Below are 115343 nucleotides of genomic sequence, written 5' to 3'. Positions count from 1 at the left end.
GGTCTCCACGAAGTCCGCGTCGCCCGCGATCGCCAGCCGCATCGCCGCGAGCGTGTTCTCCGGCGCGCCCTGCTGATCTCCACGGTGGCCGGCGACCAGCACGGGACGGTCGGCCGCACGCGCCGCGGCGATCGGATCGGCCTCGCTCGCCGGCGGGTCGGGGTGCAGGATCGGCACCGCGACGAGCGCGGTGGACAGCGCGGCCGCCAGCATCGCGGTTCTGCGCCGTGGCGTGAGCCACCGGGATGTCGCCATCGACACGCCGTTCTCTCGGGTTCACCCGCGCCGTTGCGGGTTCGCCCATCCTAGCGGCTGTCGTTACCGTTTCGTTATATTTCGTTCAACGGATGTTCATCTCCGGCGAGACGTTCAGAGCAGCGACTTCGTGTGCCACACCGTCTTCGTCTCGGTGAAGGCGACCACCCGGTCGAGCGTGCGCGCCGGTACGCCCGGCTCCGGCGACAGCACGCGCTTGAGCGTGTCGGCCGCCAGAATCTGCAGATCGACCCAGTCGATGTCCCCGGCGCCGACGAGATCGAGCGCGTTCACGTCGGCGTGCCCGGCCAGCCACGGTGCGATCTCCGCCGGCGAACCGGTGAGGATGTTGACGACACCCCCGGGCACGTCGCTCGTCGCGAGCACCTCGGCGAGGCTGATCGCCCCGAGCGGCGAGCGCTCGCTCGCGACCACCACCACGGTGTTGCCGCTGAGGATCGCCGGGGCGATCACCGCGACGAGGCCCAGCAGCGAGTCCCCATCCTGCGGCGCCACGATCGCGACCACGCCGCTCGGCTCCGGGGTGGAGAGGTTGAAGTACGGGCCCGAGACCGCGTTGCCGTTGCCGGCCACCTGCACGTACTTGTCGGCCCAGCCCGCGTACCAGACCCACGTGTCGATCGCGGCGTCGACCTGCTTGAGGGCGGCGGCCCTCGACAGCCCGTCGACGGCGACGAGCTCGTCGGCGAACTGCTCGCGACGGCCCTCGAGCAGTTCGGCGATGCGGTAGAGCACCTGCCCCCGGTTGTAGGCGGTCGCGGCCGACCAACCGGCGAAGGCGGCGCGGGCGGCCACGACGGCATCCCTCGCGTCCTTGCGGCTGGCGAGCGAGGCGTTCGCGACGAATCCGCCCTTCTTCGCCGTGATCTCATAGGTGCGACCGCTCTCGCTGCGCGGGAACTTGCCGCCGATGTAGAGCTTGTAGGTCTTGGGCACGCTCAAGCGGGTCACCAGGAACCTCCCTGCAGGTAGGCGGCGAGTCCGTGGCGACCGCCCTCGCGGCCGTATCCCGACTCCTTGTAGCCGCCGAATGGACTGGCCGGGTCGAAGCGGTTGAAGGTGTTGGCCCAGATCACGCCGGCCCGCAGCTGGTCCGCCACCGCGAGGATGCGCGATCCCTTCTCGCTCCAGATGCCGGCCGAGAGACCGTATGGCGTGTTGTTCGCCTTGGCGATCGCCTCGGCCGGGGTGCGGAAGGTGAGCACGCTCAGCACCGGTCCGAAGATCTCCTCGCGCGCGATCGTCGAACTCGTCGAGACGTTGTCGAAGATGGTCGGCGCGAACCAGAACCCGTTCTCGGGGATGACGCAGTCCGCCGTCCAGCGCTCGGCTCCCTCGCGCTCCCCGATGTCGCTCAACTCGCGGATGCGATCGAGCTGGGCCTTGGAGTTGATCGCGCCGATGTCGGTGTTCTTGTCGAGCGGATCGCCCATCCGCAGGGTGGAGAGGCGCTGCTTGAGTCGATCGACGACCTCCTCGTGCACGTTCTCCTGCACGAGCAGCCGCGACCCCGCGCAGCACACGTGGCCCTGGTTGAAGAAGATGCCATTGACGATGCCCTCGACGGCCTGATCGATCGGGGCGTCGTCGAAGACGATGTTGGCGGCCTTGCCGCCGAGTTCGAGCGTGACCTTCTTGCCGGTGCCGGCCACGGCCTTCGCGATGGCGCGGCCGACCGCCGTGGAGCCGGTGAACGCGACCTTGTTGACGTCCGGGTGGTTCACGAGCGCCTGACCGGTGTCGCCCGCGCCGGTGATGATGTTCACGACGCCCGCCGGCAGTTCGGCCTGCTGCAGGATCTCCGCGAAGATCATCGCGCTCAGCGAAGTCGTCTCGGCGGGCTTGATCACGACGGTGTTGCCTGCCGCGAGCGCCGGCGCGATCTTCCAGGCGAGCATGAGCAGCGGGAAGTTCCACGGGATCACCTGGGCGGCGACGCCGAGCGCCTTCGGGTTCGGGCCGAGCCCCGCGTAGTCGAGCTTGTCCGCCCACCCCGCGTAGTAGAAGAACCAGGCCGCCACGAGCGGCACGTCGACATCGCGCGACTCCTTGATCGGCTTGCCGTTGTCGAGGCTCTCCGCGACGGCCAGTTCGCGGGCGCGCTCCTGCACGAGCCGCGCGATGCGGAACAGGTACTTGCCGCGGTCGGCACCGGAGAGCTTCGACCAGGTGCGCTCGTAGGCGCGACGCGCGGCGGCGACCGCGACATCCACGTCTTTGGACGAAGCGTTCGCGATCTCGGCGATCGGCTCCTCGGTGGCCGGAGAGATCGTCGTGAACGGCGAGCCGTGAGCCTTCACGAAGTCGCCGTCGATGAAGAGGCCGTAGCGCTTCTTCAGGTGCAGGATGCTCGTGGACTCCGGCGCCGGAGCGTAGTCGAGAAAGTTCATGTCGGCCTTCAGTCGATCGTGACGTAGTCGGGGCCGGAGTAGCGGCCCGTGCTGAGCTTCTGCCGCTGCAGCAGCACGTCATTGAGCAGGGATGACGCCCCGAACCGGAACAGGTGCGGTTGCAGCCACTGCTCCCCCACCGTCTCGGCCACCGTCACCAGGTACTTGATGGCGTCCTTGGACGAGCGGATGCCGCCGGCCGGCTTCACCCCGATGCTCTCTCCCGTGAGCCGGTGCCAGTCGCGCACCACCTCGAGCATGAGCAGGGTCACGGGCAGCGTGGCCGCCGGGGCGACCTTGCCGGTCGAGGTCTTGATGAAGTCGCCGCCGGCGAGGATCGCCAGCCACGACGCTCGGCGCACGTTGTCGTAGGTGTTCAGCTCCCCGGTCTCGAGGATCACCTTGAGGTGCGCGAAGCTGCCGTCCTCGCGGCGGCAGGCCTCCTTGACCGCGACGATCTGGTCGAAGACCAGCCCGTAGTTGCCGGCGAGGAACGCACCGCGATCGATGACCATGTCGATCTCGTCGGCACCGGCGGCGACGGCATCCTTCGTGTCGGCCAGCTTCACGGCGAGCGACGCCCGTCCGGAGGGGAATGCGGTGGCGACCGCCGCGACGGCGATGCCACCGTGGTCCGGGTCGCCGTGGGCGTCGCCCAGGGCGCGGACGGCGGACGGCACCATGTCGCCGTAGACGCACACGGCCGCGACGCGGGGGGTGGTGGCATCCGTGGCGTCCGGGGTGATGGCCTTGGCGACGAGCGAGCGCACCTTGCCCGGGGTGTCTGCGCCTTCGAGCGTGGTGAGGTCGATGAGACGGATGATCGTGTCGAGCGCCCAGGCCTTCGAGGTGGTCTTGATCGAACGCGTGCCGAGGCCCGCGGCGCGCTGCTCGAGGCCGACCGCGTCGACCCCGGGGAGACCCTCCAGGTGCAGGCGCAGGCTCTTCTCGGTGAGATCCGAACCGATGAGGTTGATCGCGCGTTCGGCCGGCGCCAACGCCAGGGCCTGGGATGGAGCAGTCACCCCCCGAGTCTAGGCCGGGGTCGGCACGTTGTGCCCAGTGGCGCTACGCCGTCGAGCCGCCGACCTCGCCGAGGTGCTGCGACCAGGTCTGCTGCATGTCGCTGCCCCAGGTGGCCCAATTGACCGGATGCCCGTACAGCAGATCGCGCAACTGATCCAGCCGAGTGAGCCAGTCGGCCTTCGCTCGCGCCGTCGCCGCGGGCTCCAGCTCGAGCCGCACCGCCAGTCGCAGCCGCGTGCTCGTGCCACGCGTGCCGCCGGGGATCTCGTCGAGCTCGAAGCGCAGGGCGAGGTCCGTCGCCTCCACCGCGAGGCACTCCGGTCGCTGCAGCACCACGATGTGCGCGAGGGTCTGCGGCCGCGCGGGTTCGAGCATCCAGTGCAGGCGGTATTCGCCGCCCAGCTCCGGCTCGATGTCGGCATCGGCGAGCCAGCCCGAGACCAGGTCCTCGTCGACGAGCGCGTCCCAGACGATCACGCGCGGAAACTCGATCTCGCGCTCGAACTCCAGGGTCACGGCTGCCACACGCACACTGTACGACCGGCGTACGGCACGCCCAGTTCGGCACGCGCGTTCTATGCTGTTCGGCATGTGTTCGACGAGCCTGACCACCGACCGTTGACCGCCCCGGAGTACGTGCTCGCCGTCGATCTGGGCGGTACGAAGGTCGAGGCGGCACTCGTGGACGCGAGTGGCGCGCTGCTGACCGCGAGCCGTTTCCGCGCCCCCACCGGCCCGCGGGCGACGAGCGAGGAGCTCGCGGCGAGCGTCGAGCACGTGGTTGTGGGCGCGTTCGCGGCACTGCCCGAGGGCGCGGGGCTGATCGGCGTCGGCATCGGCAGCGCCGGACCGGTCTCGGTGGCCGACGGTCTGGTCTCCCCGCTGAACCTGCCCGCCTGGCGGGACTATCCGCTGCGCGCCCAGGTCGAGGCCGCGCTGCCCGGCGTGCCGGTGGTCCTCCGCGTCGACGGCGAGGCGATCGCCCTCGCCGAGCACTGGATCGGCGCCGGCCGCGGCGTCGACAACCTCATGGGCATGGTCGTCTCCACCGGAATCGGTGGCGGGCTGATCCTGGGCGGTCGCGCCGTCGCGGGGCCGACGGGCAACGCCGGGCACATCGGGCACGTCGAGGTCGGCGGGTTCGACGATGCGTGTCTGTGCGGCGGCATCGGATGCGTGGAGGCCGTCGCATCCGGCCCGCACACGGTCGCCTGGGCGCGAGCGCAGGGCTGGACCGGCGAGACCGGCGAACAGCTCGCCGCCGCCTATGCGGCCGGTGACGCGATCGCGGTGGCCGCCGTGCGCCGCTCGGGTCGTGCGATCGGCCAGGCGATCGCTTCGGCGACGGCACTGCTCGACCTCGATCTGGTCGCGATCGGCGGGGGCTTCTCGCACGTGACCGCCGACCTGTTCGACCTGATCCGCGAACCGATCGCCGCGCGTGCGGCGTTCCGCTTCGTCGCGAAGGTGCGGGTCGTACCGTCGGGGCTCTCGGGCGACGGCCCGCTCGTGGGAGCCGCCGCGCTCATCCACCGAGCGGCGTTCGCGTCCTGACCCCGCGTCAGACGCGGGGCGGCACGCCGAGGATCTCGCGGATGCGCGCCTCGTCCGCGGCCATCTGCCTGGCCAGAGCGTCGGCGCCCTCGAACTTGTGCATGCCGCGCACGTACTCCACGAAGGCGAGCTCGATCGGCTCCCCGTAGATGTCCAGCTGCGCATCGATCGCGTGCGCCTCGACCTGCCTGGTGAGCACGCCCTCGAAGGTCGGGTTGTTGCCGATGGAGACCGCGGCCGGGTACCGCTCGCCGCCGACCGTCATCCACGCCGCGTAGACGCCGTCGGCCGGCACGTAGCCCTCGATCTCCTGCGCCAGGTTCGCCGTGGGGAAGCCGAGCGTGCGACCGCGCTGCTCGCCGTGCACGACGACCGATCGGATCGCGGGCGGGGCGCCGAGCAGGTCCGTCGCCTCCCGCACGCGGCCCTCGCCGAGCAGCTCGCGGATCCAGGTGGAGGACACCCGACGCGCACCGTCGGGTGTGATGTCGGAGATCATCTCGACGCCGAAGCCGAGTTCGGCCCCCAACCGCTCGAGCAGGGCGAGATCGCCGGCACCCCGGGCGCCGAATCGGAAGTCGTGCCCGACCAGCACCACACGCGCGTGCAGGGCGTCGACGAGCACCTCGCGCACGAACTGCTCCGGCGTCTGCTCGCTCAGAGCGCGATCGAAGGTGAGCATCAGGGTGGCGTCGATTCCCGTGGCGGCCAGGTTCTCGAGCTTCTGCGCGTTGCTCACCAGGGCGTCGGGGCACAGCTCCGGTCGCAACAGGCTCAGCGGGTTGCGATCGAAGGTGACGACCGCGGCGGCGAGGTGCTGCTCGCGGGCGCGCTCCAGCAGCCGGGAGATCACCGCGCGGTGCCCGACGTGCACCCCGTCGAACTTGCCGATCGTCACCGCGCTCGGCCCGAACCCGGCGGGAACCTCGGCCGGTGAGCGGAAGGTGAGCATCAGGCGGTCGCAACCGGTCGGGTGCGGGCCAGCCACAGCATCCCCAGCACGGGGAGCACGAGCGGGATGAACAGGTACCCGCGGCCGAAGAACGACCACACAGTGTCGGCCGGGAAGAGCTGCGGGTCGACGAGGCTCAGCACGCCGACGGTGAGCACGCCGAGGAACTCGAACACGATGGTGATCCACGCGATGCGGTACCACAGCGAGCCCCGACGGATCAGGGCGACCGTGGCGAGGATGTAGACCACCGCGGCGACCGCGGACAGCGTGTACGCCACCGGCGCCTGGTCGAAACTGCGCAGAATCTGCACGAAGGACCGGGCCGTCGCCGCGAGGGCGAGCACGGCGTAGACGGCGATCAGCACCCGGCCGACGCCGACCGCCCTGGAGGAACCGTTCTCGCGCATCGCGAACAAGACTACGACAGCTCGGGGGTGCGCTCAGGCGCCCTGCACGAACCAGATCTGGCCCATGCGGTAGACCATCACCGCGATGGCCAGACACGCGACGCCGAGCACCACCGTGCTCCAGCGCGAGCGGTCGACAAGCGCCCAGAAGACGCCCGCCGCGGGCACCAGCACCGCCGAGCCGAGGTAGACCCAGAACTCGAGCCCGTCTCCGGTCGGCCAGTTGCCGAACAGCGGCGCGACGAGCGCGACGATCAGCTGGATGACGATCAGCAGCTCCACCAGCAGCGTCGCCCCGATCGTGAGGTCGTTCGGCACCCGGCCGAGGAGTCCCGCGATCACGCACAGCAGCCCCGCCGCCACCGCGACCGCGATCTGCACCCACTGGAACCACTCGATCATGCCGACACCTCATCCGTTGGAAAGTTCACGAGCACCCGCGCCCGCCCGCCCGCGACCTCGACGAGGCCGACGAGTCGCCCGTCCGGGGCGACGGCAGCGATCGGGCCGCCCTCGCCGTCGAGCGGAACACGCTTGCCGTTGGCCAGATCCGCGGCCGCCTGCTCGTCGAGGCGGGCCACCGGAAGCAGTCGCGCGGCGATCTCGGCCGGCGGATGCAACTCGGGCTCCCCCGGTGCCGTCGCGTCCTCGACGCGGAACGGCCCGACACGAGTGCGCCGCAGCGCCGTCAGGTGCCCGCCGACTCCCAGCGCGTCGCCCAGGTCGCGAGCCAGGGCGCGCACATAGGTGCCGGAACTGCAGTCCACCCTGACATCGACGTCGATCCACTCGCCGCGGCGCACCGCGAGCACGTCGAACGCCGAGATCGTGACCGGGCGTTCGGGCAGCACGACCTCCTCGCCGGCACGCACCAGGGCGTAGGCGCGACGGCCGTCGACCTTGATGGCGCTCACCGCGCTCGGTCGCTGGAGGATGGGACCGGTCAGCGCGGTGACGGCGGTGGCGATGGCCTCGTCGGTCACCCGGGCCAGGGCCGCGGCATCCGCGCGGGCCCCGAGCTCACCCTCGGCGTCGTCGGTCGTGGAGCCCGCGCCGAGCCGGATCGTGGCGAGGTACTGCTTGTCGAGACCGACCAGATAGGTCAGCAACCGCGTGGAGCTGTTGGCACCGAGGATAAGCAGGCCCGTGGCCATCGGATCGAGCGTTCCGGCGTGGCCGACCTTGCGGGTGTCCAGCGCCTTGCGGGTGCGCGAGACCACGTCGTGGCTCGTCATGCCCCCCGGCTTGTCGACGAGCAGGATTCCGCTGGTCGTGCCGCTCATGATGCCATGCTAGAGCCATGCGGATCGGCGTCATCGGGGCAGGGGCCGTCGGGGGCGCGATCGCGGCACTGCTCGACCGTGCCGGACACGAGGTCGAGGTCACCGCGCGCGGGGCGCACCTCACGGCGATTCGCGAGCACGGCATCCGGCTGAGCGGGGGCTGGGTCGACCACGTCGCCGCCGTCACCGCCAATGCGCGCCTCGAGCGCGCGCCGCGACTCGTGCTCGTGACCACCAAGGCGCAGGATGCCGTCGCGGCGATCCGGGAGAACCTCGCGCTGCTGCGCGGCGTGCCCGTCGTCGTCATCCAGAACGGTCTGGACGCGATCCCGAACGCGAGGGCCGCGGCGCCGCGTTCGGACATCGTCGGCGGCCTCGCGGTCTTCGCGTCGTCGTTCCTCTCCCCCGGCGAGATCGTCGTCACCACGCCCGGGCGGCTCTACCTCGGCGTCGAGGAGGGCGCCGACGACGTGCCGGCACGGTACGCGGCACGCGTGCTCGGCGAGGCGCTGCCCACGGTGGTGCTGCCGAACTTCCGCGGCGCGCAGTGGTCGAAGCTCATCATCAACCAGGTCAACGCGCTGCCCGCCATCACGGGACTGAGCGTGCAGGAGGTGATCGGCATCGGTGCGCTGCGGCGGATCATGACGGCGAGCATCCGGGAGAACGCCCGCATCGGACTCGCCAGCGGTGTGCGTTTCGAGCAGCTGCAGGGCCTCAGTCAGGCGATCGTGCGCTTCGCTGCGGCTTCTCCGTTGTGGCTGGGACAGCTGCTGCCGGTGCTCATGCGACGCAGCATCGGCCCGGTGCCCAATCCCGGATCGACGCTGCAGAGCGTGCGGCGGGGTCAGCCGACCGAGATCGACTTCCTCAACGGCGCCGTGGTCCGCGCCGCAGAGGCCATCGGCCGCACCGCTCCGGTGAACGCGGCGATGGTGCGGTTGGTGCACGAGGTGGAGCGCACTGGCGAGTTCCTGACGCCCGAGGCGGTCAGCACGAGTCTGCGAACTGCCTGAACGGTCGGTCGGGGTCGGTGTTGTCCACGATCACGGATGCCGCCACCCGCGGTCGCGCCTGCGCGAGATACAGCTCCTGCCCGCCGAGGTAGCGGGCGGTGAGGCCGCGGCCGTCGCGGGCGATCAGGCGGGCATCCGCTACCTCGACCGGCACCTCGAGCCAGACCGACCAGTTCCACAGCCCGCGCAGCTCCGGACGATTGAGAAAGACCCCGTCGACGACGAGGGTCGCATCCTGCGGGCCAGTCGTCCACTCCATCTCGACCGGGGTGTCCCGCGCGAGATCGAAGGCGGCGGTCACGAAGCCGGCGCTCCCGGCCATGCGGAACGGCTCGATCAGTACGCGGCGGAACAGGTCGTAGTCGAAGGAGTCCTCGTAGTACCCGATCGGCGAGTCCACGCCGCGGGCGTGGCGTTCGGCGCGCGGGCGGTGGAATCCGTCGATCGAAGCGCGGAACACCGCGTGGCCGTTGCGCCCGAGCCGCTGCGCGAAGTCGTCCGCGAAGCGGGTCTTGCCCGCGCCATCCAGGCCATCGATCGCGATCATGGTTCGACCGCGCGCGTAATTGGCGAGGAACTCGTCGGAGAGCGCGTCGAGCAGGTCGCGTCGCTCGAGGGTCATGACCGCCATGGCCTCAGTCTAGGTTTGACGGGTGGGAATCGCCGCGACCGTCAACGAATGGTTCCGCGGCAACGCCAGGGACCTGCCGTGGCGACGGGCCGGCTTCGGCGCGTGGGGCATCCTGGTCAGCGAGATCATGCTCCAGCAGACGCAGGTCGACCGCGTGATCCCGCGGCTGGCGGCCTGGCTCGAGCGCTGGCCGACCCCGACCGCGCTCGCCGCGTCGCCGCCCGGTGATGCGGTGCGCGCGTGGGACCGGTTGGGCTATCCGCGCCGCGCGCTGCGATTGCACGCCGCCGCGACCGCGATCGCCGACCGGCACGACGGCGTGGTGCCGCACGACGTCGACGAGCTGCTCGCCCTGCCCGGCATCGGCGACTACACGGCACGCGCCGTCGCCGCGTTCGCCTACGGCGTGCGCGTGCCGGTGGTCGACACCAACGTGCGACGCGTCATCGCCCGCGCTGTGCTCGGGCAGGGCGAGGCGGGTCCGCCCTCGACCCGCCGCGATCTGGCGGCGATGAACGCACTGCTCCCCGAGGATCCAGCGGATGCCCGCCTCTTCAACGCGGCCGTCATGGAGCTCGGCGCCATCGTCTGCACCGCGCGGGCCCCGCGCTGCGAGGTGTGTCCCATCGCCGAGGCGTGCCGGTGGCGGCTCGACGGGTATGCGCCGTACGAGGGGCCGCGCTCCGCGCGCCAGCCGCGGTTCGAGGGTTCGGACCGGCAGGTGCGCGGCGTGCTCCTGCGCGCGCTGCGGGGCAGCGACATCCCCGTCACCGGTGAGGAGCTCGCGTCGCTCTGGCCGGACGCCGAGCAGCGCGAGCGCGCCCTCGCCGGACTGCTCGCGGACGGCCTCGCCGTCGCGGTCGACGACGGATACGAGCTGCCCCGCGACTGAGCCCACGCGCGCGGTCTCCCGACGCCCAGCGTGCCGTCGTGCACGGATTCCGGCGCGGTGCTGGCGTGTCGCCGCGTCTGGGCGGTGTGTCGCCCCGAATCCGTGCAGGTGCGCACACTGCGGTGACGTGCTGGGGTGCACACTGCAGTGACGTGCTGGTATACACGTGAGTGCGCCGTCGGTGGTTGCGGCTCAGAATTGTTCCATGCCCGAGCTGCCCGAGGTCACCGCCCTCGCGGCCGACCTGCGCTCGCGGCTGGCCGGGCGGGTGATCGAGGGCCTCGATCTGCTGTCGTTCGCGGCGCTCAAGACCTTCGATCCGCCGGTCTCCGCAGTGCACGGATGCACCGTCACCGACGTCACCCGCCACGGCAAGTTCCTCGACATCGTGTGCGCCTCCCCCGAGCACGACGAGCTGCACTTGATCATGCACCTGGCCCGCGCAGGCTGGATCCGCTGGCGGGATGCCGCGCCGCACGGCACCGGACGCCCGGGCAAAGGCCCCATCGCCGCCCGCCTGGTGCTGCGCGGCACCCGCGGTGACGACGGCGAACCCGTCGGCGACGGCAGCGGATTCGACGTGACCGAGGCGGGCGCGAAGAAGTCGCTCGCCCTGTACGTGGTGCACGAGGCGGCCGAGGTTCCCGGCATCGCGCGGCTCGGCCCGGAACCGCTCGAGCCCGGATTCACACGCGACGTGCTCGCCGACATCCTGTCGAAACAGGGCCGCGCACAGATCAAGGGCGTGCTGCGCAATCAGGGCATCATCGCCGGGATCGGCAACGCCTACTCCGACGAGATCCTGCACGTCGCGCGCATGTCGCCGTACAAGCCTGCGGCGATGAACGATGAGGAGATCGATCGGCTCTACGAGGCGATCCAGGAGACGCTGCGCGGGGCGATCGCGCGCGCGGAGGGGCTTGCGGCATCCGAGCTCAAGGCGGAGAAGAAGTCGAACCTTCGCGTGCACGGGCGAGCCGGCCAACCGTGCCCGGTGTGCGGTGACACCGTGCTGCAGGTGACGTTCGCCGACTCGGCCCTGCAGTACTGCCCGACGTGTCAGACGGGCGGCAAGCCGCTCGCCGATCGTGTGCTGTCGCGGCTGCTGAAGTAGCCTCGAGACATGAGTATCCTCGTGCGACCCCGCACCGGCCGCGTGCTCGGCGGAGTGTGCCTGGCCATCGCCAACCGCTTCGACTGGGACGTGACGCTCGTGCGCGTCGTCACGGCCGCAGCGGTGGTGTTCACGGGCGTTGGGCTCGTGCTCTACATCGCGTTCTGGATCGCGATTCCCTCCGAGGTGTAGAGCGGATCAGTCCTCGTCGTCCTCGATCACGCGCGGCTTGACGTAGGGGTCTTCGTCGCCCGCGTACTGCGCGGTGCTCTTGAGCCGTTCGACCTCGGCGTCACGGGCTTGCGCCTCGGTGAGCAGCGAGTCGATGAGCGCCGCGTTCTCCGGGATGCCGTCCGGGATGAACTCGAGGGAGGGCGTCAGCCGCGCGGTGATGTTCTTGCCCACCTCGCTGCGCAGCATCCCGGTCGCCGACTTCAAGGCCGCAGCGGTGTCGGCGCGTTCCTCGTCGGAGCCGTAGACCGTGTAGAACACGGAGGCATGCTGCAGGTCGCCGGTGACCCGGACATCGGTGATCGTCACGAAGCCCAGGCGCGGGTCCTTGACCCCGCGCTCGAGCGTCTTGGCGATGATCACCTTGATACGGTCGGCCATCTTCGCGGCCCGCGATCCGTCAGCCATGCTCTGCTCCCTTTGCTTGATCTCGACTTCGCTCGATCACCGCGCCACTCCCGCGACACGGTAAGGCTGGAGGTGGAGTTTCGATCCTCGGCTAAGGAAAAGTCGGGGTAGGGGCCCCTTGTTTCCGTGCCGAGGATCGAAACTCCACCGACCCACGTACTAGACGCGGGGCTTCTCCTTCATCTCGATCGTCTCGATCTCGTCGCCGATCTGGATGTCGTTGAACTTGCCGAGACCGATACCGGCCTCGAAGTCCGTGCGCACCTCGGTGACGTCGTCCTTGAACCGGCGCAGGGACTCGATGGCGAGGTTGTCGCCGACCACCACACCGTCACGGATGACACGAGCACGCGCATTACGCGTGATCGTGCCGGAGCGCACGATGACACCGGCGATGTTGCCGAACTTGGAGGAACGGAACACCTCGCGGATCTCGGCGACACCCGACTGCACCTCTTCGAACTCGGGCTTGAGCATGCCCTTGAGCGAGTTCTCGATGTCCTCGAGCGCGGCGTAGATCACCGAGTAGAAGCGCACGTCGATGCCCTCGCGAGCAGCCCGCTCGCGAGCCTTGACGTCCGGTCGCACGTTGAACCCGATGACGATCGCGTTGTCGATGGTCGCGAGGTCGATGTCCGACTCCGTGACCGCACCAACACCGCGGTGCAGGATGCGCAGCTGAACGCTGTCGTCGACCTCGATCTTGAGCAGTGCCTCCTCGAGCGCCTCGACGGCACCGGAGACGTCACCCTTGATGATGAGGTTGAGCGAATCGACCTTGCCCTCCGCGAGCGAACGGGTGAAGTCCTCGAGCGAGATGCGCTTGCGGGCCTTGGCCAGCTGGGCGTTGCGCTCGACGGCCTCGCGCTTCTCCGCGATCTGACGCGCGGTGCGGTCCTCGTCCGTGACGAGGAAGGTGTCACCGGCGCGCGGAACGCTCGAGAGGCCCTGCACCTGCACGGGACGCGACGGGTAGGCCTCCTCGACCAGATCGCCGTTCTCGTCGTGCATCGCCCGGACGCGACCGTAGGCCGTGCCCGCGACGATGGCGTCGCCGACTCGCAGTGTTCCCGACTGGATGAGCACGGTCGCGACCGCGCCACGCCCCTTGTCGAGCTTCGCCTCGATGGCGACACCGCGCGCGGCCTTGTTGGGGTTCGAGCGCAGGTCGAGCCCGGCATCCGCGGTCAGGAGCACGGCGTCGAGCAGCTCGTCGATGCCCTTGAGGGTCAGCGCCGAGACATCCACGAACAGGGTGTCGCCACCGTACTCCTCGGCGACGAGGCCGAACTCCGTGAGCTGCTGACGCACCTTGGCGGGGTTCGCCCCCTCCTTGTCGATCTTGTTGACCGCGACCACGATCGGCACACCGGCGGCCTGGGCGTGGTTGAGCGCCTCCACCGTCTGCGGCATGATGCCGTCGTCGGCGGCGACCACGAGGATCGCGAGGTCGGTCACCTGCGCACCACGGGCACGCATAGCGGTGAACGCCTCGTGACCGGGGGTGTCGATGAAGGTGATCGCGCGCTCGATGCCCTCGTGCTCGGTCCACACCTGGTAGGCACCGATGTGCTGGGTGATGCCTCCGGCTTCGCCGGCCGCGACGTTCGCCTTGCGGATCGCGTCGAGCAGCCGGGTCTTACCGTGGTCGACGTGACCCATGACGGTGACCACCGGCGGGCGGATCTCGAGGTCCTCGTCGGACTCGTCCTCGAGCTCCTGCTCCAGGTCGAGGTCGAAGCCCGCGAGGAGCTCCTTGTCCTCGTCCTCGGGGCTGACGATCTGGATCTGGTAGCCGAGCTCCTCGCCGAGGATGGCGAAGGTCGCGTCATCCAGGGACTCCGTCGCGGTCGCCATCTCACCGAGGTGGAACAGCGCCGTGACGAGGCTTCCGGGCATGACCGTGAAGTTGGTCAGCGTCTCCAGCTTGTCGGCGAGGTCGGTGATCGAGGCACCACGGCGCAGACGGATGACCGTCTTGCCGTCGCCGCGGGGAACGCTCACGCCGCCGAGCGACGGGGCCTCCCGCATCTCGAACTCGGCGCGCTTCGTACGCTTCGACTTGCGGGCCTTGCTCTTGCCACCGCCGCGACCGAAGGCGCCGGCGGTACCGCCACCGGGGCCGCGACCGCGACCGCCGCCACCGGCCGGGGGCCGGTTCGGACCGAAGTTGCTGCCGGGCGCACCACCGGGGCGGAAGCCTCCGCCCGCACCGGCGGGACGGCCGGGACCACCCGGGCGCTGCTGGAAGTTGCCGCCGGGACCACCCGGACGCTGTCCGAAGCCGCCGGGGCGCGGTCCCTGACCGGGACCACCGGGGCGCGGCGCGCCGGGACGCGGGATGGAACCCGGGGTCGGGCGCCCCATGCCCTGGTTCGAGGTGAACGGGTTGTTGCCGGGACGCGGGATGCCGGGACGCCCCATGCCCTGGTTCGAGCTGAACGGGTTGTTGCCGGGACGCGGCTGGCCCGGACGCGGGATGCCCGCGGGGCTCGCGGGGGCGCTGTCGGTTCCAGCGGTGGGCGTCGGAGCCGCGGCGGCGGCCTGCGCGGCGGCCTGTCGCTCGGCGACGGTCAGTGGCGCGGGAGCGGCCGGTTCCTCCTGCTGCTGCGGCTCGGCGGCGGGTGCTGCGGGCACGGGCGGCTTGGGTGCGGGCGGCTTCGGTGCGGCCTTCGGCTTCTCGGGGGCCGGGGCGGGCTTGATGCCCTCGGCCTCGAGGGCGGCCTTCACCTTGCGAGCAACCGGCGGTGCGACGCTCGAGGACGGGCCCTTGACGAACTCGCCCATGTCCTTGAGCTTCTCAAGGACGGTCTTCGATTCGATGCCGAGTTCGGATGCGATCTCGTGCACGCGTGGGTTTGCCACATTTCTCCTGTCTGAGCCTGCGCCCGGACAGGGGGCAGGCGATTAGCGGACGGCTCTCATTTCGAGGCGCTCATCAGTTGTCCATGGGTCAATCTGCCTGTTCGTTCTTGTCGCGCTCGGCGACGACGGTTGCAATCACGTCGTCCGCCACGAGCGGACGCTCGTGCCGCAACGCCCGCCCGAAGGCCCGACGCTTGACGGCTGCCTCGATGCAGGCGGCCGTGGGATGAACCCACGCTCCCCTGCCCGGCAGGCTCGCGGACTGGTCCGGAACCACTCGGCCATCGCGCGCCACCACCCGCAGCAAAGCGGAGCGATCATCACGGGAACGGCAACCGAGGCACGTTCTTGCGGGTTCCATCTTACCCCCTGCCTGCGCAGCGGCGAGACGCCGGGAGCGAACTCGCGCTCGGAAACTCAGCCCTCGAGAACGCTGTCCGGCTGGATGTCGATGCGAGCGCCGGTGAGCTTCGCCGCGAGCCGCGCATTCTGGCCTTCCTTGCCGATCGCCAGCGAGAGCTGGTAGTCCGGGACGAGGGCGCGAACGGCCTTCGTCGCCTCGTCGATCACGAACGCGCTGGTGACCTTCGCCGGAGACAGCGCGTTGGACACGAAGGTCGCGAGGTCGTCGGAGTAGTCGACGATGTCGATCTTCTCGTTGTTGAGTTCCGCGGTCACGGCGCGTACGCGCTGGCCGAGTTCGCCGATGCACGCACCCTTCGCGTTCACGCCGGGCTCGGTCGCGCGCACGGCCATCTTGGTGCGGTGACCGGCCTCGCGGGCCAGCGAGGTGATCTCGACGATGCCGCTGGCGATCTCCGGCACCTCGAGCGCGAACAGCTTTCGCACGAGCGCCGGATGGGTGCGGCTGACCGTGATCTGCGGACCCTTGAGCCCCTTGCTCACCGCCGTGACGTAGACGCGGATGCGGGTGCCGTGCGCGTAGTCCTCGCCGGGCACTTGCTCTTCGGGCGGCAGGATCGCCTCGATCGTGCCGAGGTCGACGTGGATCATCCGCGGGTTGGGGCCCTGCTGGATGATGCCGGCGACGATGTCGCCTTCGCGTCCCTTGAACTCGCCGAGCACCTTGTCGTCGCCGATGTCGCGCAGGCGCTGGTTGATGACCTGCTTCGCGGCGAAGGCGGCGATGCGACCGAAGTCGTCCGGGCTCTCCTCCGCCTCACCGACGACCGCGCCCTCGTCGTCGAGCTCCGGCACGAAGATCGAGACCTTGCCGCTCTTGCGGTCCAGTTCGACGCGCGCCCTGGTGGCATCCGTCTCACCGATGTGCTTGAGGTATGCGGTCTGAATCGCCTGCTCGATGATCTGCACGAGCTCCTCGAAGGGAATCTCTCGCTCGCGCTCCATGAGGCGCAGCACGCTCAGGTCGATCTCCACTGAGGGCCTCCGCTATTCAGGATGTGTGGCTCAGTCGGCGGCGGCCGACGGCGTCGTGACCAGTTTAGCGTGACCCCTAGATTGATGTCGTGCGCAGAATCATCATCATCGTCGCGAGCCTGCTCGTGCTCGCCCTCGCCGCGGTCGCCGCGATCATCTGGTTCGCTGCCCCCGGCGGCGACCTCTCGAACGCCGTCGCGGTCGAGGAAGACGACGATTTCGGCACGGTCGAGGTGTATTCGGTGCTCGAGGACGGGAGCCTCGAACCGGCGGCGACGGGGCTCACCGCGAGCGTGTGGGAGACCTTCACTCGAGTGACCACGCTCGACTTCGCCGCCGAGGTGATGATCCAGTACCGGGTGGGTGACGCCCCGGACAGCGACACGCTCGCCTACGTGTACCAGGACGACGAGCCGGTGTACTGGGTGCTGGCGGCGAACCTCGCCACGAGCGAGGACGAGTCGCAGCTGATCGCGACGCTCATCCACGAGTACGCCCACATCCTGAGCCTCAGCACGGACGAGCTCGACATCGAGGCGACCGACTGCCCGGGCCTGCAGCTCGACGAGGGCTGCGCGGGTGAGGGCTCCAGTCTCCTCGGATTCCAGCGGGCGTTCTGGGACCAGTACGGGGATGCTGCTCCGGCGCTCGACAACGTCGACGCCGATGTCGCGTGGGAGTTCTACCTCGAGCACGAGGAGGACTTCGTGAGCGACTACGCCGCCACCAACACCGTCGAGGACTTCGCCGAGACCTTCATGACCTTCGTGCTCGAGGACGAGCCCGTCGGCGACAGCGTCGTGGCGGCGAAGCTCGCGTACTTCTGGGAGTTCCCCGAGTTCGTGGCGATCCGCGAACGCATCCGCGCCGAGTTCGCCGAAGAACTGGGGCTCGCCGACTAGCCGACGAGCGCCGCGCCCACCTCGTCGAGACCGACGCTACGGCGTTCGCCGCTCGCGCGATCCCAGAACTCCACGCGGCCCTCGGCGGCGTCGCGCCCGACGATGACGACCAGCGGCACCCCGAGCAGCTCGGCATCGCCGAACTTCACGCCGGGCGACACCTTCGGGCGGTCGTCGTAGAGCACGTCGAAGCCGCTCTCCTCGAGCGAGGCGACGAGCGCCTCGGCGGTCTCGAACACGAGCTCCTCGCGCCCCGCGGCGATCACGTGCACGTCGAAGGGGGCGACGTTCCTCGGCCAGATGAGGCCCTTCTCGTCGTGATTCGACTCGGCGATCACCGCCATGATGCGCGTGACGCCGATGCCGTACGAGCCCATCGTGACCGTGACGAGCTTGCCGTTCTCGTCGAGCACCTTGAGTCCCAGCGCCTCGGCGTACTTGCGGCCGAGCTGGAAGACGTGACCGATCTCCATGCCGCGCGCGAGCTCCACCGGGCCCGAGCCGTCGGGGGCCGGATCGCCCGCGAGCACCTCGCCGACCTGCACGACGCCGTCGCCGACGAAGTCCCGCCCGGCGACGAGGCCGAACACGTGGTGACCGTGCTCGTTGGCCCCCGTGATCCAGCCGCTGCCCTCGAACACACGCGGGTCGAGCAGATACCGGATACCGGTGATCGACTTCTCCCCGAGCACCGCGCCCTCCTCCGACCACGGCCCGATGTAGCCCTTGACGAGCGCGGGATGCTTCGCGAAATCGGCCTCGGTCGCCGCCTCGACCTCGGCCGGCGCGAACGCCACCTCGGCACGCTTGAGGTCGACGTCGCGGTCACCGGGAAGCCCGACGATCACGAGCTCGCGGTTGCCCTCCAGGTCGGTGAGCGCGAGCACGATGTTCTTGAGGGTGTCCGCCGCGGTCCACGCGCGACCGTCCGGCCGCGGGTGCTTCTCGTTGGCGAGCGCGACGAGGGTGGCGATCGTGGGCGCGTCGGGGGTGTCGAGCACCTCGGCGGGGGTGAGCCCCTCGAACGAGCGGGCGGGCGGCGCCGCGGTGGTGAACGCCTCCACGTTGGCCGCGTATCCCCCGGCGGAGCGCACGAAGGTGTCCTCGCCGATCGGGGTGGGGTGCAGGAACTCCTCGCTGCGCGAACCGCCCATGGCACCGGCATCCGCCTGCACGATCACGTACTCGAGACCCAGGCGCTGGAAGATGCGCTCGTAGGCGTCGCGGTGCTGCTGGTACGAGGCATCCAGCCCCGCGTCGGTGTAGTCGAACGAGTAGCTGTCTTTCATCGAGAACTCGCGGCCGCGCAGCAGGCCCGCGCGGGGCCGTGCCTCATCGCGGTACTTGTCCTGGATCTGGTAGATCGACAGCGGCAGGTCTTTGTAGCTCGAGTACAGGTCCTTCACGAGCAGGGTGAAGACCTCCTCGTGCGTCGGGGCGAGCAGGTAGTCGGCGCCCTTGCGGTCCTTGAGGCGGAAGATGCCGTCGCCGTACTCGGTCCAGCGTCCGGTCAGCTCGTAGGGCTCGCGCGGCAGCAGCGCCGGAAAGTGCACCTCCTGGGCGCCGAACACCGCCAGTTCCTCACGGATGATGTTCTCGATCTTGCGGCGCACCTTGAGGCCCAGCGGCAGCCAGGCGAAGATGCCAGGGGCCTGTCGGCGGATGTACCCGGCGCGCACCAGCAGGCGATGGCTGGCCACCTCGGCGTCGACGGGGTCCTCGCGGAGGGTGCGGACGAACAGCTGGGAGAGTCGAGTTACCACCCGGCAATGCTAGTCGCGGGCGCTGCCCGCCGGTGCCGGCCCCTCCTCTCCGCGAGGGGGCGGGGCGTCAGGCGGTGACGACCTGGGGCGAGCCGACCTCGCCGGGCGGCATCTCGGCGGCGAGCCGGTTGGCCTCCTCGATGAGGGTCGCGACGATCTCCGACTCCGGCACGGTCTTGATGACCTCGCCCTTGACGAAGATCTGGCCGCGGCCATTGCCGGATGCCACGCCCAGATCGGCCTCGCGGGCCTCCCCCGGGCCGTTGACGACGCATCCCATCACGGCCACGCGCAGCGGCACCGTCATCTTCTCGAGCCCCGCAGTGACGTCGTTGGCGAGCTGGTACACGTCCACCTGGGCACGCCCGCAGCTCGGGCAGGAGACGATCTCGAGCTTGCGCTCGCGCAGGTTGAGCGACTGCAGGATCTGCAGGCCGACCTTCACCTCCTGCGCGGGCGGCGCCGAGAGCGAGACCCGGATCGTGTCGCCGATGCCTTCCGAGAGCAGGATGCCGAACGCCGTCGCCGACTTGATGGTGCCCTGGAACTCGGGCCCGGCCTCGGTCACGCCGAGGTGCAGCGGCCAGTCGCCGCGCTCGGCGAGCAGACGGTAGGCCTTGACCATGACCACGGGATCGTTGTGCTTGACGGAGATCTTGAAGTCGTGGAAGTCGTGCTCCTCGAACAGGCTCGCCTCCCAGACGGCGCTCTCCACGAGCGCCTCAGGGGTGGCCTTGCCGTACTTCTGCAACAGGCTGGGCTCGAGCGAGCCCGCGTTGACGCCGATGCGGATCGAGACACCGGCGTCCTTCGCGGCCTTCGCGATCGCGCCCACCTGGTCGTCGAACTTCTTGATGTTGCCCGGGTTGACGCGCACCGCGCCGACCCCGGCGTCGATCGCGGCGAACACGTAGCGCGGCTGGAAGTGGATGTCGGCGATCACCGGGATCTGGCTCTTGGCCGCGATGATCTTGAGCGCGTCCGCGTCGTCCTGATGCGGCACGGCGACGCGCACGATGTCGCAGCCGGTCGCGGTGAGCTCGGCGATCTGCTGCAGGGTGGCGTTGATGTTCGTGGTCTGCGTGGTCGTCATGGACTGCACGCTGACCTGGAAGTCGCTGCCGACGCCGACCTTGCCGACATGGATCTGGCGGGTCTTGCGACGCGGGGCGAGAGTTTCGGGAACCTTCGGCATCCCGAGATTGACTGCTGGCACGTCGCAAGCCTACCCGCGAGCGCCGAAGATCACCCGGAGATGAGGTGTCGCTCGAGCGCGGCGCGGAACTCCTCGGGGCGCTCGAGGTGGAAGGAATGTCCCGTGCCCTCGGCCGAGATCTCGGTCACGCTGCCGCCGCCCGCGGCATAGCGGTCGAAGACGGCCCGCGTCTGCTGGATCATCGGCTGAGCCGGCGCGACATCCTCCCCGGGCCACCCCGGGATGACCCCGACCTGGCCGAGGTAGTTGATGTCGAAGAACGAGGCGTCGGAGACGATCGCGTCGTCGACGCCGCGCAGCCACAGCAGCGGCGGCTTCACGGCGAGGTCGGCGATGCCCGAGACGTCGAAGTACTTCGGCACCATCGTGTTGAGCACGCCGCGCGTTCCCGCCGCGAAACCGGGCCAGGCGTCCGTCGGGGTCGAGTCGCCGGGGTAGTTGTCGGGACCGGTCTTGGTGGTCAGCATCGACTCGACCCAGAGGTCCTCGTACTGGGCCAGCGGGGCCGGATCCTTCACGTAGGCGGTGCGGTAGACCATGCGCGGCGAGGTCGGTCCGTCCTCACCGGTGTCATGGGCCTCGAGCCGTGCGACGAAGTCGGGGTTCGCGCCGCCGCCACCCGTGCCGGCGCCCACCGCGTCGATCGCGCTGCCGTCGGCGCGCGTGCCGCCGAACCCGTACGGCGACACCGGGGAGACCAAGGTCAGCGACAGCACTCGTTCGGGATGATCGAGCAGCAACTGCATGACGACTCCGCCACCCATGCTCCAGCCGACCAGGTTCACGGCGTCCAGACCGAGCGCGTCGAGCACAGATGCGACGTCGTCGGAGAAATCGCGCACGCCGCGGGTGGCGTCCACGGGCAGCGTCTGACTGTCGCCGAAGCCGCGCAGGTCGACCGCGAGCGCCCGGATCTCGGGGTCGAGGCCGAGCATGCTCGGCTGCCAGAACAGCGACGAGGAGACGTTGCCGTGCACGAACACCACGGTGCGTGCGGCGGTCGCGGACGGCCGTTCGAGCACGTTCGCGGTCAGTCTCGGCGTCGTGACGCTGTGCTGCACGATGCCGTCGAGGATCTGCTGGGTCATGTCGGGCTCCCTTGCCTGGTGGTGGATTCTTCGGTGCGGTGATCGAGCACGTCACGCACCACGGCGGCCACCGCGGCCACGCCATGGGCGGTCATCAGGATCGTGTAGTGGTTGACGTCGGCAACCTCGTGCACGCGCAGCTCGGGCACCAGGGCCTGCCAGTGCGCGACGGTCGCCGGCGGATACAGCGCCTCCGGCTGGTCGAGCAGGCCCCGTGGCGCGCGCAGGAACGGGATGGGCCGTGCGATGCCCTGCAGCGCGGCCAGGTATCCCCCATCCGCGTTGAGTTCGAGCGAGTCGGCGGTGATCGCCTCGATGGAGCTCGAGGAGTGCAGTTCGGGCTCCTGGCCGACGAGGTCGTAGTCGACGTAGCGCTCGACGAACGGCGACCAGTCGCGGGCGAACGCGGGGTGGGCGCGCCAAAAGGCGCGGTAGCTCTCTCGATCGGGGAAGGTCATCCGCAGCCGTTCGGCCGCCGGTCCGATCAGGCGCAGCGCGACGTCCTCGTCATCGCTGACCTCGACGCTCGGCAACGGGAGGCCGCCGTCGACGAGCACGAGTCCCTCGGTGCGTTCGGGATGACGACTCGCGAAGCGCACGGAGGCGAACGCCCCCATCGAATGCCCGACCACGGTCGCGGCTTCCACGTCGACGGCGTCGAGCACGCGCGCGAGATCCTCGGCGTGCTGCACCATGCCCCACGGGCCGGGCAGGTCCCGGCTGCCGCCGCGACCGCGCAGGTCGGGGGCGACGACCCGCACGCCCGGCAGCGCATCGACCAGCATGGGCCAGGTCATGTGCGAGGCCGTGATGCCGTGCACCGCGAGCACCGTCGCGACGGGCTCCCCCTCGGGTTCCCAGACGCCCGCCACGAGCTCGCCGCCGCGCACCGGAGCGGCGATCCGCCGATAGCCGCTCATCGGGCGCTCCACCCGCCGTCCATCGTGTACGAGGCGCCCGTGACCATGCGCGCGCTGTCGCCGCACAGCCAGAGCACCAGGTCGGCGACCTCCTCCGGCTCCAGCAGTCGCTTGATCGCGCTCTCGGTGAGCATCACCTTCTCCACGACCTCGGACTCCGGGATGCCGTGCACCTTCGCCTGGTCGGCGATCTGCTTCTCCACCAGGGGCGTTCGCACGTATCCGGGATTGACGCAGTTGCTCGTCACCCCGTGCGGACCGCCCTCGAGCGCGGTGACCTTGGAGAGGCCCTCCAGGCCGTGCTTGGCCGCCACGTAGGCGGACTTGAAGGGCGAGGCGCGCAGCCCGTGCACCGAGCTGATGTTCACCACCCGTCCGAAGCCGCGCTCGTACATCTTCGGCAACGCGGCGCGGATCAGCAGGAACGGCGCCTCGAGCATGAGATCGATGATCCGCGAGAACGCGGCGGGGTCGAAGTCCTGGATGGGGCTCACGTGCTGGATGCCGGCATTGTTCACGAGCACGTCGATGTCGAGGTCGAGGGATGCCAGCGCCGCCGTGTCGGTCAGGTCGACCTGCCACGCCTCCCCGCCGATCTCGTCGGCGAGCCGCCCGGCGGCGCCCCCGTCGAGGTCGGCGACGATCACGTGCGCACCCGCGGCGGCGAGGGCTCGCACGCACGCCGCGCCGATGCCGCTCGCTCCCCCGGTGACGAGCGCGCGTCGCCCAGTCAGGTCAGTCATGCTGTTGTCCCATCGTCGGTCTTGGCGCCGAGTGCGCGGCGGATGAAGAGCATCATGTCGTCGAAGACCGCGTCCGGCACCCGCGAGGTGCCACTCGCGGTGGGATCGGCGGGGGCACCCTCGACAACGCCGTCGCCCCAGAGCACCCAGCGCATCCCGATCATCTCGCCGATGCCCATGAGGGCCCACGCGGCGACCGCGGGATCGATGTCCTCGACCTCGCCGGCGGCCTGCGCCTCGCGCAGACCCTGGATGTAGCCCTCGACGATGCGGGTGTAGTGCAGTCGCAGCGCGCGCGGAGAGACGAACTCCGCCTCCCGCACGATGCGGTAGAGCGCGGGGTGCGCCGCGGTGAACTCGAAGAAGGCGCGGAAGCCGGCGCGCTCCGACTCGATGCGGTTGGCCGCTCCCGCCGACGCCTCGGTCATCGCGTGCCGAACCCGTCGGTTGAGGTCTTCGACCAGTTCCTCGAAGATCGCGAGCTTGCTCTCGAAGTACAGGTAGAACGTGCCCTGCCCGACCCCGGCCTCTTCGGTGATGCGCACGATGGATGCATCGGTGTAGCCGTAGCGGGAGAAGACGAGCTCCGCGGCCTCGAGCAGCTTGGCGCGCGTGCGGGTGCCCCGCGCGGTCGTCGGCACGGTGCTCATCGGGCTTGCTCCGAATCGCGTTCGACGAGCCAGCGTTCGAGCAGGGCGCGCCGCAGCACCTTGCCAGTGTTGGCGGTGCGCGGAATCTCGGCGGTGACCCGCACGGTCTTCGGGAGCTTGAACCGCGCGAGCTCGGTCGCGCAATAGCCGAGGATGTCGTCGGCTTCCACGAGCTGCCCGGCGCGCGGCACGATCCAGGCCACGCCCACCTCTCCCCACTGCTGATCGGGCACGCCGATGACGCACGCGTCCGCGACCGCGGGATGCCCGAGCAGCACGGCCTCGATCTCGGCCGGGGCGATGGACTCCCCGCCCGAGATGAAGATGTCACCGAGCCGGTCGACGATGCGGAAGTAGCCGTCCGCGTCGCGGTGCACGAGGTCCCCGGTCGCCAGCCACGACCCGCGCATCGCGCGCTCGGTCTGCTCCGGTGCCCGGAAGTACCCCGCGAACACGCCGGGGCCGGCCACCAGCAGCTCGCCCGTCGCCTCGCCGTCGAGGTGCTCGCCGGTGACGACGTCGGCGACCGCGACCTCGACGTGCGGGTAGGGCTTGCCCGCCGACCCGACACGGTCGCGCGCGTGCTCGTCGGGCAGACACAGCACGTTCGGCGACGCCTCGGTGAGTCCGTACCCCTGCTGCAGCGCGACGCCCCGCCCGTGCCAGACGCGCAGCAGCGGCTCGGGCATCGGCGCCCCGCCGACGACGGCGTGCGTGAGGCTCGACAGGTCGCTGCGCGCGAAGCGGGGATGCTGCGCCAGCTGCAGGTAGTTCGCGGGCACGCCCATCATCGTCGTGATCCGCCGATCCGCGATGAGGTGCAGCACCCGGCCCGGGTCGAAGGTGCGCTCCAGCACGACCGTCGCCCCCATCCACCAGGCCAGCAGCGGCTGGATGTTCCAGCCGCCGACGTGGTACTGAGGCAGCACCGCGAGCACGGTGTCGCCGCTGGTGATCTCCGCGGTGCGCGAGAGCGACAGGTTGGTCCAGAAGCAGTTGGCGTGCGTGAGGATGGCGCCCTTGGCGCGCGCGAGCGTGCCGGAGGTGAAGATGATCAGCAGCGCGTCGTCGTCGCGCACCGCGCGCTGCTCGACCGGATCGGTCTCGCGGCGCAGCGGCGCGATCATCTCGCGCTCGATGCCGTGCGTGCCCAGGGTGCCGACCGCCACCTCGAACCCGAGGCGCTCGAGCGCCGATGCGGCGAGGCTGGCGAACTCGTCCTCGACCAGCACGAGCGCGGGGTCTGAGAGCTCCAGCTGCTCGGCGACCTCGCGCGGAGACAGTCGCCAGCACAGCGGCACCAGCACGAGCCCGGCCTTCGCGCAGGCGAAGAACAGCACGACGTGATCCGCGCTGTTGCCGGTCAGCGTCGCGACCCGGTCGCCGATGCCGTATCCCGCCGCCAGGAAGCCCTCGGCGAGCGCCGTCGCCCGGGCATCCAGATCGCGGTAGGTCACGACGACCCCGCGATCGTCGATCGCGACCCGGTCCGGCGTCGCGACCGCGCGATCGCGCGTCCACCGTCCGAGCGTGTGGAGACCGTCGGTGCTCATTCCGCCTCCTCGATCCGGTCCCGCGCTGGAACGAAGCTTCGGGACGGTCCGATACGGCGTACCGCACCGGCGATTCCCCCGGGAAGGAACAGCACCACAAGGATAAACAGCGTGCCGAGGATGAACAGTGGTTCCGAGAGCGGAATCCGCAGCACCGCGGGCAGCGATTCGATCCACTCCGAGGATGCGAGCGCCGTCAGCCGCTGATCGAGCAGGGTGTAGACGAGCGCCCCCACGATCGCGCCCCAGCGCGAACCGACCCCGCCGAGCACGACGATCACCAGCAGCGTCAGGGTGAAGTCGGCTGAGGTCGAGCGCGGCGCCGCACCGCTCTGCAGCAGCAGGTGCACCATGCCCACGAGCGCGGCGAGCGCCGAGGCGATCACGAAGGCGACGAGCTTCACGACGAACGGGCGCAGTCCCAGCACGCGCACCCGCAGCTCGTTCTCACGCACCGCGGCCGCGACGTGGCCCGCACGTGAGCTCTCGAACACGGTGACGATCACGAAGACCACCACGAGCAGCGCGAGCGCGACCCAGTACAGGTTGCGCGTGTTGAGCACCCCGACCAGGAAGTCGGGCACGTGCTCCGTCTGCAGTCGCAGGCCCTCCTCGCCGCCGGTGATGGATGGGTTGCGCCGCACGAGCACATTGCCCGCCTGGGCGAACGCCAGGGTCACCATCGCGAACGAGATGCCCGCCACCCGAAGGCTCAAGGAGCCGATGAGGTAGGCCGCGACGATCGCGATCGCGAGCACGAGCCCCATCGCCGGCACGAGCGTCAGGTCGGTGCGATCGAGCACGATCCCGAGTCCGTACGCTCCGATGGCGAAGTAGAGCGCGTGTCCGAACGAGAGCAGGCCCGCCGTGCCGAACAGCAAGTGGTACGAGAGGGCGAGTGAGGAGAACAGCAGCGCGAGCGCGAGCACCTGCAGGGTGCCCGGCGTGTAGGTCGCCCCGGGCAGCACGCCCGGGATCGACAGGTTCAGCAGCGGCAGCACGGCGGCGAACGCGACGAACACGCCGCCGAGGATCCACCACAGCCAGGGCTTGTCGTTCAGCACGGTCTTCATGCCTTCGCCCCCAAGAGTCCGGTCGGTCGCACGAGCAGCACGACCGCGAGCAGCAGCACCACCACGAGGTCGCCGGTGCCGCCGAGATAGAAGTTGGCGAACTGCTGCAGCACCGCGACGATCACCGACGCGATCGCCGCTCCCGAGAGCGAGCCGAGCCCGCCGATCACCGTGACGATGAAGGCGAAGATGAGCAGCGATCCACCCAGATGCGGCGAGACGTAGCCGAAGTAGTGCGAGGCGAGCACGCCGCCGAGGCCTGCCGCGGCACCGCCGATCGCGAACACGACGGTGAACGCGCGTCGCACGTCGATGCCGAGCGCGGTGACCATCGCACGGTTCTCGACGCCCGCACGGATGATGAGCCCGTAGCGCGTGTGCCTGAGGAACAGCACGATCGCCAGCAGCACGAGCACCGCCGCGATGATGAGCATGAAGCGGTCGTTCGGCACCTTCGCGCCGAGCAGCTCGGTGGTCTGGCCGAGCCAGGCGGGGCCGTCGACGTAGATCGGGTCGGTGCCCCAGATGCCCTCGAACAGGGCGACCGTGGCGAGGCTCAGACCCACCGTCACGAGCACTTGCTCGATGTGCCGCTCGTACAGGCGCCTGATCAGCAGGAGCTCCGTTGCGGCCGCGACGACCGCGCCGACGGCGGCGCCCACGACGAGGGATGCCGCAAGCCCCCACCAGCTGTCCTGCCCGAGCCTGCGCGCCACCTCCCACCCCATGAAGGCACCGAGGGTCAGGAAGGAGCCGTGCGCGAAGTTGAGCACGCCCATGAGCCCGTAGATCAGCGAGAGACCGGAGGCGACGAGGAAGTAGAGCGCACCGAGCCCGAGGCCCGTGATCAACAGCAGAACGACGGTGCTCACGATTCGACCTCCGCGGCGACGCCGAGCAGGCGTTGGGTGAGTTCCTCGTCGTCGAGCAGTTCCGCGGCGGCACCGGTGTGCACGACGCGGCCGCTCTCGAGCACGACGACCGTGTCCGCGAGGCTGCGCACGACGTGCAGGTTCTGCTCGACGAGCAGCACCGGAACCCGCCCGGCGGCGCGTTCGAGGGCGTTCGCGACATCCTGCACGATCAGCGGCGCGAGGCCCTTCGTCGGCTCGTCCACGAGCAGCAGTCGGTTGTCGTTGATGAGGGCGCGCGCGAGGGAGACCATCTGCTGCTGACCGCCGGAGAGCGTGCCCGCCTGCTGGCCGGCACGGGCGACGAGGTCGGGGAAGAGCTCGTCGACCAGCTCGCGGTTCGGCGCGCCACCGCGCTCGGCGAGCCGGAGGTTCTCGGCAACGGTGAGTTTGGAGAACACCTCGCGGTCTTCCGGCACGTAGCCGATGCCGAGCTGCACGATGCGGTGGGTCGGGCGCTGATCGATGCGCTCCCCCGCGAACTCGACGGTGCCGTGGCGTTCGATGAGGCCGAGGATGCCCCTGATGGTGCTCGTCTTGCCCACGCCGTTGCGGCCGAGCAGGGCGGTCACGCCCGAGGCCGGCACGTCGAAGGAGACATCTTCGACGACCTGCTGGCCGGCGATGCGCGCACTCAGCGAGCGCACGCGGAGGATCGGGTCGGTCACAGGGGCTCCCCCAGGTAGGCGGCCTGCACGGCCGCGTCGGCCATGACCGCGGAGGGCACGTCGCAGGCGAGCAACTTGCCGTGGTGCATCACCGCGACGCGGTCGACGAGTCCGAGCACCACCTCGAGGTGGTGCTCGACCATGAGCACGGTGCGCCCTGAGGCGTGCACCTGGCGGATCACCTCGGTGAGGCCGTGCACGTCGCCCGAGGCGACACCGGCCATCGGCTCGTCGAGCAGGATGACGCTCGGGTCTCCTGCGAGCAGCATGGCGATCTCCAACTTGCGCTTGTCACCGTGCGAGAGCACCCCCGCGAGGGTGTCCGCGTGATGGATGAGGCCCACCTCGACCAGGCGCTCGCGCGCTTGGGTGGTTGCGGCATCCGTTCGACGCGGAAAGCGCAACGGATTCAGCGAACCGCCGAGGTCGGCCTGAGCGGCGAGCCGCACGTTCTCGAGCGCGGTCAGCGCCGGGAACAGGCTCGAGGTCTGGAAGGTGCGACCGAGGCCGGCCCGTGCCCTGCGGTGGATCGGCGCGGTCGTCACGTCGTCGCCCGCCAGCGTCACGCGTCCCGAGGTAGGGATGAGCACGCCGCTGATGAGGTTGAACAGTGTCGTCTTGCCTGCCCCGTTGGGGCCGATCACGCCGAGCATCTCGCCTTCGGGCACCGCCAGGGTCACGTCATCGATGATGCGTGCCCCGCCGATGTCCAGGGTGAGGTGCTCGACCGCGAGCACGGGCCGGTCGGTCATGGTTGACTACTCGGCGACCGGGGGCGCGACGGTGTCCGCGTCGACGGTGTCGACGAGCTCGGGCACCCAGGTGCCGCCGTCGTCGACGAGCTTGACCTGGAACATCGGCTGGATCATCGCGTGGTCCTCGGCGCGCACGGTCATCGTGCCCTTCGGGCCCTCGAAGCTGAAGCCCTCGAGGCTCGCGATCATCGAGTCGACATCGTCGCCGCCGCCCTCACGGATGGCCTGCACGATCATGATGGCTGCGTTGAAGCCGTCCGGCGAGAACAGGTCGGCCTCGGTGCCGGCCGCCTCGAGCGAGGCGATCATCGCGGCGTTCACCTCGTTGTCGGTCGCCCCGGCGAAGTAGTGGTTGAGGAAGCTGATCTCGCCGCTGGCGGCGCCGAAGGCGTTGTAGGTGGAGATGTCGCCGAGACCGGTCACGACCGGGGCCACGTCGAACACACCCTGCTGCGTGACGGACTCCCACATCGCGGCGGAGGTCGCGCCGGCCCAGGCGACGAACACCAGGTCGGGCGCGGAGCTGATGATCTGCTGCGCGAACGGCGTGAACTCGGTCGCGTCCTCCGGCACGAGCACGCTGACGACCTCGGCGCCCTGACCACCGAGCACGGCGGTCGCGGCCGCGACGTTGCCCTGCCCGAAGGCGTTGTCCTGCGCGAAGACCACGACCTTCTTGCCGTCGGGGTCTCCGATGAAGGTGCCGGCGGTCGCGACATCCTGGTAGCTCTGGCGACCGGAGCGGAAGGTGTACTCGTTGATGCCGGTGATGGCGTCGGCGGCGGCCGGACCCGAGATGTAGAGGATCTGGTTCTGCGCAGCCTGCTCGGCGAGTGCGAGTGCGATGCCGGACGATGCCGTGCCCGCGACGATCTTGGTGCCGTTGCCGATGACGTCCTTGATCAGGGTGACGGCCTTGTCGACGTCACCGGCGTCGTCCTGGATGGTGACGTTGACCTCGCGGCCGTCGACGGTGCCGGTGCCGTCCGTGGCGTAGTCGAGACCCGCCTCGAAGCCGGCGAGGTACGTCGCCCCGTACGCGGCCAGCGGGCCGGTCTGGGAGGTGATGATGGAGACCTCGACGGGGGCGAGATCCTCGCCGGAGTTGTCGGGGCCGGCGGTCGGCGCGCAGCTCGCGAGTGTGAGCGCGGCTGCCGCGAGAAGTGCCGGAACGATGGCCTTACTGGCGAATCGCATGGGGATGCCTTTCCTGCTGCCATAGAAGGAGTGTGACGAACCTGACACCCGGTTCAGGTTTCAGTTGCCACGGTACGGCGACGCGACGGGCGTGTCAAGACGACCGCCCGTGCGACGTGCGCCGTTACAGGATCGAGATCGGCTTGACGATGTCGGCGTAGATGAGCAGCGCGCTCATCGCACCGAGCACGATCACCACCGCGAAGGTGAGCGGGATGAGCTTCGCGGTGTCGACGGGGCCGGGATCCGGCCTGCGGAACAGCTTCGCGAAGAACCGTCGGATGCCCTCGAAGAGCGCACCCGCGACGTGTCCGCCGTCGAGCGGCAGCAGCGGGATCAGGTTGAAGACGAAGAGCGCGACGTTGAGGGATGCCACGAGCCCCACCAGCGCGGACGCGCGTTCGAGCACCGGCACCGAGTTGAGGCTCGTGATCTCCCCAGCGATCCGGCCGACGCCGACGACGCTGATCGGACCGTTCGGGTCCCGTTCCTCCGGACCGAACGCGGCCTGCACGATCTCCACCATGCGCTGCGGGAGGTTCACGATGAGGTGCACGACGCGGCCGATGTTGTCACCGACCGCCGGCAGTACCGCGGTCACCGGCTGCTGCACGATCTCGGAGGCCGGGCCGATGCCGAGGAACCCGACCTGCTGGGTGACCGGCTCGCCGCCCTCCTCCACGATCTGGCCCTGGTCGTCGGTGACGTAACGCTCGGTCAGCAGCGGAGTCGCATCCAGTTCGACGAGCTCGCCATCGCGCTCGACGACGATCGCCAGCGGCTGGGCGGCGGAATCGCGGATGATCTGCGTCGCCTGATCCCACGTCGCGATGTCCTCGCCGTTCATGCTCACGAGCCGGTCGCCGGGCTCGAGCCCGGCCGCCAGCCCCGGCGCTACCGGGTCACCCGGTTCGCACTCCTGGCGCTGACTCGTCGCGGGCAGCACGCACTCCGAGACGCTGCCGACCGTCGTCGAGACCTGCGCGATGCCGAAGCCGCACAGCAGCACCGCGTAGAGCACGACCGCGATCACGAGATTCATGAACGGACCGCCGAGCATGATGACGACGCGCTTCCACACGCTGAGCTTGTAGAAGGCGCGCGACTCCTCCCCGGGTTCGATGGTCGCCGCGCTCGCCTCGCGCGCATCGTCGACCATCGTCGCGACGCCGCCGCGGGGCGTGCGGTCGCCCTCCTGCATCACGGTGTCGAAGAATCCGGTGGTCGCGTTGCGCGCCCTCGCGCCGGGTCTCGCGGGCGGGAACATGCCGGACATCGAGATGTAACCGCCGAGTGGGATGGCCTTCAGGCCGTACTCGGTCTCGCCCCGTCGCCGGGAGAACAGGGTCGGCCCGAAGCCGATCATGTACTGCGTGACCCGCACCCCAAACAGCTTCGCAGGCACCAGGTGGCCGATCTCGTGCAGCCCGATCGAGACAGCCAGCCCCAGCACGATGATGAGGATGCCCAGGATGTAGAGCAGCACGGTTTCCACCGGCTCAGGATAGCTAGGACTTGCTGTGAATTAAGGCGTCCGCGGCCTCCCGCGCCGCCCGTTCCGCCTCGAGCACGTGCTCGAGGGTCATCGTGAGCGGCTCGTGGGCATCGACGACGGCGCGCACCGTGTCGAGGATGTCGAGATAACCGATCCGGCCAGCATGGAACGCGAGCACCGCCTGCTCGTTCGCGGCGTTGAAGACCGCGGGATACGTCGCTCCGGCCTCACCGACGCGCTTGGCGAGGCCGACCGCGGGGAACACCTCGTCATCGAGCGGTTCGAAGGTCCAGGCGCTGGCCGTCGTCCAGTCGAGCGGCGCTCCGACCCCGGGCACGCGGTGCGGCCAGTCGAGGCCGAGCGAGATGGGCAGCCGCATGTCGGGCGGGCTCGCCTGGGCGATGGTCGAGCCATCCGTGAACTCCACCATCGAGTGCACGATCGACTGCGGATGCACCGTCACCTCGATCGACTCGTACGGCACGTCGAACAGCAGGTGCGCCTCGATCACCTCGAGGCCCTTGTTGACGAGCGTCGCCGAGTTCGTGGTGACGACGAGGCCCATGTCCCAGGTGGGATGCGCGAGCGCCTCACGCGGGGTGACCTGCGCGAGCGAATCCCGGCTGCGCCCGCGGAACGGACCTCCGGATGCCGTGAGCACGAGCCTGCGCACCTCGCCGTGGGTGCCGGATCGCAGTGCCTGCGCGATCGCGGAGTGCTCGGAGTCGACGGGGACGATCTGCCCCGGCGCGGCGGCCCCCGTGACGAGCTCGCCGCCGACGATGAGGCTCTCCTTGTTGGCGAGCGCGAGGATGGCTCCCGACTCGAGCGCGGCGAGGGTCGGACCGAGGCCCACCGAACCCGTGATGCCGTTGAGCACGACGTCGGCCTCCACCGAGCGGATCAGCTGTTCCGCCTCCGCGGCGCCGAACGCGGTGTGCTCGACGCCGAACGCGGCGGCCTGGGCGGCCACGGCATCCCGGTTGCTGCCGGCGGCGAGCCCGACCACCTCGAAGCGGTCGGGATTGGCCGCGATCACCTCGAGCGCCTGGGTGCCGATCGACCCGGTGGATCCGAGAACGATCACCCTGCGCATGAGGTCAGGCTACCGGCCTACGCGATACCCAGAATGTCGATCACGAACACGATGGTGCCGTTCGTGTCGCCGGTGCCCTCGCCGTACCCGAGTTCCGGCGGGATGATGACGATCACCTGGGAGCCGACCTTCTGCCCCACGAGCGCCTGCGTGAATCCGGGGATCACCTGGGCGGTGTTGAACTGCGCCGGCTCGCCACGCGCCCAGCTCTCGTCGAAGATCACCTTCGAGGCCCAGTTCATACCCACGTAGTGCACAACGACGTCGTCGCCGTCCTGCACCTCGGCGCCGTCACCCTGCTTCAGCACGGCGAGCTTCAACTCGGTCGGCGGCGCGGTGTCGGGGATCGTGATGGTCGGGCGGCCGTCGGCGTCGAGCACGACGCTCGGGAAGCCCTCCCGCGCCGGCTGGTCCTCGCCGTCGGCGCGGGACAGCGGCGGCACGACGGGCGGGTCGATCGAGACGACGTCGACGACGAACACGATCGACTGGTTCGGCTCGACGCCGAGCTGGGTCGACCCCGTGCTGCCGAAGGCGTCCTCGGGCGGGATGACACCCACGACGCGCGAGCCCACGGTCGAGCACGTGAGGGTCTCCACGATGCCGACCAGGAACTGCTCGGCATCCAGCGGGAACGAGGTCGTCGGCTCCTGGCCGAACTCGGTCGCAGTGATCTCGTCGCCGGTCGTGCCGTTGAGCAGCGAGAAGTTGACGTTCACCGTGTCGCCCGCCACGGCGGCGTCGCCGTCACCGGCGATCACCACGGTGCGCTGCGTGCTCTCGACCTCGGCGGGCGAGGTGAAGGTGATCGTGGGCTTGGTGCCGAACTCGCCCTTCACGTCGACCGCATCCGAGACCGCTCCCGAGGGCACCGCCTCGCAGTTCGGGTCCGCAGCATTCGGCGCCGACGTCGAGCAGGCGGCGAGGGATGCGACGAGACCGACGGTCACGACGAGCGAAGTGGCTACGCGCACAGGTGGGGGCCTTCCGGATCAGGAGCCTCCATCCTCCCCCATGGTTCCTGAACGCGGCGTGTGATCAGCCGCCCGTCGCGAGAACGATCGTCGGTTCGTGATGCACCGGGAAGTTTACCGAGGAGGCGATGAAGCAGTTCGCGCTGGCCTCGGCGTGGATGGCCCGCGCGACCTCGGGATCGCCCGCGGCGATCGTCACCACGGGTCGCAGCGTCGCCGAGGTGAAGGCGCCGCCGTCGCCCGACTGCCGCATCGTGCCGACCGCGTCGTCGTGATACGCCGTCACCACCACGCCGTGGCGCACCGCCGAGTGCAGGTAGCTGAGCATGTGGCAGTCGCTGAGCGCCGCGAGCAGCAGCTCCTCGGGGTTCCAGCGCTCGGGCGTGCCGTGGAACGTCTTGTCGCTCGAGGCGAGGATGTCGGGGTTGCCCTCCGCCGAGATGGTGTGGTCGCGGCTGTATCCGCGGTAGTTCTCCGTGCCGGAGCCGCGGTTGCCCGTCCACTCGATGTGCACCGCGTAGTCGTGGTCGAGATTCACGTGCTGACCCTCCAGGAATAAGCTCTCATCATGATGACAGAGAGCACCGTCACGCCCGAGCGGCGCATCGTCACCGCGATTCCGGGCCCGAACTCGATCGCCCTGCAGGAGCGCCGCCTCGCCGTCGTAGCGTCGGGTGTGTCGTCGGCGATCCCGGTCTTCATCGAGCGCGCGCACGGCGCCATCGTCGTCGACGTCGACGGCAACCAGTTCATCGATCTCGGCTCCGGCATCGGCGTCATGACGATCGGTCACACCGACCCGGCGGTGGTCGCCGCCGCGAGCGCCCAGCTCGGCGAGCTCACGCACGCGATGTTCACGATCAGCCCGTACGAGTCATACGTGCGGGTCGCCGAGCTGCTCGCCGAGCACACCCCCGGCGACTTCCCGAAGAAGACGGTGCTGCTGAACTCGGGCGCCGAGGCCGTCGAGAACGCGGTGAAGATCGCCCGCAAGTACACCGGTCGGCCCGGTGTCGCGGTGCTCGAGCACGCCTACCACGGCCGCACCAACCTCACGATGGCCATGACGTTCAAGGCCATGCCCTATAAGCTCGGGTTCGGACCCTTCGCGCCGTCGATCGTGCACGCCCCCGGGTCCTACCCCTATCGCGACGGGCTGGATGGCGCGGCCGCTGCCCGCCGCACGATCTCGTACCTCGAGAAGGCGATCGGGGCATCCGACCTGGCGTGCGTGGTCGCGGAGCCCATCCAGGGCGAGGGCGGCTTCGTCGTGCCCGCCGAAGGCTATCTGGCGGCGATCCAGGAGTGGTGCACGGCCAACGGCGTGGTCTTCATCGCCGACGAGATCCAGAGCGGCATGGCCCGCACCGGGCGCTACTTCGCGAGCGAGCACGTCGGGCTGGTGCCCGACCTCGTGCTCACAGCCAAGGGCATCGCGGGCGGCCTGCCGATCTCCGCCGTCACTGGACGCGCCGAGATCATGGATGCCTCGCACCCGGGCGGTCTGGGCGGCACCTTCGCCGGTAACCCGGTCGCCGCGGCAGCCGCGATCGCGGTGTTCGGGGAGATCGAGCGCCGCGACCTGCTGCAGGAGGCGCCGCGCATCGAGGGCGTGCTGAAGCCGGCGCTGCTCGAGCTGCAATCGCGGTATCCCGTGATCGGCGACGTGCGCGGCATCGGCGCGATGCTCGCGATCGAGCTCGTGCAGCCCGGAACCTCCGAGCCGAACCCCGCGGCGGTCAGTGCGATCACGGCGTTCGCGGCCCAGCACGGGGTGCTGCTGATCTCGGCGGGGACCTACGGCAACGTCATCCGCTTCCTGCCGTCGCTGGTCATCAGCGACGAGCTGCTGCGCGAGGCGATCGGCGTGCTCGACGAGGCGCTCTCGAGCGTGGGGTAGCGCGCCCGCGATGCTCAGTGCCCGGTGTTCTCCGCCTGCATCGTCGCGATGTACTCCTTGATGGTGGGCATCGCCTCGAGCTTCTCGCGGAAGAACGTGTTGATGAGGTTCACGACCTGCGCCTGCGCGGCCTCGACCTCCGCGGTGCGCTGTTCACCCGCCTCCTGGTTCTCCAGGGTTTGGCGCAGGCGCAGCAGCGACTTCACGAGCGCGGCCTCCTCGTCGCCCTCGAGCGCCTCGACGACTTCGAGGATGAGCGTGTCGGCCTGCGCCTGCACCGCCGAGATCGGAATCGCCGAGCCCGGCTGCGTGGCGTTGTCGAGGGTGACGATGAGCGACCACACCTGATAGAGGATCGTGGTCGGCTCGTCGAACAGCTCGCGCACGAATGCCGCGTCCAGGTGCCGCCCAGACAGTCGGAACACGTTGTACATGCGCTTGGCGGCCTTGCCGTAGTTGAGGTGCTTCGTGAGGTACTTGCGCACCTCCTTCTCGAGCGTCTCGACGTACTCGTCCAGTGCGTCATCCGAGACGAACTTGACGACCTTCGCGAACGTCGGCACCGCGTCCGCGTCGAGGTAGACCTCCTGGAAGTACGCGTCGAGGTAGCCGTCGAGCGGCGTGATCGTGCCGTCTGGGGCCTCCCACGTGACATCCAGCACATTGGATGCGTTCGAGAGCTGGGTGCGCGCAGGATCGGTGACGACCCAGTCGAGCTTGCACCAGCCGGGATCGAGCGCCACCTCGTTCCAGCGCAGCACCACCGGCTGCCCGTCCAGCGTCTCGGTCACCAGCTCCCCCGCCTCGAGCTCGGCCGGCGTCCAGGAGATCGGGCTGCCCTTGCCTCCGCGCACGGTGTCGACCGGGTAGCTGCCGAGCTTGGCCTCCAGAAACTGGTAGGTCTCACCGCGCAGGCGCGACAGCGCGGCGTCGCGCATGAGGTCGGCCATCATGGCGCAGGCCGCCTCGCGCGTCGGCGCGATGATGTTGAGGCGTTGGAAGAAGTCGGCGTCCCCCGGGAAGCTCTGGATCTTCGACTGCGCTGCGGAACCGGAGAGGGCCAGCGCCGACTCCGCGACACCGGCCGGTCCCGTGACCTCCACGATCTCGCCGATCCGTCGGAATCTCGCGAGGTCGCGCGGGCTGAAGTCGAGCATGGAGATGCGGTGGCCGAAGGTGCCGCTGGCCTCGTCGATGAACACCTCGTCGTCGCCCTGGGCCGCGGCGATCGCGGCGAGCCACTGCACGGCATCCTGCTCGTCCAGTTCGATGCCGAGTCGAGCCGCCGACTCGACGATGCTGCGGAGGTCGGTGCTGGTCTCGGTCACGGGTCCACCCTCGGTCAGGGCCGGGACCGGGCCTCGGCCATCATCTTGCGGAACATTTCGGCCTGGTCCCTGGCGTCGCCGAGCGCGTTGTGCGTCAGAAACCGCCCGCCGAGGTAGCGCGGCGAGAGGTGGCGCATGCTCGTCGCGGCCCAGGTCTCCCCGGTCATGCCCATATAGTAGGCCTTCACGTCCAGCGCGGAATGGCCGAACGGATTTCGCCCGAGGTGACGCTGGAAGGCATCCTCGACGAACATCCAGTCGAACGGCGCATTGAACGCGACGAAGACCGGCACGTTGCCGGTGGGCACCACCGCGTCCACCCAGTCGGCGAACCGACGCATGGCCTCCCCCGCCTCCACCCCGTCGCGTGCGAGCTCGGCCATCGACAGCCCGCTCACCGCGAGCGCGGCCTCGTCGACGGCATCCGTCTCCGGTTTGAGCTCGAGATAGAAGCTCGTCTCGGGGGCGTCGACCACGCACGCGCCGATCGAGAGGATCGCGTACTCGCGCGGGTGCGCACCCGCAGCCTCGATGTCGACCGAGATGTAGACCTCCGGTCGTGGTTCGCGCTGGCCGTCTGCGGGGTCTTCGATCACGAGAGTCGAGCCTAGGCGGTGAGCGCGGCCACCGCCTCGCGGAACGCCACCGTGTGCCGATCGACGTCGTCGACGGTCGTCATCGGGCACATCAGCGCCATGTTGTGGAACGGGGTCATCAGGATGCCGCGATTGAGCGCATGCAGGTGCAGGTACTGCTGCAGCTCGAAGTCGTCCGCGGACGCTGCCTCCTTGCCATTGCGCGGCGCCGTCGGGCGGAAGCTGTACTCGCTTCGCGCACCCAGCTGCGTCACCTGCCACGGCACGTCGAACTCGTCGATCACGGACTGCACGCCGGCGGTCCACTCGCTCGCCCGCTCGATCATGCCGCCGAAGGCCTGGGGGGTCAGCACCTCGCCGAGCGTGGCCCGGATGCCCGCCATCGACACCGCGTTGCCGGCGAGCGTGCCGCCCACCCCGCCGACGTCGATGTCCTCGAGCTCCAGCGACTCCCGCACCCTGCGGGCGAACTCGGCCGTCATCCCGTAGGCGCCGGCCGGGATGCCCCCGCCGATCGACTTGCCGACGACGACCGCATCGGGCTGCAGCGCGAGCTCGCGGATCATGCCGCCCGGCCCGGCGCTGAAGGTGTGCGTCTCGTCGATGATCAGCAGCGTGCCGAAGCGGGTGCACAGCTCGCGCACCGCGTCGTGGTATCCCGGCTCCGGCAGCACGATGCCGATGTTGGTGAGGGCGGGTTCGATCAGCACCGCCGCGATCGAACCGCCGGCGAGTGCGCGCTCCAGAGCGTCGACGTCGTTGAACTGTACGACGGCGGTCGTCTGCGAGAGCGGCACGGGCGGGCCGATGTTGCCGCGGCGCGAGACCACGTCGCCGTGCTCGTCGAGGGTCGCGTACGCCTCGTCGACGGTGCCGTGGTAGCTGTAGTCGTGCACGAGGATGCGAGAGCGACCCGTCACCTGGCGCGCGAAGCGGATGAGGCTGCGGTTCGCGTCCGTCGCCGAGAGCGAGAACTGCCAGATCGGCACGTCGAAGCGATCGGCGAGCAGCTCCGCGGCGAACGCGGCATCCTCGGTGGGCAGCATGAACGTGGAGCCGCGTTCGAGTTGCGCTTCGATCGCCTCCACGGCCGGCGCCGGGGCGTGGCCGCACATCGCGCCGGTGTCACCGAGGCAGAAGTCGACGTGATCGATGCCGTCCACGCACCGGAAATGCGCACCGGAGGCGCTGTGCACGGTGACGGGCCAGGGACCCGGCCACTTCGCCATCCAGAGCATCGGTACGCCATCGGGCATGTGCTGCACCGCACGCTGCCAGGCCCGCTCGGACTCGGGGCGGGCGGCTCGGAAGAGCTCGATCTCCTGCTCCCACAGCTCGTGCAACCGGGCGCGATTCTCGAACACGATCAGCTCCTGGCCAGTCGCTTCCGTCGGGCAGCCGAAGTGGTCTGCGCGACGACGACGATGACGAGCGCGAGGATGAAGACCGCGGAGGCGATGACGTTGGCCTCAGCGGGTACGCCACGGGCCGCGGCGGTGTAGACCCAGATCGGGAAGGTCTCCACCGGGCCGTTGTTGAACCGCGTGATGATGAAGTCGTCGAAGCTCAGCGCGAACGACAGCAGCGCCGCAGCGATGATGCCCGGCAGCAGCAGCGGGAACGTGATCTTCCAGAACACCTGAGCGGGCGAGCCGTAGAGGTCCCGACCGGCCTCCTCGAGCGCGGGGTCGAGGCTCGCCACGCGCGCCTTGACCGTGACCACCACGAAGCTGAGGCAGAACAGGGCGTGAGCGATGATGATCGTCACGAAGCCCTTCGGCACCCCGGCGCTCAGAAACTGTGCGGCCAGTCCAGCACCGAGCACGACCTCCGGGGTGGCCATCGGCAGGAACAGCAGCAGGCTGATGCCGGACCGGGCGCGGAACCGGTAGCGCGCGAGCGCGATCGCCATGAGCGTGCCGAGTGCGGTCGCGATCACCGTCGCGACGAGGCCGACCGTGATGCTCGTGCCGAAGGCCGCGCACACCCCCTGGGCCTGGCACACGTTCAGCCACTTGTCGAAGGTGAAGCCGACCCATTGCACGTTCGACTTGCTCGAGTCGTTGAACGAGAAGATGAAGGTGTAGACGATCGGGGTGAGCAGGAAGATCAGCGCGAGCACGCTGTAGAGCGGCAGCAGCCACTTGCCGAGCGAGAAGCGGTTCACAGCAGATCCTCCGTTCCGCTGCGCTTCACGTAGATGCCCACGATCAGCAGGATGACGCCCATGAGGATCACCGACAGCGCAGCCGCCGCCGGGTAGTCCAGCAACCCGAGGAAGTTCGTCTCGATCACGTTGCCGACCATCTGGGTCTGCGCGGAACCCAGGAAGCTCGCGCTCGCGTTGATGTAGTCGCCGGATGCCGGGATGAAGGTCAGCAGGGTGCCGGAGACGATCCCGGGCATCGACAACGGCAGTGTGATCTTCCAGAACGTGGTCGCCGGGCTCGCGTACAGGTCGGAACCGGCCTCGAGGTAGCGCGTGTCGAGGCGCTCGAGGGTCGTGTAGATCGGCAGCGTCATGAACGGGATGAAGTTGTACGTGAGGCCGAAGATCACCGAGAACGCCGTGCCCGTGAGGTGCCCGTCCTGCGGCAGGATCGACAGCGCCTTGAGCGCCTGCACGAGGGGCGTCTCATCCGACATGAGCGCCTTCCACGCCAGCGTGCGCAGCAGGAAGGAGATGAAGAAGGGTGCGATGACGAGGGTGAGCATGAGCGCCTGCAACAGGGGCCAGCGGCGAGCCTTGACCCCGATGAAGTACGCCAGCGGATAGCTGATCACGAGCGCGAAGAAGGTCGCCGCGATCGCGTACCCGAACGCCCTCAGGAAGTGCGGCCAGTACCGCTCGACCACGATGGCGTAGTTCTCGATCTTGAACGCCTGCTGGAACTGACCGACGTCGCCGAACTCGACGGGCGTCTGGAGGGAGGTGAGGATCAGCGAGACGAACGGCGTGAGGAAGAACAGCGCCAGGTAGGCGAGCCCGGGCAGCAGCAGCACGATCGCGATCCAGCTGCGCCGCCGTGGCGCCTGCTCGACGGGTGCGGCTGAGGATGAGCCGAAAGCAGCGAAGGCCATTCCTAGCCCTCCTCGATCTCCGCGAGCAGCTCGTGTCTCGTCTGCAGGGCGATCGTCGCCGTGTCGGCGTCCGCGGCGAACTTGGGTGCGTGCTCCGGCTCGTCGACGAGGCCGAAGCCGTGCTCGACGGTCCAGGCCACCCAGACCTCGGCGCCGACATCCGCGACCGGCCCGAACACCATGTTCTGGGCGAACACCGTGATGAGCCCCACGCCGGGCACCGCGATCTGGTACTGGGTGCTCACGCCGCTGAACGAGACATCCGTCACCCGGCCGGGGCCGAGCACGTTCGTGCCGGCGACCTTCTTGGGCGCGGTGGTGTGCAGCAGCAGTTTCTCGGGACGCACGCCGATCGTGACCTCGCCGGAGTGACGCTGGGCGCGCTCCTTGGGTACCGCGACCTTGACCCCCGCGATGTCCACGACGATCGTGTCGCCCGACGAGCTCGTCACCGGTCCGGTGAAGAGGTTCGACTGACCGAGGAAGTTCGCGACGAACGCGGTCTTGGGCAGCTCATAGAGCTCTTCCGGGGCGCCCATCTGCTCGATCTCGCCCTTGTTCATCACCGCGACGGTGTCGGCCATGGTCATGGCCTCCTCCTGGTCGTGGGTGACGTGCAGGAAGGTGAGACCGACGTCGTTCTGGATCGACTTGAGCTCGAGCTGCATCTGACGCCGCAGTTTGAGGTCGAGCGCGCCGAGCGGCTCGTCGAGCAGCAGCAGTGCCGGACGGTTCACGACCGCGCGCGCCAGCGCCACCCGCTGCTGCTGACCGCCCGAGAGTTGGGCGGGTCGACGAGCGGAGAGATGGTCGAGTTCCACCAGCCGCAGCGCCTCGTGCGCCTTGCCGAGCGGGTCGGCGATGTGCCGCCGACGCAGACCGAACGCCACGTTCTCCAGCACGGTCATGTGCGGGAAGAGCGCGTAGCTCTGGAACACCGTGTTGACGGGGCGCTTGTAGGACTTCACGTTCGTGACATCCTTGCCGCCGATCAGGATGCGACCCGAGGTCGGCTCCTCGAGCCCGGCGACGAGTCGCAGCGTCGTCGTCTTGCCGCAGCCCGATGGCCCGAGCAGCGCGAAGAACGAGCCAGCAGGGATGCGCAGGTTGAGATCCTCGATGGCGGTGAAGCCCGGAAAACGCTTGTGGATCCCGACGAGTTCGAGATCAGCGCCTGCCTCGGCGAAGGCGCCACCGGCCATCAGGCGCCCAGCTTCACACGCTGGAACTCGGCGTTGAACGCCTGATCGTCGGCGGAGTCGAGCGTACGGAAGATGTGGGCGTTGCTGAGGGTCTCCGCGTTGGGGAAGATCAGCTGGTTCTCCGCGAGCTCGGGGTAGAGCTCAGCGGCGACTTCCTGCGCGCCGACCACGGGGGTGATGTAGTTCACCCAGGCGGCGACCTCGGCGGCGACCTCGGGCTCGTAGTAGTAGTTCATGAGCGTCTCGGCGTTCTTCTTGCGCGGCGAACCCATCGGCACGACGAAGGTGTCGCCCCAGAGCGTGCCGCCCGAATCAGGAAGCGCGAACTTGAACTTCTCGTAGCCGGCCTCGAGGTTGGCGGCGGTGATGTCGCCCGACCAGACGATGCCCGCGATCGCGTTGCCGCTCGCGAAGTCCTCGAGGTACTCGTTGCCCTTGATGCCGAGGATCTGACCGCTCGTGACGTGCTGCTCGAGCACCTCGATGGCGGCCGCGAATTCGTCCATGCCCCAGTCCGCACCGGAGATGTCCACGCCCTGGCTGAGCAGGATCAGGCCCATCGTGTCGCGCATCTCGCTGAGCACGGTGACCTTGCCCTTGAGCTCGGGCTTCCACAGGTCGTCGACGCTCTCCAGACCGTCCGGGAGCACGTCGGTGTCCCAGGCGATGCCGGCGAAGCCGTTCTGCCAGGGCAGCGACTTCTCGCGGCCGGGGTCGAAGTCGGGGTTCAGCAGCGCGGGGGCGAGGTTCTTCTTGTTCGGGATGTTGGCGGCATCCAGGTCTTGCACGTAGCCGAACCTGATGAGGCGGGCCACCATCCACTCGGTGAGGCAGAACGTGTCGGCCCCGGTGGCCTGGCCGAGCGCGAGCTGGTCCTTGATGGTGCCGTAGTAGGTGTTGTTGTCATCGATGTCGACCTTGTAGTCGACCTCGATGCCGGTCTGCTCGGTGAAGCGCACGAGCGTCGGGTAGTTGCCGTCGTCGTCCTCGTCGATGTACGCGGGCCAGTTCGACCAGGTGAGGGTCTTGTCCGTGTCGGAGATGTCCTCGGCGGGCTTCGGCGCGCCGGAACCGCTCGGTGCGCAGGCGGCGAGCGCGAGCGCCGTGGCACCGACCCCGGCGCCCTGCAGAAGGTGACGCCGCGAGAGCTGCGAGCGGCGCGCCTGCACCACCAACTGGCGGATGATCGGGTCCTCGGGCAGTGAACGAACCATCGGAACGACTCCTCGTGTCAGGGTCAGGATGATCGATCCTGACACAAGGTCGCCGCGTGACGCATCATCTGATGTGCGGATGGCGCGGTCTGTAACACGATCTTCACGAATTCAGCGGCGATACGCGTGATTCTTGTGCGGAATCCATGGTTTGCAGCGTGACCGCTCCCGTACGCTTGGATCATGAGGGTCGCCGTACCACGCGAGATCAAGAACAACGAGTTCCGGGTGGCGATCACCCCGGCTGGCGTGCACGAGCTCGTCGCGCACGGCCACGAGGTCGTCGTCGAGCGAGGTGCGGGGCTGGGCTCCTCCATCCCGGACGAGGCGTACGCCGCCGCGGGAGCCACCATCGCACCGGATGCCGCGGCCACCTGGTCAGCCGCGGAGCTGCTGCTCAAGGTGAAGGAGCCGATCGCGGCAGAGTACGGCTTCTTCCGCGATGACCTCGTCCTGTTCACCTACCTCCATCTCGCCGCGGAGCCGGAGTTGACGCGCGCGCTCGTGGACGCCGCAGTGACGGCGATCGCCTATGAGACCGTGCAGCTGCCGTCTCGCGCTCTGCCGCTGCTGGCCCCGATGAGCGAGGTCGCCGGGCGCCTGGCGCCGATCGTGGGCGCCAACGTGATGCTCAAGCCCAACGGCGGTTCGGGTCTGCTCGTGCCCGGCGTTCCCGGCACGCATCCGGCGGAGGTCGTCGTGCTCGGTGGGGGCGTGGCGGGCACCAACGCGGTCTCGGTCGCCGTCGGTCTCGGAGCGAACGTCACGGTGCTGGACACCAACATCCAACGGCTGCGGGAACTCGACGCGCTCTACGCCGGCCGGGTGCAGACCATCGCCTCGAACGGATTCGAGATCGAGCGTGCGCTGCTGAGAGCCGATCTCGTCATCGGCTCCGTGCTGATCCCCGGCGCCAAGGCCCCCAAACTCGTCAGCAACGAACTGGTCTCCCGCATGAAGCCGGGCAGCGTGCTCGTGGACATCGCCGTCGATCAGGGCGGATGCTTCGCCGACACCCGGCCGACAACGCATGCCGAGCCGACCTTCACGGTGCACGGTTCGCTGTTCTACTGCGTGGCGAACATGCCGGGCGCCGTGCCGCACACCTCGACCTATGCGCTCACGAATGCGACGATGCCGTACGCGCGCGCGATCGCGAACTCGGGATGGGTCGCGGCCCTGCGCGCGGACCCCGCGCTCGCGCTCGGTCTCAACACGCACGGCGGCAGCGTCGTCAACGAGGCGGTCGCCGCCGCCCACGGTCTCGGTCACACCGTGCTCGAGGATGTCCTGGCCTGAGTCCGCGTGTCCGTCACCGGCAGGCGCACTCGGCTCGCGCTCCCGTCCGGCTCGAGCCGCCAGCACACGTCGGCCAAGCCCTCGAGCGGGGGCGGCAGCTGCCGTGATCGGGTGATCGCGCGGTACTCGGCGGTCGAGCATCCGTCGATGAGCACCTGGGCGTGCGGTCGCACCGCGGCCAGGGCGCCCCAGCGCGACTGCCACTCGTCGACGTCGCCGACGAGAACTCCGCCGGTGCGCACCGTCTCGACGGGATCGTCCGCCTGCGCCAAGCGCGTCACCGACCCGTCGAGTCGCGCCGCGAGCGTCTCGGCACGGGAGGTGATGATCGCGAGCGCGCCCGGCTCGAGGTCGCGCAGTGCCGCAGGGCCGCCGCCGGCCGGGGGCGCAGCGGTCGAGAACACCTGCACCCGGCGACCGCGCCATGAGCCGCCGCCCGGCGGAAGCTCCGCCCGATAGTCGTCCGCCGATCCGCCGGCGACGATCACGTCCTGGCGGGACCCGTGACGCAGGTACAGCCGCTGCGGCACGAGCGCCACCAGGGACTGCAGCTCCGGGGTGACGCGCTGCGCACCGATCGCGAACCGGATGCCGCGACCCGGTCCATCCCGCAGCAGCACGCCGAGGCGCTCCACGAACGCCGCCCGATGATCGACCGGGAAGCGCGCGAGCAGCGAGTCGGCGTCGTCGAGCACGAGCACGCCGACCGACGGATCGACGAGCTCGTCCCACGCCGTCGCCGGATCGGCGGCGCACCAGCGCGCTCCGGGTGCGAGCGCCGCGAGGGCGGTGGTCTTGCCGCTGCCGCCCGAGCCGAGTACGAGCACGTGGCCGTCCGCCTCCGGGTTCCAGACCGCCGGCGCACGTCGTTGCTCCTCGGGCAGGTCGAGCAGGCCGAAGCCGGCCGATTCGCCCGCCTCGAGCACGTCGGGCAGCGGCGGCAACCACGGCCTGCGCGGCGGCGGCGCATCGGCCCAGCGTGCCGCGACGGAGGCGATGTCCGTCGGTGCCGCCAGCGCGAACTGCACCTGGCGCGGCTCGGTGCCGGGCAGCGACAGGATGCCTCGTCCGCGAGCCCCCGCGGGCAGCGCCGCCGCCGCATCCGTGCCGACCACCGCACTGCTGTCCGCGCGGTTGTTGACGCGCATACAGATGCGCAGGTCGGCGTTGGCGAGCACCGCATCGCGCACCACGCCCGTCGGACGCTGCGTGCAGAGCACGAGGTGCACCCCGAGGGCGCGACCGCGCGCGGCGAGATCGGCGAAGAGCGCATGAAGCTCGGGCTGGTCGGCGAGCATGGCCGCGAACTCGTCGACCACGATCACCAGACGCCCGAGTCGCTCGGCACCGTCGACGTCGCGCGCACCCGCCTCGACGATGGCGCGCTCCCGGAACCGAAGCTCCGCCCGGAGGCTCTCCAGCGCCCGCGTCGCACCGTCGCCGTCGAGGTCGGTCACGGTGCCCACAACGTGCGGGAGCACCTCGAGCGGCGCGAACGCCGCCCCGCCCTTGAAGTCGACGAGCAAGAACGAGACCTGCTGCGGAGCACGCGCGGCGGCCATCGCGAGCACCCAGGAGACCAGCAGTTCGCTCTTGCCGCTGCCGGTCGTTCCGCCGACGACGGCGTGCGGGCCGTGACCGACGAGGTCGAGCGCGACGGGCCCGCGCTCGTCGATGCCCGGCACGCTCGAGAGCCCGGTCGGTGTCTCGGCGAGCGGGACCGCGGGGAGCAGGGAAGCGAGCGGCACCGCACCGGGCAGCGCGCGTGCATCGGAGACCACGCCGTCCCGCGCCGCCGTCGCGGCGAGCCGCCCCGCCCAGTCCGCGGCCTGCACACGACCGACGAGCTCCACGCGCAGCGCGCGCCGCTGATCGTGGTCCGGATGCCGCACGATGCGCGCACCGTTCTCACCGCACTGCACCACGATGCGGCATCCGGGCGGCAGCGCGTGCTCCGACTCGGCGTGGGCGATGAGCACCGTCGGCGCGCCCTCGTCGCGCGGTCCGAACGCGATCGCGGGACTGCGGGCGGTCAGCGGCGGGCCGGCGGGATGCGGCAGCAGCGACATCCATGCCTCGTCACCGCTCCAACTGCACCAGTGGTCGGCGGGCGACACCGCGCGCGCGACGCCGACGGCGATGGAGCGCACGACGGCGACGGTGATCGGGGCGGGACCGATCACCCCGATGCCGAGACGCGCGTCGACGACCACCGGGGCCTGCTGCAGGTCTGCGGCGGCGGCGGCGAGCTCGGTGAGCCGCTGTGCGGCCGGGCCATCGGGCAGCTGCGGCACGGCATCCAGGCGAACCCGGCTGGGAATCGCACCCCGCCCGACCGCGACCGGCACCGTCTGCGAGGCGGTCCAGCGATGCGGGTCCGCCGACGGATCGCCGACCAGCTCGCGCGGGGACGGCGCCATCTCGGCGAGCTCTGCACGCTCGCGGGCGTGTCGTTCGGCGATCTCCTCGCGCACCCGGTCGGCGTCCTCGAGGAACCGTGCGAGTTCGCGACGCCTCGTGCGCCGGGAGCCGAACCGGGCATCCACCAGGCTCGCGATGGCCGTGACCGGCCCGAGGGCGGCGAAGACGAGCGCGAACGCGGAACCGGTGAGCAGCCAGATGGCCACCGAGGCGACCACCGGGGCGATCGTCGCGATCACCGGGAATCGGTACGGCGCGGGGTCATCGGGCGGTCGCGGTGCCGCGATGCGATCGACGCTCATGCCCCTCAGCAGACCAGATGTCCCGGCGCCGCGAACGCGAACACGGCGATGGGGTGGATGCCGCGCCCCCGCGCGGCCTGTGGATCAGCTGACGACGAAGAACTGCTCCCCGATGTCGATGCGGCTCCCCCGCACCACCCGGTACCGTTTGCCCGGGTCGCACCGGCGGGCGGGCCGATCGGGCTCGCGCACCACGGTGCCGTTGCCGGAGTACCGATCGCTCACCCAGAACGCGCCCGCGTCCTGCCCGAACTCCAGATGCGTCTTGGAGACGGACTTGCCCGGATCGACGATCGTCACCGTGTGGTCGAAGTACTCCCCCGGTTCGGCGATGGGATGCCGCCCGATCAGCCCGGTGCCGCTCACGCTCACGCTCTCCCCCGTGCTGAACTGCAGCACGAAGCGCTCTCCCTTCGCGGTGCGGTCCACGAGTCTGGTCTCGTCGGTGTCGTCGTCGTCGTCGAGGGATGCGGCGGACACGGACGGCACGCGGCTCGTCGGTCGCGGTGCGGGCGGCATCACGAGGGGCGGAGCGACCGGCTCGCGCGGGCGACCCCACGGGAACGGGTCGAGCACCGCGGTGTCGTTCGGGCGGCGCGCGGCGACGCTCTGTCGCACCATGCCGCACTCACCGCAGAAGATGTCGGTCGCCGCGAGCTCGGCGCCACACTGCGTGCAGTGGTCGGCGGGGTCGGCGTGGGAATCGACGGGCGGGGATGCCACGGGCTCGGGCTCCGGCATGGCAGCGGGCTCAGGCGCCGACTCGGGCACTGGCTCCGGCTGGTCCTCAGCCTCCGGTTGGACCTCGGGCGCGGGCTCGGGCACCCGGACGGGCGCCGAATCCGGTTGTCGCGACGACACCGCGCGGCCGCACTCCCCGCAGAACAGCGCCCCGCTGGGGAGCTCGCTCGAGCAGTACCTGCAGTTCACCGGACGAACTCTCTATCGCTTGAACAGCTTTCTGACACTATAACCACCGAGCGATCGCACGGAGATGCGGGCCTTGATCCGCTGCCAGCGAGTGAGCGGCTCGTCGAGTGCGGCGCGCAGTTCGTCCACCGCTCGCCACACGTTCTCCGCGTCATCCGCGCTCGGCTCCCCCGGCGCGAAGACCGCCCGGTCCGCCACGGCCGCGAGCACCTGCGGTCGGTCGCCGCCGATGACCGACGCGACCTCGCTGCGGGTCGCCGCGGGCGTGGGCTCCAGGCCGTGGTCGAGCACGGCATCCTCGAACTCCTGCCAGCCGCCGCTGATCCGGGCCAGCGGCGTGGCCGCCCTGCGGCGCAGGCGACGACGACGCAGCTTCGCGGCGATCACCACGATGAACGGTGCGAGCACGATGGCTACGACCAGCAGCGTCCAGCCGGCGACCCGCGCCACCACGAGCAGAGCCTGCAGCAGCGGGCTGAGGTCCGGCGGCAGTTCCTGCTCGCTCTCGGGCGTCGTCTGACGGTCGAGGTTCTCCTCCTCGATCACCGTCGGCGGCACGATCGTCTGCGGTCGCGCGACCTGCGCGTTGTCCTCGGGGAGCTCCTCGGGGATCTCCCGCACCGGCGGGTTGGGATCGATGGTGACCCAGCCGTGCTCGGCGGTGTTCACCTCGATCCAGGCCGAGACATCCGCGCCGTGCACCTGCGCGCCGGTCGGGACGAACCCCATCACGACGCGCGCCGGAAAGCCGAGCTCCGTGGCCATCAGCGCGGCCGCCACCGCGTACTGCTCGGCATCGCCGATCATCCTGGGTGCGCCGAGCAGTTCGGCGATGCGATCCACGGCGTGGCCCGAGCGGCTGGGGGGCTCGTCCGGCCCGACACCGTGGCTGATGTAGCCCTCCGCTCGCAGACCGTCGAGGGCCGCCGCCAGTCGCGCACCGGCACCCTCCGCGCCCTGCGTGTACCGTTCGAGCTTGGCGGTGAGCTCCTCGGGCGGATCCGCGGATCGCGGCACGGATGCGGTGCCCGGCTCGATCGCCTCGAGCTCGCTCGCATCCCGTGGCCGCGGCACGATCGCGTCGAGCGTGTAGGCGTCGCCCTCGCCGATCCCGCCGAGCACCGCCGCGGTGCCGGAGACGTCGTTGTAGTAGAACGCCTCCCGCAGCGACGCGGACTGCCCGCCGGTGAAGCTCACCGACTCGAACTGCCCGATCGTCGGCAGCCACACCCCGGAATACGCGCCGATCACGACGTTCACGGTCACGGCATCCCCGGCGACGCCGGACTGGTCGAAGGCGGTCGGCACGCGCGTGAAGGTGCCCGACTCGCTGGTCACCCTGGCGCTGCCCACCGAGTAGACCACGCCGTCGTAGGTGTCCAGGGTGGCCAGGCGCAGGCGCGACCCGGCGGGCAGTCCGGTCACCTCGAAGAGCACGGCGTCTGCGGTGTCGGGTCGCACGTAGTTGCGGAAGCCCGAGAGCGGGCTGGCGTAGTCCCTCGGATCGAAGGGCTGCTCGAGCGTCGTGCGCAGCACGGTGCGATCGACGGTCGGCGGAACCACGGCGGCGACGGCGATGCCGACACCCGAGGCCAGCGCCAGGATGACGACGGCGCCCACGATCGTGCGGAACCCGGCGATGCCCAGGTCGCGCGACGCGGGCTGGGCGGCGGACTGCACGGCGAGCAGTCGGATCGCGCGCCGACGGCGGTACCACCGCATCCAGACCAGCCAGAACAGCACGGCGACCAGCAGCGCGATCGCGAGCACGATGGGGCGGTCGGGATGCTGCGGCCCGAGCGCGATGCCCGCGAGGAAGACCACCACGGGCGCGAGCACGGCCGCTTCGCCCCGACGGGACCGCAGGGCCACGGTGAGCCCGGTCACGGCGGCGCCGTAGACGAGCACGAGGGCCGGCACCAGGAGGGCCTCGTAGTCGCCGACCGGGAGCGTGATGGTGAGCAGCTGCTTCCAGCCGAGTGCGACCCCGGCCACGAGATCGACGAGCCCCGCCACGGTCGGCAGCACGCCGAACAGCGCCTTCGACGGCACCGCCAATGGCACCCCGATCACCAGGAAGACGCCGAGCGACGCGAGCAGCACGATCGGCGACGACCAGCGCAGCACCGCACCCAGGGTCGCCACCAGGGAGCCGGCGGCGAGCGAGACGGCGACCAGCACGATCAGCGCCGGGGTGCGATAGATCGGCCAGAGTACGGCGGCGGCGACCCCGACGCTGAGCCAGAGGAACGCCATGTTGACGAACACGAATCCCGGCGATGAGCGACGATTCATGCCGCCGCCGATCTCGCGAGCGACTTCTGCAGATCTTCGAGGTAGCCGATGGTCAGCACGCTCAACCCGGCGACCCGCCGCAGTCCCGGGGTGCGCTCCGGGTCGCAGACCACCGCGACGACCTCCACGCCGATCGGGAACATGGTGGACGCCGCACGCAGCTCCTGCACGCTCGCCCCCGACCCGCAGACCAGGAACGCCACGCTCACGCCGCTGGCCTGCTCACCGGTGACGCGGGCGACATCCACGATCGACAGCGCGGATTCGGCGTGCTCGACCAGGGCGAGATCGTCGAGCAGGCGGGCCCGCGTGAGCGTCGAGAGCGGACGCACCGCGAATACCTTGCGCTTGGCGAACTCGGGCGTCGTCTCGCTCGCGACGACCGTGACGGTGCGAGCGTCCCTGATCGCGCGCGCCCCGAGCGAGCCGGCGACGCTCACCGCCATCTCGAACTCCTCCTCGGTGAGATAGTCGGCGCTGGCGAGCGAGAGTGCGATCACCAGGTGGCTGCGTCGGGTCTCCTCGAACTGGCGCACCATGTAGGTTCCGGTGCGCGCGGTGGACTTCCAGTGGATGTAGCGGCGCTCGTCCCCGGGCACGTACTCGCGCAGGGCGTGGAACGACACGTCGTTGTTCGACAGGTCCCTGGTGGGATTGCCCTCGAGATCGCGGATGAACCCGGTAGACGTGCTCGGGATGGGGATGGTGCGCGGATGCACGAACACCTCGGCCCGCTCGGTCCACACCACCTCGCGGCGCACGATGCCGATCGGGTCCGCCCGCACCGTGCGCACCGGACCGACCTGCACCACTCCACGTCGAGCCGTGGGCACCGCGAACTCGTGCGTGAAGGAGGCCCCTTTGCGCAGGCCCGGCAGCACCGCCTCGGCGAGCCCGGCGCCGACGGGCACCTCGACGGTGAGGCCGAAGGTGCGGGGGCGATCGGGATTGGTCACGAGGATCTCCGCCGTGGCGGGCTCGCCGACCACCACGCGCGGATGCGGCACCCGCAACGCCAGCTGCACCGAGGTGCGGCCGACCAGGTAGACGACGGCCACGACGATCACGGCGAGACAGACGAATCCGGCGACGACGAGCTCGATCCAGCCGAACCCGTACCCCAGTCCGAGCGCCAGCGGCACGACCGCGAGCATCGCCCAGCCCAGCGCAGTGACGACCGCGGCCACGCGCCCGAACCCGCGCCGCAGCCCGTCGCCGAGCGCCGCGGACGCGCGCACGACCGCGACGACGGCATCCGCCAGGAATCCGGTGCGCTCCCCCACCAGTCGCGTGCGGGCGTTCGTGAGACCCCGGGTACCGGTGGTGGTGTGCGGGTCGAACCGCGCCGCCGAGGTCGCCGAACTCGCGCGCGTCGCCGCGCGCGTCGTCCACCGCCCCGACCGCTCGGTTCGTGCCATCAGACCGCTTGCCGGTCGCTCGGCGGTGGGGTCTCGATGAGGATCTGACCGATGATGCTCTGCGCGGTGACGCCGTCGAACTCGGCCTCGGGGTCGATCACCAGCCGGTGGGCCAGCACGGGCTCCGCGAGCGCCTTCACGTCGTCCGGAACCACGTAGTGGCGACCGGATGCCGCCGCGAGCGTCTTCGCGGTGCGGATCAGTGCCAGCGCCCCCCGCACGCTCGCGCCCAGGCGCACCTCGGTCGCGGTGCGCGTCGCCTCGATCAGCCGGCCGACGTAGTCGTTGATGGTGGGATCGACGTGCACGGTGCGCGCGGCCTTCGCCATCTCGAGCACGACGTCGGCCGTGACGATGGCGGGCACGGTGGTCTCGTGCGCCTTCGTTCCGGCGCCCTCGAGAATGCGCAGCGTCGAGGCATGGTCGGGGTATCCGATCGAGGCCTTCATGATGAAGCGATCCAGCTGCGCCTCGGGCAATCGGTAGGTGCCGGCCTGCTCGATGGGGTTCTGCGTGGCGATCACCATGAACGGCGCGTCGACGGGATGCGTCACGCCGTCCACGGTCACGTGTCCCTCCTCCATCACCTCGAGCAGGGCGGACTGCGTCTTCGGGCTCGCGCGGTTGATCTCGTCGGCGAGCACGATGTTCGCGAAGATCGGTCCCGGGTGGAACTCGAACTCGCTGCTGGCCTGGTTGTAGATGCTCACGCCGGTGATGTCGCCGGGCAGCAGGTCGGGGGTGAACTGCACCCGGCTGCTGGTGCCGTCGACGCTCTGGGCGATGGCGCGGGCGAAGGAGGTCTTGCCCGTGCCCGGAAAGTCCTCCAGCAGCAGGTGGCCTTCGCTCAACAGGGCGGTGAACCCGAGCCGCACGACGAAGGTCTTGCCGAGAAGCACCTGCTCGACGTTCGTGACGAGCCGCGTGAAGTTGTCGGAGAACCAGGTCGCCTGTTCGACGGTCATAGTCATGCGGAGGGACTCCTCATCAGTTCGAGCGGTACGTGTAGTCGTAGGTCTGGTTGCCGTTGGCGAGCACGCGGATCGTCAAGTATGCCCCGAGCAGCGTCAGACCGGAGACGTCGCAGTGCCCGGGCGCCGTCGTGTCGGCGGGCACGAAGCTCGCGCCACCGCCGCCAGGGCTCGTGCTGCAGCGGTACTGCACCGACTCGTAGGCGCCGCTGGGCCATCCGGTCCAGTCGAATGCGCCGCCGACGATGCCGTCGGGCGTCCAGCGGAGACCGTCGACGCGCGCATCGACCGGCACGCCCAGCGGAATGGAGACGGATGACGCCGGCTGGCACAGCGGGCCCGACCCGTAGTCGCGGCACGCGCGCACGCTCACCGCGGTGTCGAGCCCGTAGTGATCGAAACCGACACCGAGCAGGGGCTGGCCGAGCGCGATCGGCCCCTGCTCGCCGCCGCCGGTCGACAGGGTGTAGTAGAGCGTGTAATCGCTGCTCAGCGCCGCGCCGCCGAGCGTGCCGCCCGTGACCACGAAGTCCCAGCGGCCGTCGTTCTCCACCAGGCTCGTGGAGAGCGCCGTCACGACGGCGGGTGGGGTGCGTGCGACGACCACGGCGCTGGAGGTGCATCCCTGGGAGTTCGCGGCGAAGACCACGAAACGGTACTCGGTGCCGGCCTGCAGGCCGTTGAACTGGGTGCTCGTGGCGGTGCCGCCGGTGGCCGAGCAGGCCGGGGGCGAGCCCGCGAAGCTCACCGCGGAGTAGTTCGTGATGGGGCGGCCGTTGTCGGCGAACACGCCGGACCAGTCCAGCTGCACGGTCGTGTCGTTCAGCGCGGTCGCCAGGGGCGCCGGGCCGGCGATCGGCGGGCCCGCGGGGATGCCCGAGGCCGGCTCGCTCGTGTTCCAGGTCGAGAGCGCCGGGAACGCCGCGTTTCTCGCGCTGACGGTGAACGTCACCGCGACGCCGTTGGTGAGCGGGCCGACGCCGCGGGTGTCGAGCGAGCAGGTGCCGCCGCTGCAGACGCTCGCGTCGACATCCGTCGAGTACGCGCCGAAGGTGACGCGGTACCGGTCGACCGGGGTGCCGCCGACCGGATTCGCGACCGCGGCCCAGGTGAGCAGGAGCCCGCCGTCGAGCGGCGCGGCGCCCAGACCGCCGGGTGCGGCGGGGATGACATCCGACCAGACCGGCGTGGCGAGCACCACGGGGTCCGAGACCCCGATCGCGTTCGTCGCCGTCACGGTCACCGTGACCGCCTCGGCGGGACCGTTGCCCGGCGTGGCGATGGTGCACGTCGTGCCCGTGCAGGTGGTGCTGTCGAGTACGGTGCCGCTGCGGCTCGTCGTCACCGTGTAGCCCGTGATCGGCGAGTTGTTGGCCTGACCGGCATTCCAGCGCATGGTGATCGTGCGATCGCCGTAGCCGCTCGGGGCCAGGTTCTGCACCGGATCCGGCCGGTCCTGCACCGAGACCACGACGGTGCCCCAGACCGCGCGATCGGGGTCGCCCGTGGCATCCACCACCTGGTATTGCAGGTTCACGTCGCCGGGCGCCGCAGTGGGGCTGACCGTGACGGTGAGCCTGCGGTTGTCCGCGCTCGGCTCGATCGCGACACCCTCGGGCAGGTCGGCGCCGTCGAGCCCGCGAATGGCGAGCACCGTCAGCGGCTCGCCGGGGAACGGATTCGTCGCCTGGTCGTTGGCGAGCACATCGATCGTCGTCGTCTCGCCGCGCTTGGCGATCGCGCTGTCGGCGGCCGGCTGCACCCGCGGCTTCGTCGACGGCACGACGTGCAGTTCGATGCGCCCGGCCTTGCCCTCGGTGAGATCGTCGCGCACGCCGAGCGTGATCGTGGTCACCGACCCCTTCGCGGTGCCGGGATTGGCGCGCAACGAGAGCTCGGTGCCGTTGAGCGCGTAGGTGAACCCGGTGGGCGCCGGGGTCAGCACCGTGTACGCCAGCTCGTCCAGGTCGTCCGGGTAGGGATACGTCGTCAGACGCACCAGGTCGAGCACCTTCTCCTGACCCGGCTCGAACTCGATCACGCCGCCGCCGAACACCGGAGGCTGATTCTCGCGCGGCCGCACGGTGATCGGCAGCACCAGCACGGCGCGGCGACCGTCGGGATCGACCACCTCGAAGGAGATCGACGCCGGGCCGAAGTACTTGTCCGCCGAGGTGTAGACGAGGGTGTCGTCGTCGACGACGAGCTCGTCGCCGTTGGAGTGGGTGGCACGCACGGTGCTGGAATCCGTCAGCCGCACGTCGCCGCCGACCGCGATGACCTGCTCGTTGAGCTCGATGCGCAACTGGTCCTCGCTGTTGACACGCAGCGCCGGTGCCCGCCGATCCAGTTGCGGCAGCGCGTCATCCGTTCCGGGCACCCTGATGAACGCGTAGCCGAACACCTCCGGGTCGTCGGGGTGGGTGAGCTTGAACGGGATGATCTGACTGCGCGCGGTGATGGTGACATCGACGCGCTTGTCGGAGGTCACGGTGGCGTTCGCGTTGTACCCGGGATGGATCGAGAGCCCCAGATCGCGCGCATCCCCGTCGGCGAAGAACACGTTCGCGAGCACGTCGACCGTCACGACATCGCGATCGATGATGTCGGTGAGGGTGAGCACGGCGTCCTCGGCGACCGGGTAGGCGAGTTCGGCATCCGGGTCGACCGTGACCCGGATGAAGTTCTGGCTGGATCCGCCGGTCTCGTTCTCGATCTGATAGATCACGCCGTAATCACCGGGTGTGCTCGGCGGCGTGACCCGCACCACGTCGCCGACGATCTCCGCCGTGGTCTGCGCGTCGTTCGGCTCGGCCGACACGATGGTCAGCGGGCTGCCGTCGGGGTCGGAGTCGTTGGCGAGCACCTGCACCGAGACGGTCACTCCGGGCCGCACGGTGACCTCGTCGACGATGGCGACGGGGTTGCGCGCCCCCTCGAGCCGCGCGCTGATGCCCACCCGAATGGTGCCCTCGGCTCGCGCACCGAGTGCGTCGATGACCGAGTAGGTGAGGATGTCCGTGCCCGCCGAGTAGTCCCCGGCCCGGTAGACGACGGTGTCGCCGTCGACCTCGACGACGGAGCCCTTCTGCGGGTTCGTGGACTGTCCGAGCAACTGCACCGAGTCGCCGTCCGGATCGGTGCCCGACAGCGGGATCCTGATGCGCACGGACTCGCCGGCGAGCACGCGGGCGGTGACCGTCTCGGGCACGGGCGCGTTGTTGGTGGCGGCATCCGCCTCCCGCACGGCGATGCGCACGAGCGCGGTCGCCGACTGCCCGTCCGGGCCGCTCACCCGATACGCCGCCGTGAAATTGCCGGTCTTGTCGGGGGCCAGGTAACGCAGCAGATCGCCGGAGGCGAAGAGCAGCCCGGCGTCATCGGGCAGCTGCTGGTCGAGCTTCGGGCTGAGCGTGAGCTCGAGGCCGTCGGGATGCTCGTCGTTGCGCAGCACCGGGATGTCGATGGCGTCCCCGACCCGAACCGTGATGCTGTCGTCGTACGCGATCGGCGGCTGCACCCTGGCCGGTGCCGGGATCTCGATGACGGTGATGACGCCCTCGGACTCGGCGAGGCCGTTGGAGATGCGGTAGTTGAAGATCACGGGGCCGTCGTCGAGCGGCTTCTCGAGACTGACGCGAACGATGCGCTGGCCGAGCACCTCGGCACGGACACCGGAGGCCGGCGGCAGGTTCATCACGCCGGTCACGAGCAGCACGCCGCCCGCCGGGTCCACGTCGGTGGCGGCGACATCCACCCGTTCGTTGCGCAGCGTCTGCACGAAGACCGTCTTGGGCACCGTGATCGGCTTGGCGTTCGCGTCGGCCGGGGCCGTGACATCCACGCGAACGAGCCCGGTCACGGTGAGCGTGCCGTCGGTGACGACGTACTCCAGGTAGTGGCTTCGCACCAGGGTGCTGGTGAACCGGAACGTGCCGGTCTCGTAGCTCGGCACGATGGTCACGTCGGCCTTCGCGGGAACGCTGTTGAGCCGCACCGTGCCGGTGCCGCCGCGTACATGGAGCAGAGGCTCGATCGTCACCTCCTGCCCGGCGGGTGCGAGCACGACGAAGGGGTCAGCGACGATCGGCACCTCGCCGGCGGGCCGCACCGAGACGCTCACGCTGCCGGAGGACTCGGCCGAGCCGTCGGAGACGACGAGCGTGATCACCTTGAGATCGCCACCGGAGCCCGAATCGGAGTAGACGACGGATCCGGCGGGCTTGGAGGTGACCTGGTCCGGGGGCGCCACGAGCGCGCTCGTGAGGTAGAAGGCGTCGCCATCCGGGTCGACCCAGTCGCCGAGCACCTGTGTCGTCACCCTCCCGCCGTCGGCCACCGTGATCCTGGTGGATCGCACCTGCTGCGGAGGCGAGTTCTCGTCCGGCCCGCGCACCGTGACGACGACCTCCGCGCTCGCGCTGCCGCCTCGCCCGTCGCTGATCGTGTAGCCGAACCGAACCTGTCCACCGGCGCCGGGGGCGAGGGTCAGCTGCACCTGCTGTCGCTGGTTGATCAGATCGAGGCGGCCGACGGCCTCGTCGATCGGTGCGAGCTCTTCGATCACGAGCACGTCGCCGTTCGGATCGAAGTCGTTGAGCAGCACGGGCAGCACGGTGGCCCTGCCGGGGCGCGCCCCGAAGGCATCGTCGACCGCGATCGGTGGCTGCTGCACCCGCTCCACTTCCGGCGGGAGATCCTGATCGTTCTGCTGCTCCTGCGGTTGGTCGTCGTCGACGACGATCAGGTCGTCCCAGTTGTCGATGAGCTCGCCCTCGCGCTGCACCGCCCAGGTGCGCCCCGAGCGCGCGTCGTTGAGCACCGCGCGAGTGCCGTTCTTCGCGAACGCGAGCTGCGCGGTGCCGGGCATGCCCGTGAGATCGGTGGTGCGATCCTGCTCCTGCGTGTCGCAGTGCCGCCATTGTCGGCCGTCGGTCCACGCCGAGTACTCGCAGCCGCCCAGCGCGAGGGGGCGCGCCGGCGTGCCCGAGGTTCCGGCGACCAGCGGGGCGGCCTCGCCACCACCGGCGATCGGCACGCCGACCAGCCCACGGCCGTGCGCCACGAGCACCCGGTCGCCGTCGACACTGGGCAGCTGCAGCGCCGGTGCCGGCACCGCCTCGACGAGCCCGGCGAGATCCACGGTGCCGCTCTCGAGCCAGAGCCGGCGCGACTCGGCGTCGAGCACCGCCCAGCGCCCGGCCACCGATGTGATCGACAGCTCGCCGTCGGTCGGCACGTCCACGTTCTGCGACGACTCGACGGCATCCGAACGCGCCGTGTCCACCCGCAGCACCTGCCCGCTCGCCGGGGACACCGCGAAGAGCAGTCCGTCATCGGCCACGCTGAGCACCGCACCGGTGCCCAGACTCAGGGATGCCTCGGACTCGGCGTCGAACCCCGCCAGATCGTCGACGGGCACGATCCACACCTCGCCGGTGCCCGCCTCGTGCACGATGAGCCGGTCGCCGGCCAGGAACAGCTCGGGCCGGTTCGGCGGCAGCGCCACCGAGTCGACGACCTCGCTCGTGGCCGGGTCGACGATGTCGAGGGCGTTCTCGGTGCGATCGAACAGCAGCACGGTCTGCCCCTGCTGCAGCACCTCGAGATCGTTGCCGGTCGCCCGCACGACGGAGTTGAGCTCCAGCACCTCCGTGTTGGCTCGACCCAGGGCCTGCCGTTGACCGTTGGCCACCCACACGGAACCGTCGCCGAGGTCGAGCCGCTGCGCCGTGTACCCGGTCGAGACGATCGCGACCGTCGTGATCAGCGCGGCGATGAGCACTCCGCTCGTGATGCTCACGACGGCGGAGCGGTGCTTGCGAAGCCACACCCTCATCCGGGGATGTCCGCGCACTTCTCGCCGCTGACGGCGCCGATCTTGCCCTCGCGGTTGACGGCCACCGTGATGCACACGCGCTCACCGGGCTCCGAGTCCACCGTGAAGCTCGCCTCCCGCTGCTGCACGGGTGCCGACCCGTCGTCGGTGCTGATCTGGTAGCTGTCGCCGACCGCGAGCCCCGGATCGGACCAGGAGAAGGTCACCGTGTCGTCGGTCACGCGGGAGGCGATGTCGGAGACCGTCGGAATGCCGCCGGCGCCGGAGCGAACGAGCACGAGGGTGGTGACGGCCCCCAGCACGATGACGACCGCGGACGAGGCGAGCAGCACCCAACCCAACAGCCGCATCCGCTCGGTCTGCACGCCCGAGGTTCCGGTTGAGCTGCGGGGGTTCCGGCTCTCCCGCAGCACCGTGCCCACCCCGCTGTACTCGCCATCCGTGCCCCGTCGCCGGCGCCGGCGCTGCGAGACCGAGGCGCTGTTGCTCACCCCGCCACGGATGCGCGTGCGCTCCTCGAGGTCCGCGACCGTCGCGAGCGCCCAGTCGTCCATCGCGAGCTCGATCGGGGTCTGCGGCACGCCCAGTTCCGACTCCACAGCCTGCAGCTCGCGCACGAGCTCGAGCACGCTGCCCTGGCGCTGCTCCGGACGGCGCGACATCGCCCTCGCGAGCGCGCGCTCGAGGCTCGCGGGCACGTCGCCCCGGCCGATCGGCTGGGGCTTGGCTCGGTTGATGCGCGCGATCAGATCCGCGGACTTGTTCGACTCGCCCGGAACCTCGAACGGGGATCGCCCCGCGAGCAGGGAGTACACCGTCGCCGCGTAGGCCCACACCTCGCTCGCGATCGTGCCCGCCGTCTCATCCATGAGCACCTCGGGGGCCGACCACGGGATCGACATGCCCACCGCTCCCAGACTCTCCGACTCGCCGAGCGTCGAGGCGATGCCGAAATCGCTGAGCACGGGATGCCCGTAGGCCGTGAGCAGGATGTTGGAGGGCTTGATGTCGCGATGCAGCACCCCCTGGCGATGCGCCGTCTCGATCGCGCTGCCGATCTTGACCGCGATGCGCAGCACCTCGGGCACGGGAATGCGCTCGGCGCGGTAGCGGGTGCTCAGCGCCGACGAGCACAGCTCCATCACGAGATACGGCCGCCCATCGGACGACACGCTCGCCTGGTAGACCGTGAGGATCGAGGGATGCGAACTCAACTGCGCCATGAGGTTCGCCTCGGCCTGGAACATCTGGCGCACCTGGTCGTTGACGACCTCGCTCAGCATCACCTTGACCGCGACCTGCCGTCTTGGCATGTTCTGCTCATAGAGGAAGACGTCGGCGAAGCCGCCGGAGCCCAGAGCGCGCACGTGCGAGAATCCGGGGAGCGTCGGGGGTCGCGAGGGCAGACGACGCGCCACGAGAACCCCCTCACTCGGTCAGCGGATGCATCATTGTAGGCAGAGCCCAACGACGCCACCGGGTTTTGTGCCCCCAACGGGGGCCATGTTCTCGACGCCCCTTTCGCGGACGCCCGAGACGTGCTACCGGCGCGGCACCTTCGGCGCGGTGTCGTCCAGCGAAGCACCCTCGGGGGCGTCGACGACGTCGACGACGACGGTCGTGATGTTGTCCCGCCCGCCCGCGGCGAGCGCGGCATCCACCAGGGCCGCGGCGGTCTCCGCCGGGGTGAGTCCGGCGGCCATGTGCAGCCGGATCCGCTCGTCCGACAGCTCTTTGGTCAGGCCGTCGGAGCACAGCAGCAGGCGCATGCCGGGGTGCAGCGCCAGCATCCAGAAGTCCGGCTGCGGTCGCGCATTGAAGCCGACCGCGCGCGTGATGATGTTCGAGTCGGGATGCTGCTCCGCCTGGTCGCGCGTGATCGCCCCGGCCTCGACCATCTCCTGCACGACCGAGTGGTCGACGGTCACCTGCGTGAGCTCGTTGCGCTCGAACGCGTAGACGCGACTGTCGCCGATGTTGAAGACGGCGAAGTACGGCTCGTCGTTCTCGAGCGTCAGCGCCGCGCCGGTGACGGTGGTGCCGACGCCGAGTTCACTGTCGCCGGCGATCTCCGTGATGTCGGCGGTCGCTCGCTCCAGCGCGCGCTCGATCGCCCGCGGTGCGAGGAAGTCGGAGGCGATCGCCTCGGCGAGCCGCTCGACCACCGCGGCGCTGGCCAGATCGCCGGCGCTGTGCCCGCCCATCCCGTCGGCGACGGCGAAGAGCGGGGAGACCGCGACGACGCTGTCCTCGTTGGCGGCGCGGCGACGGCCCCGATCGGTCGCGGCGCCCCACGCGAGGGTGATGGTCTCCGCGCGACCGGGAATCTGGATCGTGCGACCCGCGCTGTTGGCACCGATCTCGGTCACTGCTGCCTCTCTGTGCGCTGCGTGCCTGTGCGTTGCATGGGCAGTATCTGAACGACGTTGTCGTCACCAATATCCACCAGGGTGCCCGGCTGCACCACGATCGACTCACCCTGACGCAGTTTCCGGGGCACGCTGCCGGGCAGCATCACGATCGAGCCGTTCGTCGAGCGCAGGTCGGTGACCACGACGGTACCACCGAGCTGACGCACCTCGAGGTGCGTGGCGGAGACCTCCCTGCGTGGGGATGCCACGCGCACGAGCCGGGGCACCTCGTCGTGCGGGATCCTCGGGACGCTCGGGCGACGGCCGATGTAGCTCGGGCGGTCGAGGTCGATCGGCTCGGACTCGCCGATGCGGAAGGCATAGGTGGCACGTTCGGCGCGGGACGACCCGAGCTCCCGGGGTGCCGCGACCGCGGGCGCGGGAGTGCGCTCGGCCACGACGATCGTGTCGTCGAGATCGGGGTCGGCCGGGGCGGGAGCCGGGCGCGCCGGGGCGATCACCGTGTCATCCAGGTCGTCGCCCACGCACCAAGCCTAGGCGTCGTCGGCGACGTGCTACGCTGTCGACATTTCGAGATATATCGCGAACCGGAGATCGTGCCATGACCACCCCCGCCCCCGAGTCCATCGAGCCCGAGGCCACTGACCCCGAGGCCACTGACCCCGAGGCGCCCGCCCCCGCACGACCGCACTGGAAGCGCGACGTCGTCGTCTTCCTCTCCGGGCAGACCGTGTCGCTGTTCGGATCGATGCTCGTGCAGTACGCGATCATGTGGCACCTCACGCTCACCACGAAGTCCGGCGTCGTGCTGGCGCTCGCCGCCGTGTTCGGATTCCTGCCGCAGGCGATCGTCTCGATCTTCGGCGGGGTCTGGGCCGACCGCGTCAACCGCAAGATGCTCATCATCATCGCGGATGCCACCATCGCCGCCAGCACCCTCGTGCTCGCCTTGCTCATGCTCTCCGGCGTCGACGCGCTCTGGCTCATCTTCCTGACGCTCGCGATCCGGTCGACGGGAGCGGGCATCCAGATGCCCGCCGTCTCCGCGCTGATCCCGCAGATCACGCCGACCGAGCACCTCATGCGCGTCAACGGCGTCCTCGGCTCCATCCAGTCGGCCATGGCGCTCATCGCCCCGGCCGTGGCGGGCATCCTGTACGCGAGCCTCTCGATCGTCTCGATCTTCTTCGTGGATGTCGTCACCGCCGTCATCGGCATCGGGCTCATCGCGACCCTGGCCATCCCCACCATCGTCCGCGCCGAGAAGACCGGCTACTTCACGGACCTCGTCGAGGGGGTGCGCTACGTGGCGCACCACGCCTTCGTGCGCTGGCTGCTCGTGCTGTTCGGCATCGTGTTCCTGCTCGCCGTCGCGCCCTCCTACCTCACGCCGCTCATGGTGGCGCGCTCGTTCGGCGACGAGGTGTGGAAGCTCACGGTGCTCGAGCTCTCCTTCAGCGTCGGCATGGTGATCGGGGGCGTCGTGATCGCCGTCTGGGGCGGCACCAAGAACCGCGTCGCGATGATCGTGATCGCGTCGGCGCTGTTCGGCGTGCTCTCCATCGCGATGGGCTTCACGACGAACCTCATCGTGTTCTTCGTCCTCATGGGCGTCGTGGGTCTGGCGGTGCCGTTCTTCTCGACCCCGTCGATGACCCTGCTGCAAGAGACCGTCGAGCCAGAGCGTCAGGGGCGCGTCTTCGGCTTCCTCGGCATCGTGATGGCCGTCGCGATGCCGATCGGCATGGTGGCCTTCGGACCGCTCGCCGACGTCGTCAGCGTCGAATCCCTGCTCGTGATCGCGGGGGTGATCATGTTCGTCGTGATCGCCGTCGCCGTGCTCGTGCCCTCCGGTCGACGCGCGATCCGTGCGGCGAGCGCGGCGTCCGGTACTGCGAAGGACGCCGAGGCGCCCGCCGCCGAGTGAGAGCGGTGGGGCATCCGTTGCTCGCCGCGGTCGCGAACCGGGCGTTGCGGCGGGGGCAAACCTCGAGTGGCGGGAGGTACAACCCCCGCCACTCGTGAGCGACTCCCGCCGAACCGGTGCGAACTCCCGCCGCCGAGGAGACAACGCCCTCCGGAAACGACCGGATGCCTCAGCCGATGAAGCTCATGACGTGCTTGATGCGCGTGTAGTCCTCGAAGCCGTAGGTCGAGAGGTCCTTGCCGTAGCCGGAGTGCTTGAAGCCGCCGTGCGGCATCTCGGCGACGAGCGGGATGTGGGTGTTGATCCACACGCAGCCGAAATCGAGGTGCTTGGCGAAGCGCATCGCACGGGAGTGGTCCTTCGTCCAGACGCTCGAGGAGAGTCCGTACTGCACCCCGTTGGCCCACTCGAGCGCCTGCTTCTCGTCGGTGAACGACTGCACCGTGATCACGGGGCCGAAGATCTCGTTCTGGATCGCGTCATCCGTCTGCTTGAGTCCAGTGACGATCGTGGCCTCGTAGAAGTAGCCCTTGTCGCCCTGCCGATGGCCGCCGAGGGCGATCTGCGCGTTCGAGGGCAGCGCATCGATGATGCCCGAGACGCGCTCGAGCTGACTGGCGTTGTTGACGGGGCCGAAGAGGATGTCGTCCCGATCCGGCGCACCGGTCTTCGCGTTCTCCTTGGCCCAGGCCACCATCGCGGCGACGAACTCGTCGTGCACGTTCTTGTGCACGAGCACGCGCGTCGCCGCGGTGCAGTCCTGCCCGGCATTGAAGTACCCGGCGATGCCGATGCCCTCGACAGCGGAGGCGATGTCGGCATCGTCGAAGACGATCACCGGCGCCTTGCCGCCGAGCTCGAGGTGCACGCGCTTGAGGTCGGATGCCGCGGCCTTCGCCACCTCCATGCCGGCGCGCACCGAGCCGGTGATCGACACCATCTGCGGCGTCTTGTGGTCGATCATGAGCCCGCCGGTCGTGCGGTCGCCCGTGATGACGTTGAGCACGCCCGGGGGCAGGAACTCGGCGGCGACCTCGGCGAGCAGCAGTGTGGACGACGGTGTCGTGTCGCTGGGCTTGAGCACGGTCGTGTTGCCCGCCGCGATCGCGGGCGCGAACTTCCAGACCGCCATGTTCAGCGGGTAGTTCCAGGGCGTCACCTGGCCGATCACGCCGATCGGTTCGCGGCGGATCGACGAGGTGTGATCCTTCATGTACTCGGCCGTGGCCATGCCGCTCAAGTGGCGGGCCTCACCCGCGAAGAAGCGGATCTGGTCGACCGAGAGCATGATCTCGTCGTCGACGAGGGATGCCCGCGGCTTGCCGGTGTCCTTCGACTCCAGGTCCGCGAACTCCTCCGCGCGGGCCTCCATGGCATCCGCGATGCGGAACAGGGCGAGCTGCCGCTCGGACGGGGTCGTTTCGCCCCAGGTCTCGAAGGCGTCCGCGGCGGCCTTGAACGCGGCATCCACGTCGGCCTTGCCGGAGACGGGCGACGAGGCGTATCCCTGCTCGGTCGCGGGGTCGATGACCTCGAAGCTCGCATCGGCCTTCGCCGAGACGTACTCGCCATTGATGAAGTTGCGCAGTTCAGCCATGAAGCCAATCTAGCGAGGGTGGCCCGGTTGTGCCACCGATTCCGTCACGAATCGCGGTCGCATGATGCGGATTCGCTTGTGAGTGATCATGCACACTGACAGAATCGATGCATGAGTGCCTCCCCGCGCCCCGTCGGCGCCAAACCGGTGCAGCTGGACGAGGTCTCCAAGAAGATCATCGAGCAGCTCCAGCGGGACGGTCGCCGGTCGTACGCGGAGATCGGCAAGGCGGTGGGGCTCAGCGAGGCCGCCGTGCGCCAGCGCGTGCAGAAGCTCACCGACTCCGGCGTGATGCAGGTGGTGGCGGTGACCGATCCGATGCAACTGGGCTTCTACCGCCAGGCGATGATCGGCATCCGGGTCGCCGGCGACACCACGACGGTGGCCGACCGGTTGAGCGCGCTGCCGGAGATCGACTATGTCGTGCTCACCGCGGGCAGTTTCGACATCCTCGCGGAGGTCGTGTGCGAGAACGACGAGGACCTCATCGAGTTGCTCAACAAGCAGATCCGCGGGATCGACGGGGTGCAGTCCACCGAGACCTTCGTCTATCTGCGACTGCACAAGCAGTTCTACAACTGGGGAACCAGGTAAGGAAGATCATGACGTTCGACGAAGCCGATCTGCAGCAGAAGGCGAAAGACCACCTGTGGATGCACTTCTCCCGGCAGTCCGTGCTCGAGGAGCACGGCGCCCCCATCATCGTGAAGGGTGATGGTCACCACATCTGGGACTCGAAGGGACGCAAGTACTTCGATGGCCTCTCCGGCCTCTTCGTGGTCAACGCCGGCCACGGCCGCAAGCGACTCGCGGAGGTCGCGGCGAAGCAGGCCGAGGAGCTCGCGTTCTTCCCGATCTGGTCGTACGCGCATCCGGCCGCCATCGAACTCGCCGACCGGCTCGCCGACTACGCGCCCGGCGACCTCAACCGGGTGTTCTTCTCCACGGGCGGCGGCGAGGCGGTGGAGACCGCGTTCAAGCTCGCGAAGTACTACTGGAAGCTGCAGGGCCGGCCCACCAAGCACAAGGTGATCTCGCGGGCGGTGGCCTATCACGGCACGCCGCAGGGCGCGCTCGCGATCACTGGCATCCCCGCCATGAAGGAGATGTTCGAGCCGGTGACCCCCGGCGGCTTCCGGGTGCCGAACACGAACTTCTACCGCGCGCACGAGATGGGCGCGCCGACCGGCGACCTGGAGGCCTTCGGCCTGTGGGCCGCCAACCGCATCGAGGAGATGATCCTGTTCGAGGGACCGGAGACGGTCGCCGCGGTCTTCCTCGAGCCGGTGCAGAACTCGGGTGGATGCTTCCCGCCCCCGCCCGGCTACTTCCAGCGCGTGCGCGAGATCTGCGACCAGTACGACGTGCTGCTCGTGGCCGACGAGGTCATCACCGCGTTCGGACGCATCGGCAACATGTTCGCCTCGACGACCTACGGCTTCCAGCCCGACATGATCACGTGCGCGAAGGGCATGACCAGCGGCTACTCCCCCATCGGGGCGACGATCGTCAGCGACCGCATCTACGAGCCCTTCCGGCACGGCACCACGGCGTTCTATCACGGGTACACCTTCGGCGGGCACCCGGTCTCCTCCGCGGTCGCCCTCGCGAACCTCGACATCTTCGAGGAGGAGAAGCTCAACGCGAACGTGCGCGAGAACTCGCCCGTGTTCCGGCAGACGCTCGAGAAGCTCAAGGATCTGCCGATCGTCGGCGACGTGCGCGGCGACGGCTACTTCTTCGGCATCGAGCTCGTCAAGGACAAGACCACGCGCGAGACCTTCGACGACGACGAGTCGGAGCGGCTGCTGCGCGGGTTCCTGTCGAAGGCGCTGTTCGAGGCGGGCCTGTACTGCCGCGCGGACGACCGCGGCGACCCTGTCATCCAGCTCGCGCCGCCGCTGACCATCGGCCCGAAGGAGTTCGACGAGATCGAGTCGATCCTGCGCGGAGTGCTGACCGAGGCATGGTCGAGGCTCTGACGGAGCGCGACTACCGCGGGCTCTCCTTCTGGCACGACACGGTACCGGACGATCTGAGCCCGCGCCCCGCGCTGCCCAGCGAGACGGATGCCGACGTCGCGATCATCGGCGGCGGCCTCACCGGGCTGTGGACCGCGTGGTACCTCCTGGAGCGCGACCCGACGCTGCGCGTCGTGGTGCTGGAGAAGGAGATCGCCGGGTTCGGTGCATCCGGGCGCAACGGCGGTTGGGTGAGCGCGCTGTTTCCGAGGTCGACGGCGTCGCTGGCCCGCGAGCACGGCCGGGATGCGGCGCTCGCCATGCGGCGGGCGATGATCGAGACCGTCGACGAGGTGGGGCGAGCCGCGGCATCCGCCGGACTCGACATCGATTACGCCAAGGGCGGCACACTCGCCTTCGCGCGCTCCCCCGTGCAGCTCGCGGCCGCCCGCGCCGAGGTCGCCGAGGCGGCCGGGTTCGGGGTCGATCCGCTCGAATTGCTCGGGCCGCAGTCGGCGGCCGGGTCGCTCGCGGCGACGTTCGATCCGAACTGCGCGCGCATCCATCCCGCCAAGCTCGTGCGCGGACTCGCGCGAGCGCTCGAGCGGCGCGGGGTGCGCATCTTCGAACGCACCGAGGTGCTCGACTACGCACCGCACTCGGTCGTCACCGCCGCCGGCACGGTGCGCTGCGACCGCCTGGTGGTCGCCACCGAGGGCTACGGTGCGACGCTGCCGCCGACCCGCCGGCGCGTGCTGCCGTTGTACTCGCTCATGATCGCGACCGCACCCCTGCCCGAGCACGTCTGGCAGGCGATCGGCATCGAGCACGGTCAGACCTTCACCGATCACCGTCATCTCATCGTCTACGGTCAGCGCACCGCCGACGATCGCTTGGCCTTCGGCGGCCGCGGGGCACGCTATCACTGGGGCAGCGCGATCCGGCCCGAGTACGACCGGGTGCCCGGGGTGTTCGAGCACCTCAGGCGCACCCTGACCGAGATGTTCCCCGTGATCGGAGACGTCGAGATCACCCATCGCTGGGGCGGGCCGCTCGGCGTTCCGCGTGACTGGCACGCCTCGGTCGGCTACGACCGCGGCACGGGCATCGCCGCCGCGGGCGGGTACGTCGGCGACGGCTTGAGCACCACCAACCTCGCCGGCCGCACGCTGGGCGATCTGCTGACCGACACCGACTCCGAGCTCGTGCGTCTGCCTTGGGTGGGACACCGCTCGCCCTCCTGGGAATCGGAACCGCTGCGCTTTCTGGGCGCCAACGCCGGACTGCTCGCGATGACGGTCGCCGACGCGGAGGAACGGATGACGCGGCGCCCCTCGCTCGCCGCAAGACTCATGGGCCGCTTGACCGGACACTGACGCCGAGTGTTACGCGCAGGTAAACAATGTTGACCTGTCCACGAAATGCGGAATGCCTCGGCGCGCGCGATCATTGTTGTTGTCATGACAACTACAACGGCAACCCATCCCGACTACGTCACCGGCACCTGGAAGCTCGACCTCTCGCACTCCGAGGTCTCGTTCACGGTCAAGCACCTGATGATCACGAAGGTGCGTGGCACGTTCGAGGACTTCGACGTCACGATCGTGACCGCCGACAAGCCCGAGGACTCGAGCATCGAGGCGACCATCGACGTGGCATCGGTGAACACCGGGGTCGAGGCCCGCGACAACCACCTTCGCTCGAGCGACTTCTTCCTGGCCGAGGAGCACCCGGCCATGACCTTCGTGTCCACCTCGATCGAGGGCGACCCGGAGTCCGGCGAGTTCACGGTGAAGGGCGACCTCACCCTGCGCGGCGTGACGAAGCCGATCGTGCTGAAGGGCGAGTTCGGCGGCGTGATTCAGGACGCCTACGGCAATACCCGTGCTGGGGCATCCGCCAGCACGAAGATCAACCGCCAGGACTTCGGGGTGAGCTGGAACGCCGCGCTCGAGGCCGGCGGTGTCACGCTCGGTGACGACGTGACGGTGAACCTCGACCTGCAGGTCGTGCTGCAGAAGTAGCACCGCGGGCGCCTCGATGATCGCGCGACGGGCATCGAGGCGCCTGTCGACCGGCCGCGGTCGACGTGGGTGCTCACAGGGCATTCACGTCGACCGCGACGTACTTGGTCTCGACGTACTCGTCGATGCCCTCGGCGCCGCCCTCCCTGCCGTACCCGCTCATCTTGACGCCGCCGAACGGCGCCGCGACGTTTGAGAGCACGCCTCGGTTGAGCCCGATCATCCCGGCCTCCAGGCGTTCCGCCATGCGCAAAGCCCGGTTCAGGTCGGTCGTGAAGACGTAGGAGGCGAGGCCGTAGTCGGAGGCATTCACCCAGCCGAGTACCTGCTCCTCGGTCTCGAAACCGACGACCGGTGCCACCGGGCCGAAGATCTCCTCGGTGACCAGTCGGGAGTCGGCGGGCACCCGATCGACGATCATCGGCGGCGAGTAGTAGCCGGCATTCTGCGGAACCTCACCGGAGTACGCGACCACGGCTCCATTGCTCGTCGCTGCGGCTACCAGATCGGCGACCTTCTCCACGGCGTTCCGGTCGATCAGGGGGCCCAGCGTCGTGCCTTCGTCGGTGCCGCGCCCCACACGGATCTGCGCGAACCGTGCGCTCAACTTGGTGACGAAGGTCTCCCGCACCGAATCGTGCACGTAGAAGCGGTTGGCGGCCGTGCAGGCCTCGCCGTTGTTGCGGAGCTTCGCGCGCATCGCCTCGTCCACGGCGCGGTCGAGGTCTGCGTCCTCGAAGACGACGAACGGACCATTGCCGCCGAGCTCCATCGACAGACGCAGCATGCGGTCCGCGGACTGGCGCACAAGTGCCTGCCCGACCTCGGTGGAACCGGTGAACGAGAGCTTGCGCAACCGCGGGTCCCTCATGAGCAGGGCGACGATCCCGCTCGAATCGGTCGTCGGCAGCACAGAGAGCACCCCCTTCGGCAGCCCGGCCTCCATCAGGATGCCGGCGAGCGCGAGCATCGACAGCGGCGTCTGTTTCGCGGGCTTCACGATCGCGGTGCACCCCGCGGCGAGCGCGGGTCCGAGCTTGCGGGTGCCCATCGCGAGCGGGAAGTTCCACGGCGTCACGAGCAGGCACGGGCCTACCGGTTGCCGCATGGTCCAGATGCGGGATGCCCCGTCCGGCGCGATTGACCAGGTGCCGGTCATCCGTACCGCCTCCTCGGCGAACCACCGGAAGAAGTCGGCGGCGTACGCCACCTCGGCACGCGACTCCGAGAGCGGCTTGCCCATCTCGAGGGTCATCAGCAGGGCGAGCGGTTCGATGCGCTCCGTCATGAGTTCGTAGGCTCTGCGCAGGATCTCGCCTCGCACACGAGGTGCGGTCGCCGCCCATTGGGCCTGGTGCTCGGCGGCGATGCTCATCGCTGCGAGCGCGTCGTCGTGTGTTGCATCCGCGACGAGTGCGATCGGCTCGGCCGACGAGGGATCGAGCACTTCGAACTCGGCGCCCGCGGACGCGGCGGTCCAGACACCACCGAGCATCAGGCCGCGAGGCACGGCGGCGAGCACGGACTGCTCGGCTTCCCGGGTACTCACGAGTTGACGTTCCGGTCGAGCGCAGCCAACTCTTCGGCGAGGATGGGTACGGCCGTCGTCACGGCATGAATGCCGATCACGCTCGCGATCTCCATCACCTCGAGGATCTCTCCGACCGTGGCGCCGTGGTTGAGCGCGTTCCGGATGTGCAGCTTCGTCCCCGGCACGTACAGGTGCGTCGCCGCGATGTCGTAGGAGATGTAGATGAGCTCCTTCTCCGCGGGAGTGAGCGTGCCGGTGCGCCAGGGCACCGACGAGAACTCGGTGTAGGCGGCGAACATCTCCGGATCGAGCTCCAGCATCTCGTTCCAGAAATCGTGCCAGTAGCCGCGCGTCTGCGTGAACTGCTTCTTGAGCGTCTCCTGATACTCGTTGAGGGGCTCGGCCTCGGTGCGGCCGCGCTCCTCCAGCACCTCGACCAATAGCGGAACCCCGATGTTCATCGCATGGATGCCGAGCGTGGATGCCAGCTCGAGCACCTCGATGATCTCGTGCGCGGTTGCACCGAACTCCAATGCCCGGCGGATGTGAGGCCGGATGCCGGGCACGTGCAGGTGCGTCGCCGCGGCATTGATCGAGATGTAGCAGAGCTCCTTGAACTTGTCGCTCAACTGGTTCTTCTCCCACGGCACCTGGTAAAGGCCGAGGTAGGCGGCGACGAACTCCGGATCGACCGCGAGCACCGTCTCCCATGGCTCACCCCACTCTCCTTGTGCGGCGATGTAGGCGTCCTTGATCTGCTGTTGGCGTTCGGTGAGAGTCATCGAAGTGTCCGTTTCGTGGGGCGCGCGATCGATCGACCCGCGCGCCTGCGCGGGGTGGAAGAGAAGGAAAAGGGGGAGTGCAGGTTTCGCTATTCGCCCGACCGCATGTGCAGCAGGGCGGTCTTCGAGGCCGCACGGATGTGTTCGGTGGTCAGGCGCGCGGCGAGTCGGGCGTCTCGCGCCTCGATCGCATCCACGACGGCGCGCAGCTCACGAACCGCGGCGAACGTCCTCCCGTCCTCTGAGAGCGAGGTAGCCCGAAGAACCTGAACGCGAGCCTGGATGCCCTCCAGCAGCTGCTGGAGCGCTGCACTCGCGGCGCCCTCGATGAGCACGTCGTAGAAGAGATCTTTGGCCGCGAGGATCTGCCGGATGTCCGCGGTTCGAATGGTGGCATCGTGGAAACGCTCCACGGCCGCCCGCAACCGCTCGACTTGCGCATTGCTGGCGCGCTCGACGAAGCGTTGTACGACGAGGGATTCCAGTGCCGCTCGCACCTCGTAGAGGTCGATCGCGTCGTCCAGTGTCGGTGTCGCGACCACGGCGCCCTTCTGCGGCACCACGGTCACCAGGCCTTCCGAGGTGAGTTCACGGAGCGCCTCCCGGATCGTCGTGCGCGAGACCCCGAGCTGCTCGATGAGCTCGCGCTCGACCAACCGCTGCCCCGGCTTCAACTTGAAGTCGAGGATGGCCTGGCGCAGCGCGGTGATCACCTGCTCGCGAAGCGGCGCAGCGATCCTTCCGACGGGTTCCGCCGTCCAGGATTCGGCGAGTGAGTTCGGTCGTGCCATGTTCTCGCTCCGCGGATCGGTGATGTATCCCCGTCATACGATCGGGAATCTATGTCGTCATCCTAAACCTCCCGCTCCTCGGCGAGCCATTTCGCCACTTCAGTGTGATCCGCCGTCGGCGGCAGGGCCTGGGCGGCCTCGCTCCAGCGGTTCACCGCAGCGTCGCCGAGCTCGATCGGAATGCCGAGCTGCGCGGCGAGGTCGGTGGCGGTGCGCATGTCCTTGAGCATCAGCCGCAGTCCGAATCCAGAGTCGAACGTGCCGGGCAGGATGAAGTTCGGCCACTTGTTCTCGCTCGAACCGCTTCGACCGCTTGAGCCGTTGATGATCTCGAGCATCACCTCGGGCTGGAGGCCGAACCGCTGCCCCGCGAGCATCGCTTCCGACGTGATCCACAGGTGCGTCGCCGAGATGAGATTGTTCAGCGCCTTGATCGCATGCCCGGAACCCACCGGTCCGGCATGGCGCACCCTGCCGAGGTGTTCCAGCACGGGTGTGACCCGCGAGACCGCCTCCGATCCTCCGCCGACCATGACCGTCAGCGCACCCTGCACCGCGCCCGAGACACCTCCGGACACCGGTGCGTCGACGAGCCCGACCCCGAGCGCGTCGAGATCGGCGGCGAGCGCGCGCGTCTTCACCGGCTCCGAGGAACCCATGTCGACGACGAGGAGCCCCGGCCGCAGGCCGGCACGCAGGGCCGGGTCCGACATCACGCGACCTACGACGGTGGAGTCCGGCAGCATGAGGATCAGCGCGTCGGCGCCTTCGACGACCTCGCCGAGCGTCTCGACGGTCCGCCCACCGGCGGCGGCGAGCGCCGCGCGCGCTTCGGGTGCCACATCGAACCCGGTGACCTGATATCCGGCGGCAAGCAGACGCTTGACGATCGGCATCCCCATGTTGCCGAGTCCGACGAACCCGATCGCGGCGATCTCACTCATGCGCCGCGCATCTCTTTGAGCACACCCTCGGCGATGCGGAACGACTCGAGGGATGCTGGCACGCCCACGTAGATCGCGGTCTGGATCAGCACCTCCTGGATCTCCTGCTCGGTCACGCCGTTGTTGATCGCGCCGCGCACGTGCACGCCGAGTTCGTGGCCACGATTGAGCGCGGTCAGCATGGCGATGTTGATGAGGCTGCGCGTCGTTCTCGGCAGACCTTCGCGCGACCAGACCTCACCCCAGCAGTACTCGGTGACGAGCTCCTGGATCGGGCGAGAGAAGTCGCTCACCTGGGAGAGCGAGCGGTCGACGTGAGCGTCGCCGAGCACCTCTCGGCGCACTCGCATCCCCTGCTCGAAGGTCTCGCTGTGGGTGTTTTCGCTGGTCATTCTGGTTGTCCTTCGAATGGGTGAGGGGTTGAGGCGTAGTCGTCGGCCGAGACCTCGTCGGCCCACTGCGTGGCACCCAACGAGATCGCGGTGTGGGTCAAGAAGGTCGTCGGCGAGGCGCCGTGCCAGTGGCGCTCCCCCGGTGGGATCCACACCCAATCCCCGGCGCGCAACGGTGCGGGCGCCTGGCCCGCCGTGCAGATGAGGCCGTAGCCGGCGACGACGAACAGGAGCTGCCCTCGCTCGTGAGCGTGCCAGTGGGTGCGCGCTCCCGGCTCGAACGTGACGGTGTTGATCACCACCCCGTCCGTTGCCGGCAGGATCGCGTCTCCGACGGCTTTTCCGGTGAACTGCGATGCCTTCCCCGGTGGTTGCGGCTCGGTGTTGGCGTGGCGGATGATCATCGATCCCCTCCCGACTCGTGCAGCCGCACGCCGCCGGAGATGTCTCCGATCGCGTCGACCACGGTGTTGCTGATCTCGTCCGCATAACCGAGCTGGCGAGCCAACCCGAACGCGGCGAGCGGTCCTGGCGCGTTCAAGCCCGCGACCCCCAACTCGGCGATGAGCTCGGTGTAGAGCACGACATCCTTGAGCATCAGAGTGTTGGTCAGACCGCCCTTGAGGTAGTCGCCGGCAATGATCTTCGGGAAACGGTTGATCGTGGCGAAGTTGACGCCCGAGCTCGCGTTGAGCACATCGAGCAGCACCGCCAAGTCCAGCCCCGCCTTCTTGCCCGCGACCATGACCTCCGCGGTCGCCGAGAGCGCTATCGCATTGAGGAAGTTGTTCAGCAGCTTGGTGATGTGCCCGGCACCCGAGGCGCCGACGTGGAACACCTTGCTGGCGAACGGCGCCAGGTAGGGCTGCACCGTCGCGAGCGCCTCTGCCTCGCCGCCGACCATCAGCGTGAGCGTGCCCGCCTCCGCGGCCGCGGCACCGCCCGAGATCCCGGCATCGAGATACGAGGCTTCGCGACCGGTGAGCTCCTCGTGGATCCGGCGAGTCGATGCCGGAGACGAGGTGCTGAGGTCGACGACGATGCTTCCCGGTCGCACGTGGGCGGCGACCCCACCGTCGCCGAGTACCACCGCCTCGACAACGTGGCTGTCCGGCAATGAGAGGAACACGATGTCGCTGTGTTCCGCGACCTCGGCCGCGCTCGACGCGGCGACCGCGCCGGCCGCCGCGATGCTCTCGGCTCTCGCGTCGAATCCGAGCACCTCGATGCCCGCGTCGACGATGCGACGCGTCATCCTGCCGCCCATGTTGCCGAGTCCGATGAACCCGATCGATGTGCTCATTGCTGCGTGCTCCAGTTCCCGCTTCCGCGATACATCGGGTCGTCGACCGCCCGGGTGTCCCACGCCCCTGCGCCGCCGGAGGGGCGCACGGTGTTGACTATCGTCGCTCCGCCGTCCGCGCTCACGATCTGACCCGTGACGTAGCCCGCGTCGTCGCTGAGCAGGAACGCGGCGACGCCGGCGATCTCCTCGGTGGTGCCCGCGCGGCGCATCGGCGTCGTCGATGCGCGGTGCTCCATGTCGTTCTTGCCGCCGGATGCGGTCGCCGCCGCCGCGAAGAGCTCGGTCGGCACGATCCCCGGCGCGACCGCGTTGACTCGAATGCCGAGCGGGCCACCGTAGACCGCCGCCGCGTGCACGAGCCCCACCACCGCGTGCTTCGACGTGTGGTATGCCAGCAGATCGGCTGCACCCGTCAGGCTCGCAATCGAGGCCGTGACGACGATGGAGCCAGGGGTGCCCTGGGCGCTGAACTGACGGAACGCGGCGCGCGTGCCGAGAAACGCGCCACGGACGTTGACGGCCATGACCCGTTCGAACTCCTGCACGCTCAGATCGGGCAGCGGCACGAAGCTGCCGAAGATGCCGGCATTGAGATGGTGGTGGTCGACCCGACCGAACCGCTCCACCGCGCTGGCGACCGCCGCATCGATGGCCGACTCGTCCGAGACGTCAGCCTGCACCACGAGCGTCTCGCCGGCGAGTTCCGCTGCGGCATCCCGCGCCTTGTCGCCGTCGAGGTCGATGAGCACCACGCTCGCGCCCTCGCTCGAGAGCCGCTGCGCCGAGGCACGACCGAGTCCGCTCGCGGCACCCGTCACGAGAGCCACCTTGCCCTCGAAGCGCCCGCTCATGCCGACACCCCGGTGGTACCGACGGTCGCCGCGAGACCGAGCAGCGCGTCGCTCAGCGGCGTGAATCGGCTCAGGGTCTGCGGATCGTGCCCCGGGACCATCGCGACGACCGACCCGTCTGCGAGCATGTCGGCGATGCGATCGAATCCTGCGTACATGGCCACGAGGTCCGCGACCGACATGAACGGCATCGCACGATCGAGCTCCTCGAAATAGTGCACGGCATCCGAAGCGAGCAGCACCGGCCCGTCGTGCGTCTGTACGACGACGACGCTCTGCCCCGGCGTGTGCCCCCCGATGCGCAGCACTCGAACACCCGGTGCCGGCGCGTAGTCGTCTTCGAAGGTGATCACCCGCCCCGCGGCACGCGCCCGCCGCAGCAGTTCCAGATCCTCGTCCTCGACGGAATGGTGGAACAGCACGCGGTGCGCCTGCGGCCCGGCCCAGAAGTCCAACTCCGCCTCCGCCATGACGATCTGGGAGTTCGGAAAGTGCGCGAGGTTGCCGGTGTGGTCGTAGTGCGCGTGCGTGAGCACGATCAACGGCGACGATTCCGGGTGGATGCCGAGCGCCGACCACGCGTCGGGCGGCGTCACGAGCGTGGTCCGACTGCGCCGGGCACCGCCGGTCGGCGAGAAGCCGGTGTCCACGAGGATCGTGCGCGCCCGATTGCGGATGACCCACACGAAGTAGTCCATGCCGATCGGGCCGTCCGGCTCGTGGTACAGCCCGTAGTTCAGGTAGACCTCGCTGCGCACCGTCTCGCGCGTTCCGTACTTGATGATCACCACTTCGTAGCGGTCGTCGGCTGCATCCGTCATCTGACCCTCATCCCAGGTAGGCATCGATGAGTGCCCGCCCCTCGGCTCCGATATCCGAGGCACGACCCTCGTCAACGATCCTGCCCCCGGTCAGCACGTAGATGCGGTCGCACACCTCGAGTGCGATATCGACGCGCTGCTCGACCAGCAGAATCGAGCTGTTGCGCTCGCGCAGACGCTGCAATGCCACAGTGAGGTCGGCGATCGCCAGCGGCGCGAGGCCGAGCGATGGCTCATCGAGCAGCATGAGCGATGGATCGCCCATCATCATCCGTCCGATCGCGACCATCTGCTGCTCGCCTCCGCTCAGCGCGGTCGCCTCGCGCGCGCGGTGTCGCTCGACGACCGGGAAGAGGTCGAAGACGCTCTGCAACAACTCGTCTGTGCGGGCTCGGTCATGGCGCAGACGTATCCCGCCGAGCCTGAGGTTGTCCTCGACCGACTGCCCGACGAAGAGACGCCGGCCTTCGGGCACCATCGACGCAAGCCCGCGGGAGATTCGGTGCGGCGGAAGACCGATCACATCGGTGCCGTCGATCGCGATCGTGCCGCGGCGGTGCTTGAGCAGCCCCATGATCGCGCGCAGCACGGTGGTCTTGCCCGCACCGTTCGGTCCGAGCAGCGCGACCGCTTCGCCTTTGGCGACCCGGAAGGAGATGTCGTGAATGACGTCGAAGCGGTCGTATCCGCCGCTCAGCCCGTCCACTACGAGGGTATCGGTGATGTCGCTCATTGCCCCAGGTAGACCTCTCGTACGCGCGCGTTCTCTCTGACCTCGGCCGCGGGACCGCTCGTGACGAGCTCTCCCGCGGCGAGCACCGTGACATCGTCGCAGTTGTCGAAGATGAATCGCGTCTGGTGTTCGATCACGATGACGGTCACACCCCGCTCGCGCAATCGATGCAGGATCTGCGCGACGTGACTGACTTCGGCGCCGGAGAGGCCGGCGAGGGGCTCATCGAGCACGAGCACCGACGGTTCGGAGACGATCGACGCGGCCAGCTGGGTCAACTGCTCGATACCGTGCGGTACATCGCCCACGGCAGCCGAGTGCCAGGACTTCTCCAGTCCGACGGACTCGAGGGCCGTCGCCGACGTGGCGCGCATCTGACGCGAGTCGCGTCGCGCGCCGTGCAGCAGCGGCCAGATCACCGAACGCGCGGCGATGCGCTTGACGGTGCTGTACAGACCGACGGTCGTGTTCTCGAGGATCGACAACTCGCGCACGAGCACGGCGCTCTGGAAGGTCCGCATGAGGCCGTGCGACGGGCGCGACGGCGCCGAGAGCCGTTCGACGCGATCTCCGTTGAGCTCGATCTCTCCCGCGATGGGACGCAACTCGCCGGAGATCAGGTTGACCAGGGTCGATTTGCCGGAGCCGTTCGGCCCGATCAAACCGTGGATCGTTCCCCGCCGCACGACCATGTCGATCTCGCGGAGCACGGGCACCCCGGGCACGTAGCTGAACTCGATGCCCCGTGCGGCGAGTGCGACGTCGCCACCGCGCACCTGCGTCGACGCGGACGATCCGGCGAGAACGGGCTCGATCACGGGCGCCACCGTCGACTCCAACGGCACGCCGCGGTCGCGGCCGAGCGCGGCGCGGATCTTCCGGCGTGCGAGGTCGACGAGTCCGGTGATGCCACGCGGGAAGAACACGACGACCGCGACGAACACGGCACCGAAGACGACTTCCTGCAGGAACGGGTCGATCTTCACCACGAACGGGAAGATGCTGACCAGTACGGCGCCGAGAATCGGGCCGACCCGGGTGTTCATGCCGCCGATGATCACCATCACGAGGAGGTTGACCGACTGCACCCACCCGAACTGACCCGGCGACTGGTACACGAGAAAGGAGAAGGCCCATCCGGCCATGCCCGCGAGTCCGGCGGAGAGCGCGAAGATCCCGACCTTGACGAGCGAGGTGCGAACACCGTTCGCACGCGCGTACGGCTCCGCGTCGCGCACGGCCAGCAGCACGGGGTAGAAGGCCGAACCACGGATGCTCCACACGATGACGATCGCAATGAAGACCACGGCGGCCACCGCCCAGACCACGGAGCGGCCCAGCACATCCTGCACGTCGACGGGGAAGTTCGGGAAGATCGGCCCCGGTAGGCCCTGCAGCCCCATCGTCCACGAGGAGTTGCTCAGCAGCACGTACACGATGATGGTGAAGATGAACGTGGTGATCGAGAAGTAGAGTCCGCTCACCCGCAACGAGAGCGCGCCGAGCAAGGCGCCCACGAGTCCCGCGCCGAGCATCACGATCGGCAGGAGCACGAAGACATCGAGGTCGAGATTGCGGCTCAGCAACGTCGTGCCGTAGGCGCCGATGGCGAACAGGCCCGCGTGTCCGAGTGAGTACAGTCCGACGGCGCCGGCGACCAGGTCGAGGCTCACCGCGAGCACCACGAAGACGGCGGTGACGGTCACGATGCTCTGAAGCCCGAAGTTCGCGGTCGCCGCGCCCCAGGTCGCCGCGACGAATGCGGCGATAAGGATGACGGTGCCGACCCAACGGCGATTCTGCAGTGCGGCGATCATGCCCGGCCTCCGACCGTGAAGCTGCGACGACGACGGAACAGCTTGCGCAGCGAGTCGCCCGAGGCGAAGACGCCGTTGGGCGCGAGCAGCAGTACCAGGAGCACCAGCACGAAGGGGAACCAGTCCGAGGCCTGAGCACCGATGTACGAGTTTGCGGCGATCGACAGCACGCCGAGAATGAGTCCCCCGCCCATCGCGGCGGCGGGGCGCTGGATACCGCCGATCATCAGGGCGATGAACCCGAAGATGCCGTAGGTGTCACCGAGGTATGGGTTCCCGTACGTGATGGGCCCGACCAGGATGCCGGCGAGACCGGCGAGGAATCCCCCGACCGCGAACGCGCCGACCGCGAACGCGGTGACGTTCGCGCCGACCGTCGAGGCGATCTCGGGATCCGTCGAGATCGCCATGCCGAGCTTGCCGAGAAGGGTCTTGCGGCGCAGGAGCTCCCAGCCGACGATCGCCAGCGCGCCGATCGCGAGGGTGAGGATCTCCTGCACGGTGATAGTGGCGCCGGGCAAGTGCACCGGATACTGGTGCAGGCCGCGCGGGAAGGGCTGCGATGCGGGGCCGTAGATGATGGCGAAGGTCGCCTGAATCACGATCGCGATGCCGAGCGTGCTCACGAGCCACGCAAAGCTGAATCGGTCGAACTTGAGCACCGGCCGTACGGCGATGAAGTAGATCACGACGCCGAGCACGGTTGAGGCCAGCAGCGCGATGATGATCCCGAGCCATTCGGGCACGCCTGCCTTGACCAGTCCAGCCGCCAGAAGGATGGAGACCATGAGGAGTTGGCCGGTGGCAAAGTTGATCACCTTGGTCACGTAGAACACGACGGCGAACGCCATCGCCACGAGACCGTAGATGGTGCCGACCGCGAGGCCGGAGAGCAGCACTTGGAGCATCGAGTCCTCTTCGGATGGTTCGGGAGCCCGGAATCCCGGGGAGGGAGGGGATCCTCGGCAGGGCGCGTCGCCCTGCCGAGGATCATGAAGAGTGCCGCTACTCGATCGGCTCCCACTTCTTGGTCTCGTAGTTCCACTGCACCATCGTGAGCTGCTCCTTGTTGATGGTCGTGTGGATCTGCTCCGTGAAGGAGAGGCTGCCCGTGAGGCCCTCGAAGTCGGTCAGCTCGTTGAGGCCGGCGCGGATCGATTCCGGGTCGGTCTTGCCGTCTGCATCCTCGATGACCTGCTTCAGGATGTACACGGCGTCGTAGCTGAGCTCGGCGAACGGACCCGGCTCGAGGCCGTCGAAGAGGTCGCGGTACTGCTGCTGCCACTCGAGGAGTCGATCGTTCGGGTAGACATCGGAGGTCAGCAGCGCGGAGATCATGCCGTTGCCCTCCGGACCGGCGAGGTCGGTGAAGGTGGCGTCGGCGTTCGTGACGTCGTTGCCCAGCACGATCAGGTCGTCGATGCCGAGGGAGGCGATCTCTTGCATGAATGCGGCCTCGTCGCCCGGGGTGAGCCAGACCTCGACACAACTCGCACCGGAGTCCACGATCTTCTGGATCTCGGCGTCGAGGTTGACCGTGGCACCACTGCCCCAGTTCTCGGTGATCGACTCGACGTAGGCGAAGTCGTGTCCAGTCTCCTCGAACACCATCTCGAACCCGGCGAGCCCGCCGAGTCCGTAGGTGGTCGGGTCGTGGAGCATCGCGAGACCGTTCGGGCAGTTGTCGATCGACCACTCGGCGAGCTTGCCGCCCCACGCGAAGGTGTTGAGCGACGTGCTGAAGGTCCACGCGAACGGCGGCTCGTCCGGGCCGTTCGGGTACACGGTGAGGCCGCCGTCATCGACGGCGCCGAGCACCGGGATCTGCATCTGGTCGCCGAGTGCCGCCGTGGTCGGCCCCGTGTCGGGCGAACCGAGGATCGCCACGGCTCCGTCGCTCACGAACTGCTGGAAGAGCTGCGAGGACTTCGTCGCATCGGCTGCGTCGTCGTCCCAGACGAACTCGATCTGACGACCATCGATGCCGCCGGCCTCGTTGATCTCATCGACCGCCATCTGCGTGCCGTTGATCACAGCGATACCGACCGCACCGTAGGCACCGGTGGTACCGGCGATGCCGCCGATCATGATCTTCTCGTCGGAGGATGTTCCGCCGCCGCCGGCGCAGCCGGCGAGGGTGAGCGCCGTCGCCGCCGCGATCGCGGTGGCGACTGGGATGATTCGCTTCATTGCAAACCCCTTGCTGTTGTCTGCGGGCGGCTTCACCGCCGTCCCGCGTGAGTGGGAGTGTCGTGCTTAGCTTTGAATTACTGTCTGATTGTCGGACAATCTTGGACCATGGTGCCCGCGAACCCCCGCCGTGTCAACCGATCCGGGGTAAATCCGGCCGAATCGCACCCCGGCTTGACCAGCATTGTCCGACAATCATATAGTCGTGCCAATCGGTTCCTGAAGCAGGACCCGGAGTAGGCAAACGAAGGAGTTTCTCTATGTCCGATGCACGCGGGCTCTCGGTCTGGTCTGTGAAGTACGGTGAGCGGGTCGTGCGCAAGGCCGACGTGTTCCACGACTACACCCAGTACGGACTTCCCGATGGGGACCTGGACATGGACTACAACTTCTGGGTGGTTCGCGACGGCGAGCAGATCATCCTCGTCGACACCGGGTACGACATCCCGAAGCACGACTGGCTCGGCGAGATCAGCGTGACGCCGACGCCGAAGGCGTTGGAGATCCTCGGTATCGATCCCGCGGACGTGGACATGGTGATCACGAGCCACTACCACTACGACCACATCGGGTACTTGGGTCTCTTCACGAACGCGAAGGTGGTCTCCGGCCGAGCCGAGCGCGACTACTGGTTCGGCAAGGAGGCGGCGGGCCAGTTGGAGGGCGAGTTCTCCACTGTCGACGACCTCGCCCCGGTACACCGTGCCGAAGAGGAGGGCCGGCTGATCCTCATTGACGAGGAGACCGAGGTCTACCCCGGCATCACCGTCTACCCGATCGGCGGCCACTGCCCCGGCGAACTGCTCACCCGCATCGACACCGCGTCGGGCGGCATCATCCTCAGTGTCGACGCCGCTCACTTCTATGAGCAGGTCGACCACGAGTGGCCCTTCTTCGCCTTCACCGATCTCGATGAGATGAAGGCCGGACTCGCCTTCATCACGGCGCTCGCCAAGCAGACCGGCGCCACCGTCGTGCCCGGTCACGACGGACGCACCCGCGAGCGCTTCCCGGCAGCGCCCGGGGCAGCCGGCGAGATCGCCACCGTCCTGGCCTGAGGCGAGTCGATGCCGCTCACCCCCCGCCAGCAGGAGATCAAGGACGAGTTCGAGCGTTCCCAGGCAACCTGGGATGACGGCTGGCAGAGCATCCTCGAGATCGATCCTGAGTTCCTCGCAACCTATACCGGGTTCGCGTCGGTGCCTCGACGTCAGCGTCACCTCGACGCCAAGGCGCAGGCGTTCGTCGCTCTCACCGTGGATGCTGCCACGACCAACCTCCATGCGCCCGGCGTGCGACGTCACATCGAGGCTGCTCTCGCCGCCGGAGCATCGCGCGCCGAGATCATGGAGGTGCTCGAGTGCACGGCCACACTCGGCATCCATGCGATGAATCTCGGAGTGCCGGTGCTCGTCGAGGTGCTCGGCGAACGGGGCATCCGTACAGCGCCGGCACCGCTCGACGCCGAGCAGGAGCGCATCAAGGCGGAGTTCACCCGCGACCGCGGGTACTGGAACGCGACCTGGGACGAGATGCTGGAGCTGGACCCCGCGCTGTTCGAGGCCTACACCGCCTTCTCGTCGCATCCCTGGCGCCACGGCTCGCTCTCACCGAAGATGCGCGAGTTCATCTACATTGCGTTCGACACCTCGTCGACGCACCTCTACCGCGTGGGCCTGAAGTTGCACATCGAGAACGCGCTCGGCTACGGCGCGAGCGTGCATGAGATTCTCGAGGTGATGGAGATCGCGAGCCTGATCGGTATCAATACGGTCACGGTGGGCGCCGCGATCCTTCGAGAACTCGCGCCGGAAGCATGAGCAGATGATCGAGCGCCCGATCGCGGTGCTCGCGGTCACCACCCTCGCGCTGACTGCTTGCACAGCCGCCCCGCCGGTCGGCCACGCCGAGCTGGAGCTCGTGGGGGCGTGGACCGGCGCCGCCGACGACGAGGGCAATGGGATCGTCGAGATGGTGGTCACCACGTCGGCTGACGACGGCACGGTCTTCGACGGCGACCTCACCTTCGCCGTCGGCGGCACCGAGGCGACCGAACCGGTGCATGCCGCGATGACCCCGCACGGACATCTCGTGGCCGGTATCGGTGAGGATGCATCCGTCGAGGTGCACATCGTCGACCCCGCAACGCTGGACTACTGCTTCATCCGATACGGATTCGACTTCATCTACTCGTGCGGACGACTCGTCCGCGGTGGGCCGTGACGCGATCCGGTGCCATGAACGACGCCGTGCACGAACCACAGGAAGCCTGAGCAGAGATCACAGATCGACCCACTAGAGTTCCAGCCGTGAGTGATGAGCCGGATGCACCGCGAGAGCGACTGAGCGTCGGCCGGGCGGTCGCGATCGTGCTCGCCGCACTGCTCAACGTCGCACTGCTTGCGGTGATCGCCTTCGTCGCGTTCAATCCGCAGAGACTCATCGATCAGATCGCGGTGTGGCAGTACGAGCCGAGCGCCGCCATCACCTCGTACGCCGACCGGTCGAGCATGACCGACGAGGGCCGCTTCATGTTCTATGCGAGTCGCCCCAAGGTGGAATCCGACGACGCGTTCGACGAGATCTGCGCGGCCCACGTCGAAGACGTCGGCGTGCTCGGATGCTACGTGCACTCCACCAAGCGCATCCACCTGTTCGATGTCACCGACGATCGCCTCGACGGCATCGAGGAGGTCGTCGCCGCCCACGAGATGCTGCACGCCGTGTGGGACCGGATGGGCACCGAGGAGCGCCGGCGCATCACCGCGCTGCTCGAGGCGGAGGTCGCCGCTCGCGCCGACGACACGGAGCTCGCCGACACGCTCGCCTTCTACGCCGAAGCCGAGCCCGGTCAGCGCGCGAACGAGCTGCACTCCATACTGGGCACGGAGTACGCCGACCTGGGCGAGGAGTTGGAGGCCCACTACGCGGCCTACTTCGCCGACCGAGGCGAGCTCGTCGCGCTGCACGACCGCTCGAACGCGGTGTTCGTCGAGCAGCGTGCCGCGATCGACGCCCTCGTTGCCCGGCTCGACGAACTCCATGCGTCGATCGAGGCGGACTACGCCGCCTACAACGCGGGATACGACGAGCTGAACGCCAACATCCTGGACTTCAACGCCCGCGCCGAGGCCGGCGACTTCGACAGCTACGGCCAGTTCAATCGCGAACGCAGCGAACTGATGTCCCGCCAGGCCGACCTCGACGCGCTCTACGTGTCGATCGACGCGCGGGTCACCGAGTACGACGCGCTGGTGGCCGAGCTCGACGACCTCAACGCGCAGGTCGACGAGCTCAACCAGAGCATCAACATCGCCCCGCGGCCGGAGTCGGGCATCGACCCCTAGTCGTCGTCGCCGACGGCGGCCGCGAACTGCGCCGCGTAGAGCGCACTGTACGCGCCGTTCTTGGCAAGCAGCTCGGCGTGCGTGCCCTGTTCGACGATCGCACCCGCCTCCATCACGAGGATGAGGTCCGCGTCGCGGATAGTCGACAGACGATGCGCGATCACGAAGCTCGTGCGATCGGACTGCAGCGCCCGCATCGCGTGCTGCACGAGCACCTCGGTGCGGGTGTCGACCGAGCTCGTCGCCTCATCGAGGATGAGCACGCTCGGCCGGGCCAGGAAGGCGCGCGCGATGGTCAGCAGTTGCTTCTCACCCGCGCTGATGTTGGCACCCTCGTCTTCGAGCACCGTGTCGTAGCCGTCCGGGAGGGTGTGCACGAATCGGTCGACGTACGCGGCACGGGCGGCCTCGATCATCTCGTCCTCCGACGCATCGGGTCGGCCGTAGAGGATGTTGTCGCGGATGGTGCCCGCGAACAGCCAGGTGTCCTGCAGCACCATCCCCAGGCGCGAGCGCAGGTCGTCTCGGCTCATGGTCGCGATGTCCACGCCGTCGAGCGTGATGCGACCGCCGTCGAGTTCGTAGAAGCGCATGATGAGGTTGACCAGGGTGGTCTTGCCGGCGCCGGTGGGCCCGACGATCGCGACCGTCTGGCCCGGCTCGGCGATCAGCGAGAGATCGTCGATGAGCGGTTCGTCCTGCCGATAGCGGAAGGAGACGTGCTCGAAGGCGAGCCGCCCCTCGGTGCGCTCGAGCCGGGTGGCCGGTTCGGGGTCTGGGCTCTGCTCCGGGGCATCCAGGAGTTCGAAGACGCGCTCGGCGGATGCCACGCCCGACTGCAGCAGGTTGGCCATCGAGCCGAGCTGGCTCAGCGGCTGGGTGAACTGCCGGGAGTACTGGATGAAGGCCTGCACATTCCCGAGGCTCATCGAGCCGTTCGCGATGAACAACCCGCCGACGACCGCGATGGCCACATAGACGAGGTTTCCCACGAACATCATCGCGGGCATGATGATGCCGCTGACGAACTGGGCGCCGAAGCTCGCCTCGTAGAGCTCGGCGTTCTTCTCCTGGAATCGCGCCGCGACCTCGCGGTGACGGCCGAACACCTTCACCAGTGCGTGACCGGAGTACGCCTCCTCCACCTGACCGTTGAGCGCGCCGGTGTGGGTCCACTGGGCGACGAAGAGCTTCTGCGAGCGCTTGGCGATCACCGCCGTGATGAGCAGGGTGAGCGGGATCGTGACGAGTGCGATCAGGGCCAGGATCGGCGAGATGACGAACATCATCGTGAGCACGCCGATCACCGTCAGCAGGCTGGTGATCACCTGGCTGAGCGTCTGCTGCAGCGATTGGCCGATGTTGTCCACGTCGTTCGTGACGCGGCTGAGCAGCTCGCCGCGCTGCATCCCGTCGAAGTACTTCAGCGGCAGCACGTTGATCTTGCGCTCGATGTCCTCGCGGAGGCGGTAGACCGTGCGCTGCACGATGCCGTTGAGGATGTAGGCCTGCAGCCAGGAGAACACGGATGCGAGCACGTAGATGATCAGCACCAGCCCGAGCACCATGTGCAGCGCGGAGAAGTCGATGCCGGCGCCCGGCGTCAACGTCATGCCGCTGAGGAAGTCGGCCCGCTGATCATCCCCCGAAGCGCGGAGCTGCTCGATGAGCTGCTTCTGCGTCATCCCGGACGGCAGCTGGCTCGAGACGACCCCCGAGAAGATGATGTTCGTGCCGTCGCCGAGCAGCTTCGGACCGATGACGCTGAGCGTGACGCTCGCCACCGAGAACAGCAGCGCGAGCACGAGCGCGGCACGATGCGGACGCATACGACCCAGCAGGCGCTTCGCGGAAGGCCCGAAGTTCATCGACTTCTCGACCGGCATGCCCGCCTGGCCGAAGGGGCCACCACCTCCGGGGCCACGGCGCGGTGCCGGTCGTGCGGTTGCGGTGCTCACGCTGCCTCCTCGGCTTTCAGCTGGCTGTCGACGATCTCGCGATAGGTCGCCGAGGACGCGAGCAGCTCGTCGTGCGTGCCGCGGTCGACGATCTCCCCGTCCTCGAGCACGAGGATCTGGTCCGCATCGACGATCGTGGCGACGCGTTGCGCGACGATGATGGTGGTGGCGCCCCGGTTCGCTCGCGCGAGCGCTCGCCTGAGCCGGGCATCCGTCGCGGTGTCGAGGGCCGAGAAGGAGTCGTCGAACACCGTGACCTGGCTGCGCTTGACGAGTGCACGGGCGATCGCCAGTCGTTGCCGCTGACCGCCCGAGACGTTCGTGCCGCCCTGCGCGATCGGCGCCTCGAGGCCACCCGGCATCGCGAGCACGAACTCCTTCGCCTGCGCCGTCTCGAGCGCGGCCCAGAGCTCCTCGTCGGTGGCGTCGGGCTTGCCATAGCGCAGGTTGCTCGCAACGGTGCCGGAGAACAGGTACGCCTTCTGCGGCACGAGCCCGATGCGCCCCCAGAGCACGTCGGCGTCGAGCTCGCGAACGTCGACCCCGTCCAGACGCACCGCGCCGCCGGTAACGTCGAAGAGCCTCGGCATCAGGTTGACCAGTGTGGTCTTGCCCGCACCCGTACTGCCGATGATGGCCGTGGTCTGCCCCGGTCGCGCGACGAAGCTGACGCTGCGCAACACGGGCTGGTCGGCGCCCGGGTAGGCGAACGACACGTCGTCGAACTCGATCACGCCCCGGTCCTCCAGCTCGGTGACGGGATGCTCGGCGAGCACCACCGACGTCGGCGTCGCGAGCACGTCGCCGATGCGATCCGCCGCCACCGCCGCGCGCGGGATCAGGATCGCCATGAAGGTCGCCATCATCACCGCCATCAGGATCTGGATCAGATAGGTCAGGAACGCCGTCAGCGAGCCGACCTGCATCGAGCCGTCGTCGATGCGGTACGCCCCGAACCACAGCACTGCCACGCTCGCGACGTTCATGACGAGCATCACGACGGGGAACACCAGGGCGAACAGACGGCCGGCGCTCAACGCGGTGGCCGTGACATCCGCATTGGCCTGCTCGAATCGCGCGGTCTCGAGTCGTTCGCGCACGAACGCGCGGACGACGCGGATGCCGGTCAGCTGTTCCCGCAGCACGCGGTTCACCTGGTCGATGCGAGCTTGCATCAGCTGGAACAGCGGCACCATGCGCCAGATGATCGCGCCGATCGCGACGAGTAGCACCGGGATGGCGACGACCATGAGCCACGACAGCTCGAGGTCCTGCTGCAGCGCCATGATGACGCCGCCGATCGCGAGGATCGGCGCGGAGACGAGCAGCGTGCACGTGACGAGCACGAGCATCTGCACCTGCTGCACGTCGTTCGTGGTGCGGGTGATGAGCGAGGGGGCGCCGAACTTCGAGACCTCACGCTCGGAGAAGGCGGCGACTTGCACGAAGATCGCCTCGCGAAGGTCGCGACCCAGTCCCATCGCCGCCTTGGCTCCGAAGTAGACCGCCACGATCGCAGCGACGATCTGCACGACGGTGACGCCGAGCATCACGGAGCCGATCATCAGGATGTAGGCGGTGTCGCCCGTGGCGACGCCGTTGTCGATGATGTCGGCGTTCAGGCTGGGCAGATAGAGGCTCGCGATCGACTGCGCGAGCTGGAACACGACGACTCCGACGATCAGGGGCCAGTGCGGCTTGACGAATCGGATGATGAGTTTCAGGAGCACGTCACGGCTTCCCTTCGGTGATGCTCGTGGTGGTGGGATGCTTCACGCCGTACATGAGGAAGTCGACGATCTGGTCGTCGCCGATCGGCAGGCTCTCGCCGAAGACCGGGATCGCGGACGCGAACGCGACCAATCGGGCGTAGTGGGCGACGTCCTGGGGCTGCACACGCAACTGGTCGCGATGCGGCTCCAGCAGCTCCGCGATGATCGCTCCGAACGCCGGGCCTGGCTCCCGAGGCTCGTGCTGGCTCTGCGGCAACATCGCGAACATGCGGATGACCCCGCGAAAGCGCTCCCGGAGCAAGCCGAAGATCGCACGGAGCTTGTCGTCGAGCGGCAGGTCGGGGTCGATCGAGCGCAGGGCGGAGTGCAACGCCAGAGGATCGAGGTAGCGCTCGACCGCCGCGGCGATCAGGCTCTCCTTGTCGCCGAAGGCACGGAAGACGGTGCCCTCGGCGATGCCGGCGGCCTCGGCGATCTGGCGGGACGTGACGCTCGCGCCGTGCTCGAGCAGCAGCGGCGTGACCGCGGCGATGATCATGTCCTGGCGCGCCTCGAGCCCCATCGGGGCGGCACGGCGGGTCTCGATCACTCGCCGATGCTAACTGAGTGAGCACTCACTCCGCAACGGCGTCAGCCGAAGATCGCACCGATCCGGGCCACGTCATCCGCGCTCGGCTTCCAGGCCACGGATGCCGCAGCGTTCTGCGCGACCTGCTCCGGCGTCGTCGCACCCGCGATCACGCTCGTGACCGCCGGCTGCGCGAGCAACCAGGCGAAGGTGGCCTCCAACATGGTTCGTCCGCGTTCGGCGCAGAAGCGCGCGTAGGCCTCGATCGCATCCCACGGCGCATCGTCGGCGACCTCGGGCCGCTGACGTGCGATGCGGGTGTCCGCGGGCCGCTCGGTACGGGTGAACTTGCCGGTGAGGAGGCCGTTCGCGAGTGGGAAGTATGGCAGGAACCCGAGCCCGAGCCGCTGCGCCGTCGGGAGGATCTCGCGCTCGACCCCGCGCGCGACGAGGCTGTACTCGTCCTGCGCGGAGACGAAGCCGGTAGCGCCGGCGTGCGCGGCCGCGTCCTGTGCCTCCACCATCTGCTCGGCCGAGAAGTTCGAGTGGCCGTAGTACCGGATGCGGCCCTCCGCGACGAGCTCCTCGAGCGCCCCGATCGTCTCCGCGATCGGGGTCGCCGGGTCGGGCGTGTGCTGCTGGTAGAGGTCGATGTGGTCGGTCTGCAAGCGCGTGAGCGAACCCTCCACCGCGGTGCGGATGTACTCGCGCGATCCCTTCGGTGCGCCGGGCGCGATGCCCATGTCGTAGCCGGAGTGGCCGAACTTCGTGGCGATCACCACGCGGTCGCGGCGCCCGCGCAGTGCGACGCCCAGGAACGTCTCGCTCGCGGTGCGACCGTACATGTCGGCCGTGTCGAACAGGGTCACGCCGCGCTCGATCGCCTCGTCGACGACCGCCGTCGTGCCCTCCTGGTCTTCGGTGCGGGCTCCGGGTCTGCCGAAGTTGTTGCATCCCAGCCCGATCGTGGACACCAGCGGGCCGTTCGCGCCGAGGGTGCGGTACTCAATCGCCGTCATGCTCCCATCCTGCACTCCCCGCGGGCGCGGCGCTGGTCCCCAAGGTCCGAATCCCGCCAGTGAGGGTCGGATGCCGCGGCTACAGTCGGAGCATGCCGAGTCGCACGACCTCCTCCCCCACCTCCCTTCGCCGCATGCAGTCTCCCATCGGCCGACTCGAACTCGTCGGCAACGGCGACGCGGTGATCGCGCTCGCGATCGAACGCGGCGGCGAGCTGCCGTGGCAGCACGAGGCCGAGCGCAGCGACGAGGTGCTCGAGCACGCCGTGCTCCAGCTGCAGGAGTACTTCGCCGGTGAACGGCACGACTTCGATGTGCCGGTCGCGCTGCAGGGCACCGACTTCCAGCAGTCGGTGTGGCACCGCCTCACCGAGCTCCCGTTCGGCGCGGTGATCTCCTACGGGGAGCTCGGCCACGCCACGGGCCGGGCGACCGCAGGGCGGGCCGTCGGCGGCGCGGTGGGGGCCAATCCGGTGCCGATCATCGTGCCCTGCCATCGCGTGCTCGCCGCGGACGGTCGCATCACCGGGTATTCCGGCGGCGAGGGCATCCCGACCAAGGTCTGGCTGCTCGACCACGAGGGCATCGAGCACCGATGAGCCCACGCACCGAGATCGCCGTTGCCGAGGATGGGCTGCCGCGCTGCGGCTGGGTCGGCGACGACGCCGAATACCGGCGCTACCACGACGAGGAGTGGGGCACGCCGCTGCACGGCGACCGCCCGCTGTTCGAGAAGCTCAGCCTTGAAGGATTCCAGGCGGGGCTCTCGTGGATCACCATCCTGCGGCGCCGGCCCGGCTTCCGAGAGGCCTTCGACGACTTCGATCCGCACCGCGTCGCGCAGTACGGCCCCGAGGAGGTCGAGCGACTCATGGCGGACGCCCGCATCATCCGCAATCGCGCGAAGATCGAGGCGACCATCGGCAATGCGCGCGCGACGCTCGAGTTGACCGACGGTGCGCCCGGTGCCCTCGACGCACTGCTGTGGGGATTCGCCCCCGCACCGCGCGCTCGACGACTGCGCAGCTTCGCGGAACTCGATGCGGTCACGGCGGAATCGACCGCGATGAGCAAGGCGTTGAAGTCGCGGGGATTCCGCTTCGTCGGCCCCACCACCATGTACGCCCTCATGCAATCGGCCGGCATGGTGGACGACCACCTCGAGGGATGCTGGCGCGCGACCTGAGTCAGCCCTCGACGAGCTTGAGCACTCCCGGAGTCGCCCGTTCGAGGCGGATGCCGCGATCGGCCGCCCACGCCAGCAGCGAGTCCGTCGACTCGTGCACGATACCGGCACGGACGACCTCGCCCACGAACGCACCCTTCGCGTGCTTGTTGGCATGGCTGATCGCGACGCGCCGTCCGGCGCCGTTCTCCGAGACCACGCGAATCGTCACCGCCTGCGGCGCCGGACCGAGCGCGGCGTACGGCTCGGACCGCAGGTCGAGCACGAGGCCGGCGTGCCCGGCGAGGCTCGCACTCGCCGCGGTGCGCCAGTGTCTGCGCAGCGAGAGCCCCGGCAGCCGAGAGTCGTGCGAGCAACGGTAGGCCGGAATCGGATCGCCGGCCAGCACCGGCCCGAACAGGGCCGAGTGGATGACGAGGTGCTCCCCCGCGAACGCGCGCTCGGCTTGGGTGAGCGCCTCGGTCCCGATGCCGTCGTAGAGCACGCCCGTGTAGCGCTCGAGCGCGGGCATCGTCGGCGAGACCGTGAGCGCCCGGTTGCGGTCGATCTCGAAGCGCTGCGTCGCGCCGAGGCCGAGTGCCGCGGTCGCCTCGGCGACGTTCCGGGACACGCGGCGCAGGGCCGCGATCGCCGCCCGCCGCTGCGCGGTCAGTTCCGGGAACGAGAGGGCGGCGAGATCGAGGGCAGTGGCATCCTCGCCGCCGTCGCGTTTGGTCTCGGACGGCGGAAGCAGCAGCAGCACTACGAGCCGATGAAGGCCAGCGCGCGCTCGACGTTCACGCCGAGCGGCTCGACGGAGTCGAGGGTGATGCGCGCCACCGCAGCACTCGGACCGCTCCACTCGGCGTACTCCTCGAGGCTCTGCTCGACCGCGTTCCAGGTGAGTTCGAGGTGCGGCAGGCGCCGCTCCCTGGCCTCGATGCGCTGGCGGTGCAGTTCGGTGTCTGAGCAGATCACCTCGATGAACTTCAGCTGCTCCTTCTCGCGCGCGGCCAGATTGACCCACTGCTCGCGCGCCGGATCGACCGCGTTCACGGCATCCACGATCACGCTGCGTCCGGACTCGAGCGCGCCTTCGGCGTGCATTTCGGCGACCAGATATGCCGCGAGACCGGTCGGCTGATCCGCGTCGATGCCTGCGCGCAGGATGGCCGACTCGATCGGGTCCACCGACACCACACGGATGTCCAGCCTGGAGCCCAGCACCTGCCCGATCGTCGACTTGCCTGCGCCGGGGAGCCCGGCCATCACGATGAGCATGCCTCGAACTTAGACCAGTTCCGCGTTTCGTGCGACGACCGTGACCGTGTCGTGTTCCACCGAAAGAAAACCGTCGTCCGCGTTCGCCGTGAACACCTCACCGTTCGGCGAGGTGACGCGCACCTCGCCGGCGCCGAGAATGGCGAGAATCGGCTCGTGGCCGGGCAGGATGCCGATCTCGCCCTCGGTGGTGCGCGCGACGATCTGCTTCGCCAGACCGGACCACACCTCGTGATCGGCCGAGACGATGCTGACCTTCAGGTCGGCCATGACTAGCCGTTCTCCTTCTGGATGCGCGCCCAGGCTTCCTCGACGTCCGAGATGGCGCCGACGTTGAAGAAGGCCTGCTCGGCGACGTGGTCGAACTCGCCCTTCACGATCGCGTCGAAGGACTCGATCGTGTCCTTCAGCGGCACCGTAGAGCCCTCGACACCCGTGAACTTCTTGGCCATGTAGGTGTTCTGCGAGAGGAACTGCTGGATGCGGCGCGCACGCGACACCGTGATCTTGTCCTCTTCGCTGAGCTCGTCGACACCGAGGATCGCGATGATCTCCTGCAGCTCCTTGTTCTTCTGCAGGATCGCCTTCACGTCGGTCGCGACCCGGTAGTGGTCGGCGCCCAGGTAGCGCGGGTCGAGGATGCGGCTGGTGGAGGTGAGCGGGTCGACGGCCGGGTACAGACCCTTCGACGCGATCTCGCGGCTGAGCTCCGTGGTGGCATCCAGGTGCGCGAAGGTGGTCGCGGGAGCCGGGTCGGTGTAGTCGTCGGCGGGAACGTAGATGGCCTGCAGCGACGTGATCGAGTGACCACGCGTCGAGGTGATGCGCTCCTGGAGGATACCCATCTCGTCGGCGAGGTTCGGCTGGTAACCCACGGCGGACGGCATACGGCCGAGCAGCGTGGAGACCTCGGAACCGGCCTGCGTGAAGCGGAAGATGTTGTCGATGAACAGCAGCACGTCCTGCTTCTGCACGTCGCGGAAGTACTCCGCCATCGTCAGCGCGGAGAGCGCGACGCGAAGACGCGTTCCCGGCGGCTCATCCATCTGGCCGAAGACGAGGGCGGTCTTGTCGAAGACGCCCGCCTCCTCCATCTCGCCGATGAGGTCGTTGCCCTCACGCGTGCGCTCACCGACACCGGCGAACACGGACACACCACCGTGGTCCTGGGCGACGCGCTGGATCATCTCCTGGATGAGCACGGTCTTGCCGACACCGGCACCACCGAAGAGGCCGATCTTGCCACCCTGCACGTAGGGGGTGAGCAGGTCGATGACCTTGATGCCGGTCTCGAAGAGCTCGGTCTTCGACTCGAGCTGGTCGAATGCCGGGGGCTTGCGGTGGATGGGCCAGCGCTCGGTGATCTCGAGCTTCTCGCCGGGCTCAGCGTTGAGCACCTCGCCGATGACGTTGAACACCTTGCCCTTGGTCACGTCGCCGACGGGAACCGTGATCGGCTCGCCGGTGTCGCGCACCTCCTGGCCGCGCACGAGGCCGTCGGTGGGCTTCAGCGCGATGGCGCGGACGAGGTCGTCGCCGAGGTGCTGGGCGACCTCGAGGGTGATCTCGTTCGACTCCTCGCCGATCGTGATCGTGGTCTTGAGCGCGTTGTAGATGCCCGGGATCGAGTCGTGCGGGAACTCGATGTCGACGACGGGGCCGGTGACGCGCGCGATGCGGCCGACGCCGGTCGCAGCCTTCGTGGCCGGGGCCTTCTTGGTAGCGGTAGCCATGGTTTCTCTTCCTGTCGTGTTACTTCGCCGAGCTCAGGGCGTCTGCGCCGCCCACGATCTCGGAAATCTGCTGGGTGATCTCGGACTGCCGCGCGTTGTTGGCGAGCGTCGTGTAGGTCTTGATGAGCTTGTCGGCGTTGTCGCTGGCCGACTTCATCGCCTTCTGCGTGGCGGCGTGCTTGCTCGCGGCCGACTGCAGCATCGCGTTGAAGATGCGGCTCTCGATGTAGACCGGAAGCAGCGCGTCGAGCACATCGCCGACCTCGGGCTCGAACTCGTAGAGCGGCAGCACGTCGTCTTTCGCCGGCGGCTCGACACCCTCGACGACCTCGAGCGGCAGAAGTCGCACGACCTCGGGCACCTGGGTGAGCATGCTCACGAAGCGGTTGTAGACGATGTGGATCTCGTCGACGCCGCCCTCGCTCGCGGGCTGCAGGAACTTGGAGACGACGGCATCCCCGATCTCCTTGGCCATCGAGAACTCGGGCGAGTCGGTGCCGCCGGTCCAGATGCGCTCGGCGTCGCGCTTGCGGAAGGCGAAGTACGCCACGGCCTTGCGGCCGACGAGGTAGTAGACCACGTCTTTGCCCTGCGCCTGCAGGCGCGCCGCCAGCTCGTTCGCCTCACGCAGCACGTTCGCGTTGAACGCACCGGCGAGACCGCGATCCGAGGAGAAGATCACGATGGCGGCGCGCTCGATCACCTCGGGCTCGGTGGTCAGCACGTGGTCGACGTTCGAGAAGGTCGCGACCGCCGAAACCGCACGCGTGACGGCACGCGAATACGGTCCGGATGCTGCGACCCGCTGCTGCGCCTTCTGAATGCGCGAGGCGGAGATCAGCTCCATGGCCCGAGTGATCTTCTTGGTCGTCTGGGCAGCCTTGATCTTCTGCCGGTAGACCCGAAGTTGCGCTCCCATGTGCCTTTACTTCCCTGGTTTCGTGATGATGATTCGGTGGTCGAGCTCGTCGAACGCGAGCGCTACTTGCCGCGCTTCTGCTTGACGATGACCTCTTGCTCGATCTCCTCGGGCTCGATCTCCTTGAACTGCTCGGAGCCGGGGCCGTTGAGCGGCTTGCCGTCGCCGGTCTGGAACTCGAGCTTGAACTTGTCCACGGCCGCGTCGAGCGCAGCGGTGGTGTCGTCGTCGAGCACGTTGGTCTCGCGCAGGGTGTCGAGCACCTTGGTGTTGCGCGCGAGGTAGTCGTGCAGCTCCGCCTCGAAACGCAGGATGTCCTCCACCGGCACCTCGTCGAGCTTGCCGTTCGTGCCGGCCCAGATCGAGACGACCTGCTTCTCGACGGGGAACGGGGAGTACTGCGGCTGGCGCAGCAGCTCGGTGAGGCGAGCGCCGCGCGCGAGCTGACGGCGGGACGTTGCATCCAGGTCGCTCGCGAACATCGCGAAGGCCTCGAGCGAACGGTACTGGGCCAGCTCGAGCTTGAGCGTTCCCGAGACCTTCTTGATGGACTTGACCTGGGCGTCACCACCGACACGCGAGACCGAGATACCGACGTCGACGGCCGGGCGCTGGTTGGCGTTGAACAGGTCGGACTGCAGGAAGATCTGGCCGTCGGTGATCGAGATCACGTTGGTCGGGATGTAGGCCGAGACGTCGTTGGCCTTGGTCTCGATGATCGGCAGGCCGGTCATCGAGCCGGCGCCCAGCTCGTCGGAGAGCTTGGCGCAACGCTCGAGCAGACGGGAGTGCAGGTAGAACACGTCACCGGGGTAGGCCTCGCGTCCCGGCGGACGACGCAGCAGCAGCGACACGGCGCGGTAGGCCTCGGCCTGCTTCGACAGGTCGTCGAAGATGATCAGCACGTGCTTGCCGCCGTACATCCAGTGCTGACCGATGGCCGAGCCGGTGTAGGGGGCGAGGTACTTGAAGCCGGCCGGGTCGGAGGCGGGAGCGGCCACGATGGTGGTGTACTCCATGGCGCCGGCATCCTCGAGCGCACCCTTGACGGCCGCGATCGTGGAGCCCTTCTGACCGATGGCGACGTAGATGCAGCGCACCTGCTTGTTGACGTCGCCGGAGTCCCAGTTGGCCTTCTGGTTGATGATCGTGTCGATCGCGATGGCCGTCTTGCCGGTCTGGCGGTCGCCGATGATGAGCTGGCGCTGGCCGCGGCCGATCGGGATCATCGCGTCGATGGCCTTGATGCCGGTCTGCATCGGCTCGTGCACGCTCTTGCGCTGCATGACGCCGGGCGCCTGGAGCTCGAGCGCGCGACGCGCCTCGGCCTTGATCTCGCCGAGGCCGTCGATCGGGGCGCCGAGCGGGTCGACCACACGACCGAGGAACGCGTCGCCGACCGGAACCGAGAGCACGTCGCCGGTGCGGGTGACCTCCTGGCCCTCCACGATGCCGGTGAACTCGCCGAGCACGATCGCGCCGATCTCGTTCTCGTCGAGGTTGAGCGCGAGGCCCGCGGTGCCGTCGGCGAAGCGGATGAGCTCGTTGGCCATCACGCCGGGGAGACCCTCGACGTGGGCGATGCCGTCCGCGGCATCCACGACGGTTCCGACCTCGGACTTGCCCGCCTTGCCGGGCTCGTAGGACTTGACGAAGTCCTTGAGCGCGCCGCGGATCTCGTCTGCGCTGATCGTGAGTTCTGCCATTTTCGGTTCCTTCTGGTGGATGTATCTGGCCCGCTAGCCAGCGAGCTGAAGCCTGAGGTCGGTGAGGCGGGTGGACACGCTGCCGTCGATGACGTCGTCGCCGACCTGCACCCGCACGCCGCCGATGATCGCGGGATCGATCACGTGGTTGAGCTTGAGATCCCGCCCGTAGCTCTTCGCGAGGCCGGCGCGCAGCCGCTCGAGCTGGGCCGCGCTGAGCGGGGCGGCCGTGACGACGGTCGCGACCGCGAGCCCCGCCTCGTCCGCGACGATGTCCGCGGCCGTCGAGAGCAGCTGACCGATGCGCCGACCACGTGGCTGGCGAACGAGCTGGTCGACGATCGCGACGGTCTGGGCGCTCGCCTTCTTCGACAGCAGTGAGGCCACGAGGGCTCCCTTGGCGTCGGGCGAGCCGAGCTTGCTGCCGACCGCGAGTTCGAGCTCGGAGTCGGAGTCGACCGCGGCCTGGAAGGCCATGAGCTCATCGACGATCGAAACGCCCGACTTCGCGGACCCAGCGACGGCGCGGATGCCGATCTCCTCGATGCCAGCGAGCAGGTCGTCCTGGCTGGACCAGCGGCTCGCGGCGATGGAGGTGAGCAGCGACTTCGCCGAGGCGCCGAGCGAGGCGAAGACGGTGGCGACGAGCGCCTGCTTCGCCGCCGGGTCGGCGGACGAGTCGGCGAGGGCGCTGCGCAGCTGCGCGGAGTCGCCGATCACCCGCACGGCCTCGAACAGCTGCTCGCCGGTGGCGAGACCGTCCTTGCCGCCGAGCCCGGCAAGCGCCGCACGGGCGCCCGCCAAGGCCTGACTCGTCGCTGAACCCATGGCTACTTGGTCGCCTTCTTGTCGGTGCCGGACTTCTCGGAGGCCTCGAGGTCGGCCAGGAACTGGTCGACCATCGCGGAGGCCTTCTTGTCATCGGTGAGGCTCTGGCCGATCACGCCGGAGGCGAGGTCGATCGCGAGTGAGCCGACCTCGGAACGCAGCGAGACCAATGCGGCCTGACGCTCGGCCTCGATCGTGGCGAGCGCGTTCGCGGTGACGCGCGCGGCCTCGGCCGCGGCCTGCTCCTTGGCCTCGTTGACCATCGCCGTGCCATCCAGACGAGCCTGCTCACGGATCTTCGCGGCCTCGGCACGCCCCTCGGCGAGCTGCGCCTGGTACTGCTCGAGCGCGGCGGCGGCTTCGGCCTGGGCCTTCTCCGCCTTCGTGATGCCACCCTCGATGAGCTCGGCGCGGGCATCCAGCGTCTTCTGCATCGCCGGCAGCACCACGCGCCAGAACAGCACGAGGATGATCAGGAACGGCACGATCGACCACACGATGTCGTAGACCGCCGGGATCAGCGGATTCGGCGTCGCCGCCTCCTCTGTCGCCGTGAAGAGCACGTGCAGCATGGGAAGTCCTTAGGAGGTGAAGATGAAGTAGGTCGCGATGCCGATGAAGGCCAGCGCCTCGGTGAAGGCGATACCGATGTACATGAGCACCGTGAGGCGACCCTGCAGTTCGGGCTGGCGGGCGACCGACTCGATGGTCTTGCCCACGACGATGCCCACGCCGATGGCCGGGCCGATCGCAGCGAGACCGTAGCCGACGGTCGCGATGTTTCCGCTGAGCTCAGCGACGACGGATGTTGCGTCCACGTTGTTGTTCCTTCCGGTGTTTCGGGCCTGGCGAGCGCCAGCCCCGCTTAGTGCTCTTCCGCCAGCGCGAGCTGGAGGTAGACGGCGGTCAAGAGGGTGAAGACATAGGCCTGCAGCACGGCGACGAGGATCTCGAAGAACGTGAACACGATACCGAAGGCGAGGGTGCCGATCCCGAAGAGGGACCACCAGCTGCCGGCCGTGAAGAAGAAGAACTGGGTGGCCGCGAAGAACAGCACGAGCAGCAGGTGCCCGACGACCATGTTCATCAGCAGTCGCAGCGTGAGCGTGACCGGACGCAGCACGAAGGTCGACACGAGCTCGATCGGCGTCACGATGATGTACAGGAACCACGGCACGCCGGGCGGGAACAGGGCGTTCTTGAAGAAGGCGCCGGGGTGCTTCTTGATGCCGGCGTAGATGAACGTGATGTAGGCGGCGGCCGCGAGCACGAGGGGCACGCCGATCACCGAGGTCCCGGCGATGTTCAAGCCGGGGATGATGCCGGTGATGTTCATGAACAGCACCATGAAGAAGATCGTGGTCAGCAGCGGCAGGAAGCGACGACCGTCTTTCTTGCCCAGCAGGTCCTCGGCGATGTTCACCCGCACGAGGTCGAGCCCCATCTCTACGAGGCCCTGGAACCGGCCGGGCACGAGCTTCATGCGGCGGGTGCCGAGCCAGAAGATCAGCACGATCGCGAGCACCGCGATGAAGCGGATGATCACGATGCGGTTGATCTCGAACGGCGTGCCGGCGAAGAGCACCGCGTCCGGGAAGAACTCGAGGATCGAGGGCCCGTGGAAGCCACCATTGCCGGATTCGTCGTCAGTGGCGAACGGGGCGAGGGTGAAAGCGTGGTGTAGCAGCGCTATCTCCAGTATCGGGGCGTGCAACCACGCGGCGATGGAAGTGGGGGGGCGATCGCCTCAAACACTATCAAGGATTCGGCATTACTCCGAATCCCTATTACCGGCGGTCATTACTGCCGGGGCTCGGTGTCCGGATTGCCGGAGTCTCTCGGCATCGAGATATCTGAGACGTACGGCATGCGCGATCTCGCCACCACCAACAGGTCGACGACGAGGCTGCCGACCACGCCGGCGACGATGCTGAGGAACAGCACTGTGTTGTCGATCCACGGCTGGTCCTTGAGCACGAAGACGAGCACGAGGAAGACCACGAACTTCAGCAGCCATCCCCCGAGCACGATGCCGAAGAACGCCGGATTCAGCACGTCAGACCTGCTCGTGCGATTGGCCAGCAGGATGCTCCCGGCCGTGACCGCGAGGAAGACGAAGGCCATCGCGGTGCCGATGAGCGCGCTCACGAGCCCGCGCGGGCCCACCACGGCGTAGCCGACCGCACCGCCGACGATCGCGATCGCAGCGGCGAGCAGGCCGCCGTAGACGAGCACGCGCTTGAGAATGGTGGCAGCAGTCATCGGACGGCCTCTCCTTCGATGATCTCGGGATCCTCGCCCGCCGCGTCCAGTCCGTCGAAGCGTGCGAGCTCCGGGTCGGCCGGATTCGCCTCGTCCGCCGATTGCGCGGCCGCCTCGAGCGCCTTGCGTCGACTCAGCGGCAGCAGGGTCACCGCGGTGCACGCGAGCAGCCCCACGGCGATGATGAGGGTGGCCCAGATGGCCGGGATGAACATGTAGAGCAGGGTGCCGACCGAGACGACGAGCGTCCAGGCGTAGAAGATCAGCACGGCGTGCAGGTGCGAGTGCCCCATGTCGAGCAGGCGATGGTGCAGGTGCTTGCGGTCGGCGGTGAACGGCGACTTGCCCGCCCGCAGCCGACGGATCACCGCCAGGCCGAAGTCCAGCAGGGGCACGATGAGCACGGCGAACGGCAGCAGGATCGGGATGAACGCCGGCAGCAGCGCGCCGGTGAACACGCCAGGGTTGTCGAAGGCGCCGGCGTCGACCTGTCCGGTGACGGAGATGGCGGACGCGGCCATGAGCAGGCCGATCAACAGCGCCCCGGCATCCCCCATGAACAGCTTCGCTGGGTGGAAGTTCAGCGGCAGGAATCCGACGCAGGCCCCGATGACCGCCGCCGTCAGCAGGGATGCGATGTTGTAGTACTCGGTCTGCGCCTGCTGCTGCAGGAAGTACACGTAGATGAAGAACACGCCGTTGGCGATGAGGGCGACACCGGCGACGAGACCATCGAGGCCGTCGATGAAGTTGATCGCGTTCATCACCAGCACGATGGCCAGCACGGTGAGGATCAAGGAGACGTAGGGCGAGACGATCGTTTGCCCGCCGATCGGCAGCGTCGAGATCTGCACGCCTTGCCAGGCGATCAGGCCCGCGGCGATGATCTGGCCGGCGAGCTTGGTGAGCCAGTCCAGATCCCAGATGTCGTCCGCGACGCCGATCAGCACGATCACGAGCGCGGCGGCCGCGATGCCGATCACCGCATGCGGCTCACCGAAGACGATGTGGAAGTTGCTCAGCTGCGACGCGACGAGGATGGCCAGAGCGATGCCGAGGAACATCGCGACGCCGCCCAGCCGCGGCGTGGGCCGCGAATGCACGTCGCGCTCGCGGATCTTCGGATAGAGCCGGTACTTGATGCTGAGCTTGAAGATCACGAACGACAGTCCGAAGGTCACGAGCGCCGAGATGCCCGCGACGAGCACGTAGTACCTCACGCGAAGCGCTCCGCCCCGAGGAGGGCGCGCAGGTCCTCGGACGCGATGGCGCCCTCGCGCACGATGCGCAGCTTGCCCTCCGGCAGGCCGAGGGCCGTGGCATCCACGATCGTCGATGCCACGGTGCCGCCCGGGCCCCCGTCGAGGTAGATGCTCACCGAATCGCCGAGCATCGCCTCGGCCTCGGCCGCGGTCGTCGCGGCCGGCTGTCCGGTGAGGTTGGCGCTGGAGACGGCGAGGGGGCCGGTCTCGGAGAGCAACTCGAGGGCGATGCGGTTGGCGGGCATCCGCAGGGCGACCGTGCCGCGAGTCTCGCCGAGATCCCAGGCCAGCGACGACTGAGCGGGCAGGATGACGGTCAGCGCACCCGGCCAGTAGGTCGCGACCAGTTCGCGCACCTCGTCCGGCACGCTCTCGGCCAGCGCGTCGAGCGTTGGGATGCCCGGAATGAGCACCGGGGGCGGGGACTGCCGGGTGCGCCCCTTCGCGTCGATGAGCCTCTGCACGGCCGTCGGGTTGAAGGCGTCGGCGGCGATGCCGTACACGGTGTCGGTCGGGAGCACGACGAGGTCGCCGCGTCCGATGGCCGTGCGTGCGAGACGCATGCCGGTCAGCAGCTCTGCTTCGACCGAGCAGTCGTAGGTGGGGGCCATGGCCTGACCATCGTACCCGCGAGATCGATGACAGACTTGTGCGTTGGTGAACCTCTATTTCTTCGACCTCGACAAGACGCTCTATGCGTACGATTTCCGCCGTCGCCTCCCCGAGCTCGCGCGGCTCAGCGGGGTCAGCCAGTACCGTCTCGCCCGCGCCTGGTGGGCCGACGGCTACGAGACGCGCGCGGAGGTCGGCGAGTGGCCCACTCCCGATGCCTATCTCGACGAGTTCGCCGCGGTGACCGGTGGTCGGCGGCTCACGCTCGAGCAGTGGGCGCTGGTGCGCAAGGGCGCGATGACCCGCATCGACGCGAGCGTGGCCGCCCTCTCGCGCGCGGCCGAGCTGGGCACGGTCGCGCTGCTGTCGAACAATCCCCCGGCGACCGCCGCATCCCTGCCCGTCATCGCGCCGGATGTCGCCGCCATCGTCGGGCCGAACGCGCTGTTCAGCTGCATGCTCGGCTCGCGCAAACCCGATGCCGCGCTCTACGAGCGGGCGGTCGCGCACTTCGGGGCGCGACCCGCTGACGCCTTTCTGCTCGACGACAACGCCGACAACATCGCGGGCGCGCGCGCGGTCGGACTGACGGCCGTGCGGCTCGAGTGGGTCGACGGCGTGCCGCAGACCGACGGCCTGATCGAGACGATCGAGGCGTTCGCGGGGCGCGCGCGGTGAGTCTGCTCTTCATCTTCGACATGGACGACGTGCTCTACGACTACGACTGGCGCGCCCGAATGGCGGGGATGACGCGGCTGACCGGCCTGCCGCTCGCCGAGCTGCGCCGCCGCTGGTGGCACGACGAGGGCGAGTGGGCCGCCGAGGCGGGCATCTTCGCGACACCCGAGGACTACATCCGGGCGCTCGAGTCGGCGCTCGGGGTGCCGGTGGACGAGGCCGAATGGGTGCGGGTGCGCGGCGAGGCGATGACCGCGCGGCCCGCGGCACTCGCGGCGGTGCGGCGGGCATCCGAGCTCGGACAGGTCACGCTGTTGACCAACAACGGGGCCCTCGCCTCCAAGCATCTCGCGACGCTCGCGCCCGAGCTCATCGAGGTGTTCGGCGACCACCGGTTCACCTCGAGCGACTACGGGGCGCGCAAGCCCGACCCGGTCGTGTTCCAGCGAGTGCTGGATTCCTACGGCGTCACGGCCGGGGAGGCGTTCTTCGCCGACGACCTGCCGGAGAACGTTGCCGGCGCGCAGAGCCTCGGCATCACGGGCTACCTCTACGGCACCGCGGAGGGGCTGCTCGCGGCCATCGAGGCGTTCGCCGCGGACCGCTAGCGCAGGGCGGTCGTCGCGCGGTCGCGACCGAGCAGGTCGCGGTGGTGGGCGACGGCGCGCCAGCCGTCCTGCGTCAGTAGCGCGGCGATCGGGGCCGCCTGCAGTTCGCCGTGCTCGAGCACGAGGGTGCCGCCCGGGCGCAGCAAGCGGCGAGCGGTCGCGGAGACCTGGCGCACGACATCTAGACCGTCCTCGCCGCCGTAGAGCGCGATCTCCGGATCGAACAGGCGCACCTCGGGGTCGCGGGGTATGGCACCGACGGGGATGTACGGCGGGTTCGAGATCACGACGTCGACGGCGCCGTCGAGTTCGGGCAGTGCATTGGCCAGATCCGCGAACACCGGGCGGGCATTGGCCGCACCGACCTCGCGGAAGTTCTGGCGCGTCCACACGAAGGCCAGCGGCGAGACCTCCACACCCACGACGCTCGCGTGCGGCACCTCCGTGGCCATCGCGAGCGCGATCGCGCCGCTGCCGGTGCCGAGGTCCACACCGATCGGGGCCGGGGATGCCGTGGCCGCGAGGGCGTCGATGGCGAACTGCGCCACGAACTCGGTCTCCGGTCGCGGAACGAACACGCCTGGGCCCACCGCCAGTTCGAGGCGCCGGAAGGCTGCGCGGCCGGTGATGTGCTGCAGCGGCTCGCGCGCCGCGCGCCGCTCGACGAGCTCGAGCACCGCGGCGACCTGCGCCGCCTCGAGCTCGGCGTCGATGGCCGCCTTCGCCTGCACTTCGCCCCGACCGATGCCCAGCACGTGCCCGACGAGCAGCTCGGCGTCCGGCCTCGGGCTCGGCACCCGGGCCCCTTCGAGCACCGCTACGGCGCGCTCGAGCACCGCCGCGACGCGACGCGGCTCGAGATCAGTGGTGGCGTTCATATCTCTTCTTCGCGTGGTGGTCGGTCGGTGCGCGATCGGAGCGGGCGGATCGATGCGGGCTTCGGGGTTCGGGGGGCATCTTTGGGCGGAAGCCCGCATCGATCCGCCCGCGACCGCCGCTGCTACGAGCCGACCTCCGCGAGCCGCGCTTCCTCATCCGCGATGATGCACGACTGGATGACCGGCTCGAGCGCCCCGTTCATCACGGCATCGAGGTTGTAGGCCTTGTAGCCCGTGCGGTGGTCGGCGATGCGGTTCTCGGGGAAGTTGTAGGTGCGGATGCGCTCCGAGCGGTCCATCGTGCGGATCTGACCCTTGCGAAACTCGCTGGCCTCGGCATCCGCGATCTCCTGGTGGTGGGCCAGGATGCGCGCGCGCAGCACGCGCATGCCGGCCTCGCGGTTCTGCAACTGCGATTTCTCGTTCTGCATGGCCACGACGATGCCCGTCGGGATGTGCGTGATGCGCACCGCCGAGTCCGTCGTGTTGACGGACTGGCCGCCGGGCCCGCTCGAGCGGTAGACGTCGATCTTGAGGTCGTTGGGGTTGATCTCGACCTCTTCGGGCTCGTCGACCTCCGGGAAGACGAGCACGCCCGCCGCCGAGGTGTGGATGCGCCCCTGCGACTCGGTCGCGGGCACGCGCTGCACGCGGTGCACGCCGCCCTCATACTTCAGGTGCGCCCACACGCCCTCCGCGGGATCCGTGGAGTTGCCCTTGAACGCGACCTGCACGTCTTTGATGCCGCCGAGGTCGCTCGAGGTCTGCTCGATGATCTCGGTCTTCCACTTCTTGGACTCCGCGTAGTGCAGGTACATGCGCAGCAGATCGCCCGCGAACAGCGCCGACTCGGCGCCGCCCTCCCCCATCTTGATCTCCATGATCACGTCACGGGCATCGTTGGGATCGCGCGGGATGAGCAGGCGGCGCAGTTTCTCCTGGGCGGCATCGAGCGCCTCGGTCATCCCGGGGATCTCGTCGGCGATCGAGGCGTCCTCGGACGCCATCTCTTGCGCTGCCGCAAGATCGTCGGTGAGCTGCCGCCAGTCGTTGTAGGCGGCGACGATGCGCGAGAGCTCGGCGTAGCGTCGGTTGACGCGCTTCGACCTGGCCGGATCCGAGTGGAGTTCCGGGTCGGCCAGCTGACCCTGGAGCTCGTCGTGTTCGGCCAGCAGCGATTGCACTGACTCGAACATGGCTACTCCTTGTCGCCGCCGCCCGCGGTGGGCATCGACTTCTGGATCTGCATGAGGAACTCGACGTTCGAGGAGGTCTCCTTGAGCTTGCCGAGCACGATCTCGAGCGCCTGCTGCTGGTCGAGACCGGCGAGGGCACGACGCAGCTTCCAGGTGACCTTGACCTCGTCGGCGCCCATGAGCATCTCCTCGCGACGGGTGCCGGACGCATTGACGTCCACCGCCGGGAAGATCCGCTTGTCGGCCAGCTGGCGCGAGAGGCGAAGCTCCATGTTGCCGGTGCCCTTGAACTCCTCGAAGATGACCTCGTCCATCTTGGAACCGGTCTCGACGAGCGCGGTCGCGATGATGGTGAGCGAGCCGCCCTCCTCGATGTTGCGCGCGGCACCGAAGAAGCGCTTCGGCGGGTAGAGCGCCGAGGAGTCGACGCCGCCCGAGAGCACGCGGCCGGATGCCGGAGCCGAGAGGTTGTAGGCACGACCGAGGCGCGTGATCGAGTCGAGCAGCACGACGACGTCGTGACCGAGCTCGACGAGACGCTTGGCGCGCTCGATGGCGAGCTCGGCGACCGTCGTGTGGTCTTCGGCCGGGCGGTCGAAGGTCGAGGCGATGACCTCGCCCTTCACCGTGCGCTGCATGTCGGTGACCTCTTCGGGGCGCTCGTCGACGAGCACGACCATGAGGTGCACCTCGGGGTTGTTCTTGGAGATCGCGTTGGCGATGGCCTGCAGCACGAGCGTCTTGCCCGCCTTCGGCGGCGAGACGATCAGGCCGCGCTGGCCCTTGCCGATCGGCGACACGAGGTCGATGATGCGGGTCGACAGCTTGGCCGAGTCCGTCTCCAGACGCAGTCGCTCCTGCGGGTACAGCGGGGTGAGCTTGCCGAACTCGACGCGGTTGGCCGCCTCTTCGACCGGCAGGCCGTTGATCGAGTCGATCTTCACGAGCGCGTTGTACTTCTGCCGCGTCTGACCCTGGTCGCCCTCGCGAGGCTGGCGGATCGCGCCGACCACGGCGTCGCCCTTGCGCAGGTTGTACTTCTTGACCTGGCCGAGCGAGACGTAGACGTCGTTGTTGCCCGGCAGGTAGCCGGAGGTGCGCACGAAGGCGTAGTTGTCGAGCACGTCGAGGATGCCGGCGACCGGGATGAGCACGTCATCCTCGGTGATCTCGGGCTCGAAGTCGTCCCCGACCGGGCCACGGCCGCGGCGACGGTCGCGGTAGCGGTTGCGGCCGCCGCGCTCGGAGTTCTCGTCGCCCTCGTCGGCACGCTGCTGCTGCTGTTGCTGCTGGCCGCCCTGCTGGCGGTTGTTCTGCTGACGCTGGCCATCGTTGTTGGCATTGTTGTTGTTGCCGTTGCCGTTGCCACCGCCGCGGTTGCGGTTGCGGTTGCGGGAGTTGCGCCCGCCCCCGGACTCCGACTCGGCCTCGCCCTCGCCCTCGGCGGGGGTCTCGCCGACGCGCACGTCCGCGGGCGTCGGGTCTTCGGTGGGGTGCTGCGTCGGTGCCTCGAGACCGCTCTCGGCCTGGGCGACGTGTGCGGAGGCGGAGCGGGGCTGGGTCTCCGCACGAGGCTCGGTCTCCGCGCGGGACGCGGTCTCGGCACGCGGTTCGACGACGGGTGCCCCGGCGGGGATCACGGCGTTGGGGTCCACATCGGCGCTCGTGGCCCGGCGGGAGGTGCGCTTGCGCACCGGGATGCCCGCGGACTCGGCCGGCTCGGCGGCCGGTGCCGACTGTTCGCTCACGGGCTGCGCGGCGGGCTGTGCCACCTGTTCGTCGGCCTGCTTCTCGGTGATCGCGTCCACGAGTTCTCCTTTACGAAGTTTTGATGCACCGCTGATACCGCGCTCCGCCGCGAGCGCTTGCAGCTCGGCGACGGTGAGGGCGGCCAGGTCAGTGCGGGTCTCCGCGCCGTTGGCGCGGATGCTGACGTCTGTCACTTGCTTGGGATTCCTTTCCCCTGCCACGACAGAATGCACCGTGACGGAGAGCTGATCACCCCGCCTGTCCGCACGGATGTGCGGGAATCTGGCTGAGGGTGAGGGTGATGGTGCCCCGGGGAACTCGACGGCTAGGCCGTCGTCTCTACCTGGTGCGAACTCACTGTAGCACCTTTGAAGTCGACGGCCAGCATGAGCGAGCGCCACGGCGAGGCGGCGTGTTCGGCCACGAGCCGCGCGGCGGCGAGCCGCTGCTCGGGATCGCTCGCCAGCACGAGGATGGAGGGCCCGGCCCCGGAGACGACCGCGGCCATGCCGTGCTCGCGCAGCATCCCGATGAGCTCGTGCGTCTCCGGCATCGCACTGGCGCGGTAGTTCTGGTGCAGGCGATCCTCCGTCGCCTGCAGCAGCAGCTCGGGGCTCTGGATGAGGGCGGCGATGAGCAGCGCGGAACGTGAGAGGTTGAAGACGGCATCCTCGACGGGCACCGAACTGGGCTGCAGGCTGCGGGCCAGCTTCGTGGACACGCTGTGCTCGGGCACGCAGACCAGGGGCGAGACGCCGCGGTGCACGATGAGCTTCTTGGCGCGCGGACCGTCGGCGGTCGTCCACGCGATCGTCAGACCGCCGTAGAGCGCGGGGGCGACGTTGTCCGGATGCCCCTCCAACTCGGTCGCGAGCGCGAGCATGGTCTCGAGGTCGAGGTCGACGTCGCCCTCGAGCAGCCCCTTCGCCGCGAGGATGCCGGAGACGATCGCAGCGGCGGAGGAGCCGAGTCCGCGGCCGTGCGGGATGACGTTGTTGGCGGCCAGGTGCAGGCCGGGCAACGGGCGGGCGGCGTGCGCGAACGCGTGGGCGATCGCGGTGACGACGAGGTTCGAGGCATCCGTCGGCACCTCCCCCGCACCGACACCGGTGATCTCGACGTACGCACCCGGTTCGGGCACCGCCGTGACGGTGAGCTCGTCGTAGAGCGCGAGCGCGAGCCCCAGCGTGTCGAAGCCCGGGCCGAGGTTGGCTGAGGTGGCGGGCACCCGTACCGTGACGGAGCGTCCGACGAGGCTCATGCCGTGGCCAGGCCCAGCACGTCGGCGACCTCGGCGGTGTCGGCGCCGACGATGGTGGGCTGCACCTCCGAGCCGTCCGCGGTGCGCAGCGCCCACTGCGGGTCCTTGAGGCCGTGGCCGGTCACGGTGAGCACGACGGTCGCATCGCGCGGGATGGCCCCCGCCTCGGCGCGCTCCAGAAGCCCCGCGACGCTGATCGCCGACGCGGGCTCGACGAACACGCCGACCTCGCGGGAGAGGATGCGGTGCGCCTCGAGGATCTTCTCGTCGTCGATCGCACCGAAGTAGCCGTCGCTGTCCTCACGCGCGGCGATCGCGAGCTCCCAGGATGCCGGGTTGCCGATGCGGATGGCGGAGGCGATCGTCTCCGGGTCTTTCACGACGTGACCGAGCACGATGGGCGCGCTGCCCGCGGCCTGGAATCCGAACATGCGAGGCATGCGGGTGGTCGCGCCGATCGCGAGCTCCTCGCCGTAGCCGCGGTGGTACGCGGTGTAGTTGCCGGCGTTGCCGACGGGCACGAAGTGGAAGTCCGGGGCATCCCCGAGCACCTCGACGACCTCGAAGGCCGCGGTCTTCTGGCCCTCGATGCGGTCGTTGTTCACCGAGTTGACCAGGTGCACGGGGTAGGACTCGGCCACCTCGCGCGCGATCTCGAGGCAGTCGTCGAAGTTGCCGCGCAGCTGGATGAGCTGCCCGCCGTGCGCGATCGCCTGGCTGAGCTTGCCCATGGCGATCTTGCCCTCCGGCACGAGCACCGCGGCGGTGATGCCGGCCTGCGCCGCGTAGGCGGCGGCGCTGGCCGAGGTGTTGCCGGTGGAGGCGCAGATGATGGCCTTCGCGCCGTGCTCGACGGCCTTGGAGACGGCCATCGTCATACCGCGGTCCTTGAACGAGCCGGTGGGATTCATGCCCTCGAACTTGACCCAGACCCGCGCGCCGGTGCGGCGCGAGAGCGCGTCGGCGGGGATGAGCGGGGTTCCGCCCTCACCGAGCGTGACGATGGGGGTGGCCTCCGTCACATCGAGACGGTCGGCGTACTCGCGGAGGACTCCGCGCCATTGGTGGGCCACTGCTACAGTCCCTCGACTCTCAGAACGGATACGACTTCGGACACGACGGGGTTGGCGGCGATGGCGGCGACCGTGGCGGCTAGCGCGGATTCCGGCGCCTCGTGCGTGACGATCACCAGGCTAGCGGTGCTGGCCTGGTCCCCGGCCCCGGCCGCCTGTTGGATCGGGGATTGCGCCACGGTCTCCACGGACACGTGGTGGTCGCTGAAGATGCCCGCGATCGCGGCGAGCACGCCCGGGCGATCGGCGACGCGCAACGTGACCTGGTAGCGGGTGACGACGCTCGACATCGGCAGCATCGGCAGGTTGGCGCGAGTGGACTCGGCGACACCCGGCCCGCCGGCGACGTGCCGTCGCGCCGCCGACACCAGGTCGCCGAGCACCGCGGAGGCCGTCTGGATGCCGCCGGCGCCCGCGCCGTAGAACATCAGGCTGCCAGCCGCCTCGGCCTCCACGAAGACGGCGTTGTTGGCTCCGTGCACGGCCGCGAGCGGGTGGTCTCGGGGCACGAGGGCCGGGTGCACTCGGGCGCTGACGCCCTCGACGCCGGTGGCGGCATCCACGATCCGCTCGCAGATGGCCAGGAGCTTGACGACGTAGCCGGCTTTGCGGGCCGCGGCGACCTGCTCCCCCGTGATGCCGGTCATGCCCTCGCGGTGGACCGCGTCGAGCGGCACGACGGTGTGGAAGGCGAGGCCGGCGAGGATCGCGGCCTTCGCCGCGGCGTCGAAACCCTCGACGTCGGCGGTGGGGTCGGCCTCCGCATAGCCGAGCCGGGTGGCCTCGGCGAGCGCGTTCTCGAAGCTGTCGCCCGTGGTGTCCATGCGGTCGAGGATGTAGTTGGTGGTGCCGTTGACGATGCCCAGGATGCGCGTGACGCGATCCCCGGCGAGGCTGTCGCGCAGCGGCCGGATGATCGGGATGGCGCCACCGACCGCGGCCTCGTAGAACAACTGGGCGCCCACCTGTTCGGCGACCCGGAACAGCTCCGGCCCGTGCGCGGCCAGCAGCGCCTTGTTGGCGGTGATCACGTCGGCGCCCGACTCGAGCGCCTTCAGGATGAGCCGACGCGCCGGCTCGATGCCGCCCATGAGCTCGATCACGATGTCGGCGCGCAGCACGAGTTCGTCCGGGTCGGTGGTGAGCAGCTCGCGCGGGATGTCGGTGTCGCGCTTGGCTGCGAGGTCCCGCACGGCCACGCCGACGAGCTCCAGCCCCGCTCCCGCGCGCGCCGCGAGCTCGGGACCGTGACGCAGCAGCAGACCCGCCACCTGGGAGCCGACACTGCCGCCGCCCAGCACGGCGATGCGGAGGTTGCGGTACTCGATCATGGGTTCACTCCAGTATCCCGGCGCAGCAGGTCGTCTTCGGTCTCGCCGCGCACGATCACCCGCGCCTGCCCGTCCAGCACGGCGACCACGGGCGGCCGCGTCAGGTAGTTGTAGTTGCTGGCCATCGCCCAGCCGTATGCCCCCGTCGCCGGGATGCCGAGCACGTCGCCCGGACGCACGTCCCCGGGCAGGTAGTCGGCGTGCACCAGGATGTCACCGGACTCGCAGTGCTTGCCGGCGACGCGCACGAGCGCCGCCGGTGCATCCGAGACCCGATCGACGATGCGGGCCGAGTAGTCGGCCTTGTACAGCGCCGGGCGGATGTTGTCGCTCATCCCGCCGTCGACGCTGACGTACTTGCGCGTGGCGGAGCCGGTGGTCGAGCCCGCCGAGACCGCGACGTCCTTGATGGTGCCGACCGTGTAGAGGGTGGTCGTCGAGGGGCCGATCACCGAGCGCCCCGGTTCGATCGCGACGATCGGCACCGGGATGTCGAGCTCCGCGGCACCCTGCGCGACGATGTCGGCGAAGCGCGCGGCGATCTCGTCGACGGCCAACGGACGATCCACATCGGTGTAGGCGATGCCGAAACCGCCGCCGAGGTTCAGCTCGGGCACCGGGCCGCCCGCCAGCAGTTCGGCGTGCAGCGCGAACAGTCGCCGCGCGGCCTCGGCGAAACCGTCTGACTCGAAGATCTGCGAGCCGATGTGGGAGTGCAGCCCGAGGAACTCGAGCGAGCCGTGCTCGCGGATGCGCGCGACGACGGCGGGGGCATCCGTCAGCGGGATGCCGAACTTCTGGTCCTCGCGCGCCGTCGCCAGATACTCGTGGGTGGAGGCGTGCACGCCGGAGTTGATGCGCAGGCGCACCGGCTGCACCCGGCCGTGCCGCTGCGCGGCCTCGGCGACGCGCTCGATCTCGATCGGCGAATCCACGATGATGGCGCCGACGCCGACCGAGACGGCACGTTCGATCTCGGCGAGGGACTTGTTGTTGCCGTGCAGGCCGAGGCGGGCGGCATCCACCCCCGCGGCGAGCGCGACCGCGAGTTCGCCACCGGAGGCGACGTCGATGTTCAGTCCCTCCCCCGTGACCCAACGGGCGACCTCGGTGCACAGGAACGCCTTGCCCGCGTAGTAGACCTTCGCACTGGAGCCGACTCGCGCGAACTCGCGATCGAAGGCCGCCCGGATGCCGCGGGCCCGCGCCCTGGCGTCGGCCTCGTCCACCACGTACACCGGCGTGCCGAACTCGCGCACCAGCTGCGTCGCGGCCACCCCGGCGATCTCGAGTTCGCCGTGCGCGTTGCGGGCGGCGTTCATCGACCACACGGACGGCGGGAGCGCGTTGGCGTCGTCGGGCGCGAGCAGCCAGGACGGTGCGAGTGGGTTGTCCACGCTCATCCCTCCCCGGGACAGGTGCCGACCGCGGCGAGGGCGGGATCGCCGAGCGCGATGCCGTCGCCGTTGATCACGACGACGAGGTCGCTGCCGATCACGTCGACGTCGGCGATCGTGAGTGCCGCCGGCAGGTAGCCCGCGACGCAGAAGTCGCGTGAGGCGAGCAGGTCGCCGGCGAAGGCGCTGAACTCAGGACTGTCGCGCAGGTCTTGCACCGAGATCTCCTGATCGCCGAGCAGGATCGTCTGCGGGTCGAACGCGATGCCGCCCTGCACCGCGGACGGCAGCAGGTCGACGGATACCGGCAGGGTGAAGAAGATCAGGTCGAACTCGGTGCCCACACGCACCATGCCGTCGCGCAGGTCGATCGACTTGAGCTCGGAGGCGCTGAGGAACGACGCGAGCTTGCGCACGTTCTGCTCGGTGACCGTGACGGTGACGCCGAGGGTGCTCAACGGGGTGCCCGCGTCGAGCGGCACCTTCGTGGCGGTGAGCTCGACCTCCCCGGTGATCTCGCCGAGCGTGATCGCGTCCGCGTGCACGCTGAGCTCGTCGAGGGATCCGCCCGCGGCCTGCAGCAGGATCGACCCCGAGCCGAGGTCCACGTCGATCGGCGTCGCCGGGTCGAGTGCGAGCACCGAGACGATGCGGTCGCGAACGTAGCCCGTCGCGATCTGGCGCACGATCGCGTCGGCGACGAAGAAGCCGGCAACCAGCACGACGACCACGATCGCGAGGGCGATGATCCAGCCCAGGCGTCGCTTCTTGCGCGGGGTCTCGACGAACTCGACCACCGACGTCTCGACGGGTTCGACCGCCGCGGGTTGCTTCGACTCGGCCACTACATCCTCTCGGGGGCGCTGACGCCGAGCAGACCGAGGCCGTTGCGCAGCACCTGGCCGACCGCATCGTTCAGCCACAGGCGGGTGCGGTGCAGGTCGGTGATCTCCTCGTCGCCCTGGGGGGTGACCCGGCAGTTGTCGTACCAACGGTGGTAGGCGCCGGCGAGTTCCTCGCTGTAGCGGGCGACGCGGTGCGGCTCACGCAGTTCGGCGGCCTGCCGCACCACGCGCGGGAACTCCGCGAGGATGCCCAGCAGCACGCTCTCCGTCTCGTGGTCGAGCAGGCTCGCGTCGAACACGCTGCGATCCACACCGAAGGATGCCGCGTTCCGCGCCACCTGGTGGGTGCGCGCATGGGCGTACTGCACGTAGTACACGGGGTTGTCGTTGGTGCGCTTGCCCCAGAGGTCGAGGTCGATGTCGACCTGGGAGTCGATGGACGAGCGCACGAGTGCGTAGCGTCCGGCATCCACCCCGACGGCCTCGACGAGGTCTTCGAGGGTCACGACGGTGCCGGCTCGCTTGGACATGCGCAGCGGTTCCCCGTCGCGCACGAGGTTGACGAGCTGGCCGATCAGGATCTCGAGGTTGACGTAGGGCACGTCGCCGAACGCGGCGCACATGGCCATGAGGCGCTTGACGTAGCCGTGGTGGTCGGCACCGAGCATGATGATGTTGCGCTCGAAGCCGCGCTCGCGCTTGTCGAGGTAGTACGCGAGGTCGCCGGCGATGTAGGCGGCCTCGCCGTCGGACTTGATGATCACGCGGTCTTTGTCGTCGCCGAACTCGGTGGTGCGCAACCAGGTCGCGCCGTCCTGCTCGTAGACGTGGCCGAGCTCGCGCAGCCGCGCGACCGCGCGGGCGACGGCACCCGACTCGTGCACGGCGTTCTCATGGAAGTACACGTCGAAGTCGACGCCGAAGTCGTGCAGGCTCGCCTTGATGTCGCCGAACATGAGCTCGACGCCGATGGAACGGAACACCTCCTGCTGCTCGTCGCGCGGGATGTGGAAGAGGTCGCCCGGGTAGATCGCGATGACCCGCGCGGCGATGTCGGCGATGTAGGCGCCGCCGTAGCCGTCTTCGGGCGCGGGCTCGTCGAGCCAGCTCGCGAGCAGGCTGCGGGCGAAGCGGTCGATCTGCGCGCCGTGGTCGTTGAAGTAGTACTCGCGCGTGACGAGCCCGCCCTGCGCGATGAAGATGCGGGCGAGGCTGTCACCCACGGCGGCCCATCGCACGCCACCGATGTGCAGCGGCCCGGTGGGGTTTGCGGAGACGAACTCGAGGTTGATCGGCACGCCCGCGTAGAGGTCGCCGTTGCCGTAGGCGGCACCGGTCTCGACGATGGTGCGAGCCAGCGCACCCGCGGCTGCGGCGTCGAGGGTGATGTTGATGAAACCGGGGCCGGCGACCGCGGCGGATGCCACGCCCTCGAGCTCACCGACCTGGGAGGCGATCTCGTCCGCGAGCTCGCGCGGGTTGACGCCGAGCGGCTTGGCGAGCTTCATCGCGATGTTGGAGGCCCAGTCGCCGTGCTCGCGGTTTCGAGGGCGCTCGAGGAGGACATCCTCGATGCCGACCGGGGTGCCGCCGCGGCGGGCCACGATGCCGTTCACGACGGTGAGCAGGGCGGCGGAGAGGTCGGCGGGATTCACGATGCTCAAGCGTACCGTCCGGGGGAAATCGCCGAGGCATCCGTCGGCGCGCGGAGAGCCCGTGCGGGTGCGAGCCGATCGCGGTGGACAATGGGCGGGTGAAGCCAACCGTGATGCTGCCCATCGGTGCCGTGCTGCTCCTGGCCCTCGCCGGCTGCGTGCCCCAGTCGGTCGACCCGAGCGGCGCCCCGACCCCGAGCGCCTCATCAACCCCGACGGGCACGGCCACCGCGACACCGGCCCCGAGCGGAACGCCGGACCCGGCGGCGGAACCGATCACCTTCGGCTGCGACGACTTCGTGACGCCCCAGGAGATGTACGACTACAACAGCATCTTCGCGGAGGTCGACACCGCCCCCTCCGGGGCCCTGGCGGCGCAGGCGCTCGCGAGCGGTGGCATCGCCTGCGTGTGGGTGAACACCTCGAGCGGCGTGACGATCGAGTTCAGCGTGGCCACCCCGAGTCCGCAGACGCTCGAATCCCTGCGCGGCGCGGCGGGCGCCTCGGCGTCCGCCTTCGACGGCTACTTCGACGGCCACAGCGCGCAGGCGTTCGACGGCGCCTACTGGGTGACCGTCACCTCCGACGAACTGCTCTCGGATCAGGATGCCGCCCCGCTCGTCGAGATCGCGGTGAACGCGCTGCCCTAGCCGAGCTGCACGAGCTCCGCCGGGTCGTCGAGCGGGAAGTCGTCGACGATCGCGAGCACCTCGAGCCGCTCGAGCGTGAGATCGGCCCAGTGGTTGGTGAGGAACGCCGTGTCGGCCGCGTCACGGCCGGTGGAGATGCGCAGCATCGACTGCCGGGGGGCCAGGCGCGTGGCATCCACGACCCACCAGGCACCGTCGACCCAGGCCTCGGCGACCGCGTGGAAGTCCATCGGGTCGAGGCCCGGAGCGTAGACCGCGACCATGCGCGCGGGGACGTCGAGCGCACGCAGCAGGGCGATCACCAGGTGCGCGTAGTCGCGGCAGACACCGCGCCGGGCGAGCAGCGTCTGCTCGGCGCCGTCGGTGGGCTGGCTGGAGCCGGGCACGTAACGCAGGCGGTCCCAGACCCACAGCGTGACGGCGGTGAGCAGCTCGTGCCCGCTGAGTCCCGCGAACTCCCAGCGCGCCGTGGGGGTGAGACTGTCGGACTCGCAATAGCGGCTCGGCCGCAGGTACGTCACGAAGTCCAGATCGATGCCGGGTGCCGGGATGGCCCGGCCCGCGATCTCGGCCTCGTACTCCACGATCATCCGCCCCGGGCCGCTCACGAACTGGTGCAGGCGCGTGCCGTGCATGTCGGTGAGCTCCGTCGCCTGTTGGGGTGCGCCGTCGAGCACGAACGAGAGCCGCTCGGAGGTGACCTGGCTGCCCTGCGCCGCGGCGATCGCGAACACCATGTTCGTGCGCCCATCGATCGCGAGGTCGAGTCGGGCGGTCACGGTGCGCAGCATGAGCCGATCCTGTCACGTGAGGCGGGCGAGTGCCTCTCGGCGCTGCTACCCTTGACAACGATCCCCGGCCCCCATAGCTCAGGGGATAGAGCACTGCCCTCCGGAGGCAGGGGCGCAGGTTCGAATCCTGCTGGGGGCACCAATGAGCGAGAGGTTCCGACGCAGTCGGGGCCTCTCGCTCATTTCTGCTCCTGGTTCGGACGAGAACCTGTACGTGGGCCCACAGCCGCCGGTTCCGGCGCGCCGCGCAGCGGCGTGACGGCCGTGCGCGCTGGGGAGTCGAATCCTGCTGGGGGCACCGAAATGCGAGAGGGCCGCGGCGACAGTCGCGGCCCTCTCGCATTCCGCGTCTCCGGCTCGGACGAGAACCTGTACGTGGGCCCACAGCCGCCGGTTCCGGCGAGCCGGCAACGCCGGCTTGGCGGCCGTGCGCGCTGGGGTGGGCCCCCGCTGAGCAGGGTGACGTCCCATGGGGTGGTGTAGTTCTCGGGCTCGAGTGTCACGTCGTGGACGTGGTGAGCCATCGTGCGATGGTCAGGTGAGAACCGACAAA

At 69.1% G+C, this 115343-nt stretch carries 109 protein-coding genes and 1 tRNA gene (1 of these 110 running past the window's edge); 23 read left to right on the top strand and 87 right to left on the bottom strand.

Annotated features, from left to right (window positions below; translation table 11 throughout):
- From PYV02_RS13385 to PYV02_RS13365, 5 genes are all read right to left on the bottom strand, one after another.
- Positions 1–255, bottom strand: the beginning of a protein-coding gene (locus PYV02_RS13385; RefSeq protein ID WP_275759556.1) for a glycerophosphodiester phosphodiesterase. Its footprint begins 660 nt before the window's first position; the window shows 255 of its 915 coding nt (coding positions 1–255); it begins with the start codon at positions 253–255; its stop codon lies beyond the left edge, outside the window.
- 114 nt (positions 256–369) lie between these two features.
- Positions 370–1227 (bottom strand): aldehyde dehydrogenase family protein, encoded by an 858-nt coding sequence (locus tag PYV02_RS13380; RefSeq protein WP_275759555.1) that lies wholly within the window; start codon positions 1225–1227, stop codon positions 370–372.
- Positions 1224–2666 carry an aldehyde dehydrogenase family protein gene (locus tag PYV02_RS13375; RefSeq protein ID WP_275759554.1) on the bottom strand — a complete coding sequence of 481 codons (1443 nt, stop codon included), beginning with the start codon at positions 2664–2666 and terminating at the stop codon, positions 1224–1226. The genes PYV02_RS13380 and PYV02_RS13375 overlap by 4 nt, the downstream gene beginning before the upstream one ends.
- A gap of 8 nt (positions 2667–2674) precedes the next feature.
- On the bottom strand, positions 2675–3691 hold the full coding sequence (gene deoC, locus PYV02_RS13370) for a deoxyribose-phosphate aldolase (protein WP_275759553.1): 1017 nt from the start codon (positions 3689–3691) through the stop codon (positions 2675–2677).
- A gap of 43 nt (positions 3692–3734) precedes the next feature.
- Positions 3735–4217 (bottom strand): SRPBCC domain-containing protein, encoded by a 483-nt coding sequence (locus tag PYV02_RS13365; protein ID WP_275759552.1) that lies wholly within the window; start codon positions 4215–4217, stop codon positions 3735–3737.
- A 66-nt stretch (positions 4218–4283) separates the two neighbouring features.
- Between PYV02_RS13365 and PYV02_RS13360 the strand changes: the two genes are divergently transcribed.
- Complete coding sequence (locus tag PYV02_RS13360; protein WP_275759551.1) at positions 4284–5246, top strand: ROK family protein; 963 nt, start codon at positions 4284–4286, stop codon at positions 5244–5246.
- A 7-nt stretch (positions 5247–5253) separates the two neighbouring features.
- Here PYV02_RS13360 and PYV02_RS13355 read toward each other — a convergent pair whose 3' ends face one another.
- Genes PYV02_RS13355 through truB form a run of 4 tightly spaced genes read right to left on the bottom strand, consistent with a single transcriptional unit; the run spans position 5254 to position 7891 of the window.
- Positions 5254–6198, bottom strand: coding sequence for a bifunctional riboflavin kinase/FAD synthetase (locus PYV02_RS13355; RefSeq protein WP_275759550.1), 945 nt, complete (start codon positions 6196–6198; stop codon positions 5254–5256).
- Positions 6198–6608 (bottom strand): hypothetical protein, encoded by a 411-nt coding sequence (locus tag PYV02_RS13350; protein ID WP_275759549.1) that lies wholly within the window; start codon positions 6606–6608, stop codon positions 6198–6200. The genes PYV02_RS13355 and PYV02_RS13350 overlap by 1 nt, the downstream gene beginning before the upstream one ends.
- Before the next feature lie 33 nt (positions 6609–6641).
- Positions 6642–7010, bottom strand: coding sequence for a hypothetical protein (locus PYV02_RS13345; protein WP_275759548.1), 369 nt, complete (start codon positions 7008–7010; stop codon positions 6642–6644).
- Positions 7007–7891: a tRNA pseudouridine(55) synthase TruB gene (gene truB, locus PYV02_RS13340; RefSeq protein ID WP_275759547.1), complete on the bottom strand. Its 885-nt coding sequence runs from the start codon at positions 7889–7891 to the stop codon at positions 7007–7009. Before truB ends, PYV02_RS13345 begins: the two co-directional genes overlap by 4 nt.
- Before the next feature lie 17 nt (positions 7892–7908).
- On the opposite strand from truB, the gene PYV02_RS13335 reads away from it, so the two are divergent.
- Positions 7909–8907 (top strand): ketopantoate reductase family protein, encoded by a 999-nt coding sequence (locus tag PYV02_RS13335; RefSeq protein WP_275759546.1) that lies wholly within the window; start codon positions 7909–7911, stop codon positions 8905–8907.
- Here the strand turns inward: PYV02_RS13335 and PYV02_RS13330 are convergent.
- Positions 8882–9538: a nucleoside/nucleotide kinase family protein gene (locus tag PYV02_RS13330; RefSeq protein WP_275759545.1), complete on the bottom strand. Its 657-nt coding sequence runs from the start codon at positions 9536–9538 to the stop codon at positions 8882–8884. The two genes, PYV02_RS13335 and PYV02_RS13330, sit on opposite strands and share 26 nt — an antisense overlap.
- A gap of 22 nt (positions 9539–9560) precedes the next feature.
- On the opposite strand from PYV02_RS13330, the gene PYV02_RS13325 reads away from it, so the two are divergent.
- The 3 genes from PYV02_RS13325 to PYV02_RS13315 all read left to right on the top strand — a co-directional run bounded on the left by PYV02_RS13325 (position 9561) and on the right by PYV02_RS13315 (position 11736).
- Positions 9561–10430 carry an HhH-GPD family protein gene (locus PYV02_RS13325; protein WP_275759544.1) on the top strand — a complete coding sequence of 290 codons (870 nt, stop codon included), beginning with the start codon at positions 9561–9563 and terminating at the stop codon, positions 10428–10430.
- A gap of 205 nt (positions 10431–10635) precedes the next feature.
- Positions 10636–11544: an Fpg/Nei family DNA glycosylase gene (locus PYV02_RS13320; RefSeq protein ID WP_275759543.1), complete on the top strand. Its 909-nt coding sequence runs from the start codon at positions 10636–10638 to the stop codon at positions 11542–11544.
- Between the two features lie 9 nt (positions 11545–11553).
- A complete protein-coding gene (locus PYV02_RS13315) occupies positions 11554–11736 on the top strand; it encodes a PspC domain-containing protein (RefSeq protein WP_275759542.1) in 183 nt (60 codons plus the stop codon).
- A gap of 6 nt (positions 11737–11742) precedes the next feature.
- Here the strand turns inward: PYV02_RS13315 and rbfA are convergent, their stop codons facing one another.
- The 4 genes from rbfA to nusA all read right to left on the bottom strand — a co-directional run bounded on the left by rbfA (position 11743) and on the right by nusA (position 16446).
- Positions 11743–12183 (bottom strand): 30S ribosome-binding factor RbfA, encoded by a 441-nt coding sequence (rbfA, locus tag PYV02_RS13310; RefSeq protein ID WP_275759541.1) that lies wholly within the window; start codon positions 12181–12183, stop codon positions 11743–11745.
- 159 nt (positions 12184–12342) lie between these two features.
- On the bottom strand, positions 12343–15048 hold the full coding sequence (gene infB, locus PYV02_RS13305) for a translation initiation factor IF-2 (protein WP_275759540.1): 2706 nt from the start codon (positions 15046–15048) through the stop codon (positions 12343–12345).
- A gap of 88 nt (positions 15049–15136) precedes the next feature.
- Complete coding sequence (locus tag PYV02_RS13300) at positions 15137–15409, bottom strand: YlxR family protein (RefSeq protein ID WP_275759539.1); 273 nt, start codon at positions 15407–15409, stop codon at positions 15137–15139.
- A 56-nt stretch (positions 15410–15465) separates the two neighbouring features.
- The gene (gene nusA, locus PYV02_RS13295; RefSeq protein ID WP_275759538.1) at positions 15466–16446 is read right to left on the bottom strand and encodes a transcription termination factor NusA; all 981 of its coding nucleotides are present in this window, start codon (positions 16444–16446) and stop codon (positions 15466–15468) included.
- A gap of 89 nt (positions 16447–16535) precedes the next feature.
- Here nusA and PYV02_RS13290 point away from each other — a divergent pair, with 89 nt between their 5' ends.
- Positions 16536–17348 (top strand): NADH:ubiquinone oxidoreductase subunit 4 (chain M), encoded by an 813-nt coding sequence (locus PYV02_RS13290; RefSeq protein WP_275759537.1) that lies wholly within the window; start codon positions 16536–16538, stop codon positions 17346–17348.
- On the opposite strand, the gene PYV02_RS13285 is transcribed toward PYV02_RS13290, so the two are convergent.
- The 16 genes from PYV02_RS13285 to PYV02_RS13210 form a co-directional block, all read right to left on the bottom strand.
- Entirely contained in the window at positions 17345–19111 is a 1767-nt protein-coding gene (locus PYV02_RS13285; RefSeq protein ID WP_275759536.1) for a proline--tRNA ligase, read from the bottom strand. The genes PYV02_RS13290 and PYV02_RS13285 overlap by 4 nt on opposite strands.
- Before the next feature lie 67 nt (positions 19112–19178).
- Positions 19179–20327, bottom strand: coding sequence for a flavodoxin-dependent (E)-4-hydroxy-3-methylbut-2-enyl-diphosphate synthase (ispG, locus tag PYV02_RS13280; RefSeq protein WP_275759535.1), 1149 nt, complete (start codon positions 20325–20327; stop codon positions 19179–19181).
- A gap of 29 nt (positions 20328–20356) precedes the next feature.
- Positions 20357–21415 carry an alpha/beta fold hydrolase gene (locus PYV02_RS13275; protein ID WP_275759534.1) on the bottom strand — a complete coding sequence of 353 codons (1059 nt, stop codon included), beginning with the start codon at positions 21413–21415 and terminating at the stop codon, positions 20357–20359.
- A complete protein-coding gene (locus PYV02_RS13270; protein ID WP_275759533.1) occupies positions 21412–22335 on the bottom strand; it encodes an alpha/beta fold hydrolase in 924 nt (307 codons plus the stop codon). The genes PYV02_RS13275 and PYV02_RS13270 overlap by 4 nt, the downstream gene beginning before the upstream one ends.
- The gene (locus PYV02_RS13265) at positions 22332–23078 is read right to left on the bottom strand and encodes a 3-hydroxybutyrate dehydrogenase (RefSeq protein ID WP_275759532.1); all 747 of its coding nucleotides are present in this window, start codon (positions 23076–23078) and stop codon (positions 22332–22334) included. The genes PYV02_RS13270 and PYV02_RS13265 overlap by 4 nt, the downstream gene beginning before the upstream one ends.
- Positions 23075–23728, bottom strand: a complete 654-nt coding sequence (locus tag PYV02_RS13260) for a TetR/AcrR family transcriptional regulator (protein WP_275759531.1) — start codon at positions 23726–23728, stop codon at positions 23075–23077. Before PYV02_RS13260 ends, PYV02_RS13265 begins: the two co-directional genes overlap by 4 nt.
- Complete coding sequence (locus tag PYV02_RS13255; protein WP_275759530.1) at positions 23725–25281, bottom strand: class I adenylate-forming enzyme family protein; 1557 nt, start codon at positions 25279–25281, stop codon at positions 23725–23727. Before PYV02_RS13255 ends, PYV02_RS13260 begins: the two co-directional genes overlap by 4 nt.
- Positions 25278–26354: a branched-chain amino acid ABC transporter permease gene (locus PYV02_RS13250; RefSeq protein ID WP_275759529.1), complete on the bottom strand. Its 1077-nt coding sequence runs from the start codon at positions 26352–26354 to the stop codon at positions 25278–25280. The genes PYV02_RS13255 and PYV02_RS13250 overlap by 4 nt, the downstream gene beginning before the upstream one ends.
- On the bottom strand, positions 26351–27226 hold the full coding sequence (locus tag PYV02_RS13245; protein ID WP_275759528.1) for a branched-chain amino acid ABC transporter permease: 876 nt from the start codon (positions 27224–27226) through the stop codon (positions 26351–26353). The genes PYV02_RS13250 and PYV02_RS13245 overlap by 4 nt, the downstream gene beginning before the upstream one ends.
- A complete protein-coding gene (locus PYV02_RS13240) occupies positions 27223–27933 on the bottom strand; it encodes an ABC transporter ATP-binding protein (RefSeq protein ID WP_275759527.1) in 711 nt (236 codons plus the stop codon). Before PYV02_RS13240 ends, PYV02_RS13245 begins: the two co-directional genes overlap by 4 nt.
- A complete protein-coding gene (locus PYV02_RS13235) occupies positions 27930–28685 on the bottom strand; it encodes an ABC transporter ATP-binding protein (protein ID WP_275759525.1) in 756 nt (251 codons plus the stop codon). The genes PYV02_RS13240 and PYV02_RS13235 overlap by 4 nt, the downstream gene beginning before the upstream one ends.
- A 6-nt stretch (positions 28686–28691) precedes the next feature.
- Complete coding sequence (locus tag PYV02_RS13230) at positions 28692–29885, bottom strand: substrate-binding domain-containing protein (protein ID WP_275759523.1); 1194 nt, start codon at positions 29883–29885, stop codon at positions 28692–28694.
- Positions 29886–30009: 124 nt separating this feature from the next.
- Positions 30010–31380: a M50 family metallopeptidase gene (locus tag PYV02_RS13225; RefSeq protein WP_275759522.1), complete on the bottom strand. Its 1371-nt coding sequence runs from the start codon at positions 31378–31380 to the stop codon at positions 30010–30012.
- A gap of 13 nt (positions 31381–31393) precedes the next feature.
- Entirely contained in the window at positions 31394–32476 is a 1083-nt protein-coding gene (gene dxr / locus PYV02_RS13220; RefSeq protein ID WP_275759521.1) for a 1-deoxy-D-xylulose-5-phosphate reductoisomerase, read from the bottom strand.
- Between the two features lie 17 nt (positions 32477–32493).
- The gene (locus PYV02_RS13215) at positions 32494–33450 is read right to left on the bottom strand and encodes an FKBP-type peptidyl-prolyl cis-trans isomerase (protein WP_275759520.1); all 957 of its coding nucleotides are present in this window, start codon (positions 33448–33450) and stop codon (positions 32494–32496) included.
- A 64-nt stretch (positions 33451–33514) separates the two neighbouring features.
- Positions 33515–33988: an OsmC family protein gene (locus PYV02_RS13210; protein WP_275759519.1), complete on the bottom strand. Its 474-nt coding sequence runs from the start codon at positions 33986–33988 to the stop codon at positions 33515–33517.
- Positions 33989–34021: 33 nt separating this feature from the next.
- Between PYV02_RS13210 and gabT the strand changes: the two genes are divergently transcribed.
- Entirely contained in the window at positions 34022–35350 is a 1329-nt protein-coding gene (gene gabT, locus PYV02_RS13205; protein WP_275759588.1) for a 4-aminobutyrate--2-oxoglutarate transaminase, read from the top strand.
- Positions 35351–35364: 14 nt separating this feature from the next.
- Here gabT and PYV02_RS13200 read toward each other — a convergent pair whose 3' ends face one another.
- Genes PYV02_RS13200 through PYV02_RS13170 form a run of 7 tightly spaced genes read right to left on the bottom strand, consistent with a single transcriptional unit; the run spans position 35365 to position 42771 of the window.
- Complete coding sequence (locus tag PYV02_RS13200) at positions 35365–36678, bottom strand: hypothetical protein (protein WP_275759518.1); 1314 nt, start codon at positions 36676–36678, stop codon at positions 35365–35367.
- Positions 36679–36692: 14 nt separating this feature from the next.
- Positions 36693–37274 (bottom strand): 3'-5' exonuclease, encoded by a 582-nt coding sequence (locus PYV02_RS13195; protein WP_275759517.1) that lies wholly within the window; start codon positions 37272–37274, stop codon positions 36693–36695.
- Between the two features lie 11 nt (positions 37275–37285).
- Positions 37286–38638, bottom strand: coding sequence for a transaminase (locus PYV02_RS13190; RefSeq protein WP_275759516.1), 1353 nt, complete (start codon positions 38636–38638; stop codon positions 37286–37288).
- Between the two features lie 2 nt (positions 38639–38640).
- Positions 38641–39441 (bottom strand): ABC transporter permease, encoded by an 801-nt coding sequence (locus tag PYV02_RS13185; RefSeq protein WP_275759515.1) that lies wholly within the window; start codon positions 39439–39441, stop codon positions 38641–38643.
- Entirely contained in the window at positions 39438–40355 is a 918-nt protein-coding gene (locus PYV02_RS13180) for an ABC transporter permease (RefSeq protein ID WP_275759514.1), read from the bottom strand. Before PYV02_RS13180 ends, PYV02_RS13185 begins: the two co-directional genes overlap by 4 nt.
- Before the next feature lie 2 nt (positions 40356–40357).
- Positions 40358–41557 (bottom strand): ABC transporter ATP-binding protein, encoded by a 1200-nt coding sequence (locus PYV02_RS13175; RefSeq protein ID WP_275759513.1) that lies wholly within the window; start codon positions 41555–41557, stop codon positions 40358–40360.
- Positions 41557–42771 carry an ABC transporter substrate-binding protein gene (locus PYV02_RS13170; RefSeq protein ID WP_275759512.1) on the bottom strand — a complete coding sequence of 405 codons (1215 nt, stop codon included), beginning with the start codon at positions 42769–42771 and terminating at the stop codon, positions 41557–41559. The genes PYV02_RS13175 and PYV02_RS13170 overlap by 1 nt, the downstream gene beginning before the upstream one ends.
- A gap of 183 nt (positions 42772–42954) precedes the next feature.
- On the opposite strand from PYV02_RS13170, the gene ald reads away from it, so the two are divergent.
- Positions 42955–44070 carry an alanine dehydrogenase gene (gene ald, locus PYV02_RS13165; protein ID WP_275759511.1) on the top strand — a complete coding sequence of 372 codons (1116 nt, stop codon included), beginning with the start codon at positions 42955–42957 and terminating at the stop codon, positions 44068–44070.
- On the opposite strand, the gene PYV02_RS13160 is transcribed toward ald, so the two are convergent.
- The 9 genes from PYV02_RS13160 to PYV02_RS13120 form a co-directional block, all read right to left on the bottom strand.
- Entirely contained in the window at positions 44040–46793 is a 2754-nt protein-coding gene (locus tag PYV02_RS13160; protein WP_275759510.1) for an FtsK/SpoIIIE domain-containing protein, read from the bottom strand. The two genes, ald and PYV02_RS13160, sit on opposite strands and share 31 nt — an antisense overlap.
- An 84-nt stretch (positions 46794–46877) precedes the next feature.
- Entirely contained in the window at positions 46878–47723 is an 846-nt protein-coding gene (locus PYV02_RS13155) for a double zinc ribbon domain-containing protein (RefSeq protein WP_275759509.1), read from the bottom strand.
- Positions 47724–47735: 12 nt separating this feature from the next.
- A complete protein-coding gene (locus tag PYV02_RS13150) occupies positions 47736–50018 on the bottom strand; it encodes a transglutaminase TgpA family protein (RefSeq protein ID WP_275759508.1) in 2283 nt (760 codons plus the stop codon).
- On the bottom strand, positions 50015–51436 hold the full coding sequence (locus PYV02_RS13145; RefSeq protein WP_275759507.1) for a DUF58 domain-containing protein: 1422 nt from the start codon (positions 51434–51436) through the stop codon (positions 50015–50017). Before PYV02_RS13145 ends, PYV02_RS13150 begins: the two co-directional genes overlap by 4 nt.
- Positions 51436–52407, bottom strand: a complete 972-nt coding sequence (locus PYV02_RS13140; protein ID WP_275759506.1) for an AAA family ATPase — start codon at positions 52405–52407, stop codon at positions 51436–51438. Before PYV02_RS13140 ends, PYV02_RS13145 begins: the two co-directional genes overlap by 1 nt.
- Before the next feature lie 16 nt (positions 52408–52423).
- Positions 52424–58246: an Ig-like domain-containing protein gene (locus tag PYV02_RS13135; protein WP_275759505.1), complete on the bottom strand. Its 5823-nt coding sequence runs from the start codon at positions 58244–58246 to the stop codon at positions 52424–52426.
- Positions 58243–59664 (bottom strand): serine/threonine-protein kinase, encoded by a 1422-nt coding sequence (locus tag PYV02_RS13130; RefSeq protein ID WP_275759504.1) that lies wholly within the window; start codon positions 59662–59664, stop codon positions 58243–58245. Before PYV02_RS13130 ends, PYV02_RS13135 begins: the two co-directional genes overlap by 4 nt.
- A gap of 123 nt (positions 59665–59787) precedes the next feature.
- Positions 59788–60615 carry a PP2C family protein-serine/threonine phosphatase gene (locus PYV02_RS13125; RefSeq protein ID WP_275759503.1) on the bottom strand — a complete coding sequence of 276 codons (828 nt, stop codon included), beginning with the start codon at positions 60613–60615 and terminating at the stop codon, positions 59788–59790.
- A complete protein-coding gene (locus tag PYV02_RS13120) occupies positions 60612–61142 on the bottom strand; it encodes an FHA domain-containing protein (RefSeq protein ID WP_275759502.1) in 531 nt (176 codons plus the stop codon). The genes PYV02_RS13125 and PYV02_RS13120 overlap by 4 nt, the downstream gene beginning before the upstream one ends.
- 77 nt (positions 61143–61219) lie before the next feature.
- On the opposite strand from PYV02_RS13120, the gene PYV02_RS13115 reads away from it, so the two are divergent.
- On the top strand, positions 61220–62545 hold the full coding sequence (locus PYV02_RS13115; RefSeq protein WP_275759501.1) for an MFS transporter: 1326 nt from the start codon (positions 61220–61222) through the stop codon (positions 62543–62545).
- A gap of 169 nt (positions 62546–62714) precedes the next feature.
- On the opposite strand, the gene PYV02_RS13110 is transcribed toward PYV02_RS13115, so the two are convergent.
- Positions 62715–64142 (bottom strand): gamma-aminobutyraldehyde dehydrogenase, encoded by a 1428-nt coding sequence (locus PYV02_RS13110; RefSeq protein ID WP_275759500.1) that lies wholly within the window; start codon positions 64140–64142, stop codon positions 62715–62717.
- A gap of 111 nt (positions 64143–64253) precedes the next feature.
- Between PYV02_RS13110 and PYV02_RS13105 the strand changes: the two genes are divergently transcribed.
- The 4 genes from PYV02_RS13105 to PYV02_RS13090 all read left to right on the top strand — a co-directional run bounded on the left by PYV02_RS13105 (position 64254) and on the right by PYV02_RS13090 (position 68127).
- Positions 64254–64736, top strand: coding sequence for an Lrp/AsnC family transcriptional regulator (locus tag PYV02_RS13105; RefSeq protein WP_275759499.1), 483 nt, complete (start codon positions 64254–64256; stop codon positions 64734–64736).
- A gap of 8 nt (positions 64737–64744) precedes the next feature.
- Positions 64745–66124 (top strand): aspartate aminotransferase family protein, encoded by a 1380-nt coding sequence (locus PYV02_RS13100; RefSeq protein WP_275759498.1) that lies wholly within the window; start codon positions 64745–64747, stop codon positions 66122–66124.
- Entirely contained in the window at positions 66109–67479 is a 1371-nt protein-coding gene (locus tag PYV02_RS13095; protein ID WP_275759497.1) for an NAD(P)/FAD-dependent oxidoreductase, read from the top strand. The genes PYV02_RS13100 and PYV02_RS13095 overlap by 16 nt, the downstream gene beginning before the upstream one ends.
- A gap of 84 nt (positions 67480–67563) precedes the next feature.
- Positions 67564–68127 (top strand): YceI family protein, encoded by a 564-nt coding sequence (locus PYV02_RS13090; RefSeq protein ID WP_275759496.1) that lies wholly within the window; start codon positions 67564–67566, stop codon positions 68125–68127.
- A gap of 73 nt (positions 68128–68200) precedes the next feature.
- Here PYV02_RS13090 and PYV02_RS13085 read toward each other — a convergent pair whose 3' ends face one another.
- The 13 genes from PYV02_RS13085 to PYV02_RS13025 all read right to left on the bottom strand — a co-directional run bounded on the left by PYV02_RS13085 (position 68201) and on the right by PYV02_RS13025 (position 80285).
- Positions 68201–69622, bottom strand: coding sequence for an NAD-dependent succinate-semialdehyde dehydrogenase (locus PYV02_RS13085; RefSeq protein ID WP_275759587.1), 1422 nt, complete (start codon positions 69620–69622; stop codon positions 68201–68203).
- A 50-nt stretch (positions 69623–69672) separates the two neighbouring features.
- Positions 69673–70440 (bottom strand): carboxymuconolactone decarboxylase family protein, encoded by a 768-nt coding sequence (locus PYV02_RS13080; RefSeq protein ID WP_275759495.1) that lies wholly within the window; start codon positions 70438–70440, stop codon positions 69673–69675.
- A gap of 89 nt (positions 70441–70529) precedes the next feature.
- Complete coding sequence (locus PYV02_RS13075) at positions 70530–71231, bottom strand: GntR family transcriptional regulator (RefSeq protein WP_275759494.1); 702 nt, start codon at positions 71229–71231, stop codon at positions 70530–70532.
- Positions 71232–71293: 62 nt separating this feature from the next.
- Complete coding sequence (locus PYV02_RS13070) at positions 71294–72175, bottom strand: NAD(P)-dependent oxidoreductase (RefSeq protein WP_275759493.1); 882 nt, start codon at positions 72173–72175, stop codon at positions 71294–71296.
- Positions 72172–72567 (bottom strand): 4-carboxymuconolactone decarboxylase, encoded by a 396-nt coding sequence (pcaC, locus tag PYV02_RS13065; RefSeq protein ID WP_275759492.1) that lies wholly within the window; start codon positions 72565–72567, stop codon positions 72172–72174. The genes PYV02_RS13070 and pcaC overlap by 4 nt, the downstream gene beginning before the upstream one ends.
- Positions 72564–72971 (bottom strand): cupin domain-containing protein, encoded by a 408-nt coding sequence (locus tag PYV02_RS13060; protein ID WP_275759491.1) that lies wholly within the window; start codon positions 72969–72971, stop codon positions 72564–72566. The genes pcaC and PYV02_RS13060 overlap by 4 nt, the downstream gene beginning before the upstream one ends.
- Positions 72968–73870 carry an NAD(P)-dependent oxidoreductase gene (locus tag PYV02_RS13055; protein WP_275759490.1) on the bottom strand — a complete coding sequence of 301 codons (903 nt, stop codon included), beginning with the start codon at positions 73868–73870 and terminating at the stop codon, positions 72968–72970. The genes PYV02_RS13060 and PYV02_RS13055 overlap by 4 nt, the downstream gene beginning before the upstream one ends.
- The gene (locus PYV02_RS13050; protein WP_275759489.1) at positions 73867–74724 is read right to left on the bottom strand and encodes an SDR family NAD(P)-dependent oxidoreductase; all 858 of its coding nucleotides are present in this window, start codon (positions 74722–74724) and stop codon (positions 73867–73869) included. The genes PYV02_RS13055 and PYV02_RS13050 overlap by 4 nt, the downstream gene beginning before the upstream one ends.
- A complete protein-coding gene (locus PYV02_RS13045) occupies positions 74721–75545 on the bottom strand; it encodes an N-acyl homoserine lactonase family protein (RefSeq protein WP_275759488.1) in 825 nt (274 codons plus the stop codon). Before PYV02_RS13045 ends, PYV02_RS13050 begins: the two co-directional genes overlap by 4 nt.
- A 7-nt stretch (positions 75546–75552) precedes the next feature.
- Positions 75553–76278, bottom strand: a complete 726-nt coding sequence (locus PYV02_RS13040; RefSeq protein ID WP_275759487.1) for an ABC transporter ATP-binding protein — start codon at positions 76276–76278, stop codon at positions 75553–75555.
- On the bottom strand, positions 76275–78095 hold the full coding sequence (locus PYV02_RS13035) for a branched-chain amino acid ABC transporter ATP-binding protein/permease (RefSeq protein ID WP_275759486.1): 1821 nt from the start codon (positions 78093–78095) through the stop codon (positions 76275–76277). Before PYV02_RS13035 ends, PYV02_RS13040 begins: the two co-directional genes overlap by 4 nt.
- Complete coding sequence (locus tag PYV02_RS13030; protein WP_275759485.1) at positions 78092–79003, bottom strand: branched-chain amino acid ABC transporter permease; 912 nt, start codon at positions 79001–79003, stop codon at positions 78092–78094. The genes PYV02_RS13035 and PYV02_RS13030 overlap by 4 nt, the downstream gene beginning before the upstream one ends.
- 97 nt (positions 79004–79100) lie before the next feature.
- Positions 79101–80285 carry an ABC transporter substrate-binding protein gene (locus tag PYV02_RS13025; protein ID WP_275759484.1) on the bottom strand — a complete coding sequence of 395 codons (1185 nt, stop codon included), beginning with the start codon at positions 80283–80285 and terminating at the stop codon, positions 79101–79103.
- A gap of 260 nt (positions 80286–80545) precedes the next feature.
- On the opposite strand from PYV02_RS13025, the gene PYV02_RS13020 reads away from it, so the two are divergent.
- From PYV02_RS13020 to PYV02_RS13005, 4 genes are all read left to right on the top strand, one after another.
- The gene (locus PYV02_RS13020; protein WP_275759483.1) at positions 80546–81343 is read left to right on the top strand and encodes an N-acyl homoserine lactonase family protein; all 798 of its coding nucleotides are present in this window, start codon (positions 80546–80548) and stop codon (positions 81341–81343) included.
- 9 nt (positions 81344–81352) lie between these two features.
- A complete protein-coding gene (locus PYV02_RS13015; protein ID WP_275759482.1) occupies positions 81353–82105 on the top strand; it encodes a carboxymuconolactone decarboxylase family protein in 753 nt (250 codons plus the stop codon).
- Between the two features lie 4 nt (positions 82106–82109).
- Positions 82110–82508, top strand: a complete 399-nt coding sequence (locus PYV02_RS13010; RefSeq protein ID WP_275759481.1) for a hypothetical protein — start codon at positions 82110–82112, stop codon at positions 82506–82508.
- 86 nt (positions 82509–82594) lie between these two features.
- Entirely contained in the window at positions 82595–83632 is a 1038-nt protein-coding gene (locus PYV02_RS13005; protein ID WP_275759480.1) for a hypothetical protein, read from the top strand.
- Here the strand turns inward: PYV02_RS13005 and PYV02_RS13000 are convergent.
- Genes PYV02_RS13000 through PYV02_RS12985 form a run of 4 tightly spaced genes read right to left on the bottom strand, consistent with a single transcriptional unit; the run spans position 83629 to position 88910 of the window.
- Positions 83629–85590, bottom strand: coding sequence for an ABC transporter ATP-binding protein (locus PYV02_RS13000; protein ID WP_275759479.1), 1962 nt, complete (start codon positions 85588–85590; stop codon positions 83629–83631). The two genes, PYV02_RS13005 and PYV02_RS13000, sit on opposite strands and share 4 nt — an antisense overlap.
- Positions 85587–87320, bottom strand: a complete 1734-nt coding sequence (locus PYV02_RS12995; protein ID WP_275759478.1) for an ABC transporter ATP-binding protein — start codon at positions 87318–87320, stop codon at positions 85587–85589. The genes PYV02_RS13000 and PYV02_RS12995 overlap by 4 nt, the downstream gene beginning before the upstream one ends.
- A 1-nt stretch (position 87321) precedes the next feature.
- On the bottom strand, positions 87322–87912 hold the full coding sequence (locus PYV02_RS12990; protein ID WP_275759477.1) for a TetR/AcrR family transcriptional regulator: 591 nt from the start codon (positions 87910–87912) through the stop codon (positions 87322–87324).
- Between the two features lie 41 nt (positions 87913–87953).
- Positions 87954–88910 carry an aldo/keto reductase gene (locus PYV02_RS12985; protein ID WP_275759476.1) on the bottom strand — a complete coding sequence of 319 codons (957 nt, stop codon included), beginning with the start codon at positions 88908–88910 and terminating at the stop codon, positions 87954–87956.
- 92 nt (positions 88911–89002) lie between these two features.
- On the opposite strand from PYV02_RS12985, the gene PYV02_RS12980 reads away from it, so the two are divergent.
- Both PYV02_RS12980 and PYV02_RS12975 read left to right on the top strand, forming a co-directional pair.
- Entirely contained in the window at positions 89003–89509 is a 507-nt protein-coding gene (locus PYV02_RS12980; RefSeq protein ID WP_275759475.1) for a methylated-DNA--[protein]-cysteine S-methyltransferase, read from the top strand.
- Positions 89506–90096, top strand: a complete 591-nt coding sequence (locus PYV02_RS12975; RefSeq protein WP_275759474.1) for a DNA-3-methyladenine glycosylase I — start codon at positions 89506–89508, stop codon at positions 90094–90096. Before PYV02_RS12980 ends, PYV02_RS12975 begins: the two co-directional genes overlap by 4 nt.
- A 1-nt stretch (position 90097) precedes the next feature.
- Here the strand turns inward: PYV02_RS12975 and PYV02_RS12970 are convergent, their stop codons facing one another.
- The 13 genes from PYV02_RS12970 to PYV02_RS12910 form a co-directional block, all read right to left on the bottom strand.
- The gene (locus PYV02_RS12970) at positions 90098–90838 is read right to left on the bottom strand and encodes a YaaA family protein (RefSeq protein ID WP_275759473.1); all 741 of its coding nucleotides are present in this window, start codon (positions 90836–90838) and stop codon (positions 90098–90100) included.
- Positions 90838–91356 (bottom strand): P-loop nucleotide/nucleoside kinase family protein, encoded by a 519-nt coding sequence (locus PYV02_RS12965; protein ID WP_275759472.1) that lies wholly within the window; start codon positions 91354–91356, stop codon positions 90838–90840. The genes PYV02_RS12970 and PYV02_RS12965 overlap by 1 nt, the downstream gene beginning before the upstream one ends.
- 9 nt (positions 91357–91365) lie before the next feature.
- A complete protein-coding gene (locus PYV02_RS12960) occupies positions 91366–91626 on the bottom strand; it encodes a F0F1 ATP synthase subunit epsilon (protein ID WP_275759471.1) in 261 nt (86 codons plus the stop codon).
- Positions 91627–91628: 2 nt separating this feature from the next.
- Complete coding sequence (gene atpD, locus PYV02_RS12955; RefSeq protein WP_275759470.1) at positions 91629–93089, bottom strand: F0F1 ATP synthase subunit beta; 1461 nt, start codon at positions 93087–93089, stop codon at positions 91629–91631.
- A 19-nt stretch (positions 93090–93108) separates the two neighbouring features.
- Positions 93109–94008 carry a F0F1 ATP synthase subunit gamma gene (locus PYV02_RS12950; protein WP_275759469.1) on the bottom strand — a complete coding sequence of 300 codons (900 nt, stop codon included), beginning with the start codon at positions 94006–94008 and terminating at the stop codon, positions 93109–93111.
- 62 nt (positions 94009–94070) lie between these two features.
- A complete protein-coding gene (atpA, locus tag PYV02_RS12945; protein WP_275759468.1) occupies positions 94071–95714 on the bottom strand; it encodes a F0F1 ATP synthase subunit alpha in 1644 nt (547 codons plus the stop codon).
- Positions 95715–95747: 33 nt separating this feature from the next.
- The gene (locus tag PYV02_RS12940) at positions 95748–96542 is read right to left on the bottom strand and encodes a F0F1 ATP synthase subunit delta (protein ID WP_275759467.1); all 795 of its coding nucleotides are present in this window, start codon (positions 96540–96542) and stop codon (positions 95748–95750) included.
- 2 nt (positions 96543–96544) lie between these two features.
- Positions 96545–97114 carry a F0F1 ATP synthase subunit B gene (locus PYV02_RS12935; RefSeq protein WP_275759466.1) on the bottom strand — a complete coding sequence of 190 codons (570 nt, stop codon included), beginning with the start codon at positions 97112–97114 and terminating at the stop codon, positions 96545–96547.
- Between the two features lie 9 nt (positions 97115–97123).
- Positions 97124–97360: an ATP synthase F0 subunit C gene (atpE, locus tag PYV02_RS12930; protein WP_275759465.1), complete on the bottom strand. Its 237-nt coding sequence runs from the start codon at positions 97358–97360 to the stop codon at positions 97124–97126.
- Between the two features lie 47 nt (positions 97361–97407).
- The gene (gene atpB, locus PYV02_RS12925) at positions 97408–98235 is read right to left on the bottom strand and encodes a F0F1 ATP synthase subunit A (RefSeq protein ID WP_420833637.1); all 828 of its coding nucleotides are present in this window, start codon (positions 98233–98235) and stop codon (positions 97408–97410) included.
- A gap of 107 nt (positions 98236–98342) precedes the next feature.
- On the bottom strand, positions 98343–98804 hold the full coding sequence (locus PYV02_RS12920; RefSeq protein ID WP_275759464.1) for a Cg1360 family ATP-synthase-associated protein: 462 nt from the start codon (positions 98802–98804) through the stop codon (positions 98343–98345).
- The gene (locus PYV02_RS12915) at positions 98801–100024 is read right to left on the bottom strand and encodes an MraY family glycosyltransferase (protein ID WP_275759463.1); all 1224 of its coding nucleotides are present in this window, start codon (positions 100022–100024) and stop codon (positions 98801–98803) included. The genes PYV02_RS12920 and PYV02_RS12915 overlap by 4 nt, the downstream gene beginning before the upstream one ends.
- The gene (locus tag PYV02_RS12910; RefSeq protein ID WP_275759462.1) at positions 100021–100677 is read right to left on the bottom strand and encodes an L-threonylcarbamoyladenylate synthase; all 657 of its coding nucleotides are present in this window, start codon (positions 100675–100677) and stop codon (positions 100021–100023) included. Before PYV02_RS12910 ends, PYV02_RS12915 begins: the two co-directional genes overlap by 4 nt.
- A gap of 46 nt (positions 100678–100723) precedes the next feature.
- On the opposite strand from PYV02_RS12910, the gene PYV02_RS12905 reads away from it, so the two are divergent.
- Positions 100724–101356: an HAD-IA family hydrolase gene (locus tag PYV02_RS12905; RefSeq protein WP_275759585.1), complete on the top strand. Its 633-nt coding sequence runs from the start codon at positions 100724–100726 to the stop codon at positions 101354–101356.
- Positions 101353–101964 carry an HAD-IA family hydrolase gene (locus tag PYV02_RS12900; RefSeq protein ID WP_275759461.1) on the top strand — a complete coding sequence of 204 codons (612 nt, stop codon included), beginning with the start codon at positions 101353–101355 and terminating at the stop codon, positions 101962–101964. The genes PYV02_RS12905 and PYV02_RS12900 overlap by 4 nt, the downstream gene beginning before the upstream one ends.
- On the opposite strand, the gene prmC is transcribed toward PYV02_RS12900, so the two are convergent.
- The 9 genes from prmC to argS all read right to left on the bottom strand — a co-directional run bounded on the left by prmC (position 101961) and on the right by argS (position 113349).
- Entirely contained in the window at positions 101961–102842 is an 882-nt protein-coding gene (gene prmC, locus PYV02_RS12895) for a peptide chain release factor N(5)-glutamine methyltransferase (RefSeq protein WP_275759460.1), read from the bottom strand. The two genes, PYV02_RS12900 and prmC, sit on opposite strands and share 4 nt — an antisense overlap.
- A gap of 122 nt (positions 102843–102964) precedes the next feature.
- Positions 102965–104038, bottom strand: coding sequence for a peptide chain release factor 1 (prfA, locus tag PYV02_RS12890; protein ID WP_275759459.1), 1074 nt, complete (start codon positions 104036–104038; stop codon positions 102965–102967).
- Positions 104039–104040: 2 nt separating this feature from the next.
- Entirely contained in the window at positions 104041–105981 is a 1941-nt protein-coding gene (gene rho, locus PYV02_RS12885; protein ID WP_275759458.1) for a transcription termination factor Rho, read from the bottom strand.
- A gap of 131 nt (positions 105982–106112) precedes the next feature.
- A complete protein-coding gene (thrB, locus tag PYV02_RS12880; RefSeq protein WP_275759457.1) occupies positions 106113–107048 on the bottom strand; it encodes a homoserine kinase in 936 nt (311 codons plus the stop codon).
- Positions 107045–108121 (bottom strand): threonine synthase, encoded by a 1077-nt coding sequence (thrC, locus tag PYV02_RS12875; RefSeq protein WP_275759456.1) that lies wholly within the window; start codon positions 108119–108121, stop codon positions 107045–107047. Before thrC ends, thrB begins: the two co-directional genes overlap by 4 nt.
- 2 nt (positions 108122–108123) lie before the next feature.
- Positions 108124–109452 (bottom strand): homoserine dehydrogenase, encoded by a 1329-nt coding sequence (locus tag PYV02_RS12870; protein ID WP_275759455.1) that lies wholly within the window; start codon positions 109450–109452, stop codon positions 108124–108126.
- Positions 109449–110855 carry a diaminopimelate decarboxylase gene (lysA, locus tag PYV02_RS12865; protein WP_275759454.1) on the bottom strand — a complete coding sequence of 469 codons (1407 nt, stop codon included), beginning with the start codon at positions 110853–110855 and terminating at the stop codon, positions 109449–109451. Before lysA ends, PYV02_RS12870 begins: the two co-directional genes overlap by 4 nt.
- On the bottom strand, positions 110852–111694 hold the full coding sequence (locus tag PYV02_RS12860; protein ID WP_275759453.1) for an LmeA family phospholipid-binding protein: 843 nt from the start codon (positions 111692–111694) through the stop codon (positions 110852–110854). The genes lysA and PYV02_RS12860 overlap by 4 nt, the downstream gene beginning before the upstream one ends.
- Positions 111694–113349: an arginine--tRNA ligase gene (argS, locus tag PYV02_RS12855; RefSeq protein ID WP_275759452.1), complete on the bottom strand. Its 1656-nt coding sequence runs from the start codon at positions 113347–113349 to the stop codon at positions 111694–111696. The genes PYV02_RS12860 and argS overlap by 1 nt, the downstream gene beginning before the upstream one ends.
- A gap of 98 nt (positions 113350–113447) precedes the next feature.
- Here argS and PYV02_RS12850 point away from each other — a divergent pair, with 98 nt between their 5' ends.
- Positions 113448–113999: an arginyl-tRNA synthetase gene (locus PYV02_RS12850; protein ID WP_275759451.1), complete on the top strand. Its 552-nt coding sequence runs from the start codon at positions 113448–113450 to the stop codon at positions 113997–113999.
- On the opposite strand, the gene PYV02_RS12845 is transcribed toward PYV02_RS12850, so the two are convergent.
- Positions 113996–114790 (bottom strand): transglutaminase-like domain-containing protein, encoded by a 795-nt coding sequence (locus tag PYV02_RS12845; protein ID WP_275759450.1) that lies wholly within the window; start codon positions 114788–114790, stop codon positions 113996–113998. The genes PYV02_RS12850 and PYV02_RS12845 overlap by 4 nt on opposite strands.
- Before the next feature lie 67 nt (positions 114791–114857).
- Here PYV02_RS12845 and PYV02_RS12840 point away from each other — a divergent pair.
- Positions 114858–114932, top strand: a tRNA-Arg gene (locus PYV02_RS12840).
- The last annotated feature ends 411 nt before the right edge of the window (positions 114933–115343 follow it).

Source organism: Antiquaquibacter metalliresistens (genome assembly GCF_029211225.1).
Lineage (GTDB): Bacteria > Actinomycetota > Actinomycetes > Actinomycetales > Microbacteriaceae > Rhodoglobus > Rhodoglobus metalliresistens.
Note: the sequence above shows the minus strand (reverse complement) of the source record. Positions and strands in the feature narration are given on the sequence as shown.

Coding starts and splice junctions, on each gene's coding strand:
- PYV02_RS13375 (WP_275759554.1), bottom strand. CDS start 2,666: ATGAACTTTCTCGACTACGCTCCGGCGCCGGAGTCCACGAGCATCCTG.
- PYV02_RS13010 (WP_275759481.1), top strand. CDS start 82,110: ATGATCGAGCGCCCGATCGCGGTGCTCGCGGTCACCACCCTCGCGCTG.
- PYV02_RS13145 (WP_275759507.1), bottom strand. CDS start 51,436: ATGGCACGAACCGAGCGGTCGGGGCGGTGGACGACGCGCGCGGCGACG.
- PYV02_RS13115 (WP_275759501.1), top strand. CDS start 61,220: ATGACCACCCCCGCCCCCGAGTCCATCGAGCCCGAGGCCACTGACCCC.
- PYV02_RS12965 (WP_275759472.1), bottom strand. CDS start 91,356: ATGCTCATCGTGATGGCCGGGCTCCCCGGCGCAGGCAAGTCGACGATC.
- PYV02_RS13265 (WP_275759532.1), bottom strand. CDS start 23,078: ATGACTGACCTGACTGGGCGACGCGCGCTCGTCACCGGGGGAGCGAGC.
- PYV02_RS13020 (WP_275759483.1), top strand. CDS start 80,546: ATGTCCGATGCACGCGGGCTCTCGGTCTGGTCTGTGAAGTACGGTGAG.
- PYV02_RS13045 (WP_275759488.1), bottom strand. CDS start 75,545: ATGACGGATGCAGCCGACGACCGCTACGAAGTGGTGATCATCAAGTAC.
- PYV02_RS13230 (WP_275759523.1), bottom strand. CDS start 29,885: ATGCGATTCGCCAGTAAGGCCATCGTTCCGGCACTTCTCGCGGCAGCC.
- PYV02_RS13080 (WP_275759495.1), bottom strand. CDS start 70,440: ATGACTCTCACCGAACGCCAACAGCAGATCAAGGACGCCTACATCGCC.
- PYV02_RS13075 (WP_275759494.1), bottom strand. CDS start 71,231: ATGGCACGACCGAACTCACTCGCCGAATCCTGGACGGCGGAACCCGTC.
- PYV02_RS13350 (WP_275759549.1), bottom strand. CDS start 6,608: ATGCGCGAGAACGGTTCCTCCAGGGCGGTCGGCGTCGGCCGGGTGCTG.
- PYV02_RS13270 (WP_275759533.1), bottom strand. CDS start 22,335: ATGAGCGGCTATCGGCGGATCGCCGCTCCGGTGCGCGGCGGCGAGCTC.
- PYV02_RS13335 (WP_275759546.1), top strand. CDS start 7,909: ATGCGGATCGGCGTCATCGGGGCAGGGGCCGTCGGGGGCGCGATCGCG.
- PYV02_RS12940 (WP_275759467.1), bottom strand. CDS start 96,542: ATGGGTTCAGCGACGAGTCAGGCCTTGGCGGGCGCCCGTGCGGCGCTT.
- PYV02_RS13250 (WP_275759529.1), bottom strand. CDS start 26,354: ATGAAGACCGTGCTGAACGACAAGCCCTGGCTGTGGTGGATCCTCGGC.
- PYV02_RS13090 (WP_275759496.1), top strand. CDS start 67,564: ATGACAACTACAACGGCAACCCATCCCGACTACGTCACCGGCACCTGG.
- PYV02_RS13025 (WP_275759484.1), bottom strand. CDS start 80,285: ATGAAGCGAATCATCCCAGTCGCCACCGCGATCGCGGCGGCGACGGCG.
- PYV02_RS13110 (WP_275759500.1), bottom strand. CDS start 64,142: ATGGCTGAACTGCGCAACTTCATCAATGGCGAGTACGTCTCGGCGAAG.
- PYV02_RS12980 (WP_275759475.1), top strand. CDS start 89,003: ATGCCGAGTCGCACGACCTCCTCCCCCACCTCCCTTCGCCGCATGCAG.
- PYV02_RS13275 (WP_275759534.1), bottom strand. CDS start 21,415: ATGACCCAGCAGATCCTCGACGGCATCGTGCAGCACAGCGTCACGACG.
- PYV02_RS13170 (WP_275759512.1), bottom strand. CDS start 42,771: ATGGTTCGTTCACTGCCCGAGGACCCGATCATCCGCCAGTTGGTGGTG.
- PYV02_RS12960 (WP_275759471.1), bottom strand. CDS start 91,626: ATGGCCGACCTGAAGGTCAGCATCGTCTCGGCCGATCACGAGGTGTGG.
- PYV02_RS12935 (WP_275759466.1), bottom strand. CDS start 97,114: ATGCTGCACGTGCTCTTCACGGCGACAGAGGAGGCGGCGACGCCGAAT.
- dxr (WP_275759521.1), bottom strand. CDS start 32,476: ATGCGCAGGGTGATCGTTCTCGGATCCACCGGGTCGATCGGCACCCAG.
- gabT (WP_275759588.1), top strand. CDS start 34,022: ATGACAGAGAGCACCGTCACGCCCGAGCGGCGCATCGTCACCGCGATT.
- thrB (WP_275759457.1), bottom strand. CDS start 107,048: ATGAGCCTCGTCGGACGCTCCGTCACGGTACGGGTGCCCGCCACCTCA.
- PYV02_RS13135 (WP_275759505.1), bottom strand. CDS start 58,246: ATGAGGGTGTGGCTTCGCAAGCACCGCTCCGCCGTCGTGAGCATCACG.
- truB (WP_275759547.1), bottom strand. CDS start 7,891: ATGAGCGGCACGACCAGCGGAATCCTGCTCGTCGACAAGCCGGGGGGC.
- PYV02_RS13060 (WP_275759491.1), bottom strand. CDS start 72,971: ATGATCATCCGCCACGCCAACACCGAGCCGCAACCACCGGGGAAGGCA.
- prfA (WP_275759459.1), bottom strand. CDS start 104,038: ATGTTCGAGTCAGTGCAATCGCTGCTGGCCGAACACGACGAGCTCCAG.
- PYV02_RS13160 (WP_275759510.1), bottom strand. CDS start 46,793: ATGAGCGTCGATCGCATCGCGGCACCGCGACCGCCCGATGACCCCGCG.
- PYV02_RS12975 (WP_275759474.1), top strand. CDS start 89,506: ATGAGCCCACGCACCGAGATCGCCGTTGCCGAGGATGGGCTGCCGCGC.
- PYV02_RS12985 (WP_275759476.1), bottom strand. CDS start 88,910: ATGACGGCGATTGAGTACCGCACCCTCGGCGCGAACGGCCCGCTGGTG.
- PYV02_RS13150 (WP_275759508.1), bottom strand. CDS start 50,018: ATGAATCGTCGCTCATCGCCGGGATTCGTGTTCGTCAACATGGCGTTC.
- PYV02_RS13100 (WP_275759498.1), top strand. CDS start 64,745: ATGACGTTCGACGAAGCCGATCTGCAGCAGAAGGCGAAAGACCACCTG.
- PYV02_RS13300 (WP_275759539.1), bottom strand. CDS start 15,409: ATGGAACCCGCAAGAACGTGCCTCGGTTGCCGTTCCCGTGATGATCGC.
- PYV02_RS13320 (WP_275759543.1), top strand. CDS start 10,636: ATGCCCGAGCTGCCCGAGGTCACCGCCCTCGCGGCCGACCTGCGCTCG.
- pcaC (WP_275759492.1), bottom strand. CDS start 72,567: ATGACCAGCGAAAACACCCACAGCGAGACCTTCGAGCAGGGGATGCGA.
- PYV02_RS12950 (WP_275759469.1), bottom strand. CDS start 94,008: ATGGGAGCGCAACTTCGGGTCTACCGGCAGAAGATCAAGGCTGCCCAG.
- PYV02_RS13330 (WP_275759545.1), bottom strand. CDS start 9,538: ATGGCGGTCATGACCCTCGAGCGACGCGACCTGCTCGACGCGCTCTCC.
- PYV02_RS13180 (WP_275759514.1), bottom strand. CDS start 40,355: ATGGCCTTCGCTGCTTTCGGCTCATCCTCAGCCGCACCCGTCGAGCAG.
- PYV02_RS13015 (WP_275759482.1), top strand. CDS start 81,353: ATGCCGCTCACCCCCCGCCAGCAGGAGATCAAGGACGAGTTCGAGCGT.
- PYV02_RS13345 (WP_275759548.1), bottom strand. CDS start 7,010: ATGATCGAGTGGTTCCAGTGGGTGCAGATCGCGGTCGCGGTGGCGGCG.
- PYV02_RS12845 (WP_275759450.1), bottom strand. CDS start 114,790: ATGCTGCGCACCGTGACCGCCCGACTCGACCTCGCGATCGATGGGCGC.
- PYV02_RS13035 (WP_275759486.1), bottom strand. CDS start 78,095: ATGATCGCCGCACTGCAGAATCGCCGTTGGGTCGGCACCGTCATCCTT.
- PYV02_RS13140 (WP_275759506.1), bottom strand. CDS start 52,407: ATGACTATGACCGTCGAACAGGCGACCTGGTTCTCCGACAACTTCACG.
- PYV02_RS12870 (WP_275759455.1), bottom strand. CDS start 109,452: ATGATCGAGTACCGCAACCTCCGCATCGCCGTGCTGGGCGGCGGCAGT.
- PYV02_RS13105 (WP_275759499.1), top strand. CDS start 64,254: ATGAGTGCCTCCCCGCGCCCCGTCGGCGCCAAACCGGTGCAGCTGGAC.
- PYV02_RS13355 (WP_275759550.1), bottom strand. CDS start 6,198: ATGCTCACCTTCCGCTCACCGGCCGAGGTTCCCGCCGGGTTCGGGCCG.
- PYV02_RS13040 (WP_275759487.1), bottom strand. CDS start 76,278: ATGAGCGACATCACCGATACCCTCGTAGTGGACGGGCTGAGCGGCGGA.
- PYV02_RS13260 (WP_275759531.1), bottom strand. CDS start 23,728: ATGAGCACCGTGCCGACGACCGCGCGGGGCACCCGCACGCGCGCCAAG.
- PYV02_RS13070 (WP_275759493.1), bottom strand. CDS start 72,175: ATGAGTGAGATCGCCGCGATCGGGTTCGTCGGACTCGGCAACATGGGG.
- prmC (WP_275759460.1), bottom strand. CDS start 102,842: ATGAACGCCACCACTGATCTCGAGCCGCGTCGCGTCGCGGCGGTGCTC.
- PYV02_RS13050 (WP_275759489.1), bottom strand. CDS start 74,724: ATGAGCGGGCGCTTCGAGGGCAAGGTGGCTCTCGTGACGGGTGCCGCG.
- PYV02_RS12920 (WP_275759464.1), bottom strand. CDS start 98,804: ATGACTGCTGCCACCATTCTCAAGCGCGTGCTCGTCTACGGCGGCCTG.
- PYV02_RS13085 (WP_275759587.1), bottom strand. CDS start 69,622: ATGCTCGGTGGTGTCTGGACCGCCGCGTCCGCGGGCGCCGAGTTCGAA.
- PYV02_RS13235 (WP_275759525.1), bottom strand. CDS start 28,685: ATGACCGACCGGCCCGTGCTCGCGGTCGAGCACCTCACCCTGGACATC.
- PYV02_RS12910 (WP_275759462.1), bottom strand. CDS start 100,677: ATGGCCCCCACCTACGACTGCTCGGTCGAAGCAGAGCTGCTGACCGGC.
- PYV02_RS13055 (WP_275759490.1), bottom strand. CDS start 73,870: ATGAGCACATCGATCGGGTTCATCGGACTCGGCAACATGGGCGGCAGG.
- atpD (WP_275759470.1), bottom strand. CDS start 93,089: ATGGCTACCGCTACCAAGAAGGCCCCGGCCACGAAGGCTGCGACCGGC.
- PYV02_RS13095 (WP_275759497.1), top strand. CDS start 66,109: ATGGTCGAGGCTCTGACGGAGCGCGACTACCGCGGGCTCTCCTTCTGG.
- PYV02_RS13175 (WP_275759513.1), bottom strand. CDS start 41,557: ATGGCCGGTGGCGCCTTCGCCGAGGCAGGCGCTGATCTCGAACTCGTC.
- ald (WP_275759511.1), top strand. CDS start 42,955: ATGAGGGTCGCCGTACCACGCGAGATCAAGAACAACGAGTTCCGGGTG.
- PYV02_RS13315 (WP_275759542.1), top strand. CDS start 11,554: ATGAGTATCCTCGTGCGACCCCGCACCGGCCGCGTGCTCGGCGGAGTG.
- PYV02_RS13030 (WP_275759485.1), bottom strand. CDS start 79,003: ATGCTCCAAGTGCTGCTCTCCGGCCTCGCGGTCGGCACCATCTACGGT.
- lysA (WP_275759454.1), bottom strand. CDS start 110,855: ATGAGCGTGGACAACCCACTCGCACCGTCCTGGCTGCTCGCGCCCGAC.
- PYV02_RS13255 (WP_275759530.1), bottom strand. CDS start 25,281: ATGAGCACCGACGGTCTCCACACGCTCGGACGGTGGACGCGCGATCGC.
- rbfA (WP_275759541.1), bottom strand. CDS start 12,183: ATGGCTGACGGATCGCGGGCCGCGAAGATGGCCGACCGTATCAAGGTG.
- atpA (WP_275759468.1), bottom strand. CDS start 95,714: ATGGCAGAACTCACGATCAGCGCAGACGAGATCCGCGGCGCGCTCAAG.